Source organism: Oceanisphaera litoralis, assembly GCF_016907015.1.
In the GTDB taxonomy this organism is placed as follows: domain Bacteria; phylum Pseudomonadota; class Gammaproteobacteria; order Enterobacterales; family Aeromonadaceae; genus Oceanimonas; species Oceanimonas litoralis.
The window spans coordinates 1-111,704 of record NZ_JAFBBE010000002.1 but is presented as its reverse complement, the minus strand read 5'-3'; the positions used below and the strand labels follow the sequence as shown (position 1 = coordinate 111,704).

The window sequence follows — 111,704 nt, the reverse complement described above, 5'->3', positions numbered from 1 at the left end:
ACCGTCATATCGAGGTTATGGTAGGTGTATGGCATGTCCTGGCTGTCGGCCAGGGCCTTCGCCCGGTTGCAATACTGGCACCAGTCGGCGCCTAAAATAATGATTCTCATGCTGCAAGCTCCTGTAATTGACACACCAGGGCCAGCAGGTCTTCCATCCGGCCCCGTTTCTCTGCCACTTTGATATAAACTTCTTCTTCTGCAGTCCCATCGGCGGCCACATGGATGACCTCGCAACGACGGGTCTGCCCCTTGCGATAGATGCGGTGGACCATCTGCTCGTACAGATCGGCCCGGTGCGTGGGGCTGGCCCATACCAGCCGGGTACCCATGGTCAGCGTAAGGCCATGCCCTGCCGATTGCGGGTGAGCGAACAACACCTGCAGCTTGCCCGCCTGGAATTGCTCGACCAGTCGTTCCCGATCTTTGATGGCGGTGCTGCCGTCGATGATGCCGTAGTCGATACCCCGCTTCTTTGCCTCTGCTTCCAACCCCTTGCGCTGGTGCTCCCATTGGAAGGCGACCAGGCTGGCTTCGGCCTCCAAAGCCAGGTCGAGCACCAGTTCGTGCCGTTCCTTGTGCAGGTCCTTCACCGCCCCGTTTTCGTCATACACGGCCCCGGACAGGATCTGCAGCAGTTTCTGCAGTCGCGCACCGGCATGGACCGCATTCACCACTTCTTTGTTCTCCAACTCCAGCAGCGAGTCGTACTGCATCTGCCGGTACATCTTGAGCAGTTTGGGGGGTATATCCACCTGCACCGTCCGGGTCACCAGCGGCGGCATTTCAGTGACGTCATCGAGGTTTACCCGAAAGGTCACATCACTCAGCAATGCGGTCACAATGTCATTGGCCTGGGGCTTGTCTACCCACTTCACGATGGTGTTGGTCACCTGCTTTGGACTGCAGACGTTGGCGCGGAAACCAAAGTAGTTCTTGCCCAGCCGCTCACCTCGATCAACACAGAAGGCCAGATGCCATACGTCCAGTACCGACTTCGGGGTTGGGGTGCCCGTCATCAAGGTGACGTAGGGAACCTCGGCGGTGACTTTGGCCAGGGCTTTCGACCGCAGACTGTCTTTGTTCCTGAACGCATCGGCCTCATCCACCACCAACACATCGAACTGGGTGTGCCAGTTGTTATCGGCGATCTGCTTGATGGCGTCGTGGTTGGTGATGACCCACTGGGCCTCACTGCTGGTCATCACCTGTTCCCGGTTCTTGGCATAGGCGATTTCCCAGCGTGATCCCGGCACAAAGCGGTCAAGGTCCCCGCCCCAGGCCGGTTTGAGAATGGACAGCGGCCCCAGCACCAATACCCGAGCGCCGGGCCAGTATTGTTCGATAGTCAGGATGCAGGAGGCCGTCTTGCCGGTCCCGCAGCCCGAGAAATTGAGTAGCCGGCCGGTGGCGGCCCATCGCTCGGCAAAGGCCCGTTGGTGGGCCATGGGTTCTAATTTCATTGGCGTCGTTCCTCAATAACAGTCAGGTTTTCAAGGCCCTTGTTGATGCTTGAACTCGCCAGGTTGGCCCCCTCGCAGGGGGCTTCACCCAACATGAACCAGTAATATTGGTCGTAGATGTAAGTGACCATGTGTGGCTGATACAGGATGTTGCGTATCGCCTTCTGCGCCCGCTCATCGAACTGGTTTCGACAGTCTTTGATGAATTTCCGCAGATCGGCCCCGCGCCCTTTGGCCTTGGGGTTTTCCAACAGCCGGAACTGCCACCGCAGGGCGGCCGTCAGCAGAAAGTCGTACACGCTGCGTTTAGCTGGCATAGGGGCAGTCTCCGGTGCCGAACTTGCCGTTGCCGTAGGCACACCAGTTACAGTTGCTGGCGTTCGGCTTGGGCAGGAAGTTCTGCGCCGTAGTCAGCTCCATGGCCCGCTTGTGATAGCGCGGCAGCAGTACCCCCAACTGGCGTCGGGTGAAGGAACGCGGCATTTCCTCGCCCTTGTCCAGGTACCAGAAGTTGATGCTGAAATGCTCCAGCTCCGGGTAGCGGTGGAACGCATGGAGGGCATAACTGATACCCTGATCCGAGTGTTTCAGCTCGTTCCCATACTTTCGCCCCGATTTATGGTCAATAATCAGTGCCGACGTTTCCGATTCGCGCACGAAGACGTCCAGCTTGCCCCGGCCCCACAGCTCGGGATCGTTCCATTCGCACGGTGACCAGTCCTTGCGGATGCCCCAGTTCTCTTCCATCTGCACCTTGCCGTCGATGAACTGTTCGCGCAGCCACTCGAACTTGGCGGTGAACTTGGACAGCTCCGCCGGCAACTCGCCACCGACACGGACCCAGTTTTCGGCCATATCGTGCATGGCGGTACCTCGGCTGGCGGCGTCCGAGTCTTTCTGCGGTTTCTTCTCGATCTTGGCCAGGTACACGCGATAGGGGCAGGCTTCATAATCTTTGAGCGTACTGAACGACCACACCGGCACAGCCCCAGTCTCAAAAGTGGTGCTGATCTGGGTCGGGTCCTCTTTCTTTGCCGTGTCTACCTTGCGGGCCTGTAAGGCGCCGGTAAAGGCAGTCTTGGTTTCGGCTTTTTCTGCGGCGGGCTTCTGTTCCATTTGTATGGTGACATGACCGCTCTCCGCAGCTCTGCTTTTGAGTGCGTCTTTGAAGCTCATGGCTTGTTTCCTTGGTGTGGGTTATCGGTCGGGGGTTACCCGACCTTGTTGAGTGGGCTGACGCCCTGAACCATGTTGAGCTGAGCCAGGGTGTCCTGCAGCTCGCCGGGGTCCATTAGCCAGTTGACCTCCACGCCCGAGGTCTTGGCGGTGTTGGTCTCCAGGTATTGCTTGCGTAACCGGGTCACCGGTACCGCATGGGACGTCAGCATGCGCGACATGGCGTTCTGGGTGATGTCCTTACCCGCCCGGTAGCTGTACAACAGCCGCAGGTCGGATACCGGTACCAGTGCCGTACCCTTGTTGGCACACAGCAGCCACCGCTTGATGACGCCCTTGACGCCCTGAATGAGCGTCTGTTCACGGGCCAGCAGCTCGTTTGGCTTGGCCAGCAAATCGGGTATGAACTCGCCCAGGTCGCCGGACATGACGCACTTGAAGAACCTGGTGGTGCTGTCCATGGCTGCTTCGATGGCCGCTTCTTTGGCGCCGCCCTCATAAGGCTGGCGAACCATGTGCAGGTTGACGTCGAACACCGTCAGGTAGGCGGCGAAGTCGTGCAGCTCCGATTCGGTGCGGGCGTCGAAGTTCACGCGGTCGGCGTTAATATCCGGCATGACATGAACCAGCTTCACTTCCTGCCGGGGGGCCACGTTGTAACGGCGGTCACCGGCGTCAATCTGCAAGGCTCCTATGTCGTTGGTGGCGAAGATGAAGCTGGACCAGCTAGGGACTTCTTGCTGATCGGTTCGCATCTTGCGCAAGGTGGTGGTGGGTTCAGTCACCATGTTTTTCAGCTTGTTCGCGGCTTTACGGGTACCGGAACTCACATCGGACAGGTTGAACTCGTCCACCATCACCACCAGCGCCGTTTCTTCCCAGGCGTTAAACTGGTCATCTGCGATCCGCTCCAGGGTCTTCATTACCGCATGCTTGGCAAACAGGGGCCGTAGAATGCGGTGGAACAGGTAGCCTTTACCTGTTCCTTGAGTGCCGTGAATGAGCCAGGCGGTTTCGGCCTTGCGGCGTTCCTGCCAGATGTAGGCCAGCCAGTTGATGAACCGCTCTATGGCCCCATCGTCGTAATTGAGCATGTGCGCGAGGATGCTGTATATCTGCGGACACATGCCCAACAGCGCGTGAGCGGTTTTCATGTCCGCCGGCATCGGTTCGCCTTCGTTGTGCTTGAGGTAACGGGAGGCTTGAAACTGGTTGATGACCAACCGATCTTCGTACTTGCGCAGTACGCCCAGTTTGGTTGGGTCCATGACCAGCTCGCCTTGCGGATAGGTGTCCGGCATCGGCATCCCGAACGAGCGCATCCAGTGCTCGGCATGCTCGCGAGAAACCACGGCCATGCGGACCACTTCGTCTTCTTTCGGGTCATACTCGATGCGATACAGGTTGTCTGAGTTGAAGTCGTTCACCAGCAGCGGGCGAATGGCGCGACTCTTGCCTTCGTCATCTTCGGTCAGGGTGGCCGGGCCGCCATACTGTTGAACGTGCCACTCGTACATTTCCGGGTTGGCTTTCTCAAACAGGAACGGCTTTTCATCCGGTTTGAAGCAATACACGATGGTCGGGTTGTCGCGGTTCACCCAGTAGGCGTTCGAGTCACCCCCGTTGACGTTATACCGGACGTACTGGTCATCGTGTGCAGCGTACTGCAGCGCGATCTGGTGCGGGTCGATAACCACTTCCACGGTTCCCTGTTTGGTTTTCAGGGTGGTGGTCTTGTGGTGCCGGGTACTGACCCCCAACAGTTTTAGTAGCTCTGCCCGTTTCTTGTTCAGCGCCGCCGTTACCGTCGCCAGGTTGGTTTCGGTGATCAGCGGTCGAATGTCGATAGTGGGGGACGCTTTCTTGACCAGCACGATACGGTCGGCATCGTCAGCAAACGGGTTAGCGGCGTGGTCCCCAAACAACGGTGGGGCCATGTACACGATCCGCGCCGATTCGGCCAGGCAGGGGTCGATAACCGATTTTATCGCCTGCAAGGACGGGGTCAGGGCTAACTGGTCCCGAACCTCCTCGATGGTGATGTTGAGCGACCGCAGCCAGGGTTTGAGCGCCTGCGGGGACACCGCATGGGATAACAGAAAATGCAGGTGCATGTTCACGCTATCACCTTTCAGCCCGAACGAGCTGGAGGCCACGGCAACATAGCTGGTGGTGCGCAGGGCGCCCGGCAGCAGGCTCACCACGGACTCGGCGACCCGCATCACATCGACCAGATTAACCACCCCCGGAATACTGACGGTATTCAGTTTGAGGCCGTCAATATCCAGTACCAACAGGTGGCTTGGGGCCATTTTGTCGGTCAGCCCTTTACGGGATTCATTCTTTAGAGGGCGGGTGGTCAACCCTTTGTACAAGGCCGCTCCGTTCCCGGCGTATTCTTTCAGTAAGGCGTGGTAGCGAGTCATCCCCGCTTCGTCGAGGGTGATTTCCTCGTCGTGGGTGGTGATCTTGGACGCCTTGGGGTAGGGTTCATTCACACCGGGGGCAATACCGATTTTTTTGCATAACGGGCCGACAGCGGCAGTCAGAAACTGAATAATCATACCCCTCCCCTCCCGTTGCGTTGCTGCGCCTTCTGGGTTTTCTCGTAGTCATCCCGGCAGTCGGCATCGCAAAACAACGCCTTATCCAGTGGCTCGCGGCAGTAGTAACAAGAACCCGTGGCGGGTAACCGTTTGTGCTTGCGGGCGCTGTCAATCCTCAGTTGGTGCAGAAAACTCTGCTGTTCTTCTACGTAATCAAGGGTGTCCATCATTGCTCCGACAAAAAACAGCGCCACTGGGTTTAAGGCCGAAGACAGTAGCACTGTTTTTTATGGTTGTCAGCAGTTCCTGAAAATATGACCGTCTTCTTCGTGGTAGTCGTAGCCGAGGTCACGGGCGAAGGCGTCTATATCGAAATAGCTCTGCAAATGTGAGGGTATTTCGTGGGCGTAGCACTCGTCCCACAGCTCCTCCGCGTAGTCACGGAAGCTGGAGTAGCACCCGCAATACTTGTCCTCGAAGTCGCTCTGATCCCAGGATCCCATCCAGCCGATGTAGACGTTGACTGCATCCCGGTCAAACTGCTCGTAAGCCTCCAGCAGGTCCCACACCGCTGCGTCCACATCACACTCGCCGACCAGACCACTGGGGATTTCCTCCCAATCCTGGAACATCAGTTCGGGGTCTTCTTCATCGTCGTGCAGGTTCAGGCAGCCAGTGATGAAGTCGTCGTGGTCGCCATAGTCGGATAAGTCCAGCCAGGCGCCGGTCAGGTCGCCGTTGTTATATTTTTTGAACGTCGAAACGAAGACTCTCATTTATTTACCCTCCGGGTGTTTCAACACTTCAACTGATACCCCCAGTGCGTCGGAGACACTGAGCCCTTGTTTTCGCACCTTATGTATTACGGTCGTGTACACCCTCCCTGCTTTCAGGGCCGCTTTTTTTAGCGACATGATTTCCCCTTCTAGGCGCACTATTGTTGTTGTACTTCTGTTAATTGGTTGCTCATGCGCAGGTATCCATTTGCAGTTCCCTGGCCCGTAAGGTTTGGTGTTATCCACCCTCTCCAAGGTGAATCCCGGAGGGCATTCGCCTACGTCATGCAGGAACGATTCAAAACTCCGCCACACCTCTGGAGGCTTCCTATGCTTGTAGCTGCCGTAACAGTCAACTTTTGGGTTTGTGCAGCGCGTCCACATAGCACACCAAGCCTTGTAAGTCCGCGTCTTACTTGCTCCGTGCGTCTTGTTCCTGCCCTGGAGGTTATCCGCCTGTTTACAGGTGCAGCTCACAACGGCCCCGCGCAGGATGTTGTATGCGTTTATTAGCTTTTCTACCCCACAGTCACAAAGGCAAAGCACTTTGGGATACTTGGCTGTACCGATAACCCGTAATCTCCCGTATCGTTTACCAACCATCGACTCTCGTTTACTAGGCATGGTCGTGCTCCTATGAAAAAGGCCCCTGTCTTGGGGCCTTGGTTGGTTACTGTTGAATCGACTTCCAGGTCTCGCTGATGACGTTAGCTTGGTGCGTAGCGTCAGCGAAGGCGTTGTGCCGCACCCCCACAAAGTTGTTCTTGTTCCTCTCCTTCACCGCCGGATTCAATGCCACCAGCGTCCGCATATCGTACACATGGCGGTAATCCCAGAAGGGGGTCAGCCCGTTCTGTCGCAACAGGTGCTCCAGCAGGGTGACGTCGAAGGTGCTGCCGTTGCCCCACACCGCTACGGTGTCGATGTTGCTGCGCTGCTTTTCGAGTGCCACAAAGTCGAGCAGCGTAGCCAATTCATCCCGCAGCCCCCGAGTAATGGCTTCTTGGCCCTGGACCAGCTCCTCTCGGGCCACGTCCTCCTGCCTCAACCACCACAAAAGCGTACTGGCACTTGCGGTGCGTCCGGCGTTCAGCTGTTCCTGGATGCTCAAATGGCCGTACCAGGAGCAGTCGGAGACGCCCAACTCCATAGTGAAGGGGATGGCGGCGATAGAGGTGATCACCGCATCGGGTGCTGTATTCAGTGTTTCCAGGTCGAGGCTGATGTGCAGCAGGTCTTTCATAACGGATCCTTATTTCGAGTAACAGGTATCAAACCCGCCTTCGGAGGCGAGCGGTATGTCAAAGCACCAGGCCGGCGGGGTGGCCATGATGGTTCCCATGGCGTCGTACTCGGCCTGTGCCGCGTCATCACGGACAATGGACAGGATTTCATCGTGCACCGACCCCACTACCCAGCCGGTGCCGTTGGCCTGCAGCAGGTGCTCGGTCTTGACCATGTGTTCGGCCACCACATCGCGGGCCAACGCCTGAATTGCATTTTCCAGGCAAGCGCCTCCATATAGCTTCTTCCACACCACCTTCTGGAACCGATCACGGGTACCGTCGTCGTAGCGGTACTCATAATCTACGCCGCGGGCATGCTCGACCATCTGGCAATGCAGGCCCGGATACTGCAGCTCGCGACCCGAGGGCAGGATAAGTCTCTGGTACCGGACCTTGATGCAACCATGCCGGCCCACTTCCATGTCGCACAACTCGTCAGTCATGGCCGGGATAACCACACTGCCCAGGAAGTGCCACATGTTCTTGATCATGGGGTGAAGCTGGTCGTAGGCTGACTTGGTCTGCCGACAGAAACTATCCGGGAAAAAGGTGGGTGGCATCCCCATCGGTCCACCAGCCATGGTGGCCTGGAAGGTGGCCCACCCCATTTGGAATCCGAGGCCAAGCGCAGCGACCTTACCAACCTGTCTTTCGTCCGGGTTCTCTTTCTTGTTCACTGGGTACCCGTAGATGGCCTCCCCCATGGCGCAGTAGAGGTCACCGCCCCGGCCCACTTCCTCCAGCAGGTCGTCCTGTTCGCAGAACCACAGGTTCATGCGAAGCTCGATGTTGGACAGGTCGCGTACCACCACCTGATACCCGGGCGGGGCCTCCAATGACAGCCGGTGTTTTGACCCCCTGGGCAGGTTTTGAACGTTACAAGCCTCCGAACCCGACCAACGCCCTGTATGGGCTTTGTGGTAGTTCAAGGGGAACGGCATGTAACCATCCAGGGGTAACCGTCCGGCGGTGTCCAGCAAGCGTTTTGCCCGGCTGGCGGCGATGGTTGACTTCACTTCCTTGCGGGCCTCGTATACCGTCAGGTGGACCGGGTTCGCCTGCTGGAATTTCACATACTCCGGGTCGGATTTCCCCAGCGCCGGTTTCATCTGGAAGTCTTTCTTGTCCAGCTTGTAGGGGACGCGCAGACCCAGGCGCTTGATCAGCGCCGCGTACTTCTGGTTGCTGGCGAAGGCATCCGCGCCGATACCCTCGATCCCCAGCGACGCCAGATAACTTTGGGCTTCGTCCACGACGCGGAGCTTGAGCGCCTGTTGGTCCTGCCCTACCTCGCCCAGCAGCCGTGTGTTTATCAGGAACTGCGGCTCAATGTTCCCGCGCAGGGTGATGTGCATCAGCGCCCATTCCATTTCGGGTACCCGCCCTTCCTGCCAGTGGTGGACCAGCAGGCGGCGGGTCAGGTTGACGTCCTGCTCACAGTAGCCACTCATCGACTCCCACAGGCCGGGTTCACTCATTAAGTCTTCAATACCCATGGCAGAAGCCAGCTCATGCCCCTTGCGCAGGCTCTCGTCGTCCGGCCACACTCGCTCGGCATGGGCCGCCAGGCTGGCGGAGCGGTTGATATAGCGCAGCCGGCTGACCAGCATGGTGTCCAGATAGAAATCGAACTCCAGCCCGTACCGCCAGCGCAGGATGGCGCCGTCGAAGTGGGTGTTCTGACACAACAGGCCGACACGCATGCCTTCTTCCCGCAGCCCGCGCACTTCGTTGGCCCAGTCTTCTATTTCCTGCGGGTCCAGTATGGTCACCGGCTGGTCATCGGCCGCGAACCCCAGCATCTGGGCGCGGAACCGGTCGTCCATGATGTACTCGGCATAAGTCCGGCCCTTGAGCGTGTACCCCTTGCCGTAGAAAGTCTCGAAGTCGAGGCAGTACAGGGTGTCTAGGTTGAAGGCCGCCTTGATGGCGTCGATTGTTTCTTTCACGGGTGCTCCCTACTGCCTAAAATGGTCATAACTTCATCGGCACACCGGTTCCAGGCCGCTTCATTGATAAAAGAGTCGGTCAGCCCCGGCATGTGGCCCTTGGCTTCCTGCACCGTTACGGCGTACTGCTCCAGGGCCACTAACAGGAATGCCTGCATGAGTGACCCTGAGCTGCTGTGGTGCATCAGGTTTTGTATTTTCTGTACCGTGGTCATAGTGGTTCTCCGGTAACGGCCCCCGCAGGGGCCGGTGCTAGGGTCAGGCGATGAGTTGTTCGACTTCGCCGAATACCTTGCCGAACTTGGCCAGGAAGTACGCCTTCTTGCGTTTGGCGTCATCCAGGTCGTGCTCGAGTTTGTTTATGTTGCGGTTCATCAGCTCCACCACATCGGCTTTGTCCAGCGGCAGGTCGTCATCGAAGGCCGGGATGACCTCGAACCGCTTGCTTTCGTCCTGCAGCGCGTTCAGGTAGACGAATTTCAGCTCGGCGCTGTTATAACCCACCTCGAGGTAGGCGATAATCAGGGTCGGGCTGTCCTTGAAGGGTTCAAACCCGGCGATGATGCCGGTGTGCAGCTTGGGATCGCCGTAGCTCGGCTTCTCCAGGATGCGAACCCGGTCACCGACTTTCAGGGTGTGGGTGGCGATCATCTCGCGGGTGTCTTCTACGGCGATCTTGGTACCATTCAGGTTGTATACGGTCATGGTTATTTCCTCTTTGGTCATGGTTGTCTGAGTGCATGGCGGGCCTTGGCGGCTACCTGCTTCATGCGCTCACGGGTGTAACAACTTTCTCGGGTGGTGGTTTCCAGCTCCACCCACCCCCTCGTCGGGTGCAGTACGGCAAACTGGCGCGTGTCGCGGTTCAGTCGTCGCACGTACAGCGGTATCGTTCGGGGGATCCCTTTGGTGCATCGTGTCCATCCTTTCATACAGTGTTCCTGTTCATGGTGGTGCATACTATAACAGTGTTACTGTTTTATAAATCCGCAAATTCAGCCAGGTGCTCCTCCAACTCCTCCACCTGACTTTCCAGCGCTTTGATGGTTTCGTTGGCCTCTTCCAGCTCGTCTTCCAGTTGGGACACTTCATCCCGTATCACGGTCAGCTCCGCTTCATGGTCGGTCTCCAGTGCTTCAATATCGTTGTCGTACCGGCGTTCCAGGTCCTCCATCATGCGCCGGGACAGCTCGGCAAAGGCTTCGGCCAGGCTCTTTTCGAGGTTGGCCGTATCAACAGTCAGCGTTACCCAGCTCATGGGCTTTCTCCTGTGCGTTAAACAAGTCCTCGCCCTCGGCCAGGATCAGGTCGTGCAATCGCGTCCTGAGTGCCGTCAGATAGCGTTGCACCTTCGGGGTGAGCATTGCCATGTCTTCCTGGTCCAGCGTCGCTATGCGGGCCATGGCGGCGTTCATTTCGGCGTCCGTCGGCAGCTCGCTCTCGCACAAGGCCCCCCACAGGTCGAACGCTTTGTCGGGATCCCGCTCCATCACCCACAGGGTCAGTTCCAGGTGCTCCTGACAGTAGGCTGTCAGCGCCTCCTCTCGCTCCTGCGCCATACCTTCGTTCCAGGCCAGTTGATCGACGGCCCGCTCAACGCTCATCATCTGATAACAGTCCATCACTCTCTCCTGCCAATGTGCGGTTAACCCGGTACTCAAATTCGATACGCTGCTCCAACCGAGCTAGCCGGGCAAACAGCTCGGTGAGCTGGCACTGTTGCTGCTCGTTGCGGCGCAATGACCACTCCAGCAGGTTGGCTATCCGCCCGAATCGCGGGTGGGTGGTGTTGTTGTCCAGTGACCGCAGGTAGTCCAGCTGGGGTCGGTGTATTTTCACTAAACTCATGCTGCCTCCTCGCGGGTAAAGGTGCCGTAGATGTGGCACCGCTGAGGTAACTCGATGCGATACAGCCATTCATCCAACTGCCTCTCGGTCCAGGTCGTGGTCAGGTGTATCTGACTGATTCTCCGGTCTTCTCGGTAGGGGTAAGGGCCGTCAACGTCCCAGGTCGCCGCCATCTTCTCTAACCGGTCCATCAGGTAGCGGGTTCCGGCGGTGGCGAGGTCAATCCCCAACTCGTTTCGGGGCTTGACCGTTAAATCTTTGCGTTTACCAGCCATACTGGGGTAGCTCCTCGGTTAGGGGGCCATCACCATCCAACACCAGCCAGTCAACGCTGTTGTCGTGGGCGTAGGTCAGCACCTGTTCCATGCTCGGCATGGGTGGCTCCTGATTGATGACGATGTTGCGTACCAGTGGGACACTCAGCATGTAGCCATAGGTTCTATCCCATATGGCGTGGCGGTATTCGTCACAGCCGGCCAACTCACCGAGTCGCTTCGCGTCTTCCTGTGTCAGGTGACCGGTGCTTAACACGGCCAGTGTTTCTTCCTGGTGCATGGTTAATCTCCTTGTGCTTCCAGATAGGTGCGGATGCCGGCGGCGATGGGCGCAAAATCCCCGTCCTCCAGGTTGCTCAGGAACGCCTCTATGTCGGCCGGGGTATGACGGGTGCTGATAAGCTCTGCCTTCACCACCAGATTCAACAGTCGGTCTTTCAGCAGCACCCTGTCGGTCAACGTCAGGTTACTCATGGGTGTTCTCCTCTATGTAACAGTGAATGCGATACCCGTCCGGTTGCTCCCCGCAGCAGTCACAGGGCGCGGTCGAGTGCTCCAGGTCTTTCAGTGTGTCGCCGACCATCACCCAACCCAGGCGTTCCAACCCCTGGTCGATGGCCTGCATCCTCCGATCGGCTTCCTCGGGCGAGTAATCCCGGTCCAGATGGGTGTAATCCGCGTTCGCTATCACGGGGATACAGTCCCAGCAGACGTATATCGCTCTCAGTTCCATACCACCTCCGGTTCAAGCTGACGCCATTCCGGCGCCCAGTGGTCCCACATGCCGTTGGTTTCAGGATCATCACCGAAGAACCCCCAGCAGGAGTCCAGCAGCTCGCCCTCGGTCGGGTCGTCTTCCTCCTCGTCGTGCTCCCAGACCTCGAACCCCCAAATGTCGCCGGTCAGGTACTGGTCGTAGGTCTCCACCTCACCTTCGAGGTAGCTTTTCGCCTTGTCCCAGTCGCCGCCCCACTCGAACTCGACCCGCTGATGGGTGGCGAATATCCAGCCCACCTGCCCCGAATCCCAGCGACAGCCGAATGGGCCGGTGCTCATGGTTAATCCCGAGTGGTCATACAGGTACAGCGGCAATATCAGCAGTTTGAGGTCACCGGGCACCTGGTCTTCGTACAGGTGGTAGAGGTCCACCATGTCGTCGGTGTCCTCCGCGTGGAACTCGTTAATCACCTCCTGCCGACCGTCGCACTCCGCGCAGTCGTCGGCCCCTTCACAGTGGGCCGGGCAAGGGATGTACTCGTTGCCCAGGTCATACCCTTGTTCGTGGAGTCCGGGATGGTTATCCGCCATCACCCACATCAGGGCGCGGAACAGGGCGTCGTTCAGCTCGGCGATGCCGTCCTTGTCGCCCAGGTTGTAGTGCCGGTGCTCGCAGGCCATGATGCCCACGTTGTCCCAATGGCGCGGGTTCTCCGGGTCAACGTCCTGGCGTAACAGGATGCTTATCTTCTTGGTCAGGTCATGCGCCTCGACCATCTGTTCATCGGTAATCATGCGGGGTCCCCCGGGTTGAATCCGTCACAGCCGACGATGCCGGACAGGTGGTACAGGTCCACCCACTCCACCTCACAGGCGGGACAGTACATTTCCTGCCAGACGGAGCCAGCGTCTGACTGCATTGATGCACCTTGTATGTCGTCGTGACCACAGGCGGGGCAGTGCAACCCCAACTTCTGCAGGTAGCGTTCTTCCAGTGTGCTCATACGTCGGCCACCTCATTCAATAATGCCCGTGCTTGCGGCGGTAACACTTCCGGGGGGAACTGCGTTACCAGCCAGCCCAGCTCCCGTATCTGGCCCTCGGTCATCAGGCCCACCGCCGATACCAGCCAGTCCCAGACCAGATCGGCCTCGTCCACCAGGGTCTCGGTGTGCTCGCGGCGAACGTCGTTCAACCGACACAGGAAATCCTCAATGTCCATGGTCACTTCTCCTCGTCACCCCATTCTTCCAGCCGTGTGGCGGCCTCCTGCAGCGCCTCGACGCAGCGGTCGTTGTACCCGGTGTCACCGGTCATCTGAGCGATGACCTCGCGCAAGCGGTCACTCAGATCGCCATTGGTCATCCCCGGCCAGTTGGTATAACCCGTGTCCTCGTCCATCCAGTAGCCGAAATCGCTGCCGTCACCAGGGTGGGCGCCGAAGTAGTGGCCGTGTGGGGCCAGCTCCTCCATGCTGCCCAGCAGGTCTTCATGCAACAGCCAGTGGCAGTCGTCGGACAGCCACCAGTCGTGGTCATCGTCCGGTAGCGGCAGGCTCAGGGGGTTTCGGTTTACCCCGTGGCGCAGCAGGAATTCGATGAATGTCGGTACCAGGTCCTGTGGTCGGTGCGTGGCACGGATAACCGTGCCGGGGGTCGCTTTAATCATGGTTGTGCTCCTTTATCCATGGCCGCCTGGATGCGCTGGTAAGTTGCCTCTATCCAGCCGCCGGTGGTGAAGTCACTGGCCGTTTCGTGATGGTCAACCAGCTGGTAATTGACCACATACAGGTATTCGTCGCCGATACGCACCGTCGCCGCGTCAGTGGCGGTGACCTCGGCCCACGCTTTCTGCAGGTCGCGGGGGTCCTGCTCCAGCCAGTCACCGTCGTAGTCGTCCCGTACCGCCACCGGGCGTTTTTCGGCGAGCGCCGCCCGGACCAGTTCGAACGCCATGTTGTACAGGCCGCTGACCGGCGTGTGCAGCTCGACCCCCGCCCGCAGGCAGAAGTCGAACAGCAGCCGATCCAGGCCCATACCGTCGTTGTGTTGGATGCGGTGGCGGTACAGGCACTTCGCCAAGGGTATGGGCTGGTCATAGTCGAACACGCCGGGGTACTGGTCCCAAACCACGGTGCTGTCCATCCAGTCGCCGGTGTAGGCCGCCAGGGTGACCAGCTCGTCCATCAGTCCTATCTCACCGTCGGTTTCCAACAGCGCCGGTGGTCGTCTGGCCTCAAGGTCGGTCAGATACAACTGCCACAGTTCCACCAGCAGGTAGCCGGCGGTCGTTCCGAATCCGCTCATTCGTCCTCTCCTTCTGTCCACTGCTGGTAGCTTTTCCGGGCGGCCTCTATCTCGCGCAGCATGGCCTCCACCTTGAGGCGGATGGCGCTCGTCAGGCTGCGCAACCGCTGTTCAGTTGCAAAGGCGGCGTCCAGTCGCTCCAGCAGCCGGTCATAGTCGTCATCGATTCCGTCCAGATCGGCATCCCGTGTCCAGTCCCTGAACCCGGCGTCGTAGTCGTCCGGTGCCAGCGCCTGCAGCACCTCGCTGGGGGTGAACTGCAGGTTCCCGATGCTCATGCTGCCGTATTCCTCGCCCAGGTATTCGTCGAACTGTTCTGTGAACACCTCTCGGTCGAAGTCGAACATCTCCTGCTCCTCCCGCAACCGGACTTGTTCTCGCTCAACCTCGGTATGGTGGGTATCCAGCTCGGCCAGCGTGTCCTTCAACACGGCGGTCAGTGTCGGCGTCGGCGGCCGGGGGGCGTCGGGGTGCCGCATAAAAGTCATTTCTTCCATCATTCTCTGCTCCTCACCACCAACTGTCGTAAAACACCACATACCCCTCGGCCAGCGCCGCTCGAGCCTTGGCCACGAACAGCAGGTCGTCGTCCCTGTCCTCCGGGGTGGACTGCCCGAAGAAAAAGCCCGAGGTCGGGGGCAGCTCGCCGGCGGTAATGTCGGCTTCCAGCACGTCCAGCAGTTCTTCGGTCAACCGGACCGTGTTGCCGTTGAACTCGCGGTCAGTACCGCCCTTGGCGATATACAAGTGGTGCATCCAACCATGCAGGTTGGGGTGCTTGCGCCAGGAGGCTATCTGCTCGGCCTGGTCTTCCTCGTTCTCCCCCGATCCGGCAGGTTGCAAATCGACCATGGCTTCCGGGTCGGCTAACAGGGCGGGCCTGATTTTGAAGGCGTACATGTCGAGTCCCATAGGGTGTTCCTTGTTTTTTGTCAGGTTAAAGTTAAGTGTTACTGGTTTTACAGCGCCAAAAAAACCGCGTTGGCGTGGTCCAACAGCCCGCGCAGTCCGGGGTCGTTATACAAGGTGCGATGCAACACCGGGTGGCGGTTGCGCACCAGTTGCAGGGTGACCAGCATCTTGACCGGGTCGGCTTCGTCCACCAAGGCAGTGGCGTATCCCTCGCGGTCGCGACTGTACAGCGTCCAGAAATGTTCGCTGACCTCGGCGTCCGTGACCGGGTGCGGTGGCAGGTACTCCGAGCCGATGGCCGTACAGTACCCTTCGCTGCCGTCACTCGGCTGCTTGTTCTCGTACACATAACGCAGCTCCAAGGCCGTCGCGCTCGCTAACAGGGTGCTGAGTGTTGTCATGGGTTGCGTCATGGGTTGCCTCCGCAATGTTAATTAACAGGGTAAACAGGATGGCCATTGCCAACAGAGCGACCACCGCCAGATAGGCGATAAAAAACGCCGGCTGCTTTCTCATGCTCTATTCCTCCATGTAAGGTTCGATGTGACCCTTTCGGTGGGAGTCGAGGGCGCTGGCAAGCCGGGTTTTTAGTTGCGGGTGGCCTACCCAGCGCACACTCCACATCTGCGGCCACCGGCTTTTGGCCCGCTGCCACAGCTCCAACAGATATTCCTGCCGTTGGGCGACGTCCAGCGAATGCCACAGCTCCATCAGGGCATTAACCTGAACCTTGTATTCGCCGATGCTCACCATATCGTGCCTCGCGGTACCGGCTTGCCAGCGGCCAGATAGTTCCGCCGCTCTGCTTCCGGTATCTTGCCTCGGCTCGGGAATGTCTGCCCGCGGCCTAATAACAAGGGTCGCGAGCAGTCGTCGCGGTAAACCAGCGACAGCCCGGTGTTGACCTTGAACCGGCCTGTCAGCGGGTTGCGGTAAATGACAGTGTGTGCGTCCATTCGTGTCCTCCAGGTATAAAAAACCCCCGACCAAGGCCGGGGGAAAGAGCAGAGCAGTGAGCGGTCATCAGCGAATAACCATGGCTGACTATAACAGTGATACTGAGATCAATACAACAGTGTTACTGTTATTTTTGCGAACAGTTTTCAGGGGCATCGATTATTTACGGTCGCCACTCGACAAATAGGTACCAAATGGATAACTTGAAAGCTTTAGTTAAGGGGATTTCATGCTCACCAGTGATGTTATAAAAATAGGTACGCAGCACCTTAGACGTATGGAAGGTCACATTTTCGACGTTTTAACTGTCACCAAGCCCGTCACTCCAGATGTTGCTGTTAACTTGTCCAAGGTCATTTCTAAGCTTTCTCCGTTAGTTGGAAATATGATCGAGTTTAACGCGGTTGAGTTTCTTAATGACCAAAGGGAGTTTGCTGGCCATGGCTCTTGGTTAAGACAAGATCCTGGGTTTCCAGATACTATTTTTACCGGCGCCTACCCAACTCCAGGCTTCGAAATAAAGGCATGGTTTCCCCTAGCGACAGAAATAACTGCTCGATTTAAAGATAGCCAAAATCATTTTGCTGATGACCAGACTTATGTTGCCATGCTTGCATGGTTACCTGAATACCTTATTTTTGGCAAACCGAGAATCATGGGGGTATGCGTGGTTTCTGGCTTGTCCGTTGCCCGCGCGCGCGATAACCATTACCACAATCCACCTGACTACATAGTCTTAGAGCCTGAAGATACCTCAGAGCGCACAGCCAACCTTCAGCAGACGAATACAAACGGTCTCAAATTTCAGGGAACTGATGTTGAATTCCTCCAAGCCCAGCAGATAGTTAACTCGTGGGGTTCTGGGGGTAGAGATTACAAGCCAACCCCTGAGTATCAAGCAAAATTGCGTGAGTTAACCTCACGCTTCAATTATAGGGTTGATACCAACTTTGCAAAAATGGATCGGATATTTCATCACGACATAGAAGCATTCAAGAGTTACATTTACACTTTGAAAGTCCATGGCAAATCGATCTTAGAGTGGAATAAACTGCTGGGCAGTAAAGGGCGCGAAGACAAAGTTCGCGCTGCCCTACAAGCTCACCTCGGCATCACCGAAGAGGATACTGATGAGATTCTTCTTTGATTCTTTCTAAACCATAATGGAAGTATGTCGGGTCTATTTCTGCAGAGTAGGCCCGTCTCTTTAAACGCCTTGCTGCTACGGAAGCCGAAAAAAGCCCTCCAAATGGTTCCCATACAACGTCGCTTTCATCTGTAGAAGACTCGATAATTTGAGTCATTAAATCCAAAGGTTTTTGGTTTAAGTGGACAGCTTTACCCCCAGGAACTGAAAAACGTTCTTTACCGCGCAATGCAGGTCGTTCCCACACATTCGTCACACCATAAGGACAACGAAATTTCGCTCGCATTCTCTCCCATTCATCCGCAGTGGCAGGGTTTATACCATCTATAGAAAAGTATGGTTTACCACTGCTTTTACCGTGTTCATTGGCGTACTCTTGCATCTTCTGGAACATTTCTGGTGGTGGAAAGTACCACAAGTGCCCCTTATCAAGATACTTTCTCGCTGCCGCATCTTTTACTCCACATGCAGTATTAGCAGCTTTCCTAGGAAGACTAGAACGAGTCCACTCTCCGATAAGCCACTCTCGTAAAGGCAAGTCACCCACACGCGCTTCGAATACATATTGAACACATATTTCTGTAGTTACCGGAAACCTACGAATTTTAGCCGTATTTACGTTACCAGCGATATGCCCTTTACCTTTATTCCAAACATTAGCATTAACATAACGCCAGCCGTATTTTTCTAAAATAGGATGCACAGCCGCCCAACCTATTTCACTATTCCAAAACCAGAGAGTAGTTTGCGCAGTTGCTTTTTTTGACCATGCAGCAACGTGTGGTTCATACCACTCGGGCAATCCTAAGTGGTCAGACGTATCCCCTTCAAAACCAAGTACACCGTAAGCACCATCACTTACAATACAAGTAGGATCACCCCAACTATTGTAATAATTAAGGCTATCCCCGACAGAAACATTAATTAGCTCATCCTTCCAAAAGGTCTCATTCAGAGACTCAACAAGCGTTACGGAGCGCCCTCTCCCAACCGTGCTAGTACGCTCTAGCTTTTTAGCTGCTTTTACAACGTCATTCATTTCAACACATCCGTCAATAAAACTTAACATAACGCCTGTATCAAGACAGCATTTCAGTCTGAGTCCACACAAAACTGTTTTGGAGACAAGCGGCCGGAATTCTCGCATTTTTAACAGAAAAAATCATGTAATCATGTCCCTTTGGCCTCCCAGCGTTGCAACTCGTTTCTGAGGGCGGCCCGCGCCTCTTCTTCATAGGGCGGAATGTCCTTCAACAAACGTCGGAGAACCTTGATTACCTCGGGCTGGGCCAGTTGCCGGCGGTCACCCAGCTTGGTCAGGGCGACCTCCAGCTTCTGCTCGGCTTCCAGCAACTGGTAGTGAAGTTCAAGGGCTTCTGACGGTGGCTCCTTAACCTTGGGCGTTGGCGGGGATTTTAGCTTGGGCTTGCGGCCCAGTTTGACACCTGATTCATAGGTCGGTAGCCACTCGGGCTTGGTGTGCCGCTCCAGACGCTTCCGCACCGCTCCCTCCGTGCGTCCTATACCCTCGGCTATCTGAGCATTGGTATGTCCAGAGCGAGCCAACCCAAGCATAAGAGCATCATCAGCGGGCGACCATTTCACACATATACGCATATAACCTCCGATACTGGCCAACAGTAGAATATTCTGGGCCACTTTGTGTGGTCCCTAAAACCGTGGCCACCGATTTTTTGGGATACTGCCCAGCGGAAACCCGCGCCGTTACTGGGTTTACGAGGCTCTGGACACTTTGGCCACCTATATTGGGTGTTTTTTCCTACATCGCCAGGAAAGAATTTACAAAGAATAAAAAAGTGATTTCCCGGCGAACTTGAAAATATTGGTGACCAAAGTGGGATCGGTGGCCAAAAGCTCTGTAACCCTTGCTGTGCCTGGGTTTGCCTCTGGCCACTAATTTTTAAAACCCCTAAAATTGGTGGGATCGTGGGCACTAATATTTGGAAAAGCACCGAAAAACGAGGCCAAGAACCCGCCCACAACCTTGTTCCCCGACCTCGACCCTGTTTTCGGCGGTTAACCCCGACCGATAACCCCACCCTTGCCATGGGTACTTGGTCGGTTGGCCGCTTTTCGAGGTCGAAACTACAACAGTGGCCACCGATTTTTGAATCGTGGGCACCTTCGAATAATAATCGAGACCACACCCTGTTTAGCAGCATAAATCACTGACCATTAGCCACTAACCCAGTGTATTGTAAAAGGGCCATCCTTGGCGGCTTTCGTCCATCTCCACAAGGGCGTCGTTGCCTCCGGGCTGGTTACCGGCCACACGCCACGGGTCAGGTGACGGTGGGCATTGCTTGTTGGTCAGGCGCCGGTCGTTGGCGGCCCCCGACCTCGAATTCCTGTCACTCAGCCTTGGTCATCAGCTCTTGGGTCATGGCCACCCAGTCGTTGAGCACATCGGCCTTATCCTGGTCATGGTCATGGTGGCAGTAATCGGCCGGTGGCTCACATTCATCGGCCCCCCGCCACACCGCCACGCCACAGAACGGACAACGCGGGCCATAGGTCGAATGCGGCAGGCGCATCATCAGAAAGGTGAACGCATCCACCGTCCGTGTTTTCCCATCGTTGATGTTGAACACGAAATCCATGTCCGGGGTCAGCCAACCACTGGCCACGCCACCGTACTCCGCAATGTTGACCAGCTCCCACGGTCGCGGATCGGTGAACAGCTCGATAGCTAACAACTCTCCAGCACTGTGCTTCATGCTGCTTTCTCCTTCTTCCACGGTTGCTTGGCCTGCTCCCACAGCAGACTCGCCACCGTGCGGTTGCCCAATGCCCACTGTCGACGTGCCTCGGCCGCTCGACGACGGGCCGTGATTAACTGTTGCTTGTCCATGATTGGTGCTCCTCTGTCCCCACTCCACAAGGCGTCAATGGCCCTCATGTCCTCGAATTCCTGACACCTGCCGACCGACCACCCACCGCCTGCCTCCGCCCCTCCGCCCCTCTGCCCCTATCCACCTGCCACCTGCCACCTGCCACCTGCCACCTGCCGACCAACCACCCCCCCCATCCACAAGGCGTCAATGGCCCTCACGTCCCCCCACACCGCACCTCGCACTCGCACTCGCACACGCACAGGTCAGGCTCGGGGGTTGGGGGTGGCACTTCGCACCGCACCTACGGACCGGGGGTTTGGGCCGGAGGCCATGTTCGGAGGGACAGAGGGATAGGCCATCCCGTATGGGTGAGGGTTAATGCGATGGACCGTTGGGGGCGGAGGCCGGGCAACCGGTACCGGACAGGGAACTCAGTGCGGGTTAAGGTGGGCCGAGGGTGAGAGGGTCAGTAACCCGTGCTCAGGGCTGCTTATTGCAGGTTGAACTGAGCGCCGAAGTTATCCACGACCCGAGGCATTCCTGCCGCACGGGCGCTCTGCCAGGTGGCGAACGCCTTGATGTGGCCAGGCTGCAGGATGCCGTCACCCTTACAACGAGCACAGCGGGTCTGATAGGTGCGGCCCACATACACGCCGGTGCCCTTACAGCAGGAGCAGACGGTATCAATGGCGGGGACAATTTGCTCGACTGCCGGCTCTGGCTCGACCGCCGGCACAGGTTGAGCAACCCCCAGCCATTCCCAGTATTCAGGGCTGTAGGCACGGATGCGCGGCTTGGGGGCAGCGGGTTTGTGTTCGGCTGCCATGCTCTGACTACGCAGACCGGATAGCAGATTATCAAAGGTGGCTTCTTCATAGGCGCTGTTGTCGACTGACATGGCGCTGAATAGGGATTCGATATTCATGGTGTACTCCTTGTGGGTAGGGGATGAAAGTCATCCAAAAGGGCCACCCGAAGGTGACCCTGAGTATGCCTCTCGGTTAGGCTTTGAACGTGGTGGCCATGACCTTGGCGATAGCATCCAGTCGAGCCGCAGTGAGGGTTTCCCACTCAGCCGCTGCCTGAGCGTCACGTTTCTCGTACCAGGCTCCCAAACGCAGCGCATTGGCGGCGTTGCGGTCGGTTACCTTGATGAACTCACCATCCTTGCGGATATGGTGGAAGGCCAGCTTGCCATGGACCGCTTCCAGCACCTTGTTGGCCCCGTGCAGCGCCGCCTGAATGTGACGGTCGATGTTGAACAGCTCATCCAGACGGTTGTGCAGCTCATAGTCGCCTACCCACTCCTCGCCCCAGGCATCGGTACGACCCAGTTCCCAGTCGGCAATGCTCTCGCCGCCGGTATGCAGCGCCTTGTAGGCGGCATTGGATGCTTCCAGGTCCCGCTCAATGGCGCGGCGAGCCAGGTTGTACCCGAACTCCCACTGCTTGAGCAGGGCGCTCAGCAGGTGGTGGACCTCACCGTTGGTGGGGTTGTAACGCTTGTTCTCCGGCAGGTGAGTGACCATCCCATCGAACCCGTTGTTGTTCTTGCGGGTGGTGAAATGGTCCTGCTGCAGTAAAGCCTTGCGGCGTTCCTTGGTGTAGGGTGAAGTCATCACCTTCTCCCACGCCTCGGCCGCTACCGGGTGCTCATGGAACAGGGCCTTCAACCCGGCCATGTCCACCTCGACGCTGAACAGGTCAGCAACGCGGCGGGCATCGTCCTTGTTGAACCGGGTCTCTTTGCTGTACTGACCCACCCCGACGATGTAGTGAACCAGCTGCTCCTTATCGAAGGTGTGGTACACACCGCTACCGGCAGCGGTCTCCATACGCAGGGTGACAAAGCCGCTCATGGCGGTGTTGGCCCCCAGCGCGGTGAACAGGCCAGCCTGCTTCTTGCAGAACAGGTCGTACTCAGCCTCCAGTTTGGTCAGGCCCTTGGCGAACACCGCGCAGAACTCGCGGTGGTCCTTGACGCCTAACGCATCGGTACACATGACGCGCATCGCCTCGGTGGAATGCACCCGCCAGAAGGCATAGCTCTCCTTGTGCAGGGCACGGAGCATGGTGCTCTTGTCGTTCCAGGCGTCGTACTTGGTGCGAGCCTTGAGCATTTCGTTGGACACCAGCTTCTGGAACTCTGCGGTAGGCATGTTGAACTCGGCAGACAGACGGATTTCAGTTGCAACGGCTTTAGTGAAGGTGATAGCGTTCATTGTGTAATCTCCATTGGATAGTGTTGGACAGACGGCTGCGTGGAAGTTGACGCCTGTCCGGTTTGCTACTTTGGGTGGGTGGTTACATAAACAGGGCGAGCAGGTCATCTGTCTCGCCCTGTTCTTCTTCTACTTGCTGGGTATAGGCGTCATAGGCCGAAGCCATCTGCGTCCACACCAGCTCGTCTTCCCGATCCTCTTGCGAGGTCCAGTATTCCTCTGCTCCCGTTACCAGCGGCTCCCAGCTCTCGCGGGGTAACTGGTCGATGGACTGCCAGGCACAGCTAGGCAGCTCGTCGTGCTGGGATGCAATCAGTTGGTTCAGTTCGTTCATGGTCTTACTCCTTGGGTTGGGGTTGATTAACACTCGGTAGAGCCGATCCACACACCGCCGACATAGACGTCGACGCCCGCAAGCAGCAGGTGGTGGGGTACTGCGTAGGCTATCCAGTTCTGGATGCTGTCTGCGTCCCACTGGTTAGGGGCGCGACAGTGGCGCATCTGGTTACCGTCCAGGTCACGGATGACCAGGGTGGCTGTCCAGTCAATGGCACGGCTCACCTCGTCCTCGTCAGTGGGCTGCACAGCCAGGGTGACCGTGGCTGCGTGGCCACAGGTCATACGGGCCTCGCAGACCAGCATGTACACGAAGAACACAGCCAACAGGGCGGTGATGAGGGTCATGGCAATGATGAAGTCGTTCATGGTGTTACTCCTGATGTTGAGGTTCATGGGACTCCTAAGTAGGTTCAAGAGTCCAAACTAGCCCGACTCGAGACCAACCCCGAATCAAGCAGGCACCGCTTCCTACAGCGACACCCATACCAGCAACACTGGCAAATCAACACTCCACCCAGGCCCAATTACCCTCCCCCTTTTCCCGCATCGAACGGCCCCTACTCGCCGCCGAACCACCCATAACAATCAACCTAAGTAAATGAAAAACGTAAAAAATATTTTTAAAATTTCGCTACAGGCCCTATTGGCTGCTACCTACCGTCGCAGTAATATGAGGCCGTTCCTCCAAGAAACCCGGCAACGCCTCCCCCGACATTGCCGGGTTTCATCATTACAAAAAACCAGCATTACTGTTATTCTGTAGGGTAAATCACCGCCGTGAGGTACCCCTATGTCTGACCCGTATGATGACGACGCCATCACGCCCGACGTCATGCGTTCCCATTACGCTGGCCTTGGCATCCGTCGCCTGACCTCCCAAGAAGAAAGCTATGTCCTGTACCGCACCCGTGGCCTGAACCCGGTGGCGGCTGCCCGTGCTGCCGGATACAACAAACCGCAGGTAGCCGTGGCCAAACTGGCCCAGTCAGAGGACATTCGGGATGCGATTGCCTACTTCCGTGAAATGTCCCGACAAGAAGCGATACAGGCCGGTGCTATCGAGTTCACCCGTAACGACGCCACCTTGTTGTACCTGGAGGCTCACGCCAAGTCGGCCAACGCCACCGAAGAAATCAAGGCGGTGGACTCGCTGGTTCGCCTGCACGGCCTGGCAGCGCCAGAGAAGAAAGAGCTGGAAATCACCACCCGTGGGCAGTTGGAGCTTATGGACGACGACACGCTGATGAAGCTGGCGGGCAAGACCTTCCACCTGGCCCCCGATCAGTACCAAGAGGTACAGGATGCTTGACCAAACCAAGGTATACCTGTGCCACGACTGCCGCCGCGAGTTCCCGCCGCAGCGCCGGCATGATGACGACACCTGTATTGACTGCGCCATGGAGAACGGCACCGCCCGGTATCAGGATGCGTTGCCCATGAATCCCGCCAACATCGAGGCTGAGAAAGAGCGGGTGATAGCCGAAGACAAGGCTCAGTTCGATCTACAGACGGAAGTACGCCGGGAGCTGGCTGAGCGGGCGCTGTGTCGCCGCCGATTCCTGCCGTTCGTGACCAGGGTGGAGCCGAATTATGCTCCCGGGTGGGTGCATGCCGACATCTGCCGCCGGCTGGAGAAATTCGCCGAGGCCATCGAGCAGGGCCGGTCGCCCCGGTTGATGATTGCAATGCCCCCCAGACATGGGAAGTCAGCCCTTGGTTCCAAGACCTTCCCCGGCTGGTTCCTCGGCCGAAATGCCAGCATGGAGGTGATCACCTGTTCCTACTCCGGTGACCTGGCCAAGGACTTCTCGCGCAAGGTCCGGGATATGATGGACACCGAGAAGTACCAGACGGTGTTCAAGACCCGCCTGTCCAAGTCGAGCCAGGCGGTCGAGAAATGGATGACCACGGATGGTGGTGGCCTGGCTGCAGCGGGGGTACAAGGCCCCATAACCGGGAGGGGAGCACACCTCGGCATCATCGACGATCCGGTAAAAGACCGCGAGGAAGCGGAATCCGAGACCACCCGGCAGAAAATCAAGGATTGGTACTCATCGACGTTTTATACCCGACTCGCGCCCGGTGGCGGTGTACTTATCATCCAGACCCGCTGGCACGAGGATGACCTGTCCGGCTGGCTGCTTGATGTGATGAAGGAAGCCGAACGGGAAGCCAATGAGACCGGCACCTGGCCGGAGGACGCAGATCGGTGGGAGGTGGTTAACTACCCGGCGGTGGCCCAGCATGACGAAGAATTCCGCAAGCAGGGCGAGGCGCTGCACCCGGACCGGTATCCGCTTCCGGCCTTGCTGCGAATCAAACGGACCATGATCCCCCGCGACTGGGAGGCCCTGTACCAGCAGAACCCAGTGTCGCAGGACGGTGATTACTTCACCAAGGGGATGGTTCGGTATTACGACAAGGCCCCGCCGCTGAACACCCTGCGAATATATGCCGCCGCCGACTTGGCCATCGGTCAGACTGAGCAGAACGACTTCTCGGTATTCGGCGTGGTCGGTGTCTGCCCGGAGCAGAACCTGTACCTGCTGGACCTGCACCGCGGGCGCTGGAACTCGCTGGGTATCATCGACAAAATGATGGAGATACAGCGCCGCTGGAACCCGGAAATCTTCGGGGTGGAGACCGGCCATATCGACATGACCCTGGAACCCTTCCTGCTCAAGCGCATGGCGGAAACCGGGGTGCATATCCCGTATGAGAAGCTGCGTACACGGGGCAAGGACAAGGTGGTTCGTGCCCGCCCCCTGCAAGGCCGGATGGAACAGGGGAAAGTATTCTTCCCCCGTGGCGCCGTGTGGGTGGAGGCGCTGGTGGCCGAGCTGTTGAGTTTCCCCTTGGGCAAGCACGACGACCAGGTGGACATGTTGGCGTGGATCGGCCAGATGTTGCTGCAGTTCGGAATCGTCAATCAGAAGACGGTCAAGCAGAAGTCGTTCCGGGACAAGCTGCGCGGCAAAGTGGTGGGGGGTCGGCGTCGTTCGGCAATGAGTGCATAGCCATAGCTATAAAAACAAGTGATACTTGTTATATAATGATACATAGCAATACTATCACTCAGGGTGGTTGATGAATCAGCACAGCGAAGACGCCCTGGCCCGGCTGGACCAGGACGCAATGAGCAAGGCCCGCCGTAACCAGGAGCAGTTTCGCCTGGCCTACGATGCTGGCCATGAGAAGTACGTGGCCCTCGGCCGCAAATGCAACGATTTCTATCGCGGTGACCAGTGGAACGAGGGCGACCGGTCGAAGCTTGACGGTGAAGGCCGCCCGGCACTGACGTTGAATCTTGTGCTGTCCACCGTGAACGCCATTCTGGGTGAGCAGATGGACCGGCGCATGGAGGTTCGATATAGCCCCCGCAAGCACGGTACCGGTGAGGTGGCCTTCGAGCTGAACCAGCTCACCCGCTACATTCTCGGTCTGAACGACTTCGAGAGCACCGAGGACACGGTATTTGCTGATGGGGTCATCACCGGGCGCGGCTATTACGACCTGCGTGTCTCGTATGATGACAACCTGTTTGGTGAGGTGGCCATCACCCATGAGGACCCGGTAGACGTTATCCCCGACCCGGAGGCTCGCGATCTGGACCCGGCGACCTGGAACGAGGTCTTTATCTCGCGATGGATGACCCCGGACGAGATCGCCGTGCAGTATGGCGAGCAGAAGGCCGAGGAGCTGCGGGTCATTGCCGAGAACGGTTTTTCCGGCGATGAAAAGGACATGGAATTCCACAAGTCCACCTTTGGCGGCGAAGACCTGGCGGGCGATCACCGCAAGCTGCGCCGGGTACGGGTTATCGAGCGCCAATACTTCACCATGACCAAGGCCCTGCATTGGGTTGACCCGGAAATGGGCGACTTTCGACTGGTCCCGGCCCATGTTGAACCCGAGGCCGCCGAGGCCATGGCCGAGCAGCACAACTTGCTGGTGATGGAGAAGCTGGTGCGCCGCGTCAAGATGACGGTTAGCGCCGATCAGGTGTTGCTGTTCGATGACTGGTCGCCCTACCGCACCTTCACCATCATCCCGTTCTACCCCTATTTCCGCCGAGGCAAACCTTTCGGCGTGGTAGAGAACCTGCTCGACCCGCAGGAGCTGTTGAACAAGACCAGCAGCCAAGAGCTGCACATCGTCAATACCACCGCCAACTCCGGCTGGATTGTCGAGGAAGGGTCGCTGGCCAACATGACCGAGGAAGAACTGGAAGAACGCGGTGCCGAGACGGGCCTGGTGCTGGTTAAGCGCAAGACCGCTGCGGCCCCTGAGAAAATCCAGCCTAACTCTATCCCCACCGGTATTGACCGAATCAGCCAGAAAGCCGCCGGCACCATCCGTGACGTATCCGCGGTGAACACTGCCATGCTCGGCCTCGGCCGTGCTGACCAATCCGGTCGGGCGATGGAAGCGCAGGCGTCACGCGGTCAGGTACAGGTGTCAGTGGTACTGAAAAACCTGATGCGTTGTCGTCGCATGATTGCCCGCAAGATCCTGGAGCTGGTGCAGGACTTCTACACAGACACCCGTTTTTACCGGGTGACGCAGGAAGACGAGCTGACGGGTGAGCCGGTACAGGAAGAACGCTTTATTAACGGCATGGACCCGGAAGGCAACATTCTGAACGACGTGACCACCGGACAGTACGTGGCCGATGTGGCATTTGCACCGGTATCCGGTTCGGCAGCCGATCAGCAGTTCGCCGAGGCCATGCGCCTGCGCGAAATGGGCGTGGCCATCCCCGATCACATTCTTGTCCAGTACAGCCAGTTGCGCCGCCGTCAGGAAGTGGCAGAGCTGCTTAAAAACCTGCAGGGCTTCGGTGAACCGACCGAAGAAGAAATGGCGATGCAGCAAGCCCAGTCCGAAGCGGCCATGGCCAAGATGCAAGCCGAAGTACAAGAGTTGGAAGCCCAGATTGCCCAGAAACAAGCCGCCGCCCAGTTGTCCATGGCGAAGGCCGCGAGTCTGGAAGGTCACAACGAGGCCGCCCTGGAAATCGAACGTCTGGAGCAGGAAAAAGAACTTCGCCTGCGTGAGCTGAGCGCCCGAATTGCCCTGTCGGCCCAGTCTCACCACAACCAGCGTTACCTCAACAAACTGCGAGGTGGCACCAGCATGGCGCTGGAAGCCCTCAAATCGCAACTGAATACCACCAAGGAGAAACAGAATGTCCGTGACTGAAACCGAAAACCGCTACGGCCAGAATGAGTTCGGCGGCGACACCCATTGGGATGACGCCCCGCTGGCCGAGATAGACCGTGGTGATGGTGTAGACATTGAGGGTAGTGATGCGATCCCGGAGCAGGAGTATGAAGCCCCGGAGCAGGATGCTGAGGATACGTTCGCTGGTGAAGGGGATGAGCATGGCGAGGAGCAGGAGGGCGAGGTTGTCGGCGAGGAGCCGGGTGTGGAACAGCCGGCGCCAAAGAAAAAAGACTCCAACCCCATGGTCCCCCGCCAGCGACTGAACAAGGAAATCCAGAAGCGGCAGCAACTTGAACTGCGACTGCGCGAACTGGAAGCCCTGTCCGGTCAGGCATCGACACCGGCCCCGTTCAGCCCACAGCAGCAGGCGGTTAACACCACGCTGGATGACAACCTGGTCAACCAGATGTTTGCCTCGGTCCTCGACGGTGACGAAGGCAAGGCCCAGGCTGCCTTCAAGCAGTTGTTGGAGAGCCACGGTCAACAGTTGGTACAGCAAATGTCCGGTCAGTCGGTGGAGGCCGCGCAATCGACCTACGCCTACCAGCAGGAGGTGAACAGCCTGCAGCAAGCGGCCGGTGAGGTGGTGGCGGAATACCCCGAGTTCGATCACACCTCCGACGACGCCGACATGGGATTGGTGGAAGAAGTGCTTGGGCTGCGCGACACCTTCATTGCCAATGGCATGAGTGCGGGTGAGGCGCTGCGCCGTTCGGCCCGACTGGTGGCCATTGAGAACGGTATCCAGTCCCGCAAGGCAGCCTCCACCCCGTCACGGTCTGAGGTGGGTCGTAAACCGGTCAACGTGCAGCAGCAGATGGCCCGTGCTCAACAGGCCCCACAGCGATTGCAGGGTAACAGCGGCAAGAACAAGGACGTGCGAGTGGACGTGACCAAGCTGTCGGATGACCAGTTTGCCAGTATGAGCCGTGAGGCCCTGGCCAAGGCAAGGGGAGATTTCCTGTAATGGCCAACATCGCCCTGAAACTGCTGCTGGAGCTGGGTAAGGGTTTCGTCGGTCGCATCGCCTGGCGCTTTGTGGCCGAACGGTTCCTGACCCGTACCGCCGTGGCGGCGCTGCGTAAACTGGAGCGTATGAGCAGCAACCAAGTGGTGGACGACACCGTGGAGGACATTATCGCCCAGCTCGAAGGTCGCGGGTTGCCAGCGGCGCGAGAGTACAGCCGGAAATGAATAAGGGGGCCATCAGGCCCCCTTCGCTTATCCGGTACGCTTTACATGGCGACGTAACCGCCGATGTTAACCATGACGCTCGCGCCGGTGGTGACACAGCTTATGTTCATCGCCGTGTTCACCGCCGCCGCCCGGCGTGGGGTGTTGAAAATGATACTGGCCGGTGTGTCCATGTTAGCCGGAGCGTTCCACTGCGCGATGACGGTGGCGTTGTCGATCAGTTGTAGCTGAGTCGCCACACCGTTCGTGTTCTGGAAGCTAATGTCCGTGACGTAGTTACGCAACGAAGCGGTCGCAGCCTTGGCCGCAAAGGTAGCGGAGGTGGTCAGGATACTCGTGTACTGCCAGGTCTGTTCCGGCAAGCCACCGACCACGGTCAGCAGTTGCCCGGAGGTGGTCATGGTGAAACGAGACACGTCGTTCGCTACCAATGTGGTATCGACGGCGGTGTTCACGCCGCCCGCCACAAATACCGGGTTACCGGATACGGCGGCTGAATGGGCTGCGGCGCCGGCCACCGGCTGGTTACCGGTTAGCTGGATGGCAGGTACGGGTTCACCGGCGTTACTACCACGCTGGAATCGCCAGGTGGCGGTACCACTGGTGTGAGCCGTGGCGCGAACCCGGAAGAAGTTAATCCCGTTCACCGAGGTGCGCCACGCATACGTCGGGGTGGCGGACAGGGTGCCGGTGGCGGTTTCGACGGTGTTGGCGTTGGTCCTGACCACCTGGAAGATGAACCAGGTACCGTCGGTACCGTCAGTCGAATCGAGGCTGCCCTCAAAGGTACTGTTATGACCGCTCAAAGACGTCGCGTTCATCATAACGGTCATGCTGGAGGCACGACGCACATCGACTGCTACGGTCTGCGCGTTGGCGGTGATGGTCCCGACTTTAGTTTCAAAAACCGGGGTATTACCCAGAGAGTTTACTGGCATAGCTTAATGCTCCGAAGTGGTTAGACACCATAGCCTTGGGACACAAACACTGTGCCTGCGATGGAGCCGTCCGGGCGTTTGAGGTACAGGTTCGCTGCCGAGGGAGGCCGGCTGATGGGCTGGGCTGCGTAAGGCGGGACTCTATAGCTGTCAACGTCCAAAGGATTGCTAAAGAATTCAATCAACAGGTCACTACTACCTCGGTTGTCGATCCAGACGGTAGACGCGGCGGCGATGGGGGTGTTGATGGCAACGTCATCCACTGACAGCATCACGGTACTGTGTTCGCGGGGACTGAAGGGAATACTCATTTCAAAGGCTCCTGCACTGGCATCCACCAACTGGTGGAAAACATACGAAATAGTACCTTAAACACCCCCACTTTACAGTATCACTGTATTCATTTTAAACAGTAACACTGCTATTATATTACCAATCGTACTGGCCCCCGTTATCCGGCCCCTGCCCGCTGTCAGGCTCTACCAGCGCCCCCGTGAGTTCCGCGTCAAGGAGCAAGGCATGAATAGGACTTTATCAACGTCCCCCCATGACTTGAATCTGGTGGGGCTTACAGAGGTAGCATCACATGGCAAAGACTAACTTCGCTGCTCTGACTGACGAGCAGAAACTGGTATGGAGCCGCGACCTGTGGCACCAGGCCCGCGAGAACTCTTTCATTACCCGTTTCATGGGTACTGGCAAGAATTCCCTGATCCAACGCATCACCGAGCTGACCAAAACCGAGCGCGGCGATAAGGCGATCATCACGCTGGTCCCCGACATTGAAGGTGATGGCGTAGTGGGCGATTACGATCTGGAGGGGAACGAAGAGGCCCTGAAAGCGTATGACGACCACATCCAGATCGACCAGCTCCGTCACGCGCACCGTACCACCGGCAAGATGGCCGACCAGCGCAGCATCGTGAACTTCCGTACCGAAGCCAAGGACCAACTGGCCTACTGGCTGGCAGACCGCATCGACCAGATGGCGTTCCTGACCATGGCCGGTATGGGTTACGGCGTGTACAACAACGGTAAGACCCGCCCCGTGAAAGCGGCCGGCCAGAACCTGAGTGACCTGGCGTTCGCCGCCGATGTTGCCGCACCGTCCTCCGAGCGCCATGTGCGCATCGCGGGTACCGGTCTGGAGCAGGGAGACACCTCGGTTATCACTGCGGCCGACAAGATTGGTTACCGCCACATCGTCCAGATGCAGGCCCTGGCCAAAGAGCGTTACATTCGCGGCGTTCGCGGTACCGGCGGTGCAGAAATGTACCACCTGTTCCTGAACCCTCTGGCCATGGCCCAGTTGAAACTGGACGCCGACTTCATCGCCAACTCCCGTCATGCGGGCGTTCGTGGTGAGAAGAACAGCCTGTGGGCGGGTGGCGACAGCTTCCAGATCGACGGCGTGATGGTGCATGAGTTCCGACATGTCCCGCACAACAAGCTGGCGGCGGCCAAGTGGGGCGCAGGCTCTAACGTGGCCGGTACCCGTGCGCTGTTCTGCGGTGCGCAGGCGCTGGGTGTCGCTGACCTGGGTTCCGGTGAGTGGTTCGAGAAAGAGTTCGACTACAACAACCAGAAGGGTATCAGCTACGGCAAGATCTTCGGTATGAAGAAGCCCCAGTTCAAGGGCGCCAAGGAATCTGCGGACGGCAACGTCAAGCAGGACTACGGCGTCATTGCAGTGGACTTCGCACTGTAAGGGCATAACCAAAGGGTGGTGATCACGGACCACCACCCTTTCATCATCGAGGATACACCATGAAGTTGACTAACCACCGCGAGACCGCATTCCGGGTGTCTACTCCCGCCGGTCACGTCGTATTATTTGGCCCTGGCGAAACCCGCGAGGTCCCCGAGGCATTGGCCGACGCCTGCGTTCAGGCCGGGCTGTCTCCGACTACTGCTACTGCCAAGGGCAGCCGCGCTTCTGCCAAGGAGTGATAGACCATGCCAGTCGGTACCATAACTGCCAATGATGTATTCAGAAGCGTTCGTGAATTGCTCGGGGACAAAGACCCTGGCGGTTTGCAATGGCTCGACGCCGAACTGGTGGACTGGCTCAACGAGGGCTGCCTGGAGATTACCCGGCTTCGCCCAGAAGCGAGTTCCGACACCGTAACAGCGGCATTAGCCGCAGGCACCCAACAGGCACTACCGACAGATGGCATGGTGATGTTGACGGTGGAGCACAATGGCGCCCCAGCCAATCCGGGCCGGGTATGCAAGATCATCCCGCGCAAGCAGTTGGACTCGGTGATGCCGGACTGGCACGGTCACACCCGTGATGCAGCGGTGACCTGGGTGATGGTTTCTGACGCCAACCCGCGCGTGTTCTGGGTATACCCCCCGAACACGGGTACCGGTCAGGTCACCTACACCTACACCAAGTACCCCGCCAAAATAGACCAGCTCACGGACAACGTGCCGCTGCCGGATACCTATAAGGCGGTGCTGGTTGATTACATCTGCTACCGGGCATACCAGAAGCAGTTGGAGAGTCAGGAAGCCAAGCAACGGGCCATAGACCACCGCCAGTTGTTCGAGGCGGCAGTAGGGGCAACCTCGGCCACGTTCAGTGAGCGCGGCGCCAATGCCCGTGCTCAGGCCGGGGGAGTCTGATATGTCCGTCCTGGCGGCCGTTGCGGGATTAACTCTCCCTTGGGTACCGGATGCCCTCGAAACCCTGCACGAAACGCAGAGCCGACTTGCGCTGTCCGAGTTCCTGCGGCAGTCATTGGTGTTGCGTCGTCGGCTGGTGCTCCCGGTATCGGATGCCGATCAGGTGACGCTGGGGTTGGTGGTACAGGGGTTATCCCCTGTCCGTCTGCTCTATGTGACCCTGGATGGACACCCGCAGGACCTGTCAGGTATGGCGTTGGAAGGAGACACCCTGTTGTTGCACGGCGTCACCTCCGGCGAATTGGTGGTCGAGGTCGCAGTGACCACCTCCCCCACCAAAGGCGACGTGGCGGAGGCCGAGCTTGAACCCTGGCTTGAACCTCTGATGCACGGGACCCTGGCCCGGCTGTTCGCGCTGCAACCTTACGAGTGGTACGACCCCAACCAGGCCAGCTTTCACCGCAGCGCCTTCTACGCAGGCATAGAACAGGCGCGGGCTGACGACTTGCGGCAGGCCAAGCGCCGCCCCCGGAGGGTACGGTATGCCGGGTTGTAGCGCGGCTACCCCGCAGCAGGCGTTACTGCTTCGTGAAGGGATACGTCGGGTACTTAACCGGATAGCACGGCACGATCCGACCTTTGACGTCGGGGCCGTGTTGCAGGGGTTAGATACCGGTGCGGCGGAGCTGATTCTGTCTACCGGCCCTACCGACCCGGTGTTCTTCCTGATGATAGGAACGGACGACTTCCCCGGTGCCTGGTATTGCGTGGCAGGTGGGGCATTCAACCGCAGCACGGCGGTGTTGCAGGACCAGTGGGATGCGCTGGCGGCCGAGGCGAAACTGCGCGGCTACCGCAGACTTATTTTTTCCAGTGCACGGCGCGGTTGGCAGAGTAAAGCTGGGAGCTTCGGGTTTCGCCCGCAAACCGTAGTGTATGGACGAGAGGTGTAACCATGGGTGGCGTAATAAAGAGTGTTGGTAAAGCCGTAGGCAGTATTTTCGGTGGCGGTGGCAGCAAGGTTAACGTCAGTACACCGGAAAGCGAGAAGGCCGGGGCCGAGTACAGTATCAAGATGGCCAACGCTGCGGGGGGTGTGCAGGGTAAGGTGTTCGGTAATTTCATCAAGGACACCCTACGTGAAACCGGACACCGTAAGGCAGGCAGCACCAGTGCTGAGCTGTCGCAAGTAGCCGCCGAGCATCAAAAATCTTATCAGGCCAACCCGATGGCCGTAGCGGAACGGACCTCGCGCCAAGGTGCCGACGCTACTCAGGCGGGGCTGCTGGCCAAGGGTACCGCGTATCTGACGGATACCAGTCGACAAGTGGCGGGTACCCGGTTTGGTACCGGCGCTGCGGCCAACACCCTGTCAGGACAAGCCCGCTTGGCGGAACTTGGCCACAACCAATGGCTACAGGATCAGAAGAAAAAAGCCGAGAAACAGCAGAAGACCATGAACATGCTCGGTGCCGTCGGCGGTGCCGGCTTGGGGATGCACCAGGATAACCAACAGGCTAAAGCAGCAGCCAACTTGTCGAGTCTTAAATCCGGCAACATGGACCTGTGGCAGTTCGGACAACAGTGAGGACGCTATGAAGCAATTACTTAACCCCCTGGCCCAGCTCGGCGGCCTCCCTCCAGTAGTGGGTGGAGCCGGCGGTTCACCGGATATTATGAATGCGTTGTCCGGCACCCTGTTTGGCAAGGCGTTCGGAGGTATCACCCCGCCCATATTCCAGTTGCTCGGCCTTATGGGCGGGAAGGCAGAGGGTAAAGGTGAGGTCGAGGACGAGGACGAGGAAGGCACCCCCACCAACAAACGGCGTCGTAAGGCTACCAGTGCCACCGAAACGGCGGCAGCGGAGGCTAACCACCGGTTTGATCTCGGTAAGTACCCGAAAGGCTGACGTGGAGTAATGTATGTTTGACCTCGCAAACACGGATATATTCAGACGCCTCAAGCGCCTTAACACCCGACCGGGTGACACTCTCCCGGAGACTGCAGGTTCGGGCAGTGCTAACACCGGTGTCGGTGGCCTATCCTCCTTGGCCAGCAAAAACGGTTTGTTTGCCCGTGCGCTGTCGGCGGCACAAAACCAAAAGGGCGGCCTGACCCCGGCCCCGAGAGACCTGTCGAAGATGCCGGGGATCTTCGGCAAGTTGTTTTCCAACCCGGCAATCCGGGAGCTATTGGAAAAGCAGCAGAATCCGGCTAAATCTACCCCGGTGGTACAACCGTCTCCTGTTCCGCCGCCCACTCCGGCCCAGTTCACCGGCTACGGGTGGGCCGAGGATCTTAGCAGGAAGGAGTAACCCATGAGCCTCTATACCTACAACTACACCCCGCTCAAGCCGGGGGGCAACCAGGAGCAGATGCTCAGTACCCTGTACAAAGGGCGCTGGCAGAACTTCGAGCAGAACTACAAACCGCTGCTGGATAACCTGGCGAAGGACGTTAACTCTCGAACGCTGGTACAGGAAGCCTCGAAGCAGATCGGCAAGTTGCCCGAGCAGTTGGCATCCATGAGCGCCCGCAACCAGTCCCGTTTCGCTGGCGGGTTGACGGCGGCGCAACGGCACCAGGTAACCCAGACACAGGATCGGTTGGGTGGATTGGCGGGGGCGTCGACACTGAACCAGGCCCGAGGGCTGCAGCGGCAGCGTAACGAATCCCTGTCTGGCGATCTGATGCAGATTTCCGAGGACATGATGACCAAGGGGACGGCCAACCTGACCCAGTTTGCGGCCAACGAACAGCAACGCCGGCAGATGGCGGCCGAGGCCAAGAGTAGCGGCCTGAGTCAGCTTCTATCTCTGGGTGGCGCCGTGGTCGGTGGTATCTTCGGCGGTCCCATGGGGGCCTCGGTTGGCGCATCCGCCGGCAGCATGGCCGGGTCCTTTTTCTGATTTGAGGTGACACATGGCAGAAGCTGCCGATTACTTTATCGCTGCCCTTGACCGGTTTGACCAGGCTAGGGAACGCCGCCACCAGCGTAAGTTGGAGCAGGAGCGCCACGACATATACATGCGGGACAGTAATGCCCGCTTCGACACGTTCCAGAAACAGCAGCAGGCCCAGACCTCGTTTGAGCAGGAGCTGACTGGCCTGATGCAGGACACCGCCGACCGCATCACCCCGCATGTGGGTGAGCTGAACGAGGTGCGGGGCAACACCGGCTTCGGGACCAAGTTCGCCTTCGTTCCGCAGGAAGACGGCTCTGTAATAATGGGTACAGTAGATGAATCTGGATCCGGCGTAGCTCCACTGACCGCCGACCCGAAGGACATGGCCTCTGCCCGCTTACATATCCCCGCCGACCGGGTGAAGGATACCGTGGGGCGGATGAACCAGGCGTTACGCGCCACCGAAGGGGACCCCGAGGCTCGCCGGCAGCTGATCCAGAACCAGTTCGGCCTGCTGCATGACGAGGGCGGCCGTACCATGTTCCAGGATGACCCGGAGGTGGTGGCCATGCAACAGGCATCGGAGCAGGAGCAGGTGGCGGCGGTGGGAGCACCCGGCCTGCAGCCCTCTGTCGCGGGAGCGGCGCCGGTGGCCAACCCACAAGCACCGGTTCGCCTCTCCCCCACCGGTCGTATCACTAACCCGAGTGAGGTAGCCAAAGACCCCGGTAGTATCGAAGCGGCGGCCAAGAGCGGTGCTGTGGTACCCACCGCTCAGGACCAGAAGCGGGCGGAGGAGCTGGAAGCCGACCCGAACAACATGGCCCGGTACCCTAAGCATACCCGCGTCCGACTGGCGGTATTGGGCCTCCGGGCGGGAATGTTCACTGCCGACCAGGCCATGAACATGGCGCAGACCGGGTATAGCAACATGAATGAACAGGATCTGCTCGACAAAGGTCTGGTTCGCCGTCGTGACCAGATTGATTACCTGACCAAGGTGGCCCAGTACAATGACCTCGGGCGTCAGATTTCACTCGACACCCGGTTGAAGGAAGCCCAGATCGCCTCCTCTTATGCCGGAGCTGCCGCTTCTGCTGCCCGAGGCCAGTATTACGCCAATGGGGGAGCCAAGGGAGGCAAACGCGGCAAACAGAGCTACGATGCCAACGGTCGGCCGGTGTTCGAGACCAAAGAATGGAAGGAAATGGACAACCGCACCAAGGTGTTAGTCGAAGATTCCCTACGCCCCCAGTACAAGACCGCCGACAAAAACGGCAAGGCGCAGTTTGAGGGCGACGTCTCGGCCGTGATGGCCTCATATCGCAACTGGGTGGGATCGGAGGTGGGTGTGGACCCGTCCTTTTACGAGGGTCACGCGGCAGGGGCTTATGTGCAGAACGCGGCGCAGGTGGCCCAACGGTTGATCAGGAACCCTAACGTCAACCTGAACGGTAACGAGTTTTCCTACGCCATGTTCACTACCCTGGCCAAGGTGCCACCGCAGCAGGAAGCCGAGTTCGTTAACCACGCCCTCGGCCCCGGTTTGCAGGCGTTCAACGAGAAGCGAACCGCCAGTGGCCAGTCGCCAATCTCGCTGGAGCACCTGGTGAATTTCGCCGTGTCCGATCCGAGTGGTACGCAGCAGTTTATCCGCGAGGAGCTGGACTGGGATATGGGAGAACAACGCTCGGCCTCGGTGGTGGATGCGGAACGGGCGGCGGCAGAACAGGCGGCGGCGGCGCAGGAGCAGGAGCTTAGAACGGCGGGTCCTAGCGGTATTCCGGCACGGGTAATGGACAGGATTCGCTGATCCACCGCGTACCTCTAAAACAGTGTTGCTGGTATAATACCAGTGACACTGTTTTTTATTTCTAGGGGTGCTGCATGAAGTGGACCGACATTATGGTCAACGGTGAGCAAAAGCAGGGCGACTTTTATGACGCCGACACCGTGTACATCGAAGATGAAAATGGCCGTAGTCGTCGGACCGACGAGAACGGCAATCCAGTGATGACCACTGGCCACCGTGAAGCGCACATCAACGCCCCTGAAATGAAGGGACTTGCCGGTGACTTGGCGGCGGTTGGCCGCGACGAGGCAGCCCGCTTAACGGCAAGCGTCGACCCCACCGACCGAACCGACCAGTACAGCCGATCCCTATCCGAATTCCGCAAAGCAGACGGCTCTTTGGTGTCTGCCGATCTGGCGCAGGCGGGTCTAACCCCGGCCACCAGCGACGAACCCGAAATCCAGGCGGCCCAGAACCTCGGCGTACTTCGCGCAGCCTTGGGGTTGGAGCGCACCGACGATCCCGAGCTGAACGCCGCCATTGACCATGCTCGCACTATCCCCCGCGACTTCGGTAGCACCTCACGCCCGATTGATGACCCTACCCGCAAGGGCAGCACTTGGGATCGGTCGTGGGACCGTGGCGTTGATAGCCTCGGCCTGGCCTGGGGTGGTCTGAAAGAGTACGTGGGTCAACAGAACGGCAACGAGGTGTTGCAAGCCGAAGGACAGGCCCAACGCGAACACAACCAGCGGTTGACCAACTTCAACCCGCAGCAGGCGACCTTGAAAGACGTCGTGGCAGGAAAGGCGGGGGTTGGCACTTTCATAACCGAAACGCTGGGTGAAGCGGCCCCCTCCCTGATCCCCGAACTGTTGGCCGCCCCCTTCACGGGTTTCGTCGGCGGTCGCGTGGCGACTGGACTGGCCAAAAAAGGGGCGCTGGAGCTGGCGGAACAGGCGGCAGCCGAGGCGGCCAAACGGTCCATGTACGGCCAGGTGGTCGGTGGAGCCGTCCCCGGCGCCTTGTCCGGCGGTGCTCAGGCCACGGGTGGGATGCAGGCGCGGCTGAAAGAAGCCGGCATAGATGACACCGGGTTGAAGCCCTTGCTGTCGGGCGTGGCGGGCGTGGCCATCGGTGCCGGTAGCGCCGCTATCCCCATCGTGTCGTTCCTGCGCTCGGCCGGTATTGATGACGCGGTACAGAAAACCGTGGGTGAGATAGCTAAGAATTCCATCCCGGCGGCACTCAAATCCGGTGTGGTGGGTGCTGGTCTGGAGTCAGGCTTCGGTGGGGTGCAGAACGCCATCGACCAGGGCATCCATATGAGCGCCGATGACGATTACGACTTTGACCTGTGGGAAACGCTGGACAGCATGGTGCGCGGTACCGTGACCGGTGGTGCGCTCGGCGCTGGGGGTAGCGTTGCCGGCTCCATGTACTCCGGCATGGCCACTACCCTACGCGAGTACAACGTCAACAAGCAGAACGCCGATGACCTGGCGGCCGAGCGGGACTTCATCGACCAAATCCGCAAAAAAGAAAGCCAACCCGAAGCCACTGACCCCGGCACCACTCCCGGACAGCAGACGGACCCGATCCTGGCGAGCATGGCGCGGCAGCAGTCCCCCGAAAAACCGACCTTGCAAGTGGGCGACAAGGTGGACCTTGGCCTGGCCGAGCGTACCGTAGCCGGTATGGGGACCCTGCATGCCATGGACCCGAAAGACGTCAGCGACCTGCCCCAATGGCGATTCCACGACGTTAGGCAAAAGCTGGTCGATGACAGCGGCAAGCTGCGCCCGATGAATGAAGTGGGTGCCTTGCTGGAACAGGGCGAATTGACAGCCAACGAGGTGGTGCAGTTCCTTACCGATTCGCTGGAAAGCCGCACCAGCACCGTGTATTCCGCTGTCGATGCCGACAAGGTGAACGCCCTGCTCAAAGAGCGGTTCGACGCCCTGCGTGAGGAACTGCGCACCTCGAACACCACCGAAGAAAGCGCCAAACAGAAGAAAGCCTTCTCCGAAGCCATGGCCGCGCTCAAGGGTGAGTATCGCAACACCAAGGGTAAGCTGCAGAAAGAGCGCTTCAATAAGGACTCCACTGCTACGTCGTCCGAGAACCGCGCCCTGCGTCGAGTGCTGGATGCCTACGGTAAAGAGACCGGAGATGTGTGGGGAGAGATGGGCCGTAATCTGGACTGGAAGGCCACCTACCATGATGCCCTCGAGCAGCAGACCCGCCCCCAGCATGACGTGCTGAATGACCCTACCCGCGATCTGACTGGCCCCGAACAGTCGGTAGACGGTCCCACGCCCGAGACCGTGATCAAGGCGCAGGAGGCCGAGGCGGCTGAGAAGCTGGCGTTGGACCAAACCGAGGATAACATTGACCTGGGGGATCCGGTGGCCCTGGGTCGCCTGATGGTGGACCGCGGCGATAGTGTCCTCAGCCAGATCGAGACCCGCCTTGAACTGGAGAGTAACCCGCAGACACTGCTCACGCAGATGCAAAAGGCGGTGGGACTGGTGATAAGCAAGTACGACCCCGATTTCTACGGCGCCGGGGTAAACCCCATCGAGCAGATGCGCGGTTTTATCAAGTCCCGTATGGGTGAGGTGAACCAGTTGCCAGCCGACCAGCGGGATGCGGCACTGGAAACCCTGTATACGGAAATCGAGGGGTATACCAAGGCGATATTGGGTCGAACCTACCGACAGATGAACAAAATCATCGACACACAGGTGCGAAACCAGAACGCCCGAGACATGGAGCTGCAGGACGTCGCCGCCGGTGACGCCGATCAGGCCGGCTTTGCCGAGGTCAATAGCGAGACCGGCGAGGAGCGTTCCGTTGGTGACGTGCACGGCTTCACCGAACTGGACGACAGCAGCGATATTGACCTGGCTGACCTCAGCCCTCAAGAGCGCCGTGGGTTTGCCGAACGTCATGTGTCCTATGTCCGTACCGTGTTCAAGCAACTGGCCGAACAGGGCGACTTGGGTGACCTTGGCCCTTTGCAGGCTCGCGTGGAGCAGGAGCTGGCCGAACAGTACGGTGTAGCCCCGACTGAACTGTCCCCTGTTCCCCGTCCGGTGCAACCGAGGTACGACGGTGCGGTTGAGCGGGCCGCCAGTGTCGATATGAATGTCCCGGCAGCTCTTGCCGCCGGCAGCGCGGATATTGACGCGGCAACGAGCGCCCTGAAACGGGTCAGCGCCGGTGCATCCGCCGCCAACCGCAAGGCCCCGGTACGCCTGTCTCGCGGTCAGGTGGAGAGCGTTACCCCCGACGTAACGGGTAAGGGTACCCGCTCCGATCTGGATGGTCGCAGTCTGAAACCGGCAGAGGCCGAGCGACTGAAACAGTTCGTGGCGGCGGGAGAGCTGGACAAAGCAGTGGGCCTGCTGCGTGGTATTGGCGCCGTCCCTGAGTCCGTGGGGGTGGATGGTCGCGCCGGTAAGGTTCGCCGTAGGTTACTGGATCGTGCGGCGGTCAAGGGCCGCAAGTGGACCAGTGCCACAGAAAACGCCCACCTTCGCGGTCTGGTCAAGGGTCGCGACGGTGAGACAACCAACCTCACGCTGGACGCCACCAAGCTGACCGAACACGGTCTGCGTGATATGCAGCTGATCGACGAAGAAGGTAATTACACTTGGGGCGAGCAGCAGCGCAAGGGGACCAGCGCCAAAGGCAAGCACCAGGACAAGGGCCAATACTGGTACGAGGATGACCACCAACTGACCATAGCGCGAGCCTTTGCCAGCGGGTTGGCGGAATCATTGCGTACCGATGGCAAACGTGTCTTTACCCCGGACAGCCTGGACCCTGACAGTTCGTTGGTGGTATGGCGCAGCCCGGACAACCCGGACGCTACCCTGACCTGGGGTGACGTCAAACCCAAGCTGCTGCGGTACTTCCGTGATGAATCCACCCTCGATGTGGACACCACCACCAGCATTGATGCGCTCAAATGGGAGAAATCCCGATTGGAGCAGCAGCTTGGTATGCTTCCAGCTACACCCAAGCCGCGTGTTCGCCCGGACTCCGATGCGTATGCGAGTCTGATGACTACCCTGCCTTCACTACAGGCCGATGCCCGTGGGCGACTGGACAAGGTAAAGGACCGGTTGGCTGAGCTGGAAGAACAACGGGATGCCGACATTGCCGGGTTGCGTGAGGTAGAGGACGCTGACGGTGAGAAAACCTTCGCCGACACCACGCCGATCACCGACCACCGCGGTCGAACCACAGGTGAGCTTACCCCTGACGTCGAACGGGATAACAGTGACTATGGCGAACTGGCGATGGAAGCCGACACCAATGACGACCGGGCGTTTGCCGACCGTGACCGTGGCCGCCAGCGGGTAACCGAATCGGCCAGCTATACCGGTCGGAAGCGGCAGAAGAAAGGGGCATTGAAAGTCCGACCCAAGAAGAACCGGGTCGAACAGGACGCCGATCGTTCCCGCCTGGAAGCGGAGCTTAGCACTGCACGGGCCGACGCCAAGGCGCTGACCGACCAGTATTACGGCAGCACCGAGTTCAAAAAGGTGTCCCGTAAACTGGACCGCCTGTACGCATCCCTTCGTCGCCGCCAGGACAAGAACCTGCCCAAACAGCCGCGCACCGAGGGTACCATTGCTGACGCCAATGCCGAGCTGCTGACAATCATTGAAAAGCTGGGTGCCGACAAGGCAGCACAGGCTGCTGTGCAACGGGTGCGGGATCTGGAACAGCAGTTGGCTACCCTGGCCAGCCGCCAACAGCCGGTGAATCGCCCCGCCTGGCTGCCGGCCGAGTTGGGCAAGGTGGACATAAGCAAGCCGATGACACCGGCCATGGAGAAAGCCAACGCTGGACGCCTGAGCAAGCGCACGACCGAGCGCAACGGCACCTGGCACCATTCGGGAGTCCCCCGCGCTCTGCATGGGATCGCCAATACCCTGTACCGGACGGCCCACGACCGTCTACACCGCATGTCGCCCTGGCTGGCCCGTACTCTGTCAGCCCCTGTTGGCAAGGATACCGAGGGTCGCACCTTCACTATGGGGTGGCGGATCAAGACCAACGAATGGATGGGTGAACTGGGCAAGCTGGGTCTGGACAACGACGGGCTGCAGCGAGCCTATGAAAAGCTGCAGGATGGCAAAGAGCACGGTGCGGGAGCCAAGGCAATGCGCGACTTGCTCACTCGCCTGGGTGATTATGTGCGCGAGGTTGACCCGACCTTCGACAAAGACACCTTGCCGGTAGTGTGGAATCTGGATCGGGTACTGGATAAACCGGGTGAGCTGCGTGAAGTGCTGCGTGACGCCAAGGTGGGTGACCCCGACGCACTGATCAAGAGCCTGCATCAGTCGCGGGGCGTGTCCGGGTTCACCGTGTTCGATGATGGTGAGACCCCCAAGACCATTCTCGGTGTTCGCCGCGATCAGGAACGACTGAAAGCCGCGCTGCCCCGCCTGCGGGAGCTGGGTTTCCTCAAGAATGACGCCCCGGAAATCCTCACCGGTCTGATCGACAGTGCCACCCGCTATGCCGAGTGGGGCCGTCGCTTCGGTGTGGTTCAACAGGTGGGTGACAAGCAGGTGTTCGATGCCTCGGCCGTTTACAACGCTCTGATGAACGAAACCTTGTCCGAGTCCGACCGGGCCGAGGTTCGCAGCATTACACGGGGCATCACCCGCTCTAACACTCACACGATCCCGCGATGGGTACGGGTGGCTAACAGCGGGTTCTTCGCGGCAACTGCATTGCGCTACTTGTTGTTCAGTGGTGTGGCGTCTATACCCGAGCTGGCCATTGCCCCGTTGCGAGGCCGCCAAGGTGTAGTGGGGTCGGTCATCGCGTTGAACAAGCACCTCGCCCGTGCTGCCGTCACCGACCGCAAAGGTACCCGGCAGTTGGCCGAGACCCTGGGGGTCATTGGTAACCAGGTGGTGCGTCACAGCTTGCAACAGTTGATGATGATGGACGAGCTGACCGTGGGCAAGACCGTGAGCCGGGCATCCGACACCTTCTTCAAGGTCAATGGCCAGCACAAGATCACCGAGTTGACCCGTATGGTGTCGATGCTGGAGGCGCAGGACTTCCTGCACCACCACGCGGAAAGGGCGCTGGCCGGCGACAAGACCTCGGCCCGGTACCTGAAAGAGCTGCACGTTGACCCGGAGCAGGCGTTGGCCGGTCGCACCGATCACAACCCGCAGTGGAAGGATGCGGTGCACCAGTTCGTGGAGCAGAGTATCGCCAACCCGGAAGCCGGGGCCATGCCCGCATGGATGAACGACCCGCGCTTTGCGGTGTTCGCCAGCCTCAAAAAGTTCGTGTTCGGTTTGTTCGACCGGGTCCACCGCTCCGCCTACCATGAAGTCAAAGCGGGTAAGATGGCCCCGGCCATGGCCTCCATCGCCGGTTTCACCGTGGTGGCGTCGGCGCTTGGTGCGCTGGCTGAAACCATCAGGGAGGAGCTGAAATACCCTAGCCTGCTCGGCGTCAAGCGTCCGGGTGGCGAAAAACCCTGGGAAGAAAAAGCCCTCCGGGTGTTCTCGGCTACCGGCTTGCAGGCCCACTGGCAACTGGCGGCGGGTCCTCGTTCGGCCTCCGACTACGGCGGCAACATGGTACTGGCGGCGTTGAACCCGACGCTCGACTGGCTGTGGTCCGACATGGCTGACCCCAAGAAGGGGTGGGAGGCCAAGGCGGCTGACACGGTGCCGGTAGCGACCCAGCTACCGTGGGCCGAAGGGGCCATTCGCGATCTTCTGACCTCCGACTGACTACCCTAAAACAAGTGTTACTGGTAAAATTATATCAACCAGTAACACTTTCTCTTTGGGGTCTGAATGGACTTACACCAGCTTCAACGCGACTTGAAAGACCTCGGCCTCTACACCGGATTGGTGGATGGGGTTTGGGGAAGCAAGTCACAATCCGCTTATGAATCACTGTTAGGTTCGGCCAAGGGCAACCCTGTTCGGGAAGACGACCCCGATAGCATAGCCTGGGGCGCTCGGGTATCAGCCGAGTTTCGCCGTCGGGTACGGGATATTTCCAGGTTCCTCGCTATCCACCCTAACTGGCTGATGGCCTGCATGGCTTTCGAGTCAGGGCGCAGCTTTCGATCAGACATTATCAACGGTGCCGGTTCCGGTGCGGTTGGTCTTATCCAGTTTATGCCCGCCACTGCCAAGGGGTTGGGTACCACCACTGCCGCGCTGTCGGCCATGCTCCCCGAAGATCAGCTCGACTATGTGCAGCGGTACTTTGCTCCTTACGCAGGTCGCCTGAAAAACCTGGGTGATGTGTACATGGCCATCTTGTGGCCGAACGGTGTTGGCCGATCAGACGACTTCGCCTTGTGGTCGCGTGACAACCGCCCGGTGACCTACAGGCAGAATGCCGGACTGGACGCGGACAAGGACGGGGTTATCACGCGAGGTGAGGCTCTTGGCAAAATCAGTGCGCTGCTGGCCGAGGGTTTGCGCCCCTCCAACCGAGGATAATTCCATGCCCACACCAGTAGGTGACACCTTGAATCGCAACAGCGGCATCTTGTCGTTGGTATCCACCATGCTGATCGCCGCCAGCGGTATGTTCATGCAGCTCTCGTTTGACCGGCTGTTTGGGGATATTGATCGGCTCAAGCAGAGTCAGGCGGTACTGCAAGCCAACCTCGATAACAGCATCAGTTCCCTGCAGGACATTCGGATTGCCGTGCGGGACTCTGACGGTCGTATCCAGAACCTCACCATCAGGGTGTCGGTACTGGAAGAAAAGCTGGGGCGCGATCAGGAAAACCACAAGCAGGGACACGCCAAATGAAGCTGACCATCGACTCCTGGCGTGGAACAGCGCCAAAGTTTGAACCTCGCCAGTTGGCCGATGGGCTGGCTGTCGAGGCGCTGAACGCTCGTTCGGGCCGGTCGCTGTTGGAAGCCTGGGGGGTGGACACCTCCACCGGCGAAACTATCCCGGCCTCCGCCCGCTACTGGTTCCGCTACCTCGATACCTACTGGTTTACCTGGACCGACCGCACCGAAGCGGTGCTGGCTCCCTTGGTCAACGATGCCGAGCAGTATATTTGCATTTCCGACGAATCGTGGCCCTCCATCACGCGGGCCGATGTGGCGGTCAGCGCCGCCCCCTACCCCAGTCTGCGTTACCGGCTGGGGATCCCGCAACCGGCGAAACCGGTGTTGGTGGTGGATGACAACAGCGCCGAGCGTCCGGCAACCCCGGCAAGTACCGACGATCTGGACCTGTACACCGTCGTGTACAAGGTGGCCTGGGTCGATGCCTGGGGGCGGGAAGGCCCCGGCTCGTTGGTATCCAGCCGGGTAAACCTGCAGGAATATACGGTTAATGCCGTCAGTTACATGGCCAAGCAGGTTCAGCTCACCCGCCCTACGCTACCGACAGGGCAGTACAACTGGGGGACGGGTGCCTTATGGCGTGTATACCGGGCCAACTTCACCTCTCAGGGGCAGGGGTTATTCCAGTTTGTGGCCGAGGTTCCCATCACCGATCCGAGCTATATCGACCGGACACCCAGCGGCGACCTGCAGGAAGCCATGGTCACCGACGAATGGTTCGGGCCGCCGGACAACAACACGGCGCTGTTTCCTAACGGACCGTTACGGCATATCGGCGCCCACCCCTCGGGTTTCATGTTTGGTCACACTCGCCGGGAGGTCTGTTTCTCCGAACCGGGGACCACGCATGCCTGGCCGATCCGATACCAGCAGTCGCTGAAAGAGGACATTGTGACCTGCCTGATGAGCGGCGGCGACATTGTGGTGCTGACCAAGGGTGTGCCGTATGTGTTCACCGGGGTTAGCCCCGAGAGTATGTCACCCATGCGGATACCCGAACCCTACCCCTGCGTCAGTCAGGATGCGGCGGTCGAGGTCTCCGGCACCGTGTTCTACGCCAGCCGCAACGGCATGGTCGCGGTTCAGGGGGCCTCTGCACAGATGGTGACCTCCGCGTTCTACCGCGATGTGGAGTGGCGAGCCTTACAGCCGGAAACCATGCGCTTTGGTCATTATGACGACAAGGTCTTCATCTTCCGCTCCGGCAAACGGACGCTGGTGTTCGACCCGTTAAATCAGGACGACGGCCTGCGTGAACTGGACCTCGACCCTGCGGTGCATCACACCCTGCCCGGTTCAGACGATCTGCTCTACATGGCGCGTAACGACGCCGGTGGTGCGGTGAAGTTGTTCAATGGCGATCTGACCGCTGCCCGCCCCCTCCAATACACCACCAAGGAGTACCGGACGCCGGCCCCCACCACGTTCGGCTTCTGCAAAGTGGTGTCGGAGCACTACCCGCTCACGGTAACGGTTCACGCCCGCAAGGAAAGCGGGGAAGTGGTCAGCCACCAGCGCGTGGTTTCCAGCAACAAACCCTTCGCCCTCCCCGGTGGTTTTCGCGCCCGTGGTTGGTGGCTGAGTGTTTCCGCTACGGCGTCGGTAGCCGTCCACCACATAAGCCTGGCCCACACTCTCTCGGAGTTTAATGACTGATGGCTACTAATCTGCCTGCGATCCCCGCCGTTCCTGCCAGTACACCTCGGGAGCTGCGACCTATTCTTGAAGCCATGCGTGAGGTGCTGCAGGTTCGCGCTGGTCTGGGTCGGGGTGACCCTCTCGATCAGGCGGTGACCTTCCGTGACCTGGCCAACCGGCTCCCGTCAGGGAACTACACGGCGTTGGGTCGTCTGATCGGCGAACTGGTCGAGGTCGGCACCATCGACCTCGGGCAACAGGTTGAACGTCCATCCACCCCCACCGGGGTCAAGGTGTCCACCTATGTCGGCGGTATCTACATCGTGTGGGATATGCCGACCTACGCTGGTCACGGATACACCGAGATCTTCACCCACCCGGTAGAGGTGGACGAACAGAACCAGCCGCTGGTTCCACCCAACCTCGATCTCGACACCATGCTGGCGGGGGTCGGTTCCGGTGCCGGTGCCAACCTCGCCCTGGCGCCCGGTGCCGGTCATTACATTTGGGTTCGCCACGTTAACCTCAAGGGGCAGGTGAGCGGTATCCATGAGCCGCTGGGGTCGTTCGTGTTCCTGCCGCAATCCCCCGGTTATTATCTGGAGCTGTTGACCGGTGAGATTACTGCAAGCCAACTGGTCCAGGATTTACGCACCCCAATCGAGGCTATCGCCGGTATCCAGGGTGAAGTGGCCAAGATACCCAATATCGAGCTGGAGCTGCTGCGCATCCCGGCACTGGAAACCGAAGCAAACAAGGTACCCGGTATTGAGCTTGAGCTATCGGCCATCAAAGACGTGGCCCTTAGCAACACCTCTTATCTGGCGCAGGAAACAGCGCTGCGAGAGAGCGCGCTGGAGCTAGTTAACCAGCAAATTCAGACTCTTACCCTCGACTCGGACGGTCATGGGGCTGCTATCCTGGCCGAACAAACCGCCCGCGCCGATGCCGACAGCGCCCTGGCCCAGCAGGTGGCAGCCGTGGTCAGCACTGCCAATGGTAATACCGCCGCTATTGTCACCGAGCAGACGGCCCGTACCGACGGTGACGCTGCACTTAGTCAGCAACTATCGGTACTCCAGAGTACGGTGGATGCCAACACGGCCGCCGTCGTCAGTGAGCAGTCAGCCCGCGTTGCGGCGGATAGCGCCACCGCCCAGCAGTTGACCCTGATCCAGGCTGATGTGGACGCCAATGACGCGGCGATTATTGCCGAGCAGACCGCTCGCATCGACGCTGACGGGGTGCTGACTAGCAGCATCACTACGCTGCAGGGTACGGTGAATACCAACAACACCACCCAAACTGCAGCGGTTCAGTCCGAGCAGACCGCCCGGATTGCGGCGGATAACGTGTTGACTAGCAGCATCAACACCCTAACCGCCACGGTGAATACCAACAACACTAATCAGACCACCGCGGTACAAGCCGAGCAGACGGCCCGCATCGACGCCGATGGGGTGCTGACTAGCAGCATCACCACGCTGCAGGGCACGGTGAATACCAACAACACCACCCAAACTGCAGCGGTTCAGTCCGAGCAGACCGCCCGGATTGCGGCAGATAACGTGCTGACGTCCAGCATCACCACGCTGCAGGGCACGGTTAACACCAATGACATCAACCAGACCGCAGCGGTTCAAACCGAGCAGAATGCCCGGATTGCGGCGGATAGTGCCCTGTCTTCGTCCATTACCACCCTGACCGCTACGGTGGACACTCACAACACTAACCAGACCGCAGCGTTACAGGCCGAGCAGAATGCCCGTGCGTCTGCCGACAGTGCGCTCACCACGCAGTTGACCAAGGCGATTTCCGATCTGGAATGGCAGGGTACCGAATCCCGAGCCGCGATTCTGACGCTCCAGGATACTCAGGTTACCCGCGAGGCGACACAGGCCGAACAGCTTATGCTGGTCGAGTCTGCATACAAAACCGCTGATGCGGCCAATACCGCCGCGATCTTGGCCGAACAGGTGACGCGGGCCGATGCCGACAGTGCTCTGTCCAACAGCATTACCAGCCTGCAGAGTACGGTCAACACCAACGACACTAACCAGACTGCCGCCGTGCAGGCCGAGCAGACGGCGCGGGTCAACGCCGACAACGCACTGTCGTCTTCTATTACCTCGGTGCAGGCCAGTGCCACGGCGGCGCAGACCACGGCAGATGGTAAAGGCCGCATCATTTACCAGTCAGCCTCCCCGACCGGCGCGTTGCAGGACGATAAGAACCTGTGGGTACGCTCCACTGATAACACCCCGCACCGCTGGACGGGATCAGCCTGGTCAGCAGTAACGGATAAGGTGGCCACGGATGCGGCGGCGGCGGCGGCGGCAGCACAGACCACGGCGAACACGGCGAATGCGGCGGTTCAGACTGAGCAGACGGCGCGAATTAACGCCGACAACGCCTTGTCTTCCAGCATCACCACGGTTCAGGCCAGCGCGACGGCGGCACAGACCACGGCAGACGGTAAGGGGCGGATTATTTATCAGTCGTCCGCCCCTACCGGGGTATTACAGGACGACAAGAACCTATGGGTTCGATCAACCGATAATACCCCTCACCGCTGGACGGGTTCAGCCTGGTCATCAGTAACGGACAAGGTGGCCACCGACGCCGCATCGGCAGCAGCAGCAGCTCAGACCTCGGCGAATACGGCAAACGCGGCGGTTCAGGCAGAACAGACGGCGCGAGTCGATGCTGATAGTGCGATCACCAATCAACTGACCAAAGCGGTATCAGAACTTCAATGGCAGGGTGTTGAGGCCCACGCCGCTATACAGGAGCTGCAACACACACAGGTTACCCGCGAAGTCACCATCGTTGAGCAGCAGATGCGGCTGGAGACCAAGTTCGACAGCGGGGATGCAGCGGCCATGGCAGCCATTCAGGCCGAACAAACGACACGGGCCGCCGCCGACAGTGCCATGGCCACGGACATTACCACGCTACAGACTACCGTCAACCACCCCACCACGGGGGTTACGGCAACTTCGGCCGGCTTGACCTCGCTGACCGGTCGAGTGACCACCGCCGAAGGTTCCATCACCAGCCAGGGTTCGAGTATCACGGCCTTACAAAGCACCGTGAACCACCCGTCTACCGGCGTGGCGGCCACTGCCAGTGCGGTGCAATCGCTAAGTACCACGGTCTCTACCTACGACGGGCAGATCAGCGACATCAACGCCCAATGGTCGGTGAAGTTGGACGTCAACGGCAAGGTGTCGGGTGTGGGTCTGATGCAGAGTCCGACCGGTTCCGAGTTCGCCATCCTGGCCGACCGGTTCTCGATTGTTGACCCGGCCAACTCAGCCTCGGCGGGGGTGGTGCCGTTCGTGGTGACCGGGGGTACCACCTATATAAAGAACTCGTTCATTGAGACCGCCCACATTCAGACCATTGCGGCGGGTGAAGTGACGGCGGCGCGGGTCAATGCGGTGGTGGCGAACATCGGTACCGCGCAGATTAACGATGCGGCGATCACCAACCTCAAGATTGCCAATCTGGCCATAGACAGTGCCAAGATCGCCGATCTGGCAGTAACAGCGGCGAAAATCGCTAACGCGACCATTACCAACGCTGAGATAGCGAACACGACTATCACCGGGGCAAAAATCGCCAACACCACCATCACTTCGGCGCAGATCGCGAACCTTGCTGTGGATACTGCACAGCTTGCGAACCTTGCCGTGGAGACCGGCAAGATCAACGACCTCGCGGTGAGTACCTTAAAAATAGCGAACCAGGCGGTCACTATCCCGATCTCGGCGTTCACCTCTGCATCGCTCTCGACGGGTAACAACGTGGAGACCACCATTCAGACCGTGGTCATCACCAGCACCGGGGCGCCTATATGGTTGCATTTTTCGACGGTCGTTATAAACGGCTCTGCCAACCCGGTTGTTCACCTCCGCGTAAGGCGCAGCGGGACCCTCTTGTGGGAATCGACCAACATGCCCGCCGGGATTAACGGGACGCTGCATTGTTTGGCCCTTTCGGATACCCCAGGGTCCGGCTCAAAGACATACACGCTGACGGCACAAACCCCCAACACAGGGTCAGCAAAAAACAGGTCGGTAATGGTCATGGAGGTTAAAAAGTGAGTGTTGCTAACTATGTCGTTTATGACAAAACAGGTTTGATACTGCGGGTAGGTTCATGCCCGGAGAGTATGGTCGCGTTGCAGTGCGCGGATGACTCAGAGTCTGTCCTGCAGGGCGAGGCTTTTGATATTACGGATCGGGTTGACGAGCTGCGCTATGTCAACCTGGACACTCTCGAACTGGAGATACGCCAGGACTACGAACTGGATGCCCTGCCCCTGCCCTGCACCGTGACCATCGAGGGGGTGGATTACCGCTGTGACGAGCAGCCCGAGATCGAGTTCGATGTTCCTGGCCGTTACACCGTGATGGTGGACGCCGGCCCCCGTTATCTGAAAAAGGAGTTCGTCATTGAAAATCCAGCATAAGACCCCGGACAAGTCCCTGCGGGTGAATGTCATCCGCCAGCAACAGATTGACGCCGGCTTTCAATGGGGAGGGTGGGCCTTTGACATTGACCCCGGCTCGCTGACCCTGATCGCCGGACGGGCGTTACGGCTGACCCTTGACCCCAGCATTTCTTCGGTCAGTTGGAGAACGCAGGACAACCAGATCGCGGTGATGACCCGCGAGGAGTTCCTGGCGTTTGCTCAAGGTGCGGATGCCCACATTGACGCTTTGTTCAAACAGAGTTGGTTGGCGAAGGACAGCTAACTTCACCGCTGAGTCAAATGACGCTCGCCCACTGGCGGGCGTTTTTGTTTCCGGCCGAATCCAGCCACCTGTGGATAAAATGGACCCGGAAATCTTGGGTCCACCATGGGGTCATTTGTGGGGTTAAATATGATCATTTATGAGCTAATTAAACGGACTCAGATCAGTGATTTACCCAGTGTTGGTGCGGCATGAGCAGATATGAGCAAAACCGAAAATAAATGTACAGAATTTAGCATGCGGTTGCCAGTGGCGGTACTCTGACCGCTGCTAAAGCCCCCAAATAAAAAGGTGGCGACAGATGGCAGGTACAAAAAAGGAGCCGCAGCTCCTTTTTATTCATCTTATTCATCAGCCGTTATTTATCAGGCGTTATTCACCGGACCTTATCCCTTAGCGGGTACGCGGGCACACTTCTTCGTCGCTGAAGAAGTAAGCGATTTCGCGTGCGGCAGAAGCGGCGGCATCGGAACCGTGTACGGCATTTTCATCGATGCTGTCGGCGTAGTCGGCACGCAGGGTACCGGCCAGCGCGTCGGCCGGGTTGGTGGCGCCCATGATTTCACGGTGACGCAGTACGGCGTTTTCGCCTTCCAGAACCTGAACCATGACCGGGCCGGAGGTCATGAAGCTAACCAGAGCCTTGAAGAAAGGACGCTCGCTGTGCTCGGCGTAGAAACCTTCAGCCTGTTCCTGGCTCAGGTGTACCATTTTGGCGGCAACGATTTTCAGGCCGGCAGTTTCAAAACGGTGATAAATGGCACCGATCAGGTTCTTTGCTACGGCATCAGGCTTGATGATGGAAAAAGTACGTTCGATAGCCATGTGTGTTCCTTAAATAATCATTAAATAATCAATAGGACAGAATAATCGCACGAAATTATACGTAAAGCCAAGTTAACACCGTTTAGTTGGCGCCTTCGCACACCCGGGCCAGCATGGCGGCGATGGTACGCACGCCGTGACCCTTGCCACCCGCCGCCCACAGATCGTTGGCCGACTTCTGGTAAGAACCGGCCAGATCCATGTGCACCCACTGACAGCCGCTTTCCGGCACGAAGCGCGACAGGAAGGCGGCGGCAGTGGACGCCCCGGCCATGCCCTCGCCGCCGTGAATGTTGGCCATGTCGGCAAACGACGAGGTCAGCTGGCCCACATGAAACGGCTCCAGCGGCAGATGCCAGGCTTTCTCGTATTCGGCTCGGGCCGCCTGCACCGTGTTCCGGGCCAGTGCTTCGTCCATGCTGAACACCGCATTGTAATCCCGGCCCAGCGCCATCTTGGCGGCACCGGTCAGGGTGGCCGCGTCGAGAATAAAGGGCGCACCGGTGGCGCTCGCCGCCAGCAGGCCGTCGGCCAGTACCAGCCGACCTTCCGCATCGGTGTTGAGGATCTCGACGGTGATGCCGTTCTGGTAGGTGAGGATGTCACCCAGCTTGAAGGCATGGCCGGAGACCAGGTTTTCGGCACAACACAGGAACAGCTTGACCCGCTGCTGCAGGCCCCGCTGAATGGCCAGCGCCAAGCCGCCGGTCACGGTGGCGGCGCCCCCCATATCGGACTTCATCACCGCCATACCGTCGGACGATTTGAGGCTGTAACCGCCGGAGTCGAAGGTGATGCCCTTGCCTACCAGTGCCGCAGCGACCGGTGCATCGGCCTTGCCGGTCGGATTGAAGTCCAGCTCCAGCAGGGTGGGAGGACGTTCGCTGCCCCGGCCGACTTCATAGATACCGACATAGCCCAGATCCTTGAGCTGCTCGCCGCTGTAGGTGCGGTAGGTGACCGCATTGGGGGCCAGCGACTGGATGAACTTGCCCGCCTCGGCGGCCAGAAAAGCCGGGTACACCTCTTCCGGGGTACCGTTGATCATCTTCCGTACCCAGCGAGAAGACCGGTTGCGAGCCTCGAGTTCGGCCTGCTCGTCCGCCGCCGTTTCCCCCCACTCCAGTTGCTGACCGCCACGGGCATTGTAGAAGCCCTGGGCAAAGGCCCAGCGGCTTTCCAGCTGCCAGCCATCGCCGCTCAGCCGCACCGCCTTGATGCCCATGGCATCGAGCTTGCGCCCGGCCTGTTGCGCCTTGCGTTCCTGTTCGGCGGCATCGGGCACGTGCACCCGGGCTTCATCATCCTTGAAACTCAACAGCGCCTTGTCTCCCCACAGGGCTGGGGCGGCTTCGGCACAGAGCACGACATTCATCATTGCTGGCATGGTCATTCCTTGTTCTGTCGACTGAAAAACGGAAAAAGCCACAGAAGAACTGTGGCTTGAAAACAGCGGTAAGCGTTGAGCTAGAAGCTTACAGCTTTATTCGTATTCATCCATCCAGACCATGATGATGGCCTCGAGGATGCGTTCGCTGGAATGGGCTGGATCGTCGTCAAAGTCTTCCAGCTCGCAGATCCACTGATGCAGATCGGTAAAACGCACCGTTTTCGGATCCGTCTCCGGATAAGCCTCCATCAGTTCCAGTGCGATGTCACGACTGTCGGTCCATTTAAGACTCATACGCCCTCCTGATCAATGACCTTCGGATACCATGTTCACGGTATATTTGGGGATCTCGACCACCAGATCCTCATCGCTTATACGGGCCTGGCATCCCAGGCGCGACTCGGGCTCGAGTCCCCAGGCCTTGTCCAGCATATCGTCTTCCAGCTCACAGCTTTCTTCCAGCGAGTCGAAGCCTTCCCGCACTATGACATGACAGGTAGTACAGGCGCAGGACTTTTCGCAGGCGTGCTCAATGTCGATACCATTGCGCAGGGCCACGTCCAGTACGGTTTCACCCAGTTTGGCCTCAAGAGCGGCCCCTTCGGGGCACAGCTCGGCATGGGGCAGAAAAACAATCTTCGGCATCGTTACACCTTATCCACACGTTGACCGGCCAGCGCCCGACGAATGGAGGCATCCATACGACGGGCAGCAAAATCGGCCGTTTGCTTATCGGTTTCTTCTATCGCCACCTTGATGGCGGCCAGATCCTGCCCTTCGGTGCTGCGCTGCAGCGACTCGACAGAGGCCAGGATATCGGCGCGTTCCTGCTCGTCGAGCAGTTCGTCACCATCGGTGGCCAGGGCGCTGACGATATTTTCAATCACCCGCGCCGCTTCCACTTTCTGTTCGGCCAGCATGCGGGCGTCTATGTCTTCTTTGGCATGTTCGAAAGACGCGGTCAGCATGGTGGCGATGTCTTCTTCATTCAGGCCGTAAGAGGGTTTCACCTCGATGGCGGCCTGCACCCCGGAAGATTTCTCCATGGCGCTGACCGACAACAGACCGTCCGCATCCACCTGAAAGGTAACGCGAATATGGGCGGCGCCGGCGGCCATGGGCGGAATGTCGGTCAGGTTGAAACGGGCCAGGGAGCGACAGTCGGCCACCAGTTCGCGTTCCCCCTGCACCACATGAATGGCCATGGCGGTCTGACCGTCCTTGAAGGTGGTGAATTCCTGGGCCCGGGCCACCGGTATCGTGGTGTTACGGGGAATGATCTTCTCCACCAGTCCGCCCATGGTTTCCAGCCCCAGCGACAGCGGTATCACGTCCAGCAGCAGCATGTCGCTGTCCGGCTTGTTGCCGATCAGCACGTCGGCCTGAATGGCGGCACCGATGGCCACGACTTTGTCGGGGTCCAGGCTGGTCAGGGGTTCGCGGTCGAAAAATTCGCCGACCCGCTCACGCACCAGCGGTACCCGGGTCGAGCCGCCGACCATCACCACTTCCCGTACTTCGTCGGCGGTGACACCGGCGTCTTTCAGTGCCCGGCGACAGGCCATCAGCGTCTTGTTGACCCAGGGCAGGATCAAGGCATCGAAGTCGGCGCGGCTCAGGGTACCCTGCCAGCCTGCCCAGTTGACCGACACCGACTCGCTGTCGGTCAATGCCTGCTTGGCGGCGCAGGCGGCGTCCAGCAGATTACGCTGCTGGGTCGGGCTCAGCTCGGTGATATTGGCCTGTTGCTGGATCCAGTCGGCCAGCGCATGGTCGAAATCATCGCCGCCCAGGGAAGAATCACCGCCGGTGGCCAGCACCTCGAACACGCCCTTGTGCAGACGCAGAATGGAGATATCGAAGGTGCCGCCGCCCAGGTCATAGACCGCAATCACCCCTTCCTGACCGGAGTCCAGGCCATAGGCAATGGCGGCGGCGGTCGGCTCGTTGAGCAACCGCAGCACTTCCAGACCGGCCAGTCGGGCCGCGTCCTTGGTGCCCTGACGCTGGGCATCGTCGAAATAGGCCGGTACGGTAATCACGGCACCCTGAATCGGGTTACCCAGGCTGTGTTCGGCACGCGCCGCCAGGGTTTTGAGGATGTCGGCCGACACCTGTACCGGATTGACCGACCCCAGGGGCGTGTCCAGTTCGATCACGCCACTGCCGGTTTCCTTGAAGACATAGGGCAACCGGTGGCGGGGAATATCCGCCAGCGCCTTGCCCATCAGCCGTTTCACCGAGGCAATGGTATTCTGCGGATCAAACTCGGCCTCGCGTTTGGCGTCATGGCCAACCCGCAGACCGTCCCGGGTGTAGTGCACCACTGAGGGCAGCAGATCGCGCCCCTGATCATCCTTCAGGGTTTCGGGCAGGCCGCTGCGCACCACAGCCACCAGCGAATTGGTGGTACCGAGATCGATACCGACCGCCCACTTGTGTTCATGAGGAGCCGCGCTCTGGCCCGGCTCGGAAATTTGTAGTAATGCCATAAGGTTCAGAATTCCTGCTGCGCATCTTCCAAACGTTCGAGTTCGGCATGCAGCTTGGTCATGAATTTAAGTTTGCGCACCGTATCGGCAGCATCAGCCCACAGATCCGAAGCGAGCTGTTGCTCGAGCTCGGCGTAGAAGTCGGCAGACGCCTGTTGCAGTTCCCTGTCAAACGCCATGATGGCGCCAAACACATCCTGGGCGCCGGCAATATCTTCCAGTTGCTCGCGCCATTCCATCTGTTGCATCAGAAACAGCGGATCCTTCAGGGTCTGTTGCTCGGCACGGATGTCGACGCCCTGCAAGGACAGCAGGTACTCGGCACGGTTCAGGGGGTGCTTGAGGGTGGTGAACGCATCATTGATATGGGCGGCACGTTGTACCGCCTGAAGGCGCTCCCGCTCGGGGCGGGAGGCAAACTTGTCGGGATGGAACTGCATCTGCAGCTGGCGATAGGTGTCGGCCAGTGTCTGGCTGTCGAGGGCAAACTCCGCCGGTAAGCCAAACAGCTCGAAGTAGTTCATGCCGGGGGTCCTTAAACGTTAAAGCTTTCGCCGCAACCACATTCCCCGTCGATATTGGGGTTGTTGAATTTAAAGCCCTCGTTCAGGCCTTCCTTCGCGAAGTCGAGTTCGGTGCCGTCCAGATACACCAGACTCTTGCTGTCGACGATCACCTTGACCTCGCCATGCTCGAACACCTGGTCGCCTTCGGACAATTCGTCGACGAATTCCAGCACGTAGGCCAGGCCGGAACAACCGGAGGTCTTGACCCCCAGCCGCAGTCCCAGGCCCTTGCCTCTGTTGTTCAGAAAAGTCTGCACCCGTTGTGCAGCCGCATCGGTAATGGTGATCGCCATGGTGTCTCCGTCTTACGCCAGGTTTTTCTTCTTCTTGTAATCGTCGATTGCTGCCTTGATGGCATCCTCTGCCAGAATGGAGCAGTGGATTTTCACCGGCGGCAGGGCCAGCTCTTCCGCTATCTGGGTATTCTTGATGCTGGCCGCTTCGTCCAGGTTCTTGCCCTTTACCCACTCGGTGATGAGCGAGCTGGAGGCGATGGCGGAGCCACAGCCGTAGGTCTTGAACTTGGCGTCTTCGATGATGCCTTCTTCACTTATCTTCAACTGTAGCTTCATCACGTCGCCACAGGCCGGCGCACCGACCATACCGGTCGCCACACTGGGGTCGTTCTTGTCGAAACCACCGACGTTACGGGGGTTTTCATAGTGATCTATTACTTTTTCGCTGTAAGCCATGATTTAACTCCTCACCCATGCTTCAATGATTTAGACACCTTAATGGTGTGCCCATTCAACCTGATCCAGATCTATTCCGTCCTTGAACATTTCCCACAGCGGAGACATGTCGCGCAGACGACCGATGGCCTCGTTGACCAGGCCCACTGCGTAGTCAATCTGTTCTTCGGTAGTGAAGCGACCGATGCTGAAACGGATGGAACTGTGTGCCAGCTCGTCGTTCAGCCCCAGGGCACGCAATACATAGGAAGGCTCCAGGCTGGCCGAGGTACAGGCCGAACCGGAAGAGACCGCCAGATCCTTCAGTGCCATGATCAGCGACTCACCTTCTACATAGGCGAAACTGATGTTGAAAATACCCGGTACCCGTTGTTCCAGGTCACCGTTGACATAGACTTCTTCGATATTCTTTACACCGTCATACAAACGGTTGCGCAGCGCCAGAATACGCTCGCCTTCGGCGTGCATTTCTTCCTTGGCGATACGGAAGGCTTCACCCATGCCGACGATCTGGTGGGTTGCCAGGGTGCCGGAGCGCATGCCGCGCTCGTGGCCGCCACCGTGCATCTGGGCTTCCAGACGAACGCGGGGCTTGCGGCAGACATAGAGGGCGCCGATGCCCTTGGGGCCGTAAACCTTGTGGGCAGACAGGGACAACAGGTCGATGTTCATGTCCTGTACGTCGATGTCGGTCTTGCCGGCGCTCTGGGCCGCGTCCACATGAAACATGATTTTACGGCTGCGGCACAGTTCGCCGATGGCCTTGACGTCCTGGATCACGCCGGTTTCGTTGTTCACGTGCATGATGCTTACCAGAATGGTGTCATCGCGCATGGCATTTTCGATTTGTGCCAGGGTGAAGAGGCCGTTGGGCTGGGGCTCGAGATAGGTGACCTCGAAACCCTCACGCTCCAGCTGGCGACAGGGATCCAGTACTGCCTTGTGCTCGGTCTTGGAGGTAATGATGTGCTTACCCTTCTTGCCGTAAAAATTGGCAATACCCTTGATGGCCAGGTTGTCGGACTCGGTGGCACCGGAGGTGAACACGATTTCGCGTGGGTCGGCATTGATCAGGTCCGCAATCTGGTTACGGGCGATATCGACCAGTTCTTCCGCCTGCCAGCCGAAGCGGTGCGAGCGGGAAGCCGGGTTACCGAAAATACCGTCTTGAGTCAGGCATTGCATCATTTTTTCGGCGACACGAGGGTCTACCGGGCAGGTAGCCGCATAGTCGAGATAAATGGGCAGTTTCATCATATTCTCCGTTCCAACGCTGCCCTGTTCGGCAGTCTTGTCATCGACATTTAAAATTGAATGTTTCAGGCTCACTTGCTGCTGCTCGGGCTAGTCCAGAGTCAACAGGTTCAGATTACTGTCTTGCTGCTCGGAAATCCGCCGGACATCCTGCTGGTCAACCAGCTCGGCCAGGCTGATACCGTCGAGAAAATTGCTGATCCGATCACTGAGCGCACACCAGAGCGTGTGGGTCAGGCACTGGTTACCACTCTGGCAGTCCCCCTTGCCCTGACACTTGGTGGCATCCACCGACTCGTCGACGGCGGCGATAACCGCCCCCACCGAAATGGCGGCCGGCTTCATACCCAGCAGATAACCGCCACCGGGACCCCGTACGCTGCTGACCAACCCCTGCTTGCGCAAGCGGGCAAACAGCTGCTCGAGGTAAGACAGGGAAATCCCCTGACGCTCGGATATATGGGCCAAGGACACGGGGCCGGCGTCGCCGTGCAATGCCACATCCAGCATGGCAGTTACCGCATAACGTCCTTTTGATGTCAGTCTCATGTAATCAAACCGTTTCCAGACATGGGCTCAGGGTGTCATACCCGAGTGTTTCAGTCAAGTATAAGACCGACCGGAACAGTCAGCTATTCGGCTCCTGCCGGCGACCCTTTTTCTGCACCGAGGTCAGGATACCGCGCAGTATGTTCAGCTCGTGATCTTCCGGTCGCGCCCGGTTGAACAGACGTCGCAATTTGGTCATCACCTGTCCCGGATGAGGCTTGATGATAAAACCGGTTTCCAGCAGGGTTTGTTCCAGATGCTGATAGAAGCGCTCCAGATCGTCGGACAGGGGATAGTCCTGCTCGATCCCGGTTATCGCCTCTTCTCCCTCCTCTCCCTTCACTCTCGCCAGCCAGGCCATGCGCACTTCGTAGCTCAGGGTCTGTACCGCCATCGCCAGATTGAGCGAGCTGTATTCCGGATTGGCGGGAATGGCCACGTGAAAATGACACTGCTGCAACTCGTCGTTGGTGAGCCCGGTACGTTCCCGGCCGAACACCAGTGCCACCGGGTGGCGGGGGGCTTCGGCCAGGGCTTTTTCACCCGCCTCCCGGGCATCCAGCATAGGCCAGGACAAGGTGCGCGAACGGGCACTGGTACCGATCACCAGGCCACAATCGGCCACGGCTTCGGCCAGGGTCGGCACTATGCGGGCGCTGCCCAGTATGTCGCTGGCGCCGGCAGCCAGGGCGACGGCCTGGCTGTCCGGCGGGCTGACCGGATCGACCAGCCACAATTCGCCCAGGCCCATGGTTTTCATGGCGCGGGCGGCAGAGCCGATATTGCCGGTATGTGAGGTATTGACCAACACGATGCGAATTTGCTCAAGCATATTCATGAGATCCAAGGGTGCTTAAGGCGCAGGATATTAGCACAGTCGAAGTCAGCTGTAAGCCTTCGGCCATCAGCGTTCGGCTGCCCGAGCCGCTTGCGGCCCGGTTTACGGTTGTGGCTTATTGCGGATCGAGTTCAGTGGGGAAACCAGCTCTCAGGATAAAGAGGCAACAGGGTTGCCTCTTCTTGATGCCGGAGTGAGCTGTTGACGTCACCAACAGTCGACGCAGGAGCTTCAAGGAGGACAAAGGGATCTGCTGATTTTAACGCTTGAGCCGGGCCTGCTCGCCGATGAGATCCAGCTCCAGCAGCGAGTAACGGTGTTCGACAAAGTCGTAGATATTGGTGGCCAGCGCCAGCTTGAAATACACCATCGCCTGCTCCGGTTGCTCATTGCGCTGGGCCTGTTTGGCCAGATAGAAATAGGCTTCGCACAGCCGTTCGGCCAGCTCCTGATTATCCTCGCTTTCTTCCGAGATGCGGTTGAGCAACTGTTCATCGCTCATCGACCCCAGATAGACATTGACGATATCCCAGGCCCACTCGTCGGAACCATGGATTTGCTGATGACGGCGCACGGCATCCAGTGCCGCGTCGGGATCCGTCTGCTCCAATGCCAGATACCACCACAGCAGCCGGTAAGGGTCGGCGGGGTCTTCGTCCAGAAAGGTTTTCAGATCCCGGGCTGCCAGTGTGGGCCTGCCGCCGTAATACAGCGCAATGCCCCGGTTCAGGTTGGCATAGGCGTAGTCCGGCGCCAGGTCCAGGGCCGAGTCGAAGGCTTCATAGGCTTCGTCGAATTCCTGATTCTGGGTCAGGTAGACGCCGTTGAGGTTGTAGGCATCGGCAAAGTCGGGTCTTTCCCGCAGGGCACGGTTAAAGTCCAGCCGGGCCATGGCCCGCAGGCCCACCCTGTCGAAGACCACACCGCGCTGAAAAAACAGCTCGGCACGTTGCTCCGGCGTCAGCCCCGGTGAATTCAGCATTTGCCCCAGGCGGGCAATTCCCAGCTCACTTTCATAGGAAACCTGCATCGGTAACGGCAACACCAGAGTGGGCGTCACTACTCGGGGTGCACTGCAACCGACCAGCATGAAACCAAGAAAGGCGAAAGGAGCGAACAATAATCTGTCGTTCAAGACGGCTCCGAACTTGTCTTATTATGACCACATGTTATGCAGCTCCACGACATTTGTCATGTGGCAAATGCATTTCACAACAAAAAGGGGCCCCGAGGCCCCTTTGGTATCATGCTGTTAAGGTAACGGCTCTTGATCCGCCCCTTCCTTCTCTATCTGCGGTGGCAGCATATGCTCCCGCTGTACCCCGAGCAACATGGCCCAGGCACTGGCAATATAGATGGAAGAGTAGGTACCGAAGCCGATGCCCAGCAGAAGCGCGGTGGCAAAACCATGGATCAGCGCGCCGCCCTTGAGGAACAGCGCCACTACCACCGCCAGGGTGGTGGCCGAGGTGATCAGGGTTCGGCTCAGGGTGTCGGTAATGGCCTCGTCAAACACCTCGGCGGTACTGGTGCTACGGACCCGGCGGAAGTTTTCCCGCACCCGGTCGAATACCACTATGGTGTCGTTGAGCGAATAGCCCACTACCGTCAGCAGCGCCGCCACTATGGTCAGGTCCACCTCGATTTGCATCCAGGAGAAGACGCCCAGGGTAATGATCACATCGTGGGCCAGTGACAGCACGGCACCGGAGGCCAGACGCCATTCGAAGCGCATGCCGACATACATCAGGATACAGAGCAAGGCGACCAGAATGGCCAGGCCACCCTGCTCGGCCAGCTCGGCACCGATGGCCGGGCCGACAAACTCCAGCCGCTTCATCTCGACGGATTCAGACACCTGCGCCATGGCAGCCATGACCGACTCGCCCTGCTGCTGTACGTTCACACCTTCCTGGGGCGCCAGACGGATCAACAGATCCCGGCTGGTCCCGAAGTTCTGCACCGTGGCACCCGGCAAGCCGACCTGTTGCAGGCTGTTACGCACCTGGTCCAGCTCGACCGCCTGCTCGAAGGCGGCTTCGACCACGGTACCACCGGTGAAGTCCAGCCCCCAGTTCAGCCCCTTGGTAAAGAGGCTGAAAAAGCACAGCGCCATCAAGACCAGCGACAATGCAGTCGCCGCCTTTGAATAGTGCATGAAGCGAATGGGCGCCCGGGTTTTGAGGATCTCAAACATCGGTTATTTCCTCATATCGACAGTTTGCTGAGACGCTTGCCGCCCCAAAGCAGGTTGACCAATGCCCGGGTACCGACGATGGCGGTAAACATGGAGGCGAGAATACCGATCATCAGGGTAACGGCGAAGCCCTTGATGGGGCCTGTGCCCACCGCAAACAGGATAATGGCGGTGATCAGCGTAGTGATGTTGGCATCGGCAATGGTGCCCAGTGCCTTGTCGTAGCCGATATGAATCGCCTGCTGTACCCCGCGCCCGTCTCGCAGTTCCTCACGGATCCGTTCGAAGATGAGCACGTTGGCATCCACCGACATGCCGATGGTCAGCACTATGCCGGCAATACCCGGCAGCGTCATGGTCGCCCCCGGCACCATGGACATGACCCCTATGATGATCACCAGGTTGGCCAGCAAGGCCACATTGGCCACCAGACCGAACTTGCGGTAGTAGATGACCATGAACAACACCACCGCCAGCATGCCGTAGACCATGGCCATCAGGCCATTTTCCACGTTCTGCTGACCCAGGCTCGGGCCTATGGTGCGCTCTTCCACTATCTGGATGGGCGCAATCAGGGCACCGGCCCGCAGCAATAGCGCCAGATTCTGGGCTTCCGCCATGGAATCGATGCCGGTGATACGGAAACTGCGCCCCAGCCGCGACTGAATGGTGGCGACGTTGATCACTTCCTGCTGCTTGCGGAACTGGCGCGTGCCGTCTTCCTTCAACTCATCGCCGGGCTTGTACTCGGTAAATACCGTCGCCATGGCACGGCCGACATTGTCCTTGGTAAAATCGGCCATGCGGCTGCCACCGGGGGCATCCAGGCTGATATTCACCTGCGGACGGCTGAACTCGTCCATGCCGGATGAGGCGTCGACGATATGCTCACCGGTCAGGATGATGCGTTTCTGCAACACCACCGGGCGACCGTCCCGGTCCCGCATCAGCTCGCTGTTGGGAGGAACCCGGCCCGCACCGGCGGCGGCCACATCGGCATTTTCATCGACCAGGCGGAATTCCAGGGTCGCGGTCGCGCCGAGGATTTCCTTGGCCCGGGCGGTGTCCTGAATGCCCGGCAATTGCACCACGATGCGCTCGGCACCCTGACGCTGCACCAGCGGCTCGGCCACACCCAGCTCGTTGACCCGGTTGCGGATGATGGTGATGTTCTGCTGCAGGGCGTATTCCTTCACTTCCTTCAGCCGCTGCTCGCTCATCACCGCAAACAGCCCGAAGGTCTCGCCGTTGTCACGATCGGAGAACATCAGGCCCGGATAGCGACCGCGCAGGTGGCTGAGCGCCTTGTCACGGGTGTCCGCGTCGCGGAATACCACCAGGGTACCGCCGTCCTTTGCCAGTACACCGGAATAACGCAGACGCTGTTCACGCAGATCGGTACGGAAGTCCTGCACCGTCTGCTCCTGCACCCGGCTCAGGGCTTCATCCATGTCCACTTCCATCAGGAAGTGCACACCACCACGCAAATCCAGACCCAGCTTGAGCGGACCGGCACCGATGGCCTCGAGCCAGGAGGGCGTAGAGGGGGCCAGGTTGAGGGCGGTGATGTAACCATCACCCAGGGTTTCCGCCACCAGATCCTTGCCCTTGAGCTGATCGTCGGTATTGCGGAAGCGGATAAGTAATTGATCATCGGCCAATACGGCGCTTTTTACTGCTATGCCGGCCTTGCTCAGCGTCTGCTGAGCCTGAGTCAGGACGGCAGGGGTAACCTGAGTACCACGGGAGCCCGACACCTGCAACGCAGGGTCTTCACCAAACAGATTGGGTGCTGCATACAGAAAACTGATGGTGATCACGGCGATCACCATCAAGTATTTCCACAGCGGATATCGATTTAACACGCTGTGCTCCTCGATAGGAAATTAAAGGGACTGGATAGAACCCTTGGGCAGGACGGCGGTGATGAAGTCCTTTTTGATGGTGACCTGGCTCTGCTCGCTCAGGCTCAGCAATACATAGTCGTTTTCGGCGGAGATTTTGGCAATCTTGCCTACCAGGCCGCCGTTGGTCAGCACTTCGTCACCCTTGCTCAGGGAAGACATCAGGCTCTTGTGCTCTTTGACCCGCTTGGACTGGGGACGGAAAATCATGAAATAGAAGATCAGGCCGAATACCACCAGCATGATGATCATTTCCATACCGCCACCGGCGGCGCCACCTTGGGCATGGGCTTTGGAGATAATATCCATTCGTTTCAGTTCCTCGTTGATGGTTAAAAGTGTTAGTGCATGGGGGCACCGGTGAGGGAAGGTACAGCACGTCGACACGCCATAAACCCATCCCTGGGGGCTCGGACATGCCATCTGACCGCCACGGATGGCGGAAATGCCAACATTGCAGGAGCTTTTGTTGGCGCTGGCATGTCACGGTCGACTTAGCTGACATCTTCCCTCACCCGTTCGTCATTCGCCGTTTTCACCTGCAGTCTGGCCCAGTGGCGGCACGGGTTTACCTTGTCGCGCATAGAACTCAGCTACAAAGTCGTCTAATTTACCCTGCTCTATGGCCCCGCGTAAACCTTCCATAACCCTTTGATAGAATCTGAGATTGTGAATGGTGTTTAAACGCGCACCCAGTATCTCGTTGCACTTGTCCAGATGGTGCAGATAAGAGCGAGAATAGTGCTTGCAGGTGTAGCAATCGCAGTCCGCATCCAGCGGGCCGATATCTGTCTTGTGCTTGGCGTTACGGATCTTCACCACCCCTTCGGTGGTGAACAGATGGCCGTTGCGGGCGTTGCGGGTCGGCATGACGCAGTCGAACATGTCGATGCCGCGGCGCACCCCTTCCACCAGATCTTCCGGCTTGCCCACGCCCATCAGATAACGGGGTTTGTCGGCCGGAATCTTGGGACAGGTATGCTCCAGCACCTTGTGCATTTCGTGCTTGGGCTCGCCTACCGCCAGGCCACCGACCGCATAGCCGTCGAAGCCAATCTCGAGCAGGCCGTTCAGTGATTCATCGCGCAGATCTTCGTAGACACCGCCCTGTATGATGCCGAACAGGGCGTTCTTGTTGCCCTGCTTGTCGAAATGATCCCGCGAGCGTCTGGCCCAGCGCAGGGACATTTCCATCGACTTCTTGGCTTCCTCCCAGGTCGCCGGATAGGGGGTGCACTCGTCCATGATCATCACCACGTCGGAGCCCAGATCGTACTGGATTTCCATCGATACTTCGGGGGACAGGAAAATCTTGTCGCCGTTGACCGGGTTGCGGAAATGGACGCCTTCTTCGGTGATCTTGCGGATATCACCCAGGCTGAATACCTGGAAACCGCCGGAGTCGGTGAGGATGGGCCCCTGCCAGTTCATGAAATCGTGCAGATCGCCGTGCATCTTCATCACTTCCTGACCCGGGCGAACCCAGAGGTGGAAGGTGTTGCCGAGCAGTATCTGGGCGCCGGTGCCGGCCACTTCTTCCGGGGTCATGCCCTTGACGGTGCCATAGGTGCCCACGGGCATGAAGGCCGGGGTGTCCACCACGCCACGGTCGAAAATCAGGCGGCCACGGCGAGCGCGGCCATCGGTGGTTTGCAGTTCAAACTTCATCAGTTACCTCACTGGCCGGAGAAACAGTCCGACCTTATTTTTAAACAGGTGAGGGGTGAATCGTGAGGAGTGAGGTGAAAAACCAATGTCTTACGCTTTACCCCTCACACCTTACGCCTCACGCCTCACGGTTCTTTACGGCTGGGTCTGCCGGGTAATAAACATGGCGTCACCGTAGCTGAAGAAGCGGTAACGCTCGGCCACCGCCTGCCGGTAGGCTTCCATGATGTGGTCGTAGCCGGCAAAGGCGCTGACCAGCATGATCAGGGTCGACTCGGGCAGGTGGAAATTGGTGACCATGGCGTCCACCAGCTGAAAACGGTAGCCGGGATAGATAAAGATATCGGTGTCGCCGTAAAACGGCGCCAGCGGCTCGCCCTGGGCCATAGTGGCCCTGGCGGCGCTTTCCAGCGAGCGTACCGAGGTGGTGCCCACGGCAATCACCCGGCCGCCCCGGGCGCGAGTGGCTGCTATCTGCGCCACGACCTCGGGCGACACCTCGATGTATTCGGCGTGCATCTTGTGCTCGAGCACCTGCTCGACCCGTACCGGCTGAAAGGTGCCGGCACCCACGTGCAGGGTAACAAATGCCTGTTCCACACCCTTGGCGGTCAGGGCGTCCAGCAGCGGCTGATCGAAGTGCAGGCCGGCGGTCGGCGCGGCCACGGCGCCGGGCTTCTCGTTGTAAACGGTCTGATAACGCTCTTTGTCGGCGTCCGTGTCGGGCCGGTCGATATAGGGCGGCAGGGGCATATGCCCCACCGCTTCCAGGACCTCGAGCACGGTTCTGTCGTCGTGGAATTCGATTTCAAAGAGGGCATCGTGGCGGGCCAGCATGGTGGCCTGCACGTCCGGCTCCAGGATCAGGGCGCTGCCCGGCTTGGGCGCCTTGGAGGCGCGCACGTGGGCGAGCACCCGCTTGTCGTCCAGCACCCGCTCGACCAGTACTTCCAGCTTGCCGCCGCTGGCCTTGCGCCCGAACAGGCGGGCCGGGATCACGCGGGTATTGTTGAATACCAGCAAATCGCCGGGGTTGACCAGGTCGAGGATCTGACCGAATTGACCATGGGTGATATCACCGCTGTTACCGTTCAGCTGCAACAACCGGCTGGCGGTGCGTTCCGGCATTGGATGGCGGGCTATCAATTCGTCGGGGAGCTCAAAGGAAAAATCGCGGACCAGCATACACAACCTCTTGTCATAACGGGCGCTAGTCTAGTGAGGCCGCCCCGCGGGATCAAGGCAATTCGGCCGGAGTTGGGGCATAATGGGTATTACTGACCGGCCATCACGGTGCCGTACCTGGTTACGCTTACCCTGCCATACGGTTAGGCTATCTTGATATATATCTTGATATAAAAAAGAGGAAAAAGATGATGCCCGCGATCGTCTCTGAAATTATGTCACGCAACGTCATCAGCCTGCCGCCGGCGGCCACCCTGGCCGAAGCCCGCACCCTGATGCAACGCCATCACATCCGTCACCTGACGGTACAGATAGACGGTCGCCTGGTCGGGCTGGTCAGCCAGCGGGATATTCTGGCGGCGCAGGAGTCGAGCCTGGAACAGGGCACCAATGACCACTTTCTGCAACAGCATCAGCTGAGCGAGGTCATGATAAAAGAGGTCACCACCGTCAGCCCCCGCGCCGGTATCCGCGAAGCCGCCCTCCATCTGCAAAAACACAAGTACGGCTGCCTGCCGGTGGTGGACAAGGGCAAGCTGGTGGGTATCGTCACCGACAGTGACTTTGTTACCGTCGCCATTCATCTGCTGGAGGTGCTGGACGCCCAGCTGGCCGAACCCTCGTTCGACGATGTCGACCAAGACGAGCTGGATCTGGCGATGACTCCGGAAGGCGTAGACGAACAGGAAGCCCGGTGAATTATCTGGCCCACCTGCACCTGGCTCACTACAGCAATACCAGCCTGCCCGGCGCCCTGCTCGGTGAGTATGCCCGGGGCAGCATAGACACCCGATTGCCCCCGTCCCTGCAACTGGGCATTCGGCTGCACAGACACATCGACAGCTTTACCGATGCCCACCCGCTGCACGCCGGGGCGGTGCGCGCCCTGCCCAGCCCCTTTCGTCGCTATGGCGGCATCATCATGGACATGATGTTCGACCACTTTCTCGCCCGGCACTGGTCTCGTTATCACGCCTGGGAGCTTGATGATTTTATCGGCTACAGCCATCGGCAGTTGCAGCCGGATGAACATTGGCCGGAGGCCATGGTCATTCTGGTGGAACGCCTCAAGCAATATCGGTTGCTGACCAGTTACCAAAGCCTGGAGGGCATCTCCCTCGCCATCGCTCGCATCGATGGTCGCTTTCGCCGTCCCACGCCCCTGCCCCAATGCGCGCCGCTGCTGGCGCAACAGTATGGCGCCATGGAGCAGGCCTTTCTCGGCTTTTATCCCGAACTGCAGGCTTTTGTACTGGGTCAATCCCGGCAGGCCCGGGCCCTGGGATTGGCCGGGTAGAACAGCGTCGGCTGCACCGGCTGGTGGCTGAACAGCCGGGTATTCTTGTGGGGCAGCTTCATGAAACCGCCCACCCCCTGATCCTCTATCTCTGGTATCAGCGCCACTATCTGGCGCAACAAATCGGCAAACTCCGCTTCGGCGCTGGCATCCAGCAGCCGGTAGTAGCTGTGCAGCTTCATGTACAGCGGCGTCACCTCGAAGATGATACAGCCGGTATGGTGAATTTCGTTCAGCCGGGCGATCACCGCCATGATGGCGGCGGGCAACACCAGCTGTTCATCCGGGTCCCGTCCATCCTCGAAATAGGAATGCTGACGACTGGCCTCGCTGGTGCTGGGGATGGCCGCCAGCCGATAGGGTATGCGGGTGTCCGCGGTCGGCACAAAAGGCAGCTCCGGCACCCTGCGGCTCAGGTGGATGGTATTGCGGGCGTTGAACAGGCAGGCCTTGAACAGACCGACTTTATCGATGGCCCGGGCCAGCCTCACCACGTTGTTGACCGCCAGCGCAAAGGCGGGCGCCATTGCCTCGTCGTAGAGATTGAGGCTGGAGTCGATATAGAGGCCGTCCAGTTGCCAGTGAATGGCCAGCCCGCCCACCACCGGATAGCGCCCCAGCCGGCTGACCGCCGCCACGAAGGCCTTTTCGGTATCGCCCATGCCCACCAGATAGTTTTTGTAATAACGCTCCAGCTGGGCATCGTCCACATAATGGATGCCGGCCTCTTCGCTGTGCTCGCGCAGAAAGGATTTGCGGGAGGAATAGACCACGGTATCCATGTCGTGGCGCTCGGGGCTGGCCCATACCGGCAGCATGGGGCTGTCATCAAACAGCCGCAGTTCGGGCAGTACCAGGCGTTGCAATCGCGGCATGGCGGCAATGAAATGATCGCCGGCCCGCCGCCGCAGCCCGGCATCTTCCCCCAGCAAGCCATCCAGCATCAGCGCAAATTCTTTCGGTAGCCCCAGGCTGGTCGCCGGTATGGCGTGGCGGCCAAAGCGGCAGGACTGACCCGACGCCAGTGCATAAAGGGTGGCGGCGACCCCCTGCTCGTCGAAGCGCGGGCAAGACAGGGCCCCTTCCCGCTGCTCGGGCCCAATGAAATACACATCCCCCAGCCGGGCATTGCTGTGCTGCAGATCCGCCGACATCAACTGCATCACATTGGTGGACACAAACTGTCCTTCCCGGTCGAGCTGGGCAAACACCGAGGAGCCCCAGTCGACCAGGCTGATGTGACCGCTGTCGGCATCAAACACTATGTTGGACGGCTTGATATCGCCGTGCACTATCGGCGCGGGCTGACCCTCTTTGCGATGCCGGCGCAGGGCCTGCAGAATATCGGCCAGCTGGGCGGCAATATCGATCAACTGGCGGGGCGGCAACCGACCCCGGCGCAGGCTGTAATGCTCCAGATCCCTGCCTCTTGCCCGGCTCATCATCAGAATGCCCTGCTTCTTGAGCCGCTGATAGGTGATATAGGCGGGCACCCGGGGATGCCGGATCCGGGACAACATATAGGCCTCGTCGGCCAGCCGCTCCCGGATATGCTCGGGCAGCGTGATGCGGGAAAACTTGAAGGCGTACTCTTCCCCCGGCTCGGCGGTGCCGGCAAAGGTGAAGCCGTAGGCGCCGTGGCCGACCAGGCTGATATGGCGGTAGCCCAGCTTTTCCAGCTGGCTCACGCACAAGGCAATCCAGTCTTTCAGTTTTCTGGCGTCATTGGCATTGAGCAGATAGATGGACTGCTCTTCGGGAATATAGAAGTTGCGCAGCCGATGAGGGCTCATGATCCATTCTGCCATTCGCTCGATGGGGCACGCATGCTAGCTCAATTGCACCAGCATCCGCTCCGGTTGTTCCAGATAGCGGTACCAGCAGCGGTTGAAACGGGCCAGGGTGGCGCCGTCGATCAGGCGATGATCCGCCGACCAGCACACCATCATCAGCTCCCGGGCCACCACCTCACCGGCGTCATTGAAACGCGGCAGCCTCTGCCCGCGCCCCAGGGCGGCAATGGCCACCTGGGGTGGACTGACGATGGGACTGGACACCACACCGCCGAGGGCACCGATATTGGACAGGCTAATGGTGGCCCCCTGCAGCTCGGCAGGCGTCAGGCTCCCGGCCCGCGCCGCCCCCGTGAGCCGTGCCAGCTCAATGGCAATCTCCAGCACGGAACGCCGCTGGCAGTAACGCAGCACCGGCACCAGTAAACCGGCGTCGGTATCCACCGCCACCCCGACATGATGATCCGGCAGCCGGGTCACTGCGGTCGCCTCGGGGTTGAGCCGGCTGTTCAGCAGCGGAAACTCGTGCAACGCCAGTGACAGCGCCTTGATAAAAAACGGCAGCAGGGTGAGCTTGATGTTCTGCTCGGCAAATATCGGCGTCAGCCGGTGTTTCAGCCGCAGCAGCTCGCCCAACTCCAGCTCGTCACAGAGGGTAAATTGCGGAATGGTCAGCGAGGCCGTCATCTGCCGGGCCATGGCGGCGGCGATACCAGTGAGAGGCTCACTGTGCTGCCCGGTACCGGCGTCGCCTTGCTCCGGCTCGACCGGCGGGGTACTGGCGGCCTGCTCTTGTTTTCGCTCCGCCAGATAGGTTGCTATGTCTTCCTTGTAAATACGGCCCTTGTCACCGGATCCCGGTATCTGACTCAAGTCCAGGCTCTGCTCGCGCGCCAGTCGGCGCACCGCCGGGCTGGCCACCGCCTTGCCTTTGGCCGGAGCCGGAGCAGCCGCCGACTTCCGTGCCGCTCGCTCCGGTGTTCGCTCAACCGGATCAGGCCTGGTTTCGGGCTCGGATACGGCTTCACGCATCGAGACCGGCTCCGCTATCTCGGGCGTCGGCTCGGCATCGGCATCCCCCGCTACCTCCATTTCAAACAGGGGCGCATGCACCCGGGCCATCTTGCCCTTGGCCACATAGAGCCGACTGATGATGCCGCCGTGCATCGCCGGTATCTGCACCAGTGCCTTGTCGGTCATTACATCGCAGATCGCCTGATCTTCGACCACCCGGTCGCCTTCCTCCACCAGCCACTCCACCAGCTCGCATTCCACTATGCCTTCGCCGATATCCGGCAGATAAAAGTCCTGCTTCATGCGGCCCCCTAGAAGTTGAATGTGCGCACTATGGCGGCATGGATCTTCAGATGATCCGCCATGTATTCCTTTTCCAGCGCCAGCGGATAGGGCGTATCCAGGCCGCATACCCGGGCGATGGGGCTTTCCAGATACAGAAAGCAGCGTTCCTGAATGGTGGCGGCGATTTCGCCGGCAAAACCGCCGGTGAGCGGTGCCTCGTGACTGATCACCAGGCGACCGGTTTTGAGGACCGACGTCGCCACCCGGTCTGCATCCCAGGGCAGTATGCTGCGCAGATCGACAAGCTCGCAGGAAATACCGTCCTGCTCGGCCAGGGCGGCCGCCCTGGCCGCCACCTCCATCTGGGCCCCCCAGGCCAGCAGCGTGACATCCGACCCTGGCTGCACCACCTCGGCCTCGCCCAGGGGCACTTCATAGTAGCCTTCATCCACCTCGCCCACGGCGGCGCGGTACAGCCGCTTGGGCTCCATGAACAGCACGGGATCCGGGCTGGCAATGGCGGCCAGCAGCAGGCCCTTGGCCTGGGCCGGATCTCGCGGTATCACTACCCTCAGGCCCGCCGTATGGGCGAAATAGGCTTCCGGTGACTGACTGTGATAGTGGCCGCCATTGATACCGCCACCATAGGGGGTGCGGATCACCAGGCCGCCCACATCGAACTGGTTACCGGAGCGATAGCGGTACTTGGCGGTCTCGTTGATGATTTGATCGAAGGCCGGGTAGATGTAGTCGGCAAACTGGATTTCGGCCACCGGCTTCAGTCCCCTCGCCGCCATGCCATTGGCAAAACCTATGATGCCCTGTTCGGTCAGGGGGGTATTGAAACAGCGCCGTTGGCCGTACTTGTCCTGCAGCTTGCTGGTGGCCCGGAAAACGCCGCCGAAATGGCCGACATCTTCACCGAAACAGACCACGTTTTCGTCTTTTTCCATCGCCAGATCCAGGGCATGATTGATGGCCTGCAACAGGTTCATTTCCGCCATTATTCAAGCCTCCCCGCCGTCAACGGATAGGCATCCGGATATTGCCGGACATGGGCTTTCAGCTGTTCGAGCTGCGCTCTGAGCCCCGGGGGCGGCTCGGCATAAACATCGCCAATCAGGGTATCGATATGGGGCTTGGGCAGCAATTCGGCCTCTTTCAGCGCCTCCAGTATCTCCTGGCGCAGCGCATCGGTCGCAATTTGATCGGATGCTTCATCCAGCCACTCCTGATGCTGCAGCCACAGGCGATAACGGGCGATGGGATCCTGCTTGCGCCAGCGTTCTTCTTCTTCCCGGGAACGATAACCGCTGGGATCATCGGAAGACGAATGGGCACCCAGCCGATAGGCAATGGCTTCCACCAGCACCGGCTGCTGCTGCTCCAGCACCAGCTTGCGGGCCAGACGAGTTGCCTCGTATACCGCCAGCACATCGGCGCCATCCACCCGAATCGCCTGCATACCGTAACCCACCGCCCGACAGGCGATGCCATCTCCGATAAACTGCTCGTTGGCGGGAGTGGAGATGGCATAACCGTTGTTGCGGCAGAAAAAAATCACCGGCGCCTGCAGCACGGCCGCCATGTTCAGGCCTGCATGAAAGTCCCCTTCCGACGCCGCCCCCTCGCCGAAGTAACAGAGGGTGATATTGCTTTCTCCTCTCAGTTTCTGGCCGTAGGCATAGCCGCCGGCCTGGGGGATCTGGGTGCCGAGCGGAGAGGAAATGGTCATGAAATGAAGATCGCGGCTGCCATAGTGCACCGGCATCTGCCGCCCCTTGCCCAGATCCTGTTCGTTGGAGAGCAACTGGTTCATGAACCGGGTCAGGGAAAACCCCCGGTAACGCAGTGCACCCTGTTCCCGGTACTGGGCCATGATCATGTCTTTCCGATCCAGGGCGGCGGCGCTGGCCACTGTGCTGGCTTCTTCTCCCAGACACTGCATATAGAAGCTGATCCTGCCCTGGCGCTGGGCCGCCAGCATGCGCTCGTCCAGAATACGGATAAATACCATGCTCTCGTATATTTTCAGGGCCGTATCCCTGTCCAGCACCGGTGACGAGGCGCCGGCAAAAAGAGTGCCGTCTTCCTGTAAAATACTGAGGGTGGGAATACTGAGTGCCTGGGCACCGATAAACTGAGCCTGGTGCACCCTGAAGGCGGTGGTATTGCTCGGATTGGTCATGGCGTCACTCCCATCATTGGCCGGGCGATGCTGGAAACGAGGCCAGGCCGACACCTTTATGGCCGCTTGATATGACGCCAATTATAACACCAGGTTAACAGTCTGCCGGACAGACGCAGCCCGAATGCAATGCCGCTGTCATGGCCGGCCATCGTGGCAGACACAATAAAAAAGCAGCCCGGTGGGCTGCGTGAAGGAGGTGGATCTTGTTAGTATTTTTTATTGGTTAATCAATAGTTGGTTTATACAGATGTTCAGATATTGTCGAACTGTCCCATGGTGTTGTCCTTGCCGCCGGCTTTCAGCGCCGCTTCACCGGCAAAGAATTCCTTGTGGTCATCACCGATGTTGGAGCCGGCCATGTCCTGATGCTTGACGGTGGCGATGCCCTGGCGGATTTCCTTGCGCTGAACCCCGGCCACATAGGCCAGCATGCCTTCATCACCAAAATAGCCCTTGGCCAGGTTGTCGGTAGACAGGGCCGTCGTGTGGTAGGTCGGCAGCGTGATCAGGTGGTGGAAGATACCGGCTTCGCGGGCGGCATCGCGCTGGAAGTTGGCAGTCCACTCATCGGCCTGCCTGCCCAGATCGGTATTGTCGTAGTCGGCACTCATCAGCCGGTTGCGATCGTAGCCGGACACATCCCTGCCCTCGGCAGCCCAGGCATCAAATACCTGCTGACGGAAGTTCAGGGTCCAGTTGAACGACGGGCTGTTGTTGTACACCAGCTTGGCATTGGGCACCACTGCACGGATGCGGTTGACCATGGCGGCAATCTGGCCCACATGTGGCTTTTCGGTTTCAATCCACAGCAGGTCGGCGCCATGCTGCAGGCTGGCGATGCAGTCCATTACCACCCGGTCTTCACCGGAACCTTCCTTGAACTGGAACAGGCCCGAGGCCAGGCGCCTGGGCTTGACCAGCCTGCCGTTCTGTTTGATGACCACGTCACCATTGGCAATGTCATCGGCACTTTCAATCACGTCGCCGTCGATAAAGCTGTTGTACTGATCGCCCAGATCGCCCGGCTCCTGGGTGACCGCAATCTGCTTGGTCAGGCCGGCACCGAGGGAGTCGGTACGAGCCACGATAACACCGTCATCCACCCCCAGCTCCAGAAACGCCAGCCGCACCGCGTTGATCTTGGCGAGAAAATCGGCGTGGGGCACCGTGACCTTGCCGTCCTGGTGGCCGCACTGCTTCTCGTCGGACACCTGGTTTTCAATCTGGATACAGCAGGCACCGGCTTCAATCATCTGTTTGGCCAGCAGATAGGTGGCCTCGGCATTGCCGAAGCCGGCATCGATATCGGCGATAATCGGCACTATATGGGTTTCATGATTGTCGATTTGGGCTTCGATGTCCCTGGCCCTGGCGCCGTCGCCCGCCTTCCGGGCTTCTTCCAGGTCGCGAAACAGGTGGTTCAACTCCCAGGCGTCGGCCTGGCGTAAAAAGGTGTACAGCTCTTCAATCAGGCCGGACACCGCCGTTTTTTCGTGCATGGACTGATCCGGCAGCGGACCGAACTCTGAACGCAGGGCCGCCACCATCCAGCCGGACAGATACAGGTAACGGCGCTTGGTGCTGCCGAAGTGCTTCTTGATGGAAATCAGCTTCTGCTGACCGATAAAACCGTGCCAGCAGCCGAGCGACTGGGTGTACCGGGAGCTGTCTTTATCGTAGTTGGCCATGTCTTCGCGCATGATTTTCGCGGTGTACCTGGCAATATCCAGCCCGGTTTTGAATTTGTTCTGGGCGCGCATACGGGCGGCATGTTCCGGCTTAATGGCGCTCCAGGTCGGGTTTTGCTTGATCAAAGAGGTAAGTGCATCAACTTCGCTTGCGTATGGCATGGTCTCGTTCCTGTTCTATCAGATTGAGGTTCTCTTTTCAGAGCCGGTTCACTTCCCTGTCACACCTGCACATCAGACAGCAAGGATGCAGATTGCCGGTGTTGAGCCGTGGTCTTGTCGTTGTGATCCGCAACTGACGCTTTTTTTGTTGATACAGACTGGTCTGGACTGCCTGCCCTGTTTTTTGTTTCCGTTTGTTCTGCGCTGCGGTACGACTATTACGTTGCGTAAAAAACCAGAAAAGATCAAGTTACGGTTTCACAAAATCACAACATAAGTCACATAATCAACCCGAGGTAAAACTAAAGTCTTATGGTTTAAATCCCTGCCAATGCTGGACTAAAGAATAAAGGGAGTTGGACCAAGACATCAATTAAAGTAACTTAATTACGAAATAAAAATCCATAAACAGCACATTAACCAGATGTTACTCCAATGTTTAAGGTGCCGGTTTTTCTTGATTTAAAGGCGTTAAAGCACGACTTGACCAAGGTATCATGCAGGGTAGAGAAATCGGCGCCCTATAATTTTGCGATCGCAAAAAGAAGCCATGGCCATGGTTCAGACACGAGAAAGCGTCGAATTGTCGTTTTTTATCATTTTCATCGGCAGGGTTATGCAACAGACAAAGCCATAGACAAAGCCATAAAACAGAGGATGCTTCACCCGACGCTGATCAACGGATAATGGCGAGGCGGAAAAACATGATAGTCATTAACTATTGAAATAATAGAAAACAACGATTTCATTAATAAAACCTCCCCTCCTACTATGGATCTCGTTCGCAAGACACATCCCATCATGGAACTCAAGGAGCCAACATGTCCGTTGCCATCAATACCGAAATCAAACCCTTCACCGCCCAGGCTTACCGTCAGGGTGACTTCGTCGAAGTGACCGAGGCCGATCTGAAAGGCAAGTGGTCTATCGTGTTCTTCTACCCGGCCGACTTCACCTTCGTCTGCCCCACCGAGCTGGGCGACCTGGCCGACCATTATGCCGAACTGCAGAAGATGGGCGTGGAAGTGTATTCCGTGTCCACCGACACCCACTTCACCCACAAGGCCTGGCACGACAGCTCCGACACCATCGGCAAGATCCAGTACTACATGGTGGGCGATCAGAGCGGCACCATCACCAACAACTTTGGTGTGATGCGTGAAGGCCAGGGCCTGGCCGACCGCGCCAGCTTCATCATCGATCCCCAGGGCGTGATCCAGGCCATCGAAGTCACCGCCGAAGGCATCGGCCGCAACGCCGCCGATCTGGTGCGCAAGATCAAGGCCGCCCAGTACGTGGCCGCCCACCCGGGTGAAGTCTGCCCCGCCAAGTGGGAAGAAGGCGAAGCCACCCTGGCGCCGTCTCTGGACCTGGTCGGCAAGATCTAAGACTTCAATCCGCGACACTGTTACATACAGGAGGGACAGGGAGTCGCATAAGCCAACCGTCGATGGCATGGATGCCATCGCCGAGCATACAGGGAGGTACTTGCTGCGTGTTGGCGTAGCGGCTCCCTGCCCCGATGGTAAACATCCGCCTGGTAATCCGTAGATAGCCCCTCGTAAGACTCATTCAGCACAGGACACGACCATGCTAGATGCAAATATCAAGAAACAACTGGACACCTATCTGCAGAACATCGTCTCGCCGATAGCCATCAGCGTGTCCGGTGATGACACAGCGAAATCCAACGAATTACTGGCGCTGGCCACTGAAATCAGCGCGCTCTCAAGCAAGATCACCCTCGAGCACACCCCCGCTGCCCGCACGCCGAGCATGAGCATTGCCCCCGTTGGGCAGACGCCGCGGGTCAACTTTGCCGGTATTCCCCTGGGCCACGAATTCACCTCCCTGGTACTGGCCCTGTTGCAGGCCGGCGGTCATCCGTCCAAGGCCGCTCCCGAGTTGCAGGAGCAGATCAGCAACCTCGAAGGCCAATACCACTTTGAAACCTATATTTCCCTGTCCTGCCAGAACTGTCCGGAGGTGGTACAGGCGCTGAACCTGATGGCGACCCTGAATCCCAACATCACTCATGTGATGATCGACGGCGCCCTGTTCCAGGACGAGGTCAATCAGCGTCAGGTGATGGCGGTACCCGCCGTCTACCTGAACGGCGAGCACTTCGGCCAGGGCCGTATGAGCCTGGAAGAGATGGTCGGCAAGCTCGACACCGGTGCCGCCAGCCGCAAGGCCGCCGCCCTGAATGAAAAAGAACCCTACGACGTACTGGTGGTGGGCGGCGGCCCGGCCGGCGCCGCCGCCGCCATCTACGCGGCCCGCAAGGGCATTCGCACCGGCCTGGTGGCCGAGCGCTTCGGCGGCCAGGTGATGGACACCCTAGGCATAGAAAACTTTATCTCGGTGCCCTACACCGAAGGCCCCAGGCTGGCTGCCGGCCTGGAGCAGCATATAAAGGAATACGGGGTGGATATCATCACCGATCAGCGGGCCGCCGGCATTCACAGCGGCAAGCTGCTCGAAGTGCCGCTGGCCAGTGGCGCCACCCTGAGCAGCAAATCGGTGATCCTCGCCACCGGCGCCCGCTGGCGCGAGCTGAATGTGCCCGGCGAAGCCGAGTACCGCACCAAAGGCGTGGCCTACTGCCCCCACTGCGACGGCCCTTTCTTCAAGGGCAAGCGGGTGGCCGTGGTCGGCGGCGGCAATTCGGGCATTGAGGCGGCCATCGATCTGGCCGGTATCGTCGAGCACGTGACCGTGCTGGAGTTTGCCGACACGCTGCGTGCCGACGAGGTGCTGCAGCGCAAGGCCCGCTCCCTGGGCAATATCGACATCATCACCAACGCCCGGACCACTGAAGTGCTGGGTGACGGCAGCAAGGTAACCGGCATGAAGTACACCGACTGGGTCAGTGGTGATGGCAGACAGCTGGAAGTGGCAGGCATCTTCGTGCAGATAGGCCTGGTGCCCAACACCGAGTTCCTCCAGGGCTCGGAAGTGGAGCTGACCCGCTTCGGCGAGGTGATGATCGACGCCAAGGGCGCCACCTCCATGGCCGGGGTTTTTGCCGCCGGCGACGCCACCACAGTGCCCTACAAGCAGATAGTGATCTCCATGGGGGCCGGTGCCACCGCCGCACTAAGCGCCTTTGATCACCTGATCCGAAGTTAAAACCGAGGGAATAGGGAGTGGGGAAGAGGGACTCCCCATTCCCTGATCCCTAGTCCCCGCTTTTGAGCTGCGCCTTGAGGTTGGGCGGTACGCCCCTGATGGTCAGGGTGTCGGTCGCCGCATCGTACTGAATGCGCTCGCCCAGCAGCGCCTGATCGAAGCTGATGGTCAGGCCGCCGCCGGAGCCGACGTATTTGGTCAACCCCTTGAGGGCGGATCTGTCGACCGGAAACTTGTCTTCCAGCTGATATTCCTCGCTGACAAACTGGTAAAAATCCAGATCGTCATCGGTGCCCAGCTCTGCCGACAGCTCGCGCAGCTCCAGCTCTTCGCCTTCTTTCAATTGTTCGCGGCAGTACTTGCTGACCAGCGCCTTGCTCTCCTGCTTTTCTTCCTTGCTGAGCTGGCGGGATTCACAGAACTCGTCCACCGCCTTCAGCAGCCCCTGGCTCTGGGCCTTGGGATCCATGCCTTCGACACAGGACAGGAAATTCAGGAAGAAATCCGACACCTTGCGCCCGGCCCGGCCCTTGATGAAGGAGAAATAACGGTGGGAGTCGGGCCGGCTCTGCAGCTCGGTCAGATCCAGGCGGGCCGCCAGCTGCATTTTGCCCAGATCCAGATAACTGGCCTGGCTGACTTCCAGCTTTTCGGTCACGGTCACGCTGTCTTTATTGTCCAACAGGGCGATCAGCAGATAGTGGGCGCCCAACCACTGGTAGCGCACAAACAGCAAGACGCCCTGCTCGCTCATGTCCAGCCGCTTCAGCTCGGCCAGCAGTCGCTCGGCCGCCTGATGAGTAAAGGCGGCAAAGCCCAGGCTTTGATCTTCCACCCGCCGCACCAGGTCACGAAAACCGCTCTCGTCTTCATTGAAATAGCCGAATACCTTGCCGGCCTTGGTGTTGTAGATATGGTGCAGCTCGCCCATTAACTGGTTGACCGCCGGCCCCGTGGCCAGTTCCTGTTCTCGGGTGGCCAGCTGGGTCTGCCCCTGCTCATCCAGAAACAGGGAATGTACTATGATGTGTTCGATGTCCAGGCTCATAAACAGATTGCCGTAGAGTTGCCAGAAGGGGTGGGGTATTATAGTCATCCTGTTACCAAGTTACATGATTGAACGCCCATGCCTGTTATTTCCAAGTACGATAAACAATTTGATCAACTACTCAGCGAGCTGGAAGCCGTGATGGACAAACATCTGGCACCGGCCGATCTGCGGTTGATGGTGCTGGGTAACCTGGCCACCCACATCATCAATCATCAAATCGCCCCGGGGCAGCGTAAAGCCATTGCCGACAAGTTCGCCAAGGTGCTAACGTCTTCAATCGACTCTCAAAAAGGGGCTCATTAAGAGCCCCTTGTGAATAGAAACCGCTGAACTATGCTCGAAACCGGTAATCTCTATCGCGACAATGTCTCTCGCCTGATCGGCTGGGGACACTGGCTGGTATTTTTCAATATCCTGCTCGCGCTGCTGGTTTCGAGTCGTTACCTGCTGATCGCCGGCTGGCCGGATACCCTCTTGGGTGGCGGCTACATGCTGACCAGCTGGATTGGCCACTTTGCCTTTCTCACCTTCTTTACCTATCTGCTGACCCTGTTTCCGTTGACCTTCCTGTTCCCCAGGGTGCGGGCGGTACAGTTTCTGGGTGCCGCCATCGCCACTGGCGCCCTGACCCTGCTGCTGGTGGATACTCAGGTGTTCAGCCTGTTCGGGTTTCATCTTAACCCGACCGTCTGGCGACTGCTGCTGGAACAGGCCCAGGCCGAAGAAGCCTCCGGCTGGGGCTGGCTGTTCGTCTGGGTACCACTTCTGTTTCTGTTTGAACTCTGGCTGGCCGGCTGGCTCTGGCGCTGGAGCCAGCGCCGCCGGCGTTCGCTGACATTACCGCTGGCACTGCCGCTGCTGGCGAGCTTCTTTCTGACCCACAGCGTTCATATCTGGGCCGATGCCCTGGTGTACACCCCCATCACCGAGCAGAAAGCCAACTTTCCGCTGTCTTATCCGATGACTGCCAAAAGCTTCCTGATCAAACAGGGCTGGCTGGACGAAGATCGATATCGCCAGCTGTCACGGCAGGTGGCAGAGCAGCCACAGCGTCGGCTGAATTACCCGCTGCGCCCGCTGTCGGTACAGGCGCCCGACGCCTCGCCCAATATTCTGCTGGTGGTGGCCGACGGTCTGCGCGCCGATCAGCTTGATGCCATCACCATGCCCAATCTGAGTCGTTTCGCCAGCCGTCATCTGCGCTTCGACAATCACCTGAGTGCCGGCAACCAGCCCCGCACCGCCCTGTTCAGTCTGTTTTACAGCCTGCCATCCCATTACCTGCGCGATGCAGAGCAGGAAGGCGTAGCCCCGGTATTCATCGACGAACTGCAGCGCCAGGACTATCGCTTTGGTCTATTTGCCAGCGGCGGCCTGGATAAACCCCTGTATCGGAACGGCATTTTTTCGACCCTGCGCAATCAGCCATTCGACACCGCCGCCAAGGGGGCGGAAGGTGACCGAAAAGCGGCGGCCGATTTCAGCCTCTGGCTGGAACAACAGGATAGTCAACGCCCCTGGTTTTCCTTCGTCTATCTGGACGCGCTCAATGAGCTGGATTTGCCCGCCGATACCGAGGGGCCTTTCCAGCCCTCGCTGCAGCAGTTGAACCCGGCCCTGGCCTATCAGAACGAGCAACGCGACGCCCTGTTCAACCGTTATCGCAACGCGGTCTTCTATACCGATCGTCTGCTGGGGCAGTTACTGTCCCGGGTCAGGCAGCTCGAGGGGCGCGATACCCTGGTTATCGTCACCTCGGGTCACGGCATGGAATTCAACGATAACGACAATAATACCTGGGGCTTCGGCAGCGCCTATTCGCCTTATCAACTGCAGGTGCCACTGGTCATCGGCTGGCCCGCTCAGCGCCAACCGGCCCGCTTAAGCCACCCGACCAGTCAGCTGGATCTGGTGCCCACCCTGATGCGTCAGGCGCTGGGCGTGCAAAGCCCACTGCGTAGCTACAGTACCGGTCAGTCCCTGTTCAAGGCTGACGCCAACCGCTGGCGGCTGGCGTCGGATGAAGAAGAATATGTTATCTATCAACAGGATGACATCACCCTGTTCAATCGTCGGGGCGATGTGCAGTTGTTGCGGGCAAAAGACTATAAAACCGAGCCGGACGCCAGCCCGGAGCTGTCGCTGCTGCTGCAGGTCATGAACGATCTGAATCGTTTTCAGGGCGATTAATTAAAGCCGGGACTGGGGATTAGGGACTCGAATCCCGGCTCCCGAGTCCCCAATCCCGGTTTTTACCGTTCGTCGAGCAGCCGCCGGGCCTGCCAGTAGCGACTGCGCCAGTAGACGTTATCCAGCCGGGAAATGGTCACGCCCACACTGGAAGAGGCATGAGCAAACTTGCCGTCTCCAACATAAACGCCATTATGCCGAGTGCGACCGGTGCGGAAAAACACCAGATCGCCCGGTTGCAGCTCCTGCTTGCTGACCGGACGTCCCATTGTCACCTGCTCGTAGGTGCTTCTCGGCAACGCCATTCCGTATACTTCCTGATACAGGGTGCGGGTAAAGGCCGAGCAGTCGATGCCGTCGGCATCGACGCCACCAAAGCGATAAGGCACGCCCCGCCAACGCTGAAAAGCCTGCTGCAGGCTTCGGGCAGAGCCCTGCGTATACCTGGGTTTCGCCGGACCTGTGCTGAAACTGTAAGTCAGGGAAGAAGACGGTTTCTTTCCGGCTGTCTTTTTTCCTGACTCGGATTTCGGGATACTGCTGCAACCGGCAAGCAGCAGCAAACCACCAAGAAGAATTACCTTTTTCATATGAATAATGGCAACCAGCTATCAATTTCAAGGATACTAGAGCAGATCCCCGAGACTTGGCAAAAAAAATATGAGTGAAAACAAAGATATTTTCACCGACTTACTGATTCTCGACAGTAACGGCGTCAGCCTGCCCGATAACGCTCGAAAAACACTCTCTCAAGCAGAGCTGGCCCGCCTCGACCGCATCAGCCATCCGCGCCAGGCGAGGCTGTTTTTACTGGGCCGCTATCTGCTGCGCCAACGGCTTGCCGAGCGGCTGATGCTGGCGCCCAATCTCATTCCCGTGCATATCGATGTCAGAGGCAAGCCCCTGCTGGAGGAACAAGCCGGCTGGCATTTCAATATCAGCCACAGTGGCGACATCCTGGCGCTGGCCATCGGCAATCGGGGCAGCCTGGGGGTCGATATAGAAGGCCGACAGCTGTCGGCGGCGCAGATTACCCGCCTGGCCCGTCGCTACCTGAGCGAGCAAGAGCAGCAATGGCTGAGCACAAGTCAGGCCTCATCAGCCGACTTTATCCGCCTGTGGACCGTCAAGGAGGCGGTGCTCAAGGCTCATGGCGGAGGCATCGCCAATAATCTGCAGCGGGTACACTGGCAGCCGGACCAGGCTGACGCCACCCTGGACAGGCACCCCTACCGGCTTTATCAATATCCGCTGGCGCACAGCTGGCTGACGCTCGCCATCGACGACCGGGCCGGGAGCTCCGGCGGCCTGGGATGGCCGGAGCCGGCTCTGCTCAATCCGGCCGATTTGCCCTTCGAGCTTGAAATTACCGGGCCGCAACCCAACTTATCTGTAAACTCCCAAATTCATAACTCCTGAGTGAGACCCTGTTTATGATCGTTGACATCAATGTGCAGAATTTTCAGCAAGCGCTCATCGAAGCCTCCATGAACAAGACGGTGGTGATTTATTTTCACGCCCAGGCTGTGCCCGAATGCCAGCCCATGACGCCCTTGCTGGAACGACTCATCGGGGCCGACAACGGCCATATCGACCTGGCCAAGGTTGATGTGGAAGATCCCCAGTTGCAGAGCCTGGCATCACAGCTGGGCCTGCGGGCTCTGCCGGCCATGGTGGCCTTCAAGGACGGTCAGCCGGTTGACGTGCTGGAAGGCCCCCAGGATGAAAACGGCATCAAGCAGTTTCTGCAGCCCTACCAGCCCAACGAGGCAGAACTCTTGCTGGATCAGGCCAAGCAGATGCTGGGCATGGACCCACAAGCCGCCTATGGTCTGTTGCAGCAGGCCCGGGCACTGGAAGATACGGCAGCCATTCGCCTTTATCTGGCAGAAGCCGCCCTGGCCCTCAACAAGCTGGAAGAAACCAAGCAGCTGCTGGCCACCATCGGCATGGCCGATCAGGACAGCCAGTATCAGCATATTCTGGCCCGCCTGGAGCTGGCGGAAGAAGCCGCCGACAGCCCGGAGCTGCGCGAGCTGGAGCAGAAACTGACCGCCGAGCCGGAGTCTTTGCAACTGAAAGAAGAGTTGGCGGTACTGTATTTTCAGGCCGGTCGTCAGGAAGAAGCCCTGCAACTGCTGATCGAGGTATTGCAGCAGGATCTGGCGTTTGGCGAAGCCAGAAAGCACTTCCTGGACATGCTCACCACCATGGGCGCCGACCCGGTCGCCTCCCGCTACCGCCGCAAGCTGTACAGCATGCTTTATTAAGCGGTCACTACCCCACTCGACAACCGATCTCTTGGGTGATAAACCATTCGGCTTGCATTCCGCCCTGCATTCCAACTGAATAAAAAAACGGCGCTGTCCGGGACAGCGCCGTTTTTCTTTCAGTTTATCGCTTATCGCCTGGTGTTAACCCTGAGCGCGCGCTTCGATAAAGCCCAATGCCATGTCGATGCGTGCCAGCACCTGTTCTTTGCTCAGCAGGGCAATCACACCGTCGATGGCCGGGGACTGACCAATACCGGTCACCGCCACCCGCAGCGGCATGCCCACCTTGCCCATACCCAGCTCCAGCTCGGCGGCGGCGGCGTTGATCTGCGCGTGAATGGCCGGTGCCTGCCAGTCGGCCAGCTCCGCCAGCTTGGCGCGAACCCGCGCCAGCGGCTCGGCCGCGACCGGGCGTAGGTGCTTCTTGGCCGCTCCCGCCTCGAATTCCGCAAAGTCTTCGAACAGATAACGGCTCTGGGCCGCCAGCTCTTTCAGGGTGTTGCAGCGCTCGGCGTACAGGGTCACCACCTCGGCCAGAGACGGCCCGCTGGCGGTATCTATCCCCTGATCCTGCATGTGCCACTGCAGATGCTCGGCCACTTCGGTCGCCGGCAGGGTTTTGATGTAGTGCTGGTTCAGCCACAACAGCTTGTCGGTATTGAAGGCTGAAGCGGACTTGCCGATGGCGTCGAGCGAGAACAGTTCGATCATCTCTTCCAGCGAGAAAATTTCCTGATCACCGTTGGACCAGCCCAGACGCACCAGATAGTTGAGCAGCGCCTGAGGCAGGTAGCCGTCGTCCCGGTACTGCATCACGCTCACCGCACCGTGGCGCTTGGACAGCTTGGCGCCGTCGTCGCCCAGGATCATCGACACATGGGCAAACTCCGGCACCGGCGCGCCCAGGGCGTTATAGATGTTGATCTGGCGCGGGGTGTTGTTGATATGATCTTCACCGCGTACCACATGGGTGATTGCCATGTCCCAGTCGTCCACCACCACACAGAAGTTATAGGTGGGCGCGCCGTCGGTACGGCGAATGATGAGATCATCCAACTGATCGTTGCCGGTTTCGATGCGGCCACGCACGTGATCGTCGAAGACGACCGTGCCATCGGCCGGATTCTTGAAACGGATCACGCAAGGCGCGTCGGCGGCGTGTTCATGCTCGCCGTGACGGCAGGCACCATCATAGCGGGGCTTTTCACCAGCGGCCATCTGCTGCTCGCGCAGCGCGTCGAGCCGCTCGCGGCTGCAGTAACATTTATAGGCCTTGCCTTCCGCCAGCAACTGATCGATAAGCGCGTTATAACGGTCAAAACGCTGAGTCTGATAATAGGGACCCTCGTTCCAGTTCAGGCCCAGCCAGTTCATGCCTTCGAGGATGGCATCGATGGCCTCCTGTGTGGAACGCTCCAGATCGGTATCTTCGATACGCAGCACGAACTCGCCTTTCTGGTGGCGGGCATAGAGCCAGGAATACAGAGCCGTACGGGCACCACCTACGTGGAGAAAGCCGGTGGGGCTGGGAGCAAACCGTGTTTTAACTGTCATTCTTTCTGCCTTAGCGGGTAAATAAAGCCCAAATGAGCTTGGGTTAAACAAAGTGGCGACTATTTTAGCACCCGCCTGTAACGGGTTAAACGCTTTGTCATCGACTTGGTCGCTGCCACTGCCAGGATGTCACCGTCAAAAAAAGCAAACAACCGCTTCAAAAGGCGCTGCCCGACCGCTTGTCGACCGCGCGACCCGCAGATACACTGGGGGTCACGAGGTGCCTATTCATGACCAGAAGGCCATCAACAATGAAACGGAACAAGCCGGATTCTTTCGGCACCAAACTAAATCTATTGACCCTGCCTGCCAGGCAGGGTCTGGGACGGGCCCTGGGGGGCTGGCAACGGCTGCCCCGCATCCACAAAGCCGGGTTACTGGTGCTGTTGCCCGCCTGGTTGCTGTTGCTGGCCTGGCAACCGGGGCCAACGCCGTTGGCGGCACCGGTCACCGGCAGCCTGAGCCTGCCGCTGTCTGCGGCCCAAAAACGGGAAATTCCGGTACCCGATGGCGGCACGCGGCTCGAGCACACCCTGGCCCAAGGCGAAACCCTGGCCGCCCTGTTCCGCCAGTGGCAGCTGCCGGGCCATGATCTCATTGCCCTGGTGCGGGCCGAGCCGTCCTATAAGCCGCTCAGCAACCTGCGTGCGGGTCAGGATCTGACCCTGGTACTCAACGCGGATGGCCAGCTGCATTACCTTGAAGTCAGAGACAAAGGCCTGCTACTGAACGCCTTTCGCCGCATGGGCCAGGAATTCAGCGTACTGACCACGCAATAACCAAAAAAACATCGCCCCCTGCAGTAGCTGCTTCAGCTGCTAAATCCGGCAACGCCGGATCTGGTGCACGGGGTCAGGTAATACAGCGATATATGAGACATTGGTGTTGAGATGTGGCTTCGCCACATTGCACAGCTGAAGCAGTGCCTACAGAATCAACTCGCTTACCGGTGCTCGGCCAGCAGTGCCAGCAGTCCGTCTTCGTCCATGATGTCGATGCCCAGCTCCTGAGCCTTCACCAGCTTGGAGCCCGCCGCTTCACCGGCCACCACGCAGCTGGTTTTGGCCGACACAGATCCCGCTACCTTGGCACCCAGCGCCTGCAGCGCTGTCTTGGCATCGCTGCGGGACAGTTGCGTCAGGGTACCGGTCAGCACGAAAGTCTGCCCCGCCAACGGCTGGGCATCGGCGGCTACCGGCGCCATCGCCGGCCAGTGCAGTCCGCAGCCGCCCTGCTCCCGAGCACCGACCAGCGCCTGTACCACCTCCAGATTATGCGGTTGCCGGAAAAAATAGTAGATATGCTTGGCCACGATGTCACCCACATCCGGCACCGCCAGCAAGGCTTCTGTCTCGGCGCCGATCACCGCTTCCAACGTCAGGAAATGCCGGGCCAGGTTGTTGGCGGTCGCCTCCCCGACTTCCCGTATCCCCAGTGCATAGAGAAAGCGAGCCAGGGTGGTACTGCGCGCCTTGTCCAGTGCCGTCAGCAGCTTGGCGGCCGACTTGTCGCCCATCCGCTCCAGCCCCGCCAGATCCTGATGACTCAGCCGAAACAAGTCCGCCGGGGTCTTGATCTTGTCCTGCTCCACCAGCTGATCGATAAGCTTGGTGCCCAGCCCCTCGATATCCAGTGCCTTGCGCGAAGCAAAATGCTTGATCGCCTCCTTGCGCTGGGCGGCACAGAAGAGGCCGCCGGTACAGCGGGCCACCGCCTCCCCTTCGATGCGCTCTATGTCTGAGTCGCAGACCGGACAGCAAACCGGAAACTCGATGATTCGGGCATCTTCGGGGCGCCGTTCCAGCACCACCGCCGCTACCTGGGGGATCACGTCTCCGGCCCGGCGCACTATCACCGTATCGCCGATCATCACCCCCAGCCGGGCAATTTCATCGGCGTTGTGCAGGGTCGCATTGGACACCACCACGCCGGCCACCTGCACCGGCTCCAGCTTGGCGACCGGGGTAATGGCACCTGTGCGACCGACCTGGAATTCCACATTCAGCAGCCGGGTCAGTTCTTCCTGCGCCGGAAACTTGTGGGCGGTAGCCCAGCGCGGCGCCCGGGCCACAAAGCCAAGCCGCTCCTGCAGTGCCAGATCGTCCACCTTGTAGACAACACCGTCGATTTCGTAGGGCAGTTGATCCCGGCGGTTGAGAATGTCGTTATGATATTGCTCACAGCCGGCTCGGCCCTGCATGCGCTTCACCTCGGGGCTGACTGGCAGCCCCCAGCCCTTGAGCCGTTGCAGAATATCGAAATGACGCTCGCCCAGCGGCTCGCCTTCCACCAGGCCGACGCCGTAACAGTAAAAGGCCAGCGGCCGCCTGGCCGTGACTCTTGAGTCCAGCTGGCGCAGGCTGCCGGCGGCGGCATTGCGCGGGTTGGCAAACACCTTGTCACCACCGGCCCGGGCCGCCTCGTTCATGCGCTCGAATCCGGCGCTGGGCATGAAGACCTCGCCCCGAACTTCCAGCCGGGCCGGCCAGTCATCGCCTCTCAGCCTGAGCGGTATCGCCTTGATGGTGCGCACATTTTCGGTAATGCCTTCGCCGGTACTGCCATCGCCTCGGGTGGCGGCCTGTACCAAGCTGCCCTGCTCATACAGCAGGCTCACCGCCAGGCCGTCGAGCTTGGGCTCACAGCAGAACTCGATGGGGGCGTCACTGCCCAGCCGGCTATGCAACCGCTTTTCGAAGGCGGTCAGCTCCTCGTCACTGAACACGTTATCCAGCGACAGCATCGGCAGCGCATGGCGTACCTCGGGGAACGCCGATACCGGGGCGCCACCTACCTTCTGGCTGGGCGAACTCGCATCCAGCCATTCAGGATGAGCCTGCTCCAGCGCAATCAACTCACGCATCAAGCGGTCATATTCCGCATCCGGTACCGTAGGGGCATCGGCCACATAGTATTGCTCGTTATAGGTATCGAGCTGCTCGCGCAGGGCAAGAATTCGGGCTTGGGTATCATTCATGAGGCTATTCCGCTTAAACAAAAAGTGCGGCCCTCGGCCGCACTTTATTATTACAATCAAGGTATCAGGGCACAGGGTCTGTTGACCTTTCGCGGTGAAATTTTGTTCGAGTTAAACGCGTTTTTATCGCGGCGAGAGGGTTGCGGCCTAGTCATTCTAAGCAAAGCCCTCTCAACAAAGAGAAAAACGCGTTTAGCCGAACCCGCAGGGCAGCGCTTGTGGGGGCTTGCTACAGCGTTATCACATATTTATGTAGAGTGACTACACGGCATAAGCGCTGCCTTGTATCAAGACCCCACAAACTGCTGCAAAAATCATCTCGAAAGGTCAACAGACCCTACTAATGGTTATTGGGCCTGGCTGTCGTAGTCTCTCAGCTGTTCTCGGCAATGGGCCAGATAATCGGGGCTGAGCGGACTGCGCTGGCCATCCAGCAGCAGGGCATCCAGATCCTCGGCCATGTTTTCGGCCGTTTGCACCATCAGGTTGAAGTGGTGCTTGGCCATTCCGGGTGTCGGCAGTTGCATGAACATCGACACCCCGGGAGTGCTGAATTGCGCCATGGCGTTGGGATTGAAGGTACCGGGCTTGACCATGTTGATCAGGCTGAACAGCGCCTCCCCCTGAGGTGTAGGGGTCTGGTGGCGATGAAATATATCCATGTCGCCGAAATAGAAACCGGCGTCGGTCAGGGCCCGGGTCAAGTCGCCGCCGGCCAGTTGCTGATTGGGCCGGGCCACCAGGTTGATGACGTAAACGTCCTGCCAGGTCTTGGGGACTTGCCGCCGCGGCGCGGCCGGGGCCGACTCCGGCTCGGCATGATGGATGGGATCGGGTGCCAGCTCGGGCGCTGGCTCGGGAGTATACTGGGGCTCGACAATCTCGGCGCTGGGCACCGGGGCGGCCGGTTCGTCGAACAGGGGATCAATCTCCCCCTGGCGATACCGGCGCTCGCGTTGCTGTAATTCGGTTTCGGCAACGACCGGTTCGTTCGCAGAAACCGCCTGGCCGGCAGCCGCCGCTTTTTGGGCAGACGAAGGGGTCGCCGGCGTTAGCCCGATGACGGGGTCGTCTTCATCATCGTCGTTGAGAGCAGAAAAATGCGGGGAGGTTTGCCAGTCATTCTCGTCTTCATGGTGACGGCGCACGAGTTCGGCCTTGCGCGTACCGAGTACCCGCACCTTGCCGATACCATCACCATCAAAGTCATCGTCGCCGACCGCTCCATTCGCGACCTTGCCTATCGGTTTTTCACGCATCGGCTTTTGACGCCCTTTCTGGCTGGTCCACAGCCCGTGGATCAGCAAGGCGGCAATGGCCACCGCACCCAGAATGATCAAGATAATTCGCAAATCCTGCATTATTGCTTCTCTAAAGTTTTTTGCCTGTCATTCAGCCATGTTACCGACGTAAGCGGTAATCTGATGACCCGGGCCGGAATATTATCAAAGACACCGACAAGGGTATGTTTACCATACGGGTTTGACAAGCGTCATCTCGGTGAGTAACGGATAAAAACCCTCCTTTTTGCCTCTATTTATCTGTCGGGAGTCGAGACTGGTGCTGTCGGGATGCCTGGGAGCGGGTACCGGCAGGGTTGGTAGCCCATGTCGTTTGTCCTGTAACACGACAGACGGCTTCGCGACGACTTCCCTACCGGGCTTGGCAGTCCGCCCATGGCTCTCTAATATAGGTTTTTTTCCAAAGGAAGCCTTAATGCCAGCCACTTATCACTCGGCCAGCGGGCCACAGTATCTGCTCAAGGGGTTGTCCCTGATCCGGGAACCGGATTTACGTCTCTTTGTATTGATTCCGCTGGCGATCAACCTGCTGTTGTTCGGCGGTGCCTTTTACTGGCTTTATTTACAGCTGGGGCAGCTTTTTTCCTGGTTTGAGGGGGCGATTCCCGATTACCTGCAGTGGCTGAGCTATCTGCTCTGGCCGCTGGCCATCATCACCATCGCCGTGGTGTTTTCGCTGATGTTCACCAGTGTCGCCAACCTGCTGGCCGCGCCCTTCAATGGTCTGCTGGCCGAACGGGTAGAACAGAAACTGACCGGCAAGACGCTGCCCGACAGCAGCTGGGCCGCCTTGGTCCGGGACACCCCCCGCATGCTGGGCCGGGAAGTACGCAAGATGACCTATTATGTGCCCCGCGCCATCGGCTGCCTGCTGCTGTTTCTGGTGCCCGCCTTCGGGCAAACTCTGGCGCCGCTGATCTGGTTTGCGTTCAGCGCCTGGATGATGGCCATCCAGTACTGCGACTACCCGTTCGATAATCACAAAATCGACTTCGATCTGATGCGGCGCTCACTGGCGGAAAAAAGACGGCTCAGCTGGGGCTTTGGCGCCAGCGTCGCACTCTGTTCGGGCCTGCCGCTGATCAACCTGCTGATCATGCCGGTAGCGATTTGCGGCGCCACGGCCCTGTGGGTCGATCATTACCCCCAACTGCGTACCGGCCCGGTATCCAGATGAACAAAATTCGACTTGGGATAATAGCCGACGCCCCCCACCTTGAGTTGCAAGGCGGCCTTGCGGACCTGGGCCAGCGGTACGCCGGGCAGGCGCAGATCGATGGCCTGTCCCTTCATGTGGTAGCTCTTCTTGGCCACACCGCTGCCGTTTTTGCGCAGCATGGCATTGGTATGGGGTGAACGATAGCCGGAGATAATCTGGATCTCCCCGGCTTTTCCCAGCCGATGCTGCAGCAGAAACAGCTGATCGAACAGCTTGGGGTCGATGTCATGTACCTCGTTACGACGAAAATCACGCATCACGTGATTGAAGGTGCTGAGTCCCTCCTTGAGGTAACGGCCTTCTTCCCAGAAGCGGGCCGTTACCTTCTCACCGGTGTGAAGGTGGTGCAGGCTCAACTTGCGTACCGGGGCGGACAGACTGGCCTGTGCCGGCAGTGACATCAGCGACGCCACGCCCAGCCCCCCCATGCCCATTAAAAAACGACGACGATCCACGGTACGTTGCAGCATGTTTTCTCCTTCAGACATCATTTCAAACTCATTTTAAATACAAAAAGGGTGCATCAGCCGGGCCTAAACCCGGTTGATAAGACACAGCGCTAAAAGGGAGGGCTGAACAGAAGGTCGCCATCGTCCGCCAATGGCATTGCCTGTCGGTTATCTGATGTCACCACATAAAAACGGGCGGAAATTATCCTATAAAGGATGAAATAATCAACAACCATTGGTTATAAGGCCGACTGGTTATAAGCCGCCGTAGACGACGGCCTCAAGCGTCGAGGTTAGCCGGCGGTGAAGGGGTTGTGCAGGGTTCGATCGAAATCATAGATGTCGTTACGAAAGCGAGGCCAGCCGTCGGGACCCAGCCAGCCCGGCCAGTACACCATAAACACCGGCAAGGGCCGAGCCACCGGTAACCAGCGGGTGACGCCGCTGGCTTTCAATGCCGTCAGCCGCTCCAGGCTCATTTGATCACTTAACAACCAGTCGGCAAGCTGCTCGGCGCCTGCTACCCGCACACAGCCGGAGCTGAGTGCCCGGCTCTCGCGGGAAAAAAGGTGACGGACCGGGGTATCATGCAGATAAATGGCATCATCGTTGGGCAGATGAAACTTGTAGGCGCCGAGGGCGTTGCGGCTGCCGGGTTGCTGCCGTAACCGATAGGGAAAACCGCCGCCGTTATAAAGCCGGGCCTGCCATTCGGCCCTGGAAACCCGCCCCGCGCCGTCGAGCACCTCGAAGCCTTCCCGCTCGAGATAACCGGGATCCCGGTACAGCCTGGGCACTATGTCCTTTTCGATAATAGAGCGCGGCACATTCCAGGGCGGATTGAGCACCACATGGGTGATATTGCTGGCCATGATCGGGGTTTTGCGTTCGTCTTTACCGACAATGACGTCACTTTCCAGTACCACTACCTGGTCCTGATAAAGCCGCAGACGGTATTCGGGAATATTCACCAGCAGATAGGATGACGGCAGCTTGTCCCCAATCAGGGTTCGCAGCATGCTTCGCATCAGCAACTGGGCCCGCCGCAGTGGAGTCATATCCAGCCAGGCGAAGGTCTGGGGACCGATGACACCGTCCACCTGCAGACCATGTCGCCGCTGAAAATCGCGTATGCCCTGTTCCAGCCCGGCATCATATATTTCGGGATCATGTATTTCGGGATCATGTATTTCGGGATCATGTATTTCGGGAGCATGGAAGGCATCGGCGGGGGCATAAACGGTATCGTCCACATCCGGGAGTGAGGGCGCGCCTGCCACCGGAATGTCTCCCAGCAAGCCTAGCCGCTCCCGAATGCGAGATATCACCTTGCCCCGAACACCGGGCCGCAAGGTGGCGGTACGCAGCGCAGGCCAGGGCTGAACATTCAGCGCCAGCAGCCGGGCCAGCTGTTGCTGCAACTGATCATGATTGGCATACCCCGGCGCCAGCCCTTGCACCAGGACATAACGCCGCTGCTGCTCCGCCGCCAACTGCAGCTCGAGATGATCCTGCTCCCGGAACGAAAGAAAGGCATCTGTGGTACGCAGATACTGACGATCAACGAAGGATAACGAAGCCCAGTATCGCCAGAAGGCCTGCATGCCGAGCAAGAGGCGATCGTCAGCCTCATCGGAGGCGGTATCGACCGACACCGCCTGTCGCCACCACAGGGTCAGTGTGGGGTGCACATCGGCCAGCGCCAATTCCAGTCCCTGTTGATGCAATTGCAGCCTGGCTTCGGGTTCGTCCCGCCAGGAAGAAGCCGCCACGCCACTCAGGCCGACATAAAGCAGCAGCCACAGCCCGAACACCACCCGATATCCTGTCATCTCACCGCCCGTCATCTTGCAGTTCGCCCATTCCCTGAAGTGAATCCCCGTCGGATCCACAATTCTCCCCCTCCCCCCGGACGCACCGCTATCGATAGCATCCCACCATTACCTGTACCTGTTACCTGTTACCTGTACCTGTCTTGATAGCAGACCCGGCCATAAAGCGGTATCGTTTCCTCCCGACTCAATGGAATATCATTCTATCAATTAATAACATATGGTTATAACAAATCGTCATTTCTCATTCTATAAAGAATGGTTAAGCTGACTATATACCAAGACTTCCGGTGTTACTGAACCTTAGGGATAGCCACGATGAGCAACATTTTCGAAGATAACTCTCTGACCATTGGTCATACTCCGCTGGTCAAATTGAACCGGGTCAGCAAGGGACGAGTGCTGGCCAAGATAGAAAGCCGTAATCCCAGTTTCAGCGTCAAATGCCGTATCGGCGCCAACATGATATGGGATGCCGAAAAACGGGGTGAGCTGGTGCCCGGAAAAGAGCTGATTGAGCCCACCAGCGGTAACACCGGTATTGCGCTGGCCTTCGTGGCCGCCTCCCGCGGTTACGCCATTACCCTGACCATGCCCAGCACCATGAGCATGGAACGCCGTCAGCTGCTGAAAGCCCTGGGCGCCAACCTGGTACTGACCGATGGCGCCAAGGGCATGAAAGGCGCCATCGAAAAGGCCATGGAGCTGAAAGAAACGGCTCCGGACAAATATGTACTGCTGCAGCAGTTCAACAACCCGGCCAACCCGGAAATCCATGAAAAAACCACCGGCCCCGAGCTGTGGGAAGACACCGACGGTGACATCGATGTGTTTGTGGCCGGCGTGGGTACCGGCGGCACCCTGACCGGTGTGTCCCGCTATATCAAGAACACCAAAGGCAAGGCCATTACCACGGTTGCCGTCGAACCGGTCGAGTCTCCGGTGATCACCCAGGCCCTGGCCGGTGAAGAGATCAAGCCCGGCCCGCACAAGATTCAGGGCATCGGCGCCGGCTTTATTCCCGGCAACCTGGACTTGTCTTTGATCGACAGGGTCGAGCAGGTTTCCAGCGAAGATGCCATCGAGATGGCCCGCCGTCTGATGAAGGATGAAGGCATTCTGGCCGGCATCAGCTCCGGTGCCGCCGTGGTGGCCGCCAATCGCCTGGCCGAATTGCCCGAGTTTGCCGACAAGACCATAGTGGTGATACTGCCCAGCTCCGGCGAACGCTATCTCAGCACCGCCCTGTTTCAGGGCATCTTCACCGAGCAGGAACTGCAAGCCTGATCGAACACATCACTGGCCACTGACAACCCGCCTGGTGGCCAGCCTCGATGCAATCATCAAACGGCATTTCCGCCTGCGGGAATGCCGTTTGCGAATGCGGTGCACTCTGCCGCCTTCGTCAGATAGCGAATATTGAGCTCCAGCCCCACACTCCCCATGTACATTGGCGCCTCAGCCCCTACAATGATGAAAGCCTTTGCCCAAGCTTGATATTTTCGGATCGGCCTGCCTCTTTTTCTCGGTAAAGTCCGTCTGTTATCATCATCATCAAATAATGCCAGGAGCTGATAATATGGGTCTGTTCGAAAAACTGAAAAGAATGGTGTCTGACGATACCGGTGAGAGCAGCGGTATCGATATTTTTTCCCCCCTTTCCGGTGAGCTTGTTCCTATCGAAGAGGTACCGGATGTGGTGTTTGCCGAAAAAATAGTGGGTGACGGCATCGCCATCAAACCCAGCGGCAACAAGCTGGTTGCCCCCTGCGACGGCACCATCGGCAAGATATTCGAAACCAATCATGCCTTCTCTATCGAATCCGACACCGGCCTGGAGCTCTTCGTTCACTTCGGCATCGACACCGTGGAGCTCAAGGGCGAAGGGTTTACCCGCATCGCCCGGGAAGGTCAGCAGGTGAAAAAAGGCGACACCATCATCGAGTTCGATCTCGCGCTACTGGAAACCAAGGCCAGATCCACCCTGACTCCGGTGGTCATTTCCAACATGGATGAGGTCAGGGAAGTCACCAAGCAAAGCGGTGCCGTGACCCAAGCCGAAGACGTGATCATGCGCGTCAGGAAATAACCCGGTCTGCGGCTGCAAGGCGCCACAGCGGCGCCTTTTTTATTGACACGGCTGCGCCTTTTTTATTGACGATGTTATTCACTGTGACAGGAAAATTCATCACCATGTTCAACTGGCTGAAGAAATGGTTCGCGCAAGGCGCCTCCACGACAACACCCGATGTTGAGCCCGAGTCTTACCGGGGCTTCGACATCCATCCCGAACCCATGGCCGAGGGCGGCCAGTACCGGCTGCACGGTCGCATCACCCGGCTCAAAGACGGGGAATTGCAGGAATATCGGCTGATCCGCTCGGATGTGCTGCCATCGGCCGAACAGGCAGCCGAGCTGATGATAGCCAAGGCCAGGCGGGTCATCGACGAACAGGGTGAACGCATTTTTGACTGAATGGTCTCATTGGCGCCGGCAGTTGCGGCACAACGGCGAACGCCGCCTGCTGGTGCTGAGTGGCAACGAAGACTGGGCCATGACGCAGGCCCGGGAGCTCGCTGGCCGTCATGGTGAGGCCAGGACTCTCTGGCTGGGACAGGCCCCCGCAGACCAGGCGTCCTGTGCCATCGGCAAGTTTCAGGGCGCGCTCGGCCGGGAATACGACAGCCTGGTGTTCAATGCCTATAGCGGCCTGCATCCGGATGCCTTCGGCGCCGCCGTCGGCACTCTGGTGGCCGGGGGCATGCTGCTGCTGCTGTGCCCGCCGCTGCGCGAATGGCCGACGTATGCGGACCCGGATCTGGTGCGTTATGTAGCCCTGCCGGAGCAGGCTGCCGGGCTCGACAGCCCTTTTCTGCATCGCTTTGCCACTCTGCTACAACAAGACACCGCGGTACTGTTCTGGCGGCAAGAAGCCCCCTTCCCCCCCCTGCCCGATTTGTCCCCCGCTCCCTGGCGGCGTGAGCGCGACCGCCGTGGCTGCCTGAACCCGCAGCAACGCCATGCGCTGATGATGCTGCTGCACGCCGCCCGCCGCCGACAACCGCTGGTGCTGACCGCCGATCGGGGCCGGGGCAAGTCCAGCCTGCTCGGACTCGCGGCCGGGCGATGGCTCGCCGCCGGTTATCGGGTATTGCTGACCGCCCCCAGCCCGGGCGCTACCGCCCAGGCGCTGGCGCACTGTGATGGGCCGCTGGACTTTATTGCCCCGGACACCCTGCTGGCCCAACGGCCAGACGCAGACATACTGCTGGTAGACGAAGCCGCCGCTATTCCGGTGCCCATGCTGCTGACCCTGGCCCGACGCTATTGCTGTATTTTCGCCAGCACAGAGCACGGCTACGAAGGGACCGGGCTCGGCTTTCAGCTGAAGTTTCAGCCGGCGCTGACGACGCTGGCGCCAGACTGGCAGAAGGTGCACCTGGATATGCCTGCACGCTGGAGCCCGCAAGATCCGCTGGAACCGCTGGTATTCCGGCTGCTGGCCCTCGATGCGGACCCGATCACGCCCCCCCGAAAAGGTGAATTGAGCATGGGCTGGGTCAGCCGTCAGCAGTTTCTGGACGATGACCGCCTGTTGCAACAACTGTTCGGTCTGCTGACCCTGGCTCACTATCAAACCCGCCCCAGCGATCTGCGCCACCTGCTGGATGCTCCCGAGCTGAGTCTGGCGGTGGCCTTTCGTGCCGGCATTCCGGTGGCCGCCGCCCTGTTGACCCGGGAGGGCACGCTTGCCCCCACGCTCGCTCAAGCCATCTGGCGCGGCCAGCGCCGCCCTCGCGGCCACCTGCTGCCCCAGTCGCTGAGCTTCCATGGCGGCATAGAGGAGGCCTGCCGGTTCTCTTATCAGCGGGTGATGCGCATCGTGGTGCATCCCCATTGCCAGCAGCAGGGCATAGGGTCACAACTGCTGAGCTGGCTGCAACAGGGGCTGCAACAAGGGATGCAACAGGACCAATGCGACTTTCTCGGTGCCAGCTTCGGCGCCAGCCCGGAGTTGCTGGACTTCTGGCAAAACAACGGCTTCGCTGCCGTGCGTATCGGCCTGGGCACCGACGGGGTCAGCGGCCTGCATGCGGCCATGATGCTGTGGCCCTGTTCCGATGCCGCCCGGCAGGCTTTGCCGTTGTGGCAAGGTCAGTTCAGCGCCAACCTGGCCTTTTACCGCCGGGGGCTGTTGCGAGAACTGCCGGATACCTGGTGGCAGCACCTGAAACTGCCCGCACCTGCCTCGACGGCGGCGCGGGATAGCGCCATTGCCCATGACTTCGCCTTCTGCCACCGGGATCTGTTGTGCGATAGACCGGCACTGGTCCGTTTCATACAGGAGAATGCGCCGCTTGTGCCCCTGTCCCGGCACCAGCAAGCGCTGCTCCATGCGCTACTGACACCCGGTGCCCTTCCCGCCGAGGTGGCTCGACAACAGGGGCTGTCCGGTCAGAAAGCCGTCATCCAGCAATGTCGCCAGCTGCTGCGCCATTTTTTTTCGGCTCCATCCGAAACATAAAATCATTATTCATTTCTCGAAAAGAGCGCTAGGCTAGTACAGGAAAGTCCTGTTGATTCAATATTATTCATGCGAGGAGTCGCGCAGATGGAACTGCTTACCGAATTACTGACTAAAATCAACGGCGTCGTCTGGGGCGTGCCCATGCTGGTGGGTATTCTGGGGCTCGGCCTCTACCTGCAGCTGGGGCTCGGCCTGATGCCCATCCGCAAACTGGGGACCGGCTTCAGGCTGCTGTTTTCCAAAGCCGAAGCCGGCAGTGGTGAAATCTCGCCTTTCAATGCCCTGATGACGGCGCTGTCCGCCACCATAGGGACAGGTAACATCGCCGGGGTCGCCACCGCCATCTTCTTCGGCGGGCCCGGCGCCCTGTTCTGGATGTGGATGACCGCCCTGGTCGGTATGGCCACCAAATATGCCGAGGCAGTGTGTGCGGTCAAGTATCGGGAAACCGACAAACTCGGTAACCACGTCGGCGGCCCCATGTACTACATCAAGAACGGACTTGGTGCCAAGTGGGCTTGGCTGGGGGTCGCCTTCGCCATCTTCGGCGGTATCGCCGGTTTCGGTATCGGCAATACGGTGCAGGCCAACTCGGTAGCCGATGCCCTCGACTCCTCCTTCGGCATTTCCCATGTCACCACCGGCATAGTGCTGATGGTGCTGGTGGGCATGGTACTGATCGGCGGTATTCGCTGGATCTCCGAGGTGGCCGGCAAGCTGGTGCCGCTGATGACGGTGGCCTATTTCAGTGCCGGCATTGTGGTACTGGCCGTTAACCTGGAGGCGATTCCCGCCGCCTTCGGCCTGATCATCGAACATGCCTTCAGCCCCATCGCCGCCCAGGGCGGCTTTGCCGGCGCCGCCGTGTGGGCCGCCATTCGTTTCGGGGTAGCACGCGGGGTCTTTTCCAACGAGGCCGGCCTCGGCAGTGCGCCCATCGCCCATGCCGCCGCCAAAACCGACAGCCCGGTACGCCAGGGTCTGATCGCCATGCTGGGTACCTTTATCGATACCATCATCGTCTGCTCCATTACCGGCCTGGCCATTATCGTCACCGGCAGCTGGACCAGCGGTGAAGCCGGGGCGTCGCTGACCACCCTGGCCTTCTCGCTCGCCATTCCCGGCGGGGAATACATAGTGGCGGTAGCCCTGGCCATCTTCGCCTTTACCACCATCCTCGGCTGGAGTTTCTATGGCGAGAAATGCGTGCAGTTTCTGTTTGGCGTCAAGGCGATAGTGCCGTTTCGTATCGCCTGGGTGCTGGCCCTGCCCATCGGTGCCACCCAGTCGCTGGAGTTTATCTGGTTGATGGCCGATACCATGAACGCCATGATGGCCATTCCCAACCTGATTGCACTGGCCCTGCTGAGTCCCATAGTATTCCGCCTAACCAGAGAGTACTTCGCCAAACAGTGATCTTTATCACCGGGGAGGGGTGGCATCACTACAGCCATCTCCTTCCCGGCTGATATACTGGCCCGAGCCCACTTTCAGGACTCGATACCATGCATTCACACCCCTGCTATTCCAGAGAAGCTATCGCCACTCTCTGCCAGACTCATCCTCTGGTCGATTCGCTGATGGCGCTGCAACCGCTCAGCTGGTTCAATCCGGAACGAAAACCGGTCGAACAGGCGTTGTCTGCCGTGGGTCTGACCGCCGGTGACGTGGCCGATGCCAGCCGGCGACTGAGCCGTTTTGCCCGCTATTTCTGCGCCGCCTTTCCCGAGACCCGGGCCGGCGGCGGCCTGCTGGAATCGCCGGTGCAGACCATTCCGGCCATGCAACAGGCGCTGGCCGAACGATACGAGCAGTCCATCGACGGCACCCTGCTGCTGAAGCTGGACAGTCAGTTGCCCATTTCCGGCTCGATCAAGGCCCGCGGCGGCATCTACGAGGTGTTGCAACACGCGGAAAAACTGGCACTGAAAGCCGGTCTTCTGCATCTGGACGACGATTATGCCCGGCTGCACAGCGAAGCGTTTCGCGAGTTCTTCGGCCGCTACAGTGTCGCGGTCGGCTCCACCGGCAACCTGGGGCTCTCTATCGGCATCATCAGTGCCAAACTGGGCTTCAAGGCCAGCGTGCACATGTCGGCCGATGCCCGCCAGTGGAAAAAGGACATGCTCCGCAGCCACGGGGTAACCGTGGTGGAATACGAGAGTGACTACTCGGTGGCGGTGGCCCAGGGCCGGGCGGAAGCCGAACAGGACCCGAATTGTCACTTTGTGGACGATGAAAACTCGGTACAGCTGTTCCTGGGCTACGCGGTCGCCGGGGAGCGGCTCAAGGCCCAGTTGGCCCAGCAACATATCAGGGTCGACAAGGAGCATCCGCTGTTCGTCTATCTGCCCTGTGGCGTGGGCGGCGGCCCCGGCGGCGTGGCCTTTGGCCTCAAACTGGCCTTTGGCGACGCGGTACATTGCATCTTTGCCGAGCCGACCCACTCACCCTGCATGTTGCTGGGGGTCTATACCGGCCTGCACGACCATATAGCGGTACAGGATCTCGGTATCGACAATCGCACTGCCGCCGACGGCCTGGCCGTGGGCCGCGCCTCCGGCTTTGTCGGTCGCACCATGGCGCCCATGCTCGACGGCTTCTATACCCTGAGCGATGATGAGATGCTGAGCCTGCTGGGCTTACTGAGCGAACAGGAAAACATTCGCCTGGAGCCCTCGGCCCTTGCCGGCATGCCGGGACCTATCAGGGTATCGAGCGAGACCGAAGGCTACCGTCAGCGGCAGGGACTGACCCCGGCGCGGATGGCCCGGGCTCATCACCTGGTGTGGGCCACCGGCGGCGGCATGGTGCCCGAGGCGGAGATGGCCCGCTACCTGACCCAAGCCGCCTCAGCCAAACCAGCCGCGGTTTAAGCTGTCTTTGCATTGCCAGTACTGGCTCGCGTAGCGTTTGGCGCGAGCCTCGACCTTGCGTGATGTTTTCAGCAGCCAGCCTTTGCGTTGGTGGCTACCGCGACGGTAGCCACCCCAGCCTTCGTGATAGTTCAAGTACTGGCCATAGGCATCCCACTTCGACACACCGTTGATTTTAGTGGTCTTGCTCATGTACCAGCCCATGAAATCCATGGCATCGTCGAAGTCGTCTCGACTCGACCAGCCGTTGCCGCTTTCGCGCTGATAATCGGCCCAGGTCTCGTCTTTGGCCTGGGCATAGCCGTAGGCACTGGAGGCCCGACCGTAGGGAATGAACAGAAAATAACGCATCGGTGGCCGGGCATCGTGTATGAAGCTGCTTTCCTGATACATCATCGCCATGGTGACGTGTACCGGCGCGCCCCATTTTTCCCGCGTATCGGTGGCCGCCTGGTACCAGTTGTCGTGCTGCTCGAAAATGGCGCAGATATTTTCCGGGTTGCGGGGCGGAGAGGCGGCACAGCCGGTCAGTACCACCGCGGCCAGCAGCCCGCCGGCGGCGTTAGCCATCAAGTTCATCGAAGCTCGTCATCATCAGGGAAGGGTGGCTGCAAATAGTGCCTGCAGTTCACCGGGATTTCCAGTGGACCGGCTCCTTCCACTTGTTCCTCATTTTTAATCAACTGTAGTGCATAACCATTTTTGTCAGCCCCGACACTAAGCAGTAGAATAGGCTCAGGACGGGCTCGGCTATCGAGCATCTTTACCGGAAACTCAAGGAAACCCGATGCGCTTTTATTTCCCCATCATCATTATCGATGAAGATTTTCGCTCCGAGAACACCAGCGGCTCGGGCATTCGTGAACTGGCAGCCGCCATCGAGAAGGCCGGTATGGATGTGGTGGGTTACACCAGCTATGGTGATCTGACCTCCTTCGCCCAGCAGCAGAGCCGGGCTGCCGGCTTTGTGTTGTCCATCGACGACGAAGAGCTGGCCGGCAGCCATGAAGAAGCCCATTCGGTGCTGGAGCAGTTACGCCGCTTCGTGGAGCAAATTCGTCATCGCAACCCGGATATCCCCATTTATCTTTACGGCGAGACCCGCACCGCCCGTCATATTCCCAATGCCATACTGCGCGAATTGCATGGCTTCATTCACATGCACGAAGATACCCCCGACTTCGTGGCCCGGCATATTATTCGCGAAGCCAAGGGCTACCTGGATACCCTGGCGCCGCCCTTCTTCCGCGCCCTGACCCACTATGCCCAGGACGGCTCCTACTCCTGGCATTGCCCCGGTCACTCCGGTGGGGTCGCCTTTCTGAAATCCCCGGTCGGACAGATGTTTCACCAGTTTTTCGGCGAAAACATGCTGCGGGCCGATGTCTGCAACTCGGTGGACGAACTAGGCCAGTTGCTCGATCACACCGGCCCGGTGGCGGCCAGCGAGCGCAATGCCGCCCGCATCTTCAACGCCGACCACCTGTTTTTTGTGACCAACGGCACCTCCACCTCCAACAAGATAGTGTGGCACTCCACGGTCGCGCCCGGTGACATAGTGGTGGTCGACCGTAACTGTCACAAGTCGATACTGCACGCCATCATGATGACCGGCGCCGTGCCGGTGTTCCTGATGCCGACCCGCAACCACTACGGCATTATCGGTCCCATACCGCGCAGCGAGTTCGAGCCGGCCCGCATCCGTGAAAAGATGGAAGCCAACCCCTTCTGCCGCGAGCTGCTGACCAAGAATCCGGATCTCAAGCCGCGGGTACTGACCATTACCCAGTCCACCTACGACGGCATTCTCTATAACGTGGAAGAGATCAAGCATCTGCTCGACGGTGAAATAGAAACCCTGCACTTCGACGAAGCCTGGCTGCCCCACGCCGCCTTCCACGACTTCTACGGCGACTACCATGCCATCGGCGAAGGCCGGCCCCGCTGTCAGGACTCTATGGTGTTTGCCACCCAGTCGACCCACAAGATGCTGGCCGGCCTGTCGCAGGCGTCACAGATACTGATACAGGACGGCGAGGCCAATCGTCTCGACCGCGACGTGTTCAACGAAGCCTATCTGATGCATACCTCCACCAGTCCGCAGTACGCCATCATCGCCTCCTGCGATGTGGCGGCGGCCATGATGGAAGAGCCCGGTGGCACCGCGCTGGTGGAAGAGTCGCTGGCGGAAGCACTGGAGTTTAGACGCGCCATGCGCAAGGTAGGGGATGAATACGGCAGCGACTGGTGGTTCCAGGTCTGGGGACCGGACGATCTGACCGATGACGGCCTGGATGATCGCGATGCCTGGATGCTGCACCCCGGCGAAAGCTGGCACGGCTTTGGCGATGTCGAGCCGGGCTTCAACCTGCTCGACCCCATCAAGGCAACCATACTGACGCCGGGCCTGAACATGCAGGGCGAGTTTTCCGACAGCGGCATGCCGGCGGTGGTGGTCACCAAGTACCTGGCCGAGCACGGTATCGTGATCGAAAAAACCGGCCTCTATTCGTTTTTTATCATGTTCACCATCGGCATCACCAAGGGCCGCTGGAACAGCATGGTCACCGAATTACAGCAGTTCAAGGACGATTACGATAACAACGTGCCCCTGTGGAAGGTGTTACCCAAGTTCATTCAGGGTAACCCCAGCTACGAGCGGGTGGGCCTGCGCGATTTGTGCGATCAAATCCACCAGATCTACAAGGAAAACGACGTGGCCAGGCTGACCACGGAAATGTACCTGTCGGATCTGGTTCCGGCGATGAAGCCCGCCGATGCCTTCGCCAAGATGGCGCACAAGCAAATGGAGCGGGTACCGCTGGACGATCTGGCCGGCCGCACCACGGCGGTGATGGTGGCACCCTACCCGCCGGGTATTCCGCTGCTGATCCCCGGTGAGGTATTCAACGAGACCATCATCAGCTACCTGAAATTCGCCCGCGAGTTCAATAGCCGCTTCCCCGGCTTCGAAACCTATATTCACGGTCTGGTATCCGAAGAAGTGCAGGGGGAAACCCGCTACTTCGTGGATTGCGTGGCCTGAAACATGAAGGCCCCTGCTAGCGCAGGGGCCTTCATGTTATCTACTGTATTACCAGCAGCGTTACAGATCCGACATCAGCTCTTCGTATTCCTTGATCACATCATCGATCACTGCATTAAGATCAAATGCGTCTCTGCGTGACAGATGCAGACAAATATCATCGATAGAGCTGCAGCCTTTTTCATTGCAGACCAACAGCACATCCTCGCCGCTTAGTTTAAAGTGAACTCGTTCCAGTTCACTGGTGATATGCTGATGTTTTTCCGGTATATCTATCTCTATGGTGCCGCAGGGTTGAATGATGATATTGGCATGAAGAGTATCACCGCTTTTCAGGGTGTAGCTGCGCTTTCTGGCTAACATCTCGATCCTCACTTATCCCAGTCCTGTTTCACACAAACCAAACCCCCGTCAAAAACAAACCGACGGAGGTGATGATATTTTCATCCAGCCAACTTAAGGTTAGTTCAGCTTTCATTGCTTGCAAAATGCACAAAAAAAACGGGCCGTCGTAGCCAGTATTACCCCTTTTCCCCTTCCGCTAATCTGAGCCCGCTTGTTGTATTTTTGTTGCAACTCGCCTATCGTCTCAGCTGTGTCAGTTCTCGAAATCTGCTTTCAATACTTTGATTATTTGAGTTTTTTACCGATTTAATCGACAAATATTCTGTGCACCCTGTTAATCGGATTGTCCTGTTCCACCACAACGGTGGCCCTGGAACACGGTTCTTGATGGAGTAAGCGACATGACACGGAAAAAGACGACCCTGGCCATGACGGTGCTGAGCGGTACGCTACTGGCCGGCCCGGGCTGGGCCGCCGAGGTGCCCGCCGGCGTACAATTGGCCAAGGTGCAGCATCTGGTCAAGGGCAACGGCGCCGAGCCGGCGACCCTGGATCCGCACAAGACCGAAGGGGTGCCCGAGTCGAATATCCAGCGGGATCTGTTCGAAGGGCTGGTGGTGTCCGGTCCCACAGGCGAAACCCTGCCGGGCGTTGCCGAACGCTGGGAAACCGACGACAACATGCGCTTCGTCTTTCATCTGCGGGCCGATGCCAAATGGTCCAACGGCGAGCCGGTCACCGCCGAAGACTTTGTCTACAGCTTTCGGCGGGCCATCGACCCCGAAACCGCCTCGCCCTATTCCTGGTATCTGGAAATTCCCACCATCATCAATGCCTCCGCCATCCGCAAGGGTGAACAGGATCTCGTCAGCCTGGGAGTGACCGCGCTGGATAAGCGTATCCTGGAGATCAGGCTGGAACAGCCGGTTCCCTATTTCGTCACCATGCTGGCCCACACCACCACCTATCCGGTCAACCGCAAGGTGATCGCGCTGCACGGCGACAACTGGACCAGACCCGGCAACCTGGTGTCCAACTGCGCCTATGTTCTGAAAGACTGGGTGGTGAACGAAAAAGTCGAGCTGGTGCGCAACCCCCATTACTGGAACAACGACAAGACGGTGCTCGACAGGGTCAGCTATCTGCCCATCACCTCCCAGAACGCGGCCATGAACCGTTTTCTGGCCGGCGAGCTGGACATGACCAACGAAATGCCCATCGAACACTTCAAACGCCTGCAAAAGGAGCACCCGCAAGAGGTCAGGGTCACCGGTTATGTGGGCACCTATTACTACCAGTTCAACACCCGAAAGCCCCCCTTCGACGATGTGCGGGTGCGCAAGGCGCTGTCCTATGCCATCGACCGGGAGGTGATCGCCAATCTGGTGATGGGCCAGGGGCAGAAGCCCGGCTATACCATGACGCCGGAGATCGTCGACGGCTTTACCCCACCGGTGTTGGATTGGGCCGGCTGGTCCCAGAAAGAGCGCGACCACCGGGCGCGCGAGCTGCTGGCCGAGGCAGGCTTCAACCGGCAGAATCCGCTTGCATTCGAGCTGCTCTACAACACCAGCGAAAACCACAAGAAGGTGGCGGTGGCGGTGGCCTCGATGTGGAAGAAGCATCTGGGAGTAGAGGCCGAGCTGGTCAATCAGGAATGGAAAACCTACCTGGATACCAAGACCCAGGGCAACTTCGATGTATCCCGTGCCGGCTGGATTGCCGACTACAACGAGGCCTCGTCCATGCTGGATCTGTTGCTGACCGGCCACGGCAATAACGATGGCAAGTATTCCAACCCCGGGTTTGACCAGCTGATGCAGGCTTCCCGCGCCATTGTCGAGCCGGCGCTGCGCAATGCCAAATATACCCAGGCGGAAGAAATCCTGGCCGAAGACATGCCCATAGCACCCATCTACCAGTATGTGACCGCGCGGCTGGTGCAGCAGTATGTGGGCGGTTACCCCGACAACCCGCTGGACAACCTCTATTCCAGAGACATGTATATTCTGGCGCACTAACGGCTTGTGTTGTGATAGTCGCCACTTGATCAGAGCGATACTGGCGACCGGTTTGCGACCGGGGCCAGGGAGATATCAAGATGTTCAAATTTATCGTCAGGCGGGTACTGGAAGCCATTCCCACCCTGCTGGTGTTGATCACCCTTTCCTTCTTCATGATGCGCTTCGCGCCGGGCAATCCGTTCAGCTCGGAACGCAGCCTGCCCCCCGAGGTGCTGGCCAATATCGAGGCCAAATACGGGCTGGACAAGCCGGTACTGGAGCAGTATTTCGGTTATCTGGGCAATCTGCTGCAGGGGGATCTGGGGCCCTCGTTCAAGTACAGGGACTTCTCCGTCAACGAGCTGGTGGCCCAGGCACTGCCGGTGTCGGCAGAAATCGGCCTCTATGCCTTCTTCGGGGCCCTGCTGTTCGGAGTGACCCTGGGTGTAGTGGCGGCGCTCAGGCAAAACAGCTGGATTGATTATCTCACCATGTCCACCGCCATGGTCGGGGTGGTGATCCCGAGCTTCGTGCTGGCCCCCATACTGGTGCTGGTATTCGCCATCACCCTCAAATGGCTGCCCGCCGGCGGCTGGAACGGCGGCGCCCCCCAACACCTGATTTTACCGGTGGTGGCCATGATGATGCACTATATCTCGGCCATTGCGCGCATCACCCGCGGCTCCATGATAGAAACCCTGAGCGCCGACTTCATCCGCACCGCCCGGGCCAAGGGACTGCCCCTGCGCCATATCATACTGCGTCATGCACTGCGCCCGGCCATGCTGCCGGTGGTGTCCTATCTGGGGCCGGCCTTCGTGGGCATCATCACCGGATCCGTGGTAATCGAGACCATCTTCGGCCTGCCCGGCATCGGTCAGCTGTTTGTCAACGGTGCCCTGAACCGGGACTACTCCATGGTGCTGGGACTGACCATTCTGGTCGGTGGCCTCACCATCACCTTCAATGCCCTGGTCGATATCCTCTATGCGGTTATCGATCCCAGAATTCGTTATTAACCGGAGTCCCGTCATGGTCGTCAACAAGGCAAAGCGCGAGGCACTGGGGCAGTTTTCCGACCGGCTGGCGTCCGACGAACCGGAGGTGGAAGGCCGTTCCCTGTGGATGGACGCCCGCCGCCGCTTCCTTGCCAACAGAGCGGCCCTGGCCAGCCTGGTCATCCTAGGTCTGATCACCCTGCTGGTGCTGGCAGGACCCTACCTTTCTCCCTACGCCTATGACGACACCGACTGGGGCGCCATGATGGCGGCACCAAGTATCGAAAGTGGCCATTACTTCGGCACCGACTCCCTGGGCCGGGATCTGTTCGTGCGCACTCTGGTGGGAGGACGTATCTCGCTGATGGTGGGACTGATGGGCGCCCTGGTGGCGGTGATGATCGGCACCCTCTACGGCGCCACCTCCGGCTTTATCGGCGGGCGCACCGACAGGGTGATGATGCGGATTCTGGAAATTCTCTATTCCTTTCCCTTCATGTTTTTCGTGATCCTGCTGGTGACCTTCTTCGGCCGCAATATCCTGCTTATTTTTTTCGCCATCGGCGCGGTCAGCTGGCTGGACATGGCCCGTATCGTGCGTGGACAGACCCTGAGCCTGAAAAAGAAGGAATTTATCGAGGCGGCGGAGGTCTGTGGCGTCGGCAAGGCGACCATCATTCGCCGCCACATAGTGCCCAATGTGCTCGGCATAGTAGCGGTATACGCCACCCTGCTGGTGCCGGGCATGATACTGTTCGAGTCATTTCTCAGCTTCCTCGGCCTGGGCGTGCAGGAGCCAATGACCAGTTGGGGGGCCCTGCTGGATGAAGGCTCCAAGTCGATGGAAATTGCCCTCTGGCAACTACTGTTTCCGGCCGGCTTCATGATCAGCACCCTGTTCTGCTTCAATTTTCTCGGGGACGGTCTGCGCGACGCCCTGGATCCGAAAGACCGCTAAGGAGTCATGATGCCCAAGCTGTTGGAAGTCCGGGATCTGCGGGTGGAATTCACCACGCCGGACGGAGCGGTAGTGGCCGTGAACGACCTCGACTTTTCACTGAATGCAGGCGAAACGCTCGGCATTGTCGGCGAGTCCGGCTCGGGCAAGAGCCAGACCGCCTTCGCCATCATGGGTTTGCTGGCCAGAAACGGCCACGCCAGCGGCTCGGTATGCTTCGAGGACCAGGAGATCCTTGCCTTGCCGGAACCGGCGCTAAACAAGATTCGTGCCGAGCAGATCGCCATGATTTTTCAGGATCCCATGACCTCGCTCAATCCCTATATGAAGATAGGTCCCCAGTTGATGGAAGTGCTGATACTGCACAAGGGCATGAGCAGACAGCAGGCGGTCGAGCAATCGGCGCAGATGCTGGACGCGGTGCAAATCCCCGATGCCCGGCAGCGCATGGGCATGTTTCCCCACGAATTGTCCGGCGGCATGCGACAACGGGTCATGATCGCCATGGCGCTGCTGTGTCGCCCCAAATTGCTGATCGCCGACGAGCCGACCACGGCGCTGGATGTGACGGTACAGGCGCAGATCATGGCCCTGCTCAACGAGCTGAAACGGGAGTTCAACACCGCCACCATACTGATCACCCACGATCTGGGTGTGGTGGCCGGCAGTTGCGACCGGGTGCTGGTGATGTATGCGGGCAGCACCATGGAAGCAGGCTCTGTTGACGACATCTTCTACCGGCCCAGCCATCCCTACACCGAGGGTCTGCTGAAAGCGATTCCCAGACTGGATGCAGACGGCGAGGTGCTGCCGACCATTGACGGCAACCCGCCCAACCTGCTGAAGCTCCCGCCCGGCTGCCCCTTTCAGGACCGCTGCCATCGGGTACAGGACATCTGCCGACGTCAGACACCACCGCTGACCGCCTTTGGGAAAGAGCGCCGCCGCGCCTGTCACTGGAACAGCCTTAAGGGTCATCGGGAAAATGCTGCGCGAAACGGAGAACAGCCATGAGTGATAAAAAACCCTTGCTGGAAGTAAACAACCTCAAGGTTCACTTCAATATCAAGCCCAGGCAGTCCTGGCCCTGGTCCGCCCCCGCGACCCTCAAGGCCGTGGACGGCATCAAGTTCCGGCTGTATCAGGGCGACATCCTGGGCATCGTGGGCGAGTCCGGCTGTGGCAAATCGACCCTGGCCCGGGCCATCATCGGCCTGGTGCAGGCCAGCGCCGGCGAGGTGCTCTGGCTTGGCCGGGATCTGACCAGAATTGACCATAAGGAACGGCGGGAAACCCGCAAAGACATCCAGATGATCTTTCAGGATCCGCTGGCCTCGCTCAATCCTCGCATGACCATAGGTGACATCATCGCCGAGCCGCTGCGCACCTTCTACCCGAAAATGCCGAAGGAAGAGATAAAAGAAAAGGTCAGGGCCATGATGGACCGAGTGGGGCTGATCCCCAATATGATTAACCGCTATCCCCACGAATTTTCCGGCGGCCAATGCCAGCGTATCGGCATCGCCCGAGCCCTGATCCTGGAGCCGAAGCTAGTGATTTGCGACGAACCCGTGTCGGCGCTGGATGTCTCCATTCAGGCTCAGGTCGTCAACCTGCTTCAGGAGCTGCAACGGGACATGGGCTTATCCTTGATCTTCATCGCCCACGATCTGTCGGTGGTGAGACATATTGCCGATAGAGTGCTGGTGATGTATCTGGGCAAGCCGGTGGAGCTGGGGGAAAGCCGGGCCTTGTTCGAGCATCCCGCCCACCCCTACACCCGGGCCCTGATGAGCGCGGTGCCGGTGCCGGATCCGGACTATGAACGCAACAAACAGGTGCAGATCCTGCAAGGTGAGCAGCCGTCACCGCTCAAGCCGCCGTCTGGCTGCGTATTCCGTACCCGCTGCCCACTCGTCGATGACAACTGTGCCCGTATAAAGCCCCTGCTGGAAGGCAACGACCGGCATAGGGTGGCCTGCTTGAAAGTCGCGATAGAACAGGCTGTGGGTGAATGCGATAAGTAAAGCATGGGCCTGGCGAGGCCAGGCCCTGAAACGATCATTTTTTATATGGAACCACACAACCACCGTCGCCTTGTTTTTTATTGCTGGCGCAGTATTTCAATAACATAAAATCGACATTAGCTCTTCATGTTCTGCATGTACCTCATCAATCATCTCACACAGCTCAAGTGCGTCCCTGTGAGAGAGATCCAACCGAACCTCTTTGGGAGTTCCACTGTCTTTTGCATGACACACTAACAATATTCCCTGTTTAATGAGCGTAAATTCAATAAGATTTAACTCACTACAGATATATTGTCGCCTATCCGGTATATCAATTTCGATGGTACAACACGGATTAATGGTTATATTGACATAAAGGGAAGTATCACTTTGCAGCAGATAACGACACTTTCTGGCCAACATCATTGTCTCCTTTATTTTTCATTGCTACCGAGAAAAATGTCCTCAGACAACGAATAAAAACAGAACAACTTTCGTATAGCCCATTAAGGCTAGCCTATTTACTGAAGGTTGCAAGTATAAGCGAATATTTCATCGTTATGACATTAAAGAATTTCGATCGGTATTTTCAGCAGGGCGAGAGCACGTATGTTTACTTTTTACCCAATGACGCCATTCCGGCAATGATCACCTGCTCCAGATAGGCACTGTTCATGCTCGCCATCTTTTGTTTTCGCCGGATACTGGCCTTTTTCGAGGTGTCTGCACGGAGCATGTTCAGAGCCATATGCCGGAAGCCAGCGAGGATTTCTGCTGCATTTTCACGATAAATGGGGCAAGCATCTTCCTTCATTGACACGTCGAGTACCCAATGCAGACTATTTTCAATGCCCCAGTGACCACGAACAGCAGCCGCAAACCGTGCTGTGTCCAACTCCGCCGAGCTGATGTAGTAACGGTACTCCAGAGAAGACTTGCCTGATTTATCTTGGCGATAACCGATGGCGACGCCCAGTGTCTTGATGCCCGTCCACTCGGGAAAATCGTCAAGCAGTGCATCAGCTGGCAATACATGGTACTCCCGGGCTTCGATGCGGCCATGTCCCTGCTCGATAGTGACATTGTCCGGGTTGGTCCCCGCACTGTGTACCGGGCGAAGCTCACGCTGTACAGCTCGATGCAGCCGCTCCTGGTTATCTTTTACCGCGAGCAGGTAATCTCCACCTTGGTTGATAATGGCTTCCGCTATCCTGGTCTGGCAACCCATGGCATC

The 111,704-nt window shown here is 59.0% G+C and carries 116 protein-coding genes (1 of these 116 running past the window's edge); 45 read left to right on the top strand and 71 right to left on the bottom strand.

Annotated features, from left to right (window positions below):
* The 29 genes from HNR62_RS01700 to HNR62_RS01555 all read right to left on the bottom strand — a co-directional run.
* Positions 1–110, bottom strand: the start of a protein-coding gene (locus HNR62_RS01700; RefSeq protein WP_204794368.1) for a glutaredoxin family protein. 163 nt of this gene lie to the left of the window's left edge; 110 of the gene's 273 nt are visible here — the first part of the coding sequence; it begins with the start codon at positions 108–110; its stop codon lies beyond the left edge, outside the window.
* Positions 107–1,462 carry an SNF2-related protein gene (locus tag HNR62_RS01695; protein WP_204794367.1) on the bottom strand — a complete coding sequence of 452 codons (1,356 nt, stop codon included), beginning with the start codon at positions 1,460–1,462 and terminating at the stop codon, positions 107–109. The genes HNR62_RS01700 and HNR62_RS01695 overlap by 4 nt, the downstream gene beginning before the upstream one ends.
* Positions 1,459–1,779, bottom strand: a complete 321-nt coding sequence (locus HNR62_RS01690) for a hypothetical protein (RefSeq protein ID WP_204794366.1) — start codon at positions 1,777–1,779, stop codon at positions 1,459–1,461. The genes HNR62_RS01695 and HNR62_RS01690 overlap by 4 nt, the downstream gene beginning before the upstream one ends.
* A complete protein-coding gene (locus HNR62_RS01685) occupies positions 1,769–2,638 on the bottom strand; it encodes a RecB family exonuclease (protein WP_204794365.1) in 870 nt (289 codons plus the stop codon). The genes HNR62_RS01690 and HNR62_RS01685 overlap by 11 nt, the downstream gene beginning before the upstream one ends.
* A gap of 35 nt (positions 2,639–2,673) precedes the next feature.
* The gene (locus HNR62_RS01680) at positions 2,674–5,202 is read right to left on the bottom strand and encodes a primase-helicase family protein (RefSeq protein WP_204794364.1); all 2,529 of its coding nucleotides are present in this window, start codon (positions 5,200–5,202) and stop codon (positions 2,674–2,676) included.
* A complete protein-coding gene (locus HNR62_RS01675) occupies positions 5,199–5,414 on the bottom strand; it encodes a hypothetical protein (RefSeq protein WP_204794363.1) in 216 nt (71 codons plus the stop codon). Before HNR62_RS01675 ends, HNR62_RS01680 begins: the two co-directional genes overlap by 4 nt.
* Before the next feature lie 66 nt (positions 5,415–5,480).
* A complete protein-coding gene (locus tag HNR62_RS01670; protein ID WP_204794362.1) occupies positions 5,481–5,960 on the bottom strand; it encodes an antirestriction protein ArdA in 480 nt (159 codons plus the stop codon).
* Between the two features lie 670 nt (positions 5,961–6,630).
* Complete coding sequence (locus tag HNR62_RS01665; protein ID WP_204794361.1) at positions 6,631–7,203, bottom strand: 3'-5' exonuclease; 573 nt, start codon at positions 7,201–7,203, stop codon at positions 6,631–6,633.
* Positions 7,204–7,212: 9 nt separating this feature from the next.
* Positions 7,213–9,195, bottom strand: a complete 1,983-nt coding sequence (locus HNR62_RS16365) for a DNA polymerase (RefSeq protein ID WP_204794360.1) — start codon at positions 9,193–9,195, stop codon at positions 7,213–7,215.
* Positions 9,192–9,410 (bottom strand): hypothetical protein, encoded by a 219-nt coding sequence (locus HNR62_RS01655; RefSeq protein WP_204794359.1) that lies wholly within the window; start codon positions 9,408–9,410, stop codon positions 9,192–9,194. Before HNR62_RS01655 ends, HNR62_RS16365 begins: the two co-directional genes overlap by 4 nt.
* 43 nt (positions 9,411–9,453) lie before the next feature.
* On the bottom strand, positions 9,454–9,900 hold the full coding sequence (locus tag HNR62_RS01650; RefSeq protein ID WP_204794358.1) for a hypothetical protein: 447 nt from the start codon (positions 9,898–9,900) through the stop codon (positions 9,454–9,456).
* A gap of 17 nt (positions 9,901–9,917) precedes the next feature.
* Entirely contained in the window at positions 9,918–10,127 is a 210-nt protein-coding gene (locus tag HNR62_RS01645; RefSeq protein ID WP_204794357.1) for a hypothetical protein, read from the bottom strand.
* A gap of 47 nt (positions 10,128–10,174) precedes the next feature.
* The gene (locus HNR62_RS01640; protein ID WP_204794356.1) at positions 10,175–10,453 is read right to left on the bottom strand and encodes a hypothetical protein; all 279 of its coding nucleotides are present in this window, start codon (positions 10,451–10,453) and stop codon (positions 10,175–10,177) included.
* Positions 10,428–10,817 (bottom strand): hypothetical protein, encoded by a 390-nt coding sequence (locus tag HNR62_RS01635; protein ID WP_204794355.1) that lies wholly within the window; start codon positions 10,815–10,817, stop codon positions 10,428–10,430. The genes HNR62_RS01640 and HNR62_RS01635 overlap by 26 nt, the downstream gene beginning before the upstream one ends.
* Positions 10,789–11,043, bottom strand: a complete 255-nt coding sequence (locus HNR62_RS01630; RefSeq protein ID WP_204794354.1) for a hypothetical protein — start codon at positions 11,041–11,043, stop codon at positions 10,789–10,791. Before HNR62_RS01630 ends, HNR62_RS01635 begins: the two co-directional genes overlap by 29 nt.
* Positions 11,040–11,318, bottom strand: coding sequence for a hypothetical protein (locus tag HNR62_RS01625; RefSeq protein WP_204794353.1), 279 nt, complete (start codon positions 11,316–11,318; stop codon positions 11,040–11,042). Before HNR62_RS01625 ends, HNR62_RS01630 begins: the two co-directional genes overlap by 4 nt.
* A complete protein-coding gene (locus HNR62_RS01620) occupies positions 11,308–11,598 on the bottom strand; it encodes a DUF5983 family protein (protein WP_204794352.1) in 291 nt (96 codons plus the stop codon). The genes HNR62_RS01625 and HNR62_RS01620 overlap by 11 nt, the downstream gene beginning before the upstream one ends.
* 2 nt (positions 11,599–11,600) lie before the next feature.
* The gene (locus tag HNR62_RS01615) at positions 11,601–11,792 is read right to left on the bottom strand and encodes a hypothetical protein (protein WP_204794351.1); all 192 of its coding nucleotides are present in this window, start codon (positions 11,790–11,792) and stop codon (positions 11,601–11,603) included.
* Positions 11,785–12,051: a hypothetical protein gene (locus tag HNR62_RS01610; protein WP_204794350.1), complete on the bottom strand. Its 267-nt coding sequence runs from the start codon at positions 12,049–12,051 to the stop codon at positions 11,785–11,787. Before HNR62_RS01610 ends, HNR62_RS01615 begins: the two co-directional genes overlap by 8 nt.
* Positions 12,042–12,830 carry a hypothetical protein gene (locus HNR62_RS01605; RefSeq protein ID WP_204794349.1) on the bottom strand — a complete coding sequence of 263 codons (789 nt, stop codon included), beginning with the start codon at positions 12,828–12,830 and terminating at the stop codon, positions 12,042–12,044. The genes HNR62_RS01610 and HNR62_RS01605 overlap by 10 nt, the downstream gene beginning before the upstream one ends.
* Positions 12,827–13,039 carry a hypothetical protein gene (locus HNR62_RS01600; RefSeq protein WP_204794348.1) on the bottom strand — a complete coding sequence of 71 codons (213 nt, stop codon included), beginning with the start codon at positions 13,037–13,039 and terminating at the stop codon, positions 12,827–12,829. The genes HNR62_RS01605 and HNR62_RS01600 overlap by 4 nt, the downstream gene beginning before the upstream one ends.
* Positions 13,036–13,257, bottom strand: a complete 222-nt coding sequence (locus tag HNR62_RS01595; protein ID WP_204794347.1) for a hypothetical protein — start codon at positions 13,255–13,257, stop codon at positions 13,036–13,038. The genes HNR62_RS01600 and HNR62_RS01595 overlap by 4 nt, the downstream gene beginning before the upstream one ends.
* 2 nt (positions 13,258–13,259) lie before the next feature.
* Positions 13,260–13,703, bottom strand: a complete 444-nt coding sequence (locus tag HNR62_RS01590; protein ID WP_204794346.1) for a hypothetical protein — start codon at positions 13,701–13,703, stop codon at positions 13,260–13,262.
* A complete protein-coding gene (locus HNR62_RS01585; RefSeq protein ID WP_204794345.1) occupies positions 13,700–14,341 on the bottom strand; it encodes a hypothetical protein in 642 nt (213 codons plus the stop codon). The genes HNR62_RS01590 and HNR62_RS01585 overlap by 4 nt, the downstream gene beginning before the upstream one ends.
* A complete protein-coding gene (locus HNR62_RS01580; protein ID WP_204794344.1) occupies positions 14,338–14,841 on the bottom strand; it encodes a hypothetical protein in 504 nt (167 codons plus the stop codon). Before HNR62_RS01580 ends, HNR62_RS01585 begins: the two co-directional genes overlap by 4 nt.
* Before the next feature lie 10 nt (positions 14,842–14,851).
* On the bottom strand, positions 14,852–15,253 hold the full coding sequence (locus HNR62_RS01575; RefSeq protein WP_204794343.1) for a hypothetical protein: 402 nt from the start codon (positions 15,251–15,253) through the stop codon (positions 14,852–14,854).
* Positions 15,254–15,300: 47 nt separating this feature from the next.
* Positions 15,301–15,666, bottom strand: a complete 366-nt coding sequence (locus HNR62_RS01570; protein WP_204794454.1) for a hypothetical protein — start codon at positions 15,664–15,666, stop codon at positions 15,301–15,303.
* 106 nt (positions 15,667–15,772) lie between these two features.
* Positions 15,773–16,006: a hypothetical protein gene (locus HNR62_RS01560; protein ID WP_204794341.1), complete on the bottom strand. Its 234-nt coding sequence runs from the start codon at positions 16,004–16,006 to the stop codon at positions 15,773–15,775.
* Entirely contained in the window at positions 16,000–16,209 is a 210-nt protein-coding gene (locus HNR62_RS01555) for a hypothetical protein (protein ID WP_204794340.1), read from the bottom strand. The genes HNR62_RS01560 and HNR62_RS01555 overlap by 7 nt, the downstream gene beginning before the upstream one ends.
* Positions 16,210–16,439: 230 nt before the next feature.
* On the opposite strand from HNR62_RS01555, the gene HNR62_RS01550 reads away from it, so the two are divergent.
* Entirely contained in the window at positions 16,440–17,357 is a 918-nt protein-coding gene (locus HNR62_RS01550) for a hypothetical protein (RefSeq protein WP_204794339.1), read from the top strand.
* On the opposite strand, the gene HNR62_RS01545 is transcribed toward HNR62_RS01550, so the two are convergent.
* From HNR62_RS01545 to HNR62_RS01510, 8 genes are all read right to left on the bottom strand, one after another.
* Complete coding sequence (locus HNR62_RS01545) at positions 17,323–18,396, bottom strand: DNA methyltransferase (RefSeq protein WP_204794338.1); 1,074 nt, start codon at positions 18,394–18,396, stop codon at positions 17,323–17,325. The two genes, HNR62_RS01550 and HNR62_RS01545, sit on opposite strands and share 35 nt — an antisense overlap.
* Before the next feature lie 131 nt (positions 18,397–18,527).
* Positions 18,528–18,860 carry a hypothetical protein gene (locus tag HNR62_RS01540; RefSeq protein ID WP_204794337.1) on the bottom strand — a complete coding sequence of 111 codons (333 nt, stop codon included), beginning with the start codon at positions 18,858–18,860 and terminating at the stop codon, positions 18,528–18,530.
* 869 nt (positions 18,861–19,729) lie between these two features.
* The gene (locus HNR62_RS01535; RefSeq protein ID WP_204794336.1) at positions 19,730–20,095 is read right to left on the bottom strand and encodes a hypothetical protein; all 366 of its coding nucleotides are present in this window, start codon (positions 20,093–20,095) and stop codon (positions 19,730–19,732) included.
* A complete protein-coding gene (locus tag HNR62_RS01530; protein WP_204794335.1) occupies positions 20,092–20,229 on the bottom strand; it encodes a hypothetical protein in 138 nt (45 codons plus the stop codon). Before HNR62_RS01530 ends, HNR62_RS01535 begins: the two co-directional genes overlap by 4 nt.
* A gap of 473 nt (positions 20,230–20,702) precedes the next feature.
* Entirely contained in the window at positions 20,703–21,137 is a 435-nt protein-coding gene (locus tag HNR62_RS01525) for a hypothetical protein (protein WP_204794334.1), read from the bottom strand.
* A 76-nt stretch (positions 21,138–21,213) separates the two neighbouring features.
* A complete protein-coding gene (locus HNR62_RS01520; protein ID WP_204794333.1) occupies positions 21,214–22,434 on the bottom strand; it encodes a hypothetical protein in 1,221 nt (406 codons plus the stop codon).
* Between the two features lie 82 nt (positions 22,435–22,516).
* Positions 22,517–22,768: a hypothetical protein gene (locus tag HNR62_RS01515; RefSeq protein ID WP_204794332.1), complete on the bottom strand. Its 252-nt coding sequence runs from the start codon at positions 22,766–22,768 to the stop codon at positions 22,517–22,519.
* A gap of 26 nt (positions 22,769–22,794) precedes the next feature.
* A complete protein-coding gene (locus HNR62_RS01510) occupies positions 22,795–23,187 on the bottom strand; it encodes a hypothetical protein (protein ID WP_204794331.1) in 393 nt (130 codons plus the stop codon).
* 376 nt (positions 23,188–23,563) lie between these two features.
* Here HNR62_RS01510 and HNR62_RS01505 point away from each other — a divergent pair, with 376 nt between their 5' ends.
* The 5 genes from HNR62_RS01505 to HNR62_RS01485 all read left to right on the top strand — a co-directional run bounded on the left by HNR62_RS01505 (position 23,564) and on the right by HNR62_RS01485 (position 29,193).
* Positions 23,564–24,082, top strand: coding sequence for a hypothetical protein (locus HNR62_RS01505; protein WP_204794330.1), 519 nt, complete (start codon positions 23,564–23,566; stop codon positions 24,080–24,082).
* Entirely contained in the window at positions 24,075–25,790 is a 1,716-nt protein-coding gene (gene terL / locus HNR62_RS01500; RefSeq protein WP_204794329.1) for a phage terminase large subunit, read from the top strand. The genes HNR62_RS01505 and terL overlap by 8 nt, the downstream gene beginning before the upstream one ends.
* Before the next feature lie 70 nt (positions 25,791–25,860).
* Complete coding sequence (locus HNR62_RS01495) at positions 25,861–27,975, top strand: portal protein (protein WP_204794328.1); 2,115 nt, start codon at positions 25,861–25,863, stop codon at positions 27,973–27,975.
* Positions 27,962–28,966, top strand: a complete 1,005-nt coding sequence (locus tag HNR62_RS01490; protein ID WP_204794327.1) for a hypothetical protein — start codon at positions 27,962–27,964, stop codon at positions 28,964–28,966. The genes HNR62_RS01495 and HNR62_RS01490 overlap by 14 nt, the downstream gene beginning before the upstream one ends.
* Positions 28,966–29,193, top strand: a complete 228-nt coding sequence (locus tag HNR62_RS01485; protein WP_204794326.1) for a hypothetical protein — start codon at positions 28,966–28,968, stop codon at positions 29,191–29,193. Before HNR62_RS01490 ends, HNR62_RS01485 begins: the two co-directional genes overlap by 1 nt.
* Before the next feature lie 41 nt (positions 29,194–29,234).
* On the opposite strand, the gene HNR62_RS01480 is transcribed toward HNR62_RS01485, so the two are convergent.
* Complete coding sequence (locus tag HNR62_RS01480; protein WP_204794325.1) at positions 29,235–30,131, bottom strand: hypothetical protein; 897 nt, start codon at positions 30,129–30,131, stop codon at positions 29,235–29,237.
* 20 nt (positions 30,132–30,151) lie between these two features.
* Entirely contained in the window at positions 30,152–30,442 is a 291-nt protein-coding gene (locus HNR62_RS01475; RefSeq protein WP_204794324.1) for a hypothetical protein, read from the bottom strand.
* 275 nt (positions 30,443–30,717) lie between these two features.
* Here HNR62_RS01475 and HNR62_RS01470 point away from each other — a divergent pair, with 275 nt between their 5' ends.
* From HNR62_RS01470 to HNR62_RS01390, 17 genes are all read left to right on the top strand, one after another.
* On the top strand, positions 30,718–31,839 hold the full coding sequence (locus HNR62_RS01470; protein WP_204794323.1) for a N4-gp56 family major capsid protein: 1,122 nt from the start codon (positions 30,718–30,720) through the stop codon (positions 31,837–31,839).
* Positions 31,840–31,898: 59 nt separating this feature from the next.
* Complete coding sequence (locus HNR62_RS01465) at positions 31,899–32,081, top strand: urease subunit beta (RefSeq protein ID WP_204794322.1); 183 nt, start codon at positions 31,899–31,901, stop codon at positions 32,079–32,081.
* Positions 32,082–32,087: 6 nt separating this feature from the next.
* Complete coding sequence (locus HNR62_RS01460; protein WP_204794321.1) at positions 32,088–32,759, top strand: phage adaptor protein; 672 nt, start codon at positions 32,088–32,090, stop codon at positions 32,757–32,759.
* 1 nt (position 32,760) lies between these two features.
* Complete coding sequence (locus HNR62_RS01455) at positions 32,761–33,315, top strand: hypothetical protein (RefSeq protein WP_204794320.1); 555 nt, start codon at positions 32,761–32,763, stop codon at positions 33,313–33,315.
* On the top strand, positions 33,302–33,712 hold the full coding sequence (locus tag HNR62_RS01450) for a hypothetical protein (protein ID WP_204794319.1): 411 nt from the start codon (positions 33,302–33,304) through the stop codon (positions 33,710–33,712). Before HNR62_RS01455 ends, HNR62_RS01450 begins: the two co-directional genes overlap by 14 nt.
* A gap of 2 nt (positions 33,713–33,714) precedes the next feature.
* Positions 33,715–34,347: a hypothetical protein gene (locus HNR62_RS01445; RefSeq protein ID WP_204794318.1), complete on the top strand. Its 633-nt coding sequence runs from the start codon at positions 33,715–33,717 to the stop codon at positions 34,345–34,347.
* A 7-nt stretch (positions 34,348–34,354) separates the two neighbouring features.
* The gene (locus HNR62_RS01440; RefSeq protein ID WP_204794317.1) at positions 34,355–34,669 is read left to right on the top strand and encodes a hypothetical protein; all 315 of its coding nucleotides are present in this window, start codon (positions 34,355–34,357) and stop codon (positions 34,667–34,669) included.
* Between the two features lie 13 nt (positions 34,670–34,682).
* Positions 34,683–35,075, top strand: coding sequence for a hypothetical protein (locus tag HNR62_RS01435; protein WP_204794316.1), 393 nt, complete (start codon positions 34,683–34,685; stop codon positions 35,073–35,075).
* A gap of 3 nt (positions 35,076–35,078) precedes the next feature.
* Positions 35,079–35,669: a hypothetical protein gene (locus tag HNR62_RS01430; RefSeq protein WP_204794315.1), complete on the top strand. Its 591-nt coding sequence runs from the start codon at positions 35,079–35,081 to the stop codon at positions 35,667–35,669.
* A 13-nt stretch (positions 35,670–35,682) separates the two neighbouring features.
* Entirely contained in the window at positions 35,683–37,479 is a 1,797-nt protein-coding gene (locus HNR62_RS01425; protein WP_204794314.1) for a hypothetical protein, read from the top strand.
* A 74-nt stretch (positions 37,480–37,553) separates the two neighbouring features.
* Positions 37,554–44,243, top strand: a complete 6,690-nt coding sequence (locus HNR62_RS01420) for a hypothetical protein (RefSeq protein ID WP_204794313.1) — start codon at positions 37,554–37,556, stop codon at positions 44,241–44,243.
* A 66-nt stretch (positions 44,244–44,309) separates the two neighbouring features.
* Positions 44,310–44,969 (top strand): lytic transglycosylase domain-containing protein, encoded by a 660-nt coding sequence (locus HNR62_RS01415; RefSeq protein WP_204794312.1) that lies wholly within the window; start codon positions 44,310–44,312, stop codon positions 44,967–44,969.
* Positions 44,970–44,973: 4 nt separating this feature from the next.
* Entirely contained in the window at positions 44,974–45,288 is a 315-nt protein-coding gene (locus HNR62_RS01410) for a hypothetical protein (RefSeq protein WP_204794311.1), read from the top strand.
* On the top strand, positions 45,285–46,994 hold the full coding sequence (locus tag HNR62_RS01405) for a hypothetical protein (RefSeq protein WP_204794310.1): 1,710 nt from the start codon (positions 45,285–45,287) through the stop codon (positions 46,992–46,994). Before HNR62_RS01410 ends, HNR62_RS01405 begins: the two co-directional genes overlap by 4 nt.
* Positions 46,994–51,085 (top strand): phage tail protein, encoded by a 4,092-nt coding sequence (locus tag HNR62_RS01400; RefSeq protein WP_204794309.1) that lies wholly within the window; start codon positions 46,994–46,996, stop codon positions 51,083–51,085. Before HNR62_RS01405 ends, HNR62_RS01400 begins: the two co-directional genes overlap by 1 nt.
* Before the next feature lie 68 nt (positions 51,086–51,153).
* Positions 51,154–51,453, top strand: coding sequence for a hypothetical protein (locus HNR62_RS01395; protein WP_204794308.1), 300 nt, complete (start codon positions 51,154–51,156; stop codon positions 51,451–51,453).
* Positions 51,437–51,739 (top strand): DUF4376 domain-containing protein, encoded by a 303-nt coding sequence (locus HNR62_RS01390; RefSeq protein ID WP_204794307.1) that lies wholly within the window; start codon positions 51,437–51,439, stop codon positions 51,737–51,739. The genes HNR62_RS01395 and HNR62_RS01390 overlap by 17 nt, the downstream gene beginning before the upstream one ends.
* Positions 51,740–52,132: 393 nt before the next feature.
* Here the strand turns inward: HNR62_RS01390 and ndk are convergent, their stop codons facing one another.
* From ndk to queA, 17 genes are all read right to left on the bottom strand, one after another.
* Entirely contained in the window at positions 52,133–52,564 is a 432-nt protein-coding gene (ndk, locus tag HNR62_RS01385; protein ID WP_104485297.1) for a nucleoside-diphosphate kinase, read from the bottom strand.
* Between the two features lie 82 nt (positions 52,565–52,646).
* Positions 52,647–53,951 (bottom strand): aminopeptidase PepB, encoded by a 1,305-nt coding sequence (gene pepB / locus HNR62_RS01380; RefSeq protein ID WP_204794306.1) that lies wholly within the window; start codon positions 53,949–53,951, stop codon positions 52,647–52,649.
* A gap of 96 nt (positions 53,952–54,047) precedes the next feature.
* On the bottom strand, positions 54,048–54,248 hold the full coding sequence (gene iscX / locus HNR62_RS01375) for a Fe-S cluster assembly protein IscX (RefSeq protein WP_104485299.1): 201 nt from the start codon (positions 54,246–54,248) through the stop codon (positions 54,048–54,050).
* Between the two features lie 12 nt (positions 54,249–54,260).
* Complete coding sequence (fdx, locus tag HNR62_RS01370) at positions 54,261–54,599, bottom strand: ISC system 2Fe-2S type ferredoxin (protein ID WP_204794305.1); 339 nt, start codon at positions 54,597–54,599, stop codon at positions 54,261–54,263.
* 2 nt (positions 54,600–54,601) lie between these two features.
* The gene (gene hscA, locus HNR62_RS01365) at positions 54,602–56,446 is read right to left on the bottom strand and encodes a Fe-S protein assembly chaperone HscA (protein ID WP_204794304.1); all 1,845 of its coding nucleotides are present in this window, start codon (positions 56,444–56,446) and stop codon (positions 54,602–54,604) included.
* A gap of 5 nt (positions 56,447–56,451) precedes the next feature.
* Positions 56,452–56,970, bottom strand: a complete 519-nt coding sequence (gene hscB, locus HNR62_RS01360; protein WP_204794303.1) for a co-chaperone HscB — start codon at positions 56,968–56,970, stop codon at positions 56,452–56,454.
* A gap of 11 nt (positions 56,971–56,981) precedes the next feature.
* On the bottom strand, positions 56,982–57,305 hold the full coding sequence (iscA, locus tag HNR62_RS01355; protein ID WP_104485303.1) for an iron-sulfur cluster assembly protein IscA: 324 nt from the start codon (positions 57,303–57,305) through the stop codon (positions 56,982–56,984).
* A gap of 12 nt (positions 57,306–57,317) precedes the next feature.
* Positions 57,318–57,704 (bottom strand): Fe-S cluster assembly scaffold IscU, encoded by a 387-nt coding sequence (gene iscU, locus HNR62_RS01350; RefSeq protein WP_204794302.1) that lies wholly within the window; start codon positions 57,702–57,704, stop codon positions 57,318–57,320.
* Positions 57,705–57,743: 39 nt separating this feature from the next.
* Positions 57,744–58,958, bottom strand: a complete 1,215-nt coding sequence (locus HNR62_RS01345; RefSeq protein ID WP_204794443.1) for an IscS subfamily cysteine desulfurase — start codon at positions 58,956–58,958, stop codon at positions 57,744–57,746.
* 90 nt (positions 58,959–59,048) lie between these two features.
* Positions 59,049–59,507, bottom strand: coding sequence for a Fe-S cluster assembly transcriptional regulator IscR (gene iscR / locus HNR62_RS01340; protein WP_204794301.1), 459 nt, complete (start codon positions 59,505–59,507; stop codon positions 59,049–59,051).
* A gap of 79 nt (positions 59,508–59,586) precedes the next feature.
* Complete coding sequence (trmJ, locus tag HNR62_RS01335) at positions 59,587–60,339, bottom strand: tRNA (cytosine(32)/uridine(32)-2'-O)-methyltransferase TrmJ (RefSeq protein ID WP_204794442.1); 753 nt, start codon at positions 60,337–60,339, stop codon at positions 59,587–59,589.
* A gap of 265 nt (positions 60,340–60,604) precedes the next feature.
* A complete protein-coding gene (nlpI, locus tag HNR62_RS01330) occupies positions 60,605–61,480 on the bottom strand; it encodes a lipoprotein NlpI (RefSeq protein ID WP_275587990.1) in 876 nt (291 codons plus the stop codon).
* 117 nt (positions 61,481–61,597) lie between these two features.
* Positions 61,598–62,542 carry a protein translocase subunit SecF gene (secF, locus tag HNR62_RS01325; RefSeq protein WP_204794300.1) on the bottom strand — a complete coding sequence of 315 codons (945 nt, stop codon included), beginning with the start codon at positions 62,540–62,542 and terminating at the stop codon, positions 61,598–61,600.
* Positions 62,543–62,553: 11 nt separating this feature from the next.
* Positions 62,554–64,407 (bottom strand): protein translocase subunit SecD, encoded by a 1,854-nt coding sequence (gene secD, locus HNR62_RS01320; protein ID WP_204794299.1) that lies wholly within the window; start codon positions 64,405–64,407, stop codon positions 62,554–62,556.
* 21 nt (positions 64,408–64,428) lie between these two features.
* Positions 64,429–64,755, bottom strand: coding sequence for a preprotein translocase subunit YajC (yajC, locus tag HNR62_RS01315; RefSeq protein WP_204794297.1), 327 nt, complete (start codon positions 64,753–64,755; stop codon positions 64,429–64,431).
* A 213-nt stretch (positions 64,756–64,968) separates the two neighbouring features.
* Positions 64,969–66,114 carry a tRNA guanosine(34) transglycosylase Tgt gene (gene tgt / locus HNR62_RS01310; RefSeq protein WP_204794296.1) on the bottom strand — a complete coding sequence of 382 codons (1,146 nt, stop codon included), beginning with the start codon at positions 66,112–66,114 and terminating at the stop codon, positions 64,969–64,971.
* Positions 66,115–66,249: 135 nt separating this feature from the next.
* Positions 66,250–67,299 carry a tRNA preQ1(34) S-adenosylmethionine ribosyltransferase-isomerase QueA gene (gene queA, locus HNR62_RS01305; RefSeq protein ID WP_204794295.1) on the bottom strand — a complete coding sequence of 350 codons (1,050 nt, stop codon included), beginning with the start codon at positions 67,297–67,299 and terminating at the stop codon, positions 66,250–66,252.
* A gap of 188 nt (positions 67,300–67,487) precedes the next feature.
* Between queA and HNR62_RS01300 the strand changes: the two genes are divergently transcribed.
* Together HNR62_RS01300 and HNR62_RS01295 are read left to right on the top strand one after the other, a co-directional pair.
* A complete protein-coding gene (locus HNR62_RS01300) occupies positions 67,488–67,997 on the top strand; it encodes a CBS domain-containing protein (protein WP_239552516.1) in 510 nt (169 codons plus the stop codon).
* On the top strand, positions 67,994–68,596 hold the full coding sequence (locus tag HNR62_RS01295; protein WP_204794293.1) for an ACP phosphodiesterase: 603 nt from the start codon (positions 67,994–67,996) through the stop codon (positions 68,594–68,596). The genes HNR62_RS01300 and HNR62_RS01295 overlap by 4 nt, the downstream gene beginning before the upstream one ends.
* Here HNR62_RS01295 and HNR62_RS01290 read toward each other — a convergent pair.
* The 5 genes from HNR62_RS01290 to HNR62_RS01270 form a co-directional block, all read right to left on the bottom strand.
* Positions 68,557–70,389 (bottom strand): protein kinase domain-containing protein, encoded by a 1,833-nt coding sequence (locus HNR62_RS01290; protein WP_204794292.1) that lies wholly within the window; start codon positions 70,387–70,389, stop codon positions 68,557–68,559. The genes HNR62_RS01295 and HNR62_RS01290 overlap by 40 nt on opposite strands.
* 36 nt (positions 70,390–70,425) lie before the next feature.
* Entirely contained in the window at positions 70,426–71,706 is a 1,281-nt protein-coding gene (locus tag HNR62_RS01285) for a 2-oxo acid dehydrogenase subunit E2 (protein ID WP_204794291.1), read from the bottom strand.
* An 8-nt stretch (positions 71,707–71,714) separates the two neighbouring features.
* Positions 71,715–72,692, bottom strand: coding sequence for an alpha-ketoacid dehydrogenase subunit beta (locus HNR62_RS01280; protein WP_204794290.1), 978 nt, complete (start codon positions 72,690–72,692; stop codon positions 71,715–71,717).
* A complete protein-coding gene (locus HNR62_RS01275; protein ID WP_204794289.1) occupies positions 72,692–73,876 on the bottom strand; it encodes a thiamine pyrophosphate-dependent dehydrogenase E1 component subunit alpha in 1,185 nt (394 codons plus the stop codon). The genes HNR62_RS01280 and HNR62_RS01275 overlap by 1 nt, the downstream gene beginning before the upstream one ends.
* A gap of 254 nt (positions 73,877–74,130) precedes the next feature.
* Positions 74,131–75,729, bottom strand: coding sequence for an isocitrate lyase (locus HNR62_RS01270; RefSeq protein ID WP_204794288.1), 1,599 nt, complete (start codon positions 75,727–75,729; stop codon positions 74,131–74,133).
* Between the two features lie 821 nt (positions 75,730–76,550).
* Here HNR62_RS01270 and ahpC point away from each other — a divergent pair.
* Together ahpC and ahpF are read left to right on the top strand one after the other, a co-directional pair.
* Complete coding sequence (gene ahpC, locus HNR62_RS01265) at positions 76,551–77,117, top strand: alkyl hydroperoxide reductase subunit C (RefSeq protein ID WP_204794287.1); 567 nt, start codon at positions 76,551–76,553, stop codon at positions 77,115–77,117.
* 202 nt (positions 77,118–77,319) lie between these two features.
* Entirely contained in the window at positions 77,320–78,861 is a 1,542-nt protein-coding gene (gene ahpF / locus HNR62_RS01260) for an alkyl hydroperoxide reductase subunit F (RefSeq protein WP_204794286.1), read from the top strand.
* A gap of 49 nt (positions 78,862–78,910) precedes the next feature.
* Here the strand turns inward: ahpF and yejK are convergent, their stop codons facing one another.
* Positions 78,911–79,909 carry a nucleoid-associated protein YejK gene (gene yejK / locus HNR62_RS01255; RefSeq protein WP_204794439.1) on the bottom strand — a complete coding sequence of 333 codons (999 nt, stop codon included), beginning with the start codon at positions 79,907–79,909 and terminating at the stop codon, positions 78,911–78,913.
* 78 nt (positions 79,910–79,987) lie between these two features.
* On the opposite strand from yejK, the gene HNR62_RS01250 reads away from it, so the two are divergent.
* Both HNR62_RS01250 and HNR62_RS01245 read left to right on the top strand, forming a co-directional pair.
* Positions 79,988–80,215, top strand: coding sequence for a YejL family protein (locus HNR62_RS01250; RefSeq protein ID WP_204794285.1), 228 nt, complete (start codon positions 79,988–79,990; stop codon positions 80,213–80,215).
* A gap of 30 nt (positions 80,216–80,245) precedes the next feature.
* A complete protein-coding gene (locus HNR62_RS01245; protein WP_204794284.1) occupies positions 80,246–82,102 on the top strand; it encodes a DUF3413 domain-containing protein in 1,857 nt (618 codons plus the stop codon).
* A 62-nt stretch (positions 82,103–82,164) separates the two neighbouring features.
* Here the strand turns inward: HNR62_RS01245 and HNR62_RS01240 are convergent, their stop codons facing one another.
* A complete protein-coding gene (locus HNR62_RS01240) occupies positions 82,165–82,692 on the bottom strand; it encodes an NlpC/P60 family protein (protein WP_204794283.1) in 528 nt (175 codons plus the stop codon).
* Between the two features lie 70 nt (positions 82,693–82,762).
* Here HNR62_RS01240 and HNR62_RS01235 point away from each other — a divergent pair, with 70 nt between their 5' ends.
* Both HNR62_RS01235 and HNR62_RS01230 read left to right on the top strand, forming a co-directional pair.
* Positions 82,763–83,521: a 4'-phosphopantetheinyl transferase family protein gene (locus HNR62_RS01235; protein WP_204794282.1), complete on the top strand. Its 759-nt coding sequence runs from the start codon at positions 82,763–82,765 to the stop codon at positions 83,519–83,521.
* A gap of 14 nt (positions 83,522–83,535) precedes the next feature.
* Positions 83,536–84,372, top strand: coding sequence for a tetratricopeptide repeat protein (locus HNR62_RS01230; RefSeq protein ID WP_204794281.1), 837 nt, complete (start codon positions 83,536–83,538; stop codon positions 84,370–84,372).
* A gap of 144 nt (positions 84,373–84,516) precedes the next feature.
* On the opposite strand, the gene gltX is transcribed toward HNR62_RS01230, so the two are convergent.
* Positions 84,517–85,929, bottom strand: coding sequence for a glutamate--tRNA ligase (gene gltX / locus HNR62_RS01225; protein ID WP_204794280.1), 1,413 nt, complete (start codon positions 85,927–85,929; stop codon positions 84,517–84,519).
* 251 nt (positions 85,930–86,180) lie between these two features.
* Between gltX and HNR62_RS01220 the strand changes: the two genes are divergently transcribed.
* On the top strand, positions 86,181–86,708 hold the full coding sequence (locus HNR62_RS01220; protein WP_239552515.1) for a LysM-like peptidoglycan-binding domain-containing protein: 528 nt from the start codon (positions 86,181–86,183) through the stop codon (positions 86,706–86,708).
* A gap of 164 nt (positions 86,709–86,872) precedes the next feature.
* Here the strand turns inward: HNR62_RS01220 and ligA are convergent, their stop codons facing one another.
* On the bottom strand, positions 86,873–88,906 hold the full coding sequence (gene ligA / locus HNR62_RS01215; protein ID WP_204794278.1) for an NAD-dependent DNA ligase LigA: 2,034 nt from the start codon (positions 88,904–88,906) through the stop codon (positions 86,873–86,875).
* 347 nt (positions 88,907–89,253) lie between these two features.
* Positions 89,254–90,267 (bottom strand): cell division protein ZipA, encoded by a 1,014-nt coding sequence (zipA, locus tag HNR62_RS01210; RefSeq protein ID WP_204794277.1) that lies wholly within the window; start codon positions 90,265–90,267, stop codon positions 89,254–89,256.
* A gap of 355 nt (positions 90,268–90,622) precedes the next feature.
* Between zipA and cysZ the strand changes: the two genes are divergently transcribed.
* A complete protein-coding gene (gene cysZ, locus HNR62_RS01205) occupies positions 90,623–91,384 on the top strand; it encodes a sulfate transporter CysZ (RefSeq protein ID WP_204794276.1) in 762 nt (253 codons plus the stop codon).
* On the opposite strand, the gene mepK is transcribed toward cysZ, so the two are convergent.
* Positions 91,348–91,896 (bottom strand): peptidoglycan L,D-endopeptidase MepK, encoded by a 549-nt coding sequence (gene mepK, locus HNR62_RS01200; protein WP_204794275.1) that lies wholly within the window; start codon positions 91,894–91,896, stop codon positions 91,348–91,350. The genes cysZ and mepK overlap by 37 nt on opposite strands.
* A gap of 272 nt (positions 91,897–92,168) precedes the next feature.
* Positions 92,169–93,707: a L,D-transpeptidase family protein gene (locus HNR62_RS01195; protein ID WP_204794274.1), complete on the bottom strand. Its 1,539-nt coding sequence runs from the start codon at positions 93,705–93,707 to the stop codon at positions 92,169–92,171.
* Between the two features lie 318 nt (positions 93,708–94,025).
* Between HNR62_RS01195 and cysK the strand changes: the two genes are divergently transcribed.
* From cysK to dsdA, 6 genes are all read left to right on the top strand, one after another.
* Positions 94,026–94,994 carry a cysteine synthase A gene (gene cysK / locus HNR62_RS01190; RefSeq protein WP_204794273.1) on the top strand — a complete coding sequence of 323 codons (969 nt, stop codon included), beginning with the start codon at positions 94,026–94,028 and terminating at the stop codon, positions 94,992–94,994.
* A gap of 292 nt (positions 94,995–95,286) precedes the next feature.
* Positions 95,287–95,796 carry a PTS glucose transporter subunit IIA gene (gene crr, locus HNR62_RS01185; RefSeq protein ID WP_204794272.1) on the top strand — a complete coding sequence of 170 codons (510 nt, stop codon included), beginning with the start codon at positions 95,287–95,289 and terminating at the stop codon, positions 95,794–95,796.
* A gap of 104 nt (positions 95,797–95,900) precedes the next feature.
* On the top strand, positions 95,901–96,182 hold the full coding sequence (locus tag HNR62_RS01180; protein ID WP_204794271.1) for an HlyU family transcriptional regulator: 282 nt from the start codon (positions 95,901–95,903) through the stop codon (positions 96,180–96,182).
* Complete coding sequence (locus HNR62_RS01175; RefSeq protein ID WP_204794270.1) at positions 96,175–98,232, top strand: tRNA(Met) cytidine acetyltransferase TmcA; 2,058 nt, start codon at positions 96,175–96,177, stop codon at positions 98,230–98,232. Before HNR62_RS01180 ends, HNR62_RS01175 begins: the two co-directional genes overlap by 8 nt.
* Positions 98,233–98,319: 87 nt before the next feature.
* Positions 98,320–99,651, top strand: a complete 1,332-nt coding sequence (locus HNR62_RS01170) for an alanine/glycine:cation symporter family protein (RefSeq protein WP_204794269.1) — start codon at positions 98,320–98,322, stop codon at positions 99,649–99,651.
* A gap of 89 nt (positions 99,652–99,740) precedes the next feature.
* Positions 99,741–101,111, top strand: a complete 1,371-nt coding sequence (gene dsdA / locus HNR62_RS01165; RefSeq protein WP_204794268.1) for a D-serine ammonia-lyase — start codon at positions 99,741–99,743, stop codon at positions 101,109–101,111.
* Here dsdA and HNR62_RS01160 read toward each other — a convergent pair.
* Positions 101,088–101,690, bottom strand: a complete 603-nt coding sequence (locus HNR62_RS01160) for a transglycosylase SLT domain-containing protein (protein WP_204794267.1) — start codon at positions 101,688–101,690, stop codon at positions 101,088–101,090. The two genes, dsdA and HNR62_RS01160, sit on opposite strands and share 24 nt — an antisense overlap.
* Positions 101,691–101,898: 208 nt before the next feature.
* On the opposite strand from HNR62_RS01160, the gene HNR62_RS01155 reads away from it, so the two are divergent.
* Positions 101,899–104,157 carry an arginine/lysine/ornithine decarboxylase gene (locus HNR62_RS01155; protein ID WP_204794266.1) on the top strand — a complete coding sequence of 753 codons (2,259 nt, stop codon included), beginning with the start codon at positions 101,899–101,901 and terminating at the stop codon, positions 104,155–104,157.
* Positions 104,158–104,217: 60 nt separating this feature from the next.
* Here HNR62_RS01155 and HNR62_RS01150 read toward each other — a convergent pair whose 3' ends face one another.
* Positions 104,218–104,520 (bottom strand): hypothetical protein, encoded by a 303-nt coding sequence (locus tag HNR62_RS01150; RefSeq protein WP_204794265.1) that lies wholly within the window; start codon positions 104,518–104,520, stop codon positions 104,218–104,220.
* A gap of 383 nt (positions 104,521–104,903) precedes the next feature.
* Between HNR62_RS01150 and HNR62_RS01145 the strand changes: the two genes are divergently transcribed.
* The 5 genes from HNR62_RS01145 (at position 104,904) to oppF (ending at position 110,488) form a co-directional block, all read left to right on the top strand.
* Positions 104,904–106,523 carry an ABC transporter substrate-binding protein gene (locus tag HNR62_RS01145; protein ID WP_204794264.1) on the top strand — a complete coding sequence of 540 codons (1,620 nt, stop codon included), beginning with the start codon at positions 104,904–104,906 and terminating at the stop codon, positions 106,521–106,523.
* 80 nt (positions 106,524–106,603) lie between these two features.
* Positions 106,604–107,524, top strand: a complete 921-nt coding sequence (gene oppB / locus HNR62_RS01140; protein WP_204794263.1) for an oligopeptide ABC transporter permease OppB — start codon at positions 106,604–106,606, stop codon at positions 107,522–107,524.
* A 13-nt stretch (positions 107,525–107,537) separates the two neighbouring features.
* Positions 107,538–108,461 (top strand): oligopeptide ABC transporter permease OppC, encoded by a 924-nt coding sequence (gene oppC, locus HNR62_RS01135; RefSeq protein ID WP_204794262.1) that lies wholly within the window; start codon positions 107,538–107,540, stop codon positions 108,459–108,461.
* A 9-nt stretch (positions 108,462–108,470) separates the two neighbouring features.
* On the top strand, positions 108,471–109,475 hold the full coding sequence (gene oppD, locus HNR62_RS01130; RefSeq protein WP_204794261.1) for an oligopeptide ABC transporter ATP-binding protein OppD: 1,005 nt from the start codon (positions 108,471–108,473) through the stop codon (positions 109,473–109,475).
* Positions 109,472–110,488, top strand: a complete 1,017-nt coding sequence (gene oppF, locus HNR62_RS01125; protein ID WP_204794260.1) for a murein tripeptide/oligopeptide ABC transporter ATP binding protein OppF — start codon at positions 109,472–109,474, stop codon at positions 110,486–110,488. The genes oppD and oppF overlap by 4 nt, the downstream gene beginning before the upstream one ends.
* 595 nt (positions 110,489–111,083) lie before the next feature.
* Here the strand turns inward: oppF and HNR62_RS01120 are convergent.
* A partial coding sequence (locus HNR62_RS01120) for an ISAs1 family transposase (RefSeq protein ID WP_204794259.1) occupies positions 111,084–111,704 on the bottom strand: 621 nt, incomplete at its 5' end.

What these genes read in the sequence shown, in the direction of transcription:
- HNR62_RS01395 (WP_204794308.1), top strand. Translation starts at nt 51,154, where the DNA reads ATGGTCGCGTTGCAGTGCGCGGATGACTCAGAGTCTGTCCTGCAGGGC.
- HNR62_RS01425 (WP_204794314.1), top strand. Translation starts at nt 35,683, where the DNA reads ATGGCAGAAGCTGCCGATTACTTTATCGCTGCCCTTGACCGGTTTGAC.
- HNR62_RS01550 (WP_204794339.1), top strand. Translation starts at nt 16,440, where the DNA reads ATGCTCACCAGTGATGTTATAAAAATAGGTACGCAGCACCTTAGACGT.
- HNR62_RS01300 (WP_239552516.1), top strand. Translation starts at nt 67,488, where the DNA reads ATGATGCCCGCGATCGTCTCTGAAATTATGTCACGCAACGTCATCAGC.
- HNR62_RS01345 (WP_204794443.1), bottom strand. Translation starts at nt 58,958, where the DNA reads ATGAAACTGCCCATTTATCTCGACTATGCGGCTACCTGCCCGGTAGAC.
- queA (WP_204794295.1), bottom strand. Translation starts at nt 67,299, where the DNA reads ATGCTGGTCCGCGATTTTTCCTTTGAGCTCCCCGACGAATTGATAGCC.
- HNR62_RS01470 (WP_204794323.1), top strand. Translation starts at nt 30,718, where the DNA reads ATGGCAAAGACTAACTTCGCTGCTCTGACTGACGAGCAGAAACTGGTA.
- HNR62_RS01480 (WP_204794325.1), bottom strand. Translation starts at nt 30,131, where the DNA reads ATGCCAGTAAACTCTCTGGGTAATACCCCGGTTTTTGAAACTAAAGTC.
- HNR62_RS01580 (WP_204794344.1), bottom strand. Translation starts at nt 14,841, where the DNA reads ATGATGGAAGAAATGACTTTTATGCGGCACCCCGACGCCCCCCGGCCG.
- HNR62_RS01275 (WP_204794289.1), bottom strand. Translation starts at nt 73,876, where the DNA reads ATGACCAATCCGAGCAATACCACCGCCTTCAGGGTGCACCAGGCTCAG.
- HNR62_RS01575 (WP_204794343.1), bottom strand. Translation starts at nt 15,253, where the DNA reads ATGGGACTCGACATGTACGCCTTCAAAATCAGGCCCGCCCTGTTAGCC.
- cysK (WP_204794273.1), top strand. Translation starts at nt 94,026, where the DNA reads ATGAGCAACATTTTCGAAGATAACTCTCTGACCATTGGTCATACTCCG.
- HNR62_RS01605 (WP_204794349.1), bottom strand. Translation starts at nt 12,830, where the DNA reads ATGATTACCGATGAACAGATGGTCGAGGCGCATGACCTGACCAAGAAG.
- terL (WP_204794329.1), top strand. Translation starts at nt 24,075, where the DNA reads ATGCTTGACCAAACCAAGGTATACCTGTGCCACGACTGCCGCCGCGAG.
- HNR62_RS01180 (WP_204794271.1), top strand. Translation starts at nt 95,901, where the DNA reads ATGTTCAACTGGCTGAAGAAATGGTTCGCGCAAGGCGCCTCCACGACA.
- HNR62_RS01525 (WP_204794334.1), bottom strand. Translation starts at nt 21,137, where the DNA reads ATGAATATCGAATCCCTATTCAGCGCCATGTCAGTCGACAACAGCGCC.
- HNR62_RS01220 (WP_239552515.1), top strand. Translation starts at nt 86,181, where the DNA reads ATGAAACGGAACAAGCCGGATTCTTTCGGCACCAAACTAAATCTATTG.
- HNR62_RS01675 (WP_204794363.1), bottom strand. Translation starts at nt 5,414, where the DNA reads ATGATGGACACCCTTGATTACGTAGAAGAACAGCAGAGTTTTCTGCAC.
- yejK (WP_204794439.1), bottom strand. Translation starts at nt 79,909, where the DNA reads ATGAGCCTGGACATCGAACACATCATAGTACATTCCCTGTTTCTGGAT.
- HNR62_RS01490 (WP_204794327.1), top strand. Translation starts at nt 27,962, where the DNA reads ATGTCCGTGACTGAAACCGAAAACCGCTACGGCCAGAATGAGTTCGGC.
- ndk (WP_104485297.1), bottom strand. Translation starts at nt 52,564, where the DNA reads ATGGCTATCGAACGTACTTTTTCCATCATCAAGCCTGATGCCGTAGCA.
- HNR62_RS01440 (WP_204794317.1), top strand. Translation starts at nt 34,355, where the DNA reads ATGAAGCAATTACTTAACCCCCTGGCCCAGCTCGGCGGCCTCCCTCCA.
- HNR62_RS01645 (WP_204794357.1), bottom strand. Translation starts at nt 10,127, where the DNA reads ATGAAAGGATGGACACGATGCACCAAAGGGATCCCCCGAACGATACCG.
- oppD (WP_204794261.1), top strand. Translation starts at nt 108,471, where the DNA reads ATGCCCAAGCTGTTGGAAGTCCGGGATCTGCGGGTGGAATTCACCACG.
- hscB (WP_204794303.1), bottom strand. Translation starts at nt 56,970, where the DNA reads ATGAACTACTTCGAGCTGTTTGGCTTACCGGCGGAGTTTGCCCTCGAC.
- HNR62_RS01515 (WP_204794332.1), bottom strand. Translation starts at nt 22,768, where the DNA reads ATGAACGAACTGAACCAACTGATTGCATCCCAGCACGACGAGCTGCCT.
- yajC (WP_204794297.1), bottom strand. Translation starts at nt 64,755, where the DNA reads ATGGATATTATCTCCAAAGCCCATGCCCAAGGTGGCGCCGCCGGTGGC.
- HNR62_RS01585 (WP_204794345.1), bottom strand. Translation starts at nt 14,341, where the DNA reads ATGAGCGGATTCGGAACGACCGCCGGCTACCTGCTGGTGGAACTGTGG.
- tgt (WP_204794296.1), bottom strand. Translation starts at nt 66,114, where the DNA reads ATGAAGTTTGAACTGCAAACCACCGATGGCCGCGCTCGCCGTGGCCGC.
- HNR62_RS01620 (WP_204794352.1), bottom strand. Translation starts at nt 11,598, where the DNA reads ATGCACCAGGAAGAAACACTGGCCGTGTTAAGCACCGGTCACCTGACA.
- iscX (WP_104485299.1), bottom strand. Translation starts at nt 54,248, where the DNA reads ATGAGTCTTAAATGGACCGACAGTCGTGACATCGCACTGGAACTGATG.
- HNR62_RS01630 (WP_204794354.1), bottom strand. Translation starts at nt 11,043, where the DNA reads ATGAGTTTAGTGAAAATACACCGACCCCAGCTGGACTACCTGCGGTCA.
- HNR62_RS01455 (WP_204794320.1), top strand. Translation starts at nt 32,761, where the DNA reads ATGTCCGTCCTGGCGGCCGTTGCGGGATTAACTCTCCCTTGGGTACCG.
- HNR62_RS01485 (WP_204794326.1), top strand. Translation starts at nt 28,966, where the DNA reads ATGGCCAACATCGCCCTGAAACTGCTGCTGGAGCTGGGTAAGGGTTTC.
- HNR62_RS01280 (WP_204794290.1), bottom strand. Translation starts at nt 72,692, where the DNA reads ATGGCGGAAATGAACCTGTTGCAGGCCATCAATCATGCCCTGGATCTG.
- HNR62_RS01560 (WP_204794341.1), bottom strand. Translation starts at nt 16,006, where the DNA reads ATGGTGAGCATCGGCGAATACAAGGTTCAGGTTAATGCCCTGATGGAG.
- HNR62_RS01690 (WP_204794366.1), bottom strand. Translation starts at nt 1,779, where the DNA reads ATGCCAGCTAAACGCAGCGTGTACGACTTTCTGCTGACGGCCGCCCTG.
- HNR62_RS01450 (WP_204794319.1), top strand. Translation starts at nt 33,302, where the DNA reads ATGCCGGGTTGTAGCGCGGCTACCCCGCAGCAGGCGTTACTGCTTCGT.
- HNR62_RS01615 (WP_204794351.1), bottom strand. Translation starts at nt 11,792, where the DNA reads ATGAGTAACCTGACGTTGACCGACAGGGTGCTGCTGAAAGACCGACTG.
- ahpC (WP_204794287.1), top strand. Translation starts at nt 76,551, where the DNA reads ATGTCCGTTGCCATCAATACCGAAATCAAACCCTTCACCGCCCAGGCT.
- mepK (WP_204794275.1), bottom strand. Translation starts at nt 91,896, where the DNA reads ATGCTGCAACGTACCGTGGATCGTCGTCGTTTTTTAATGGGCATGGGG.
- HNR62_RS01430 (WP_204794315.1), top strand. Translation starts at nt 35,079, where the DNA reads ATGAGCCTCTATACCTACAACTACACCCCGCTCAAGCCGGGGGGCAAC.
- HNR62_RS01600 (WP_204794348.1), bottom strand. Translation starts at nt 13,039, where the DNA reads ATGAGCACACTGGAAGAACGCTACCTGCAGAAGTTGGGGTTGCACTGC.
- HNR62_RS01155 (WP_204794266.1), top strand. Translation starts at nt 101,899, where the DNA reads ATGCGCTTTTATTTCCCCATCATCATTATCGATGAAGATTTTCGCTCC.
- iscR (WP_204794301.1), bottom strand. Translation starts at nt 59,507, where the DNA reads ATGAGACTGACATCAAAAGGACGTTATGCGGTAACTGCCATGCTGGAT.
- oppC (WP_204794262.1), top strand. Translation starts at nt 107,538, where the DNA reads ATGGTCGTCAACAAGGCAAAGCGCGAGGCACTGGGGCAGTTTTCCGAC.
- HNR62_RS01170 (WP_204794269.1), top strand. Translation starts at nt 98,320, where the DNA reads ATGGAACTGCTTACCGAATTACTGACTAAAATCAACGGCGTCGTCTGG.
- HNR62_RS01640 (WP_204794356.1), bottom strand. Translation starts at nt 10,453, where the DNA reads ATGAGCTGGGTAACGCTGACTGTTGATACGGCCAACCTCGAAAAGAGC.
- HNR62_RS01530 (WP_204794335.1), bottom strand. Translation starts at nt 20,229, where the DNA reads ATGGACAAGCAACAGTTAATCACGGCCCGTCGTCGAGCGGCCGAGGCA.
- HNR62_RS01145 (WP_204794264.1), top strand. Translation starts at nt 104,904, where the DNA reads ATGACACGGAAAAAGACGACCCTGGCCATGACGGTGCTGAGCGGTACG.
- HNR62_RS01285 (WP_204794291.1), bottom strand. Translation starts at nt 71,706, where the DNA reads ATGAAGCAGGACTTTTATCTGCCGGATATCGGCGAAGGCATAGTGGAA.
- trmJ (WP_204794442.1), bottom strand. Translation starts at nt 60,339, where the DNA reads ATGCTTGAGCAAATTCGCATCGTGTTGGTCAATACCTCACATACCGGC.
- HNR62_RS01680 (WP_204794364.1), bottom strand. Translation starts at nt 5,202, where the DNA reads ATGATTATTCAGTTTCTGACTGCCGCTGTCGGCCCGTTATGCAAAAAA.
- oppB (WP_204794263.1), top strand. Translation starts at nt 106,604, where the DNA reads ATGTTCAAATTTATCGTCAGGCGGGTACTGGAAGCCATTCCCACCCTG.
- HNR62_RS01420 (WP_204794313.1), top strand. Translation starts at nt 37,554, where the DNA reads ATGAAGTGGACCGACATTATGGTCAACGGTGAGCAAAAGCAGGGCGAC.
- HNR62_RS01555 (WP_204794340.1), bottom strand. Translation starts at nt 16,209, where the DNA reads ATGGACGCACACACTGTCATTTACCGCAACCCGCTGACAGGCCGGTTC.
- HNR62_RS01495 (WP_204794328.1), top strand. Translation starts at nt 25,861, where the DNA reads ATGAATCAGCACAGCGAAGACGCCCTGGCCCGGCTGGACCAGGACGCA.
- HNR62_RS01250 (WP_204794285.1), top strand. Translation starts at nt 79,988, where the DNA reads ATGCCTGTTATTTCCAAGTACGATAAACAATTTGATCAACTACTCAGC.
- crr (WP_204794272.1), top strand. Translation starts at nt 95,287, where the DNA reads ATGGGTCTGTTCGAAAAACTGAAAAGAATGGTGTCTGACGATACCGGT.
- HNR62_RS01435 (WP_204794316.1), top strand. Translation starts at nt 34,683, where the DNA reads ATGTTTGACCTCGCAAACACGGATATATTCAGACGCCTCAAGCGCCTT.
- HNR62_RS01290 (WP_204794292.1), bottom strand. Translation starts at nt 70,389, where the DNA reads ATGAGCCCTCATCGGCTGCGCAACTTCTATATTCCCGAAGAGCAGTCC.
- ahpF (WP_204794286.1), top strand. Translation starts at nt 77,320, where the DNA reads ATGCTAGATGCAAATATCAAGAAACAACTGGACACCTATCTGCAGAAC.
- fdx (WP_204794305.1), bottom strand. Translation starts at nt 54,599, where the DNA reads ATGCCGAAGATTGTTTTTCTGCCCCATGCCGAGCTGTGCCCCGAAGGG.
- HNR62_RS01150 (WP_204794265.1), bottom strand. Translation starts at nt 104,520, where the DNA reads ATGTTAGCCAGAAAGCGCAGCTACACCCTGAAAAGCGGTGATACTCTT.
- HNR62_RS01650 (WP_204794358.1), bottom strand. Translation starts at nt 9,900, where the DNA reads ATGACCGTATACAACCTGAATGGTACCAAGATCGCCGTAGAAGACACC.
- HNR62_RS01445 (WP_204794318.1), top strand. Translation starts at nt 33,715, where the DNA reads ATGGGTGGCGTAATAAAGAGTGTTGGTAAAGCCGTAGGCAGTATTTTC.
- HNR62_RS01655 (WP_204794359.1), bottom strand. Translation starts at nt 9,410, where the DNA reads ATGACCACGGTACAGAAAATACAAAACCTGATGCACCACAGCAGCTCA.
- HNR62_RS01245 (WP_204794284.1), top strand. Translation starts at nt 80,246, where the DNA reads ATGCTCGAAACCGGTAATCTCTATCGCGACAATGTCTCTCGCCTGATC.
- HNR62_RS01595 (WP_204794347.1), bottom strand. Translation starts at nt 13,257, where the DNA reads ATGGACATTGAGGATTTCCTGTGTCGGTTGAACGACGTTCGCCGCGAG.
- HNR62_RS01635 (WP_204794355.1), bottom strand. Translation starts at nt 10,817, where the DNA reads ATGGACTGTTATCAGATGATGAGCGTTGAGCGGGCCGTCGATCAACTG.
- HNR62_RS01520 (WP_204794333.1), bottom strand. Translation starts at nt 22,434, where the DNA reads ATGAACGCTATCACCTTCACTAAAGCCGTTGCAACTGAAATCCGTCTG.
- cysZ (WP_204794276.1), top strand. Translation starts at nt 90,623, where the DNA reads ATGCCAGCCACTTATCACTCGGCCAGCGGGCCACAGTATCTGCTCAAG.
- HNR62_RS01610 (WP_204794350.1), bottom strand. Translation starts at nt 12,051, where the DNA reads ATGGAACTGAGAGCGATATACGTCTGCTGGGACTGTATCCCCGTGATA.
- pepB (WP_204794306.1), bottom strand. Translation starts at nt 53,951, where the DNA reads ATGCCAGCAATGATGAATGTCGTGCTCTGTGCCGAAGCCGCCCCAGCC.
- HNR62_RS01160 (WP_204794267.1), bottom strand. Translation starts at nt 101,690, where the DNA reads ATGAACTTGATGGCTAACGCCGCCGGCGGGCTGCTGGCCGCGGTGGTA.
- gltX (WP_204794280.1), bottom strand. Translation starts at nt 85,929, where the DNA reads ATGACAGTTAAAACACGGTTTGCTCCCAGCCCCACCGGCTTTCTCCAC.
- HNR62_RS01270 (WP_204794288.1), bottom strand. Translation starts at nt 75,729, where the DNA reads ATGCCATACGCAAGCGAAGTTGATGCACTTACCTCTTTGATCAAGCAA.
- HNR62_RS01685 (WP_204794365.1), bottom strand. Translation starts at nt 2,638, where the DNA reads ATGAGCTTCAAAGACGCACTCAAAAGCAGAGCTGCGGAGAGCGGTCAT.
- HNR62_RS01625 (WP_204794353.1), bottom strand. Translation starts at nt 11,318, where the DNA reads ATGGCTGGTAAACGCAAAGATTTAACGGTCAAGCCCCGAAACGAGTTG.
- ligA (WP_204794278.1), bottom strand. Translation starts at nt 88,906, where the DNA reads ATGAATGATACCCAAGCCCGAATTCTTGCCCTGCGCGAGCAGCTCGAT.
- HNR62_RS01410 (WP_204794311.1), top strand. Translation starts at nt 44,974, where the DNA reads ATGCCCACACCAGTAGGTGACACCTTGAATCGCAACAGCGGCATCTTG.
- HNR62_RS01460 (WP_204794321.1), top strand. Translation starts at nt 32,088, where the DNA reads ATGCCAGTCGGTACCATAACTGCCAATGATGTATTCAGAAGCGTTCGT.
- HNR62_RS01590 (WP_204794346.1), bottom strand. Translation starts at nt 13,703, where the DNA reads ATGATTAAAGCGACCCCCGGCACGGTTATCCGTGCCACGCACCGACCA.
- zipA (WP_204794277.1), bottom strand. Translation starts at nt 90,267, where the DNA reads ATGCAGGATTTGCGAATTATCTTGATCATTCTGGGTGCGGTGGCCATT.
- iscU (WP_204794302.1), bottom strand. Translation starts at nt 57,704, where the DNA reads ATGGCTTACAGCGAAAAAGTAATAGATCACTATGAAAACCCCCGTAAC.
- HNR62_RS01465 (WP_204794322.1), top strand. Translation starts at nt 31,899, where the DNA reads ATGAAGTTGACTAACCACCGCGAGACCGCATTCCGGGTGTCTACTCCC.
- HNR62_RS01400 (WP_204794309.1), top strand. Translation starts at nt 46,994, where the DNA reads ATGGCTACTAATCTGCCTGCGATCCCCGCCGTTCCTGCCAGTACACCT.
- HNR62_RS01665 (WP_204794361.1), bottom strand. Translation starts at nt 7,203, where the DNA reads ATGAAAGACCTGCTGCACATCAGCCTCGACCTGGAAACACTGAATACA.
- HNR62_RS01670 (WP_204794362.1), bottom strand. Translation starts at nt 5,960, where the DNA reads ATGAGAGTCTTCGTTTCGACGTTCAAAAAATATAACAACGGCGACCTG.
- HNR62_RS01475 (WP_204794324.1), bottom strand. Translation starts at nt 30,442, where the DNA reads ATGAGTATTCCCTTCAGTCCCCGCGAACACAGTACCGTGATGCTGTCA.
- HNR62_RS01195 (WP_204794274.1), bottom strand. Translation starts at nt 93,707, where the DNA reads ATGACAGGATATCGGGTGGTGTTCGGGCTGTGGCTGCTGCTTTATGTC.
- HNR62_RS01545 (WP_204794338.1), bottom strand. Translation starts at nt 18,396, where the DNA reads ATGAATGACGTTGTAAAAGCAGCTAAAAAGCTAGAGCGTACTAGCACG.
- HNR62_RS01505 (WP_204794330.1), top strand. Translation starts at nt 23,564, where the DNA reads ATGTCTGACCCGTATGATGACGACGCCATCACGCCCGACGTCATGCGT.
- iscA (WP_104485303.1), bottom strand. Translation starts at nt 57,305, where the DNA reads ATGGCGATCACCATTACCGATGCGGCTGCACAACGGGTGCAGACTTTT.
- hscA (WP_204794304.1), bottom strand. Translation starts at nt 56,446, where the DNA reads ATGGCATTACTACAAATTTCCGAGCCGGGCCAGAGCGCGGCTCCTCAT.
- HNR62_RS01230 (WP_204794281.1), top strand. Translation starts at nt 83,536, where the DNA reads ATGATCGTTGACATCAATGTGCAGAATTTTCAGCAAGCGCTCATCGAA.
- HNR62_RS01405 (WP_204794310.1), top strand. Translation starts at nt 45,285, where the DNA reads ATGAAGCTGACCATCGACTCCTGGCGTGGAACAGCGCCAAAGTTTGAA.
- HNR62_RS01535 (WP_204794336.1), bottom strand. Translation starts at nt 20,095, where the DNA reads ATGAAGCACAGTGCTGGAGAGTTGTTAGCTATCGAGCTGTTCACCGAT.
- secF (WP_204794300.1), bottom strand. Translation starts at nt 62,542, where the DNA reads ATGTTTGAGATCCTCAAAACCCGGGCGCCCATTCGCTTCATGCACTAT.
- HNR62_RS01235 (WP_204794282.1), top strand. Translation starts at nt 82,763, where the DNA reads ATGAGTGAAAACAAAGATATTTTCACCGACTTACTGATTCTCGACAGT.
- oppF (WP_204794260.1), top strand. Translation starts at nt 109,472, where the DNA reads ATGAGTGATAAAAAACCCTTGCTGGAAGTAAACAACCTCAAGGTTCAC.
- HNR62_RS01570 (WP_204794454.1), bottom strand. Translation starts at nt 15,666, where the DNA reads ATGACGCAACCCATGACAACACTCAGCACCCTGTTAGCGAGCGCGACG.
- HNR62_RS01695 (WP_204794367.1), bottom strand. Translation starts at nt 1,462, where the DNA reads ATGAAATTAGAACCCATGGCCCACCAACGGGCCTTTGCCGAGCGATGG.
- dsdA (WP_204794268.1), top strand. Translation starts at nt 99,741, where the DNA reads ATGCATTCACACCCCTGCTATTCCAGAGAAGCTATCGCCACTCTCTGC.
- HNR62_RS01240 (WP_204794283.1), bottom strand. Translation starts at nt 82,692, where the DNA reads ATGAAAAAGGTAATTCTTCTTGGTGGTTTGCTGCTGCTTGCCGGTTGC.
- HNR62_RS01415 (WP_204794312.1), top strand. Translation starts at nt 44,310, where the DNA reads ATGGACTTACACCAGCTTCAACGCGACTTGAAAGACCTCGGCCTCTAC.